Below are 111,746 nucleotides of genomic sequence, written 5' to 3'. Positions count from 1 at the left end.
GGAACCAATAATTGATCCAAGTCCCGTCATGGTTAACGCGAATGTTCCCATTCTTCGATGTAAATTGTTCATCTGACTAACACCTTTCATGTAAAATAAGTCTTTCGTTTAAACGTTGTTGCTTTATTATTATTATTCTGAAATCTTTAGCTGTCAACTTTTGTCGTTACATGCAGTTCTTACTACCTATTGATTTCCAGTTATGCAGGACAGCTATCCTCAACCTTTCTGTCATAGCAATTAAAGCGCTTTACTTTCTTTTTCATCCTACAAGAAACCCTACAGAAATAGATAAAAACCGACAAAAAGTTATCAAGTTCGTATCTTATGCACTAGCAATATGAAAAAATTAGGGGATAAGTGGTAGTTATATTCCCTAAAATTGTGAAGAGAAAACACACTTCATAATAAAGCCCCTTTTGAATAGCGGAATAAATACCTTCAAAAGGGGTAAGAATTGGCTTTTTGAGCCTTTATCTTTCTTGATGTTTATACTCGAGTAATTTTACGACGTTTTCTACATCATTTTCAGCAGAAAGGTCGTTGATATTCACTTTGTAAATAAGCGTATCCGTTGCAAAGAATTCATCTTCTCCCTCAGGTTTTACTTTCAAGTTTAAGATTTTTACCCGCACAATATGAGTGAACTTACCGCCTTTACCTGGCTGTATTTCACCCATTTGTATTCCGATATCATCTTTTTTAATCGGGCGAACTTTTACTTTTTTATGCTGTTTACCGTACACCTTCTCATAATGAGAAGTAATATCTTGATGTACCCAAGGTTCAAGAGATTGATAAATAAAATCTTTTACAACAGGCTGACTTACGTGTGATTCTATATTTTCTTCTGGTATATTTTCTTCTGCGGAAATGGAAAGCGTAAAACAAAAAAAGACAAATGCTGCTAAAAACAAAAATTTTCCCACGAAAAAACCCACCTTACCTGTTCGTTTATGTAGCCGATTTTCTAGATCTGCATCTTTATCTTTTGAACAAAGGCATGAAGGTATGCACAGTTTTTTGTGAAATTCACCTGATTAAAAACCAATTTCGTTTAAATAAAATATGTTCTAAATAATTGATTGAAAATTCAAACGCTGTTTACGTACAAAAATAGCCAAGTGCGCCTTTACATAGGGACACTTGGCTATTTTCATGAATATTTTATGCTGCTGTTTTCTTATTGCCTTTGAAAATAAAATAAAGAGCTAATAACATAAATGCTACACCAATCCAGCGGGATAGATCAAAGGGTACTTCTTTGCTTCCAAACCAGCCAAAATGGTCGATAATCATACTTGCAAATAACTGACCGATAACAGTTGAAATATTAGCTGCTGTTACGCCAATTTTAGGAACAGCTAAAACGGTTAGAAACAAATAAGATGCTCCGAATAAAGCGCAAGTAAGCTGCCATTTAGGGACATCAAAAACAGAGAGAATGTTTCCTTGTCCAAAGAAGACCACGACAATCGTTAAAATCATGGCACCTGTTGCAAAGGTTAAAAAAGCTGTTTCAAACGTACCTGTTTTTTTACTTAAAGTACCGTTAATAGAAGACTGAGCGCTTAGCGTTAATCCTCCTATTAAGGTAAGTATTACCATTAATAAACTCATTGTAAAACCCTCCTAGAAAATAAGTACAAGCGCAATTCCCATACATACAATAGCCATTACGCGTTCTTTGTTAATTTTAATTTTGCTGCTGCCAAGCCAACCAAAATGCTCAATGATCATGCTTGTAATCATTTGGCCCACAATAACCGCAACCATTGAAACGCCAATTCCGATAAAGGGGATACTAATCACTAGAATCGTTAAATAAACCGTACCTAATAATCCACCGGTTAAATTCCACTTAGGCGCTTTTAAGACGTAAGGTAAATCTCCCTTTCCAGCAAATAAAGTGGTCAGACCTAAAATGAGCGTTCCCATGATAAAAATATAATAACTGCTTTCAAGTTTTCCAACTGTTTTTCCGAGTTCTCCGGCAATGGCGCCTTCCATACTTAAAGCAGCGCCGCCTAAAACCGCAACTAAATAAACCAACAACTTCACGTTTATCACTCCAATATTTCTTTATATTTGTATATCTAGAAAAATAGATATAATGAGTGAAAAAAACTCGTTAAAGTTTTTTTCGTAAGAATGAAGAAAGCTCTTGAAGCGTTTCTTCATTTCGGCGATAGTATGTCCATTGACCATGCCGAATTGACTCTAACAAACCTGCTTTTTGCATCATGGAAAGATAGCTGGATACTGTGGACTGAGACAGCTGAGCTTTTTCTTGAATATCTCCCACACAAACACCGCCTCTGCTGCTGACCTCCTTAGGCAAATGTGCTTGTTTGTCTTTAAAATGCTTTTCAGGTTCTTTTAACCACTCTAATATATTTAATCGAGTTTCATTAGATAATGCTTTAAAGATATCAATAGGTTTCATACTTATTATTTTATTCGTCACAGCTCAGATGTCAAATGTTCAAGTTTGCATTTTATAGCTAAATAACTAGCAATGGGTTGAATTATAACAGCTGTGAACAAAAAGTCAACTTATAATACCGTATAAAAAAGAACGTTTTATCCAGCTGCTTTTCTATTTATATAAGTAGAAAGCATCTTATTTTTGTGAGTAGAACAGATGACATATTCCTTATTTTTTAAGGGATAGTTTAGTAAAATAGAAAAAAGTGAATAACAAAAGAAGCTAGTCTATTTACTCAGGGGGAGGGCTGCATATGCAAGGGAAAACAAAACAAGTGCGCTTTCGTAATATGGTAGCGTATGGATTTGGGGATTTGTTTGGCGGAGGATCCTTTTTTATTATCGGCACATTATTTATGGTTTTTTTAACGGATGTAGTCGGGCTTTCTCCTGTAGAAGCAGGAACGATTGTAGCTCTTGGAAAAGTGTGGGATGCTTTGTTAGATCCAACCATTGGGTACATATCTGATCATCTTCAGACAAAAAAAGGACGAAGAAGAGTCTTTTTTCTTTTTGGAATCATTCCAGTTGCCATCACGTTCAGTATGCTGTGGATTCCTATTGAAGGCTCACATATGTTTAAATACTCCTATTTTATTTTAGCCTATCTTTTATTCAACACGGCGTTTGGTATGGTGATGGTTCCTTACAACACGTTAGCAGCAGAAATGACGACAGATTATAGTATTCGTTCGAAAATGACGGGAATACGCATGGTCTTTTCACAAGGCGCTTCATTTTTAGGTGCTTTTTTCCCGAAACGAATCATTGATGCATTTCCAGGCGGACAAGGATATTTAATCATGGGCATTATCTTTGGCCTTCTCTTCGCTCTTCCGTGGATTTTTGTTTACAAGGGAACATGGGATAGCGGAGAAGTAGTGGAACGAAAAAAGAAAAACGGATTTTGGTTAGAATTTAAGCAGCTGTTTATCAGTTTTGGAAGTGCATTTAAAAATAAGTCGTTTAACGTATACCTTGCCATGTATTTAGCATCTTACATTGCAATGGATGTATTTAATGCTCTTTTCTTTTATTTTATTGCCTATTACATGCTGCGCGAAGCGATTTATGCAGATACCCTGAGCTTTGTGCAAATTACACAAGTGCTATTTATTCCTCTTGTTACGTACATAGCCATTAAGTTAGGAAATAAATTAACCTATAACTTCAGCATGGTCATTTGGGGAACGGGCATTATTTTATTCAGTTTCCTAACAACAGATAGCTCGTTAGTTCTTATTTACTTAGCGGCATTTTTTTTAGGAAGCGGTCATTCGGGAGCGATCATGATTCCATGGAATGTACTGCCGTTTGTATCAGATGTAGATGAGATGATTACGACAAAAAGACGAGAAGGCGTGTATGCAGGGCTGATGTCATTTATTCGAAAATCGTCTCAGGCGCTTGCGATTTTTCTTGTTGGTATTGCCTTAAAGAATATTGGCTATGTACCAAATGCCGAGCAGTCAGCGTCTACGCTAGCCGGCTTACAAAAGCTGTTCATGATTGTACCTGCTATTTTAATTCTCATGGGAATTATAGCAACCATATGGTTTAAAATAAGTCCGAAAAATCACAAAATTTTATTAGCTGAAATTGAAAGAAGAAAAAAGGGGGGCCCGGCGACCGCCGTTACTCCTGAAGCGAAAGCGGTTTGTGAAAGTTTAACGGGCTATAAATACGAACAGCTTTGGAAAGACGTAACCATTTCAAAAGAAATTCGAGATAAAACGGTTGTTTAGCCTTTAGATTCACGAAAAAAAGTAAAATTTTTAGCGCAAACATTCGCTAATTATATCCAATAAGAAACTTCCTCTGACGTATTGCCTTTTAACAACAATAGAAATTCTCCTGCCTATCGACTCATTTTTTAGGTGAATTTTAGAAAGGAAGAATTTCTTGCCATTAAAGATGTGCAATTTGGCACGTCTTGATAGGGTGGATTGTACAATTTATAATGAAACTATAAACTAACCACAGGCGCTTTCAAGGCGCAGGTATAAATTAGAAAAAAGGAAGGTACAGTTTATGCCAATTCGATATGTTTGTCCACAATGCCAAGGAGCCGGTAAGAAATTTGGATTGATAAAGTGCAAAGTGTGCAACGGCGAAGGAAACATCATCATGTCTTCTAATGAGCCAGATCCAACTAAAAATAAAAAATTAAAATCATCTTCTAAACAAGATAAAGCAATGTAGGCTATTGCTAATAAAGGTATGTATGAACCCCGCTTTTCTACAAAAAAGCGGGGTTTTCTGCTAGACAGACGAACGCTTTTCTTATGATACAATAAAATGAAAGTCGCTAAAATAATAGACAGAGAACCGAAGGAAGAGGGAGATAGATGGAATACACCGCAAAACAATTTACGCCGCAGTTAGAAAAGCATATACATAAGGTTGAAAGGTCTTTGCAAGAACTTCTCAAATCAATATATGCACAATATAAAGAAGCTTTTGAAAAAGAAGGGATGCAGCTTTCTATAGATGTGATCCGTGAAGGGGAAAATCCTTTTCACCCCGGTTACCACGCCACCATTCAAGTGGGTATTTTGGAAAAAGGTGAGTTTTTAGACGGTCTTTTTATTCCCATCTGGCACTGTGTACGCACGTTTTTGGGCATCCGTTCTTCGAGGAAGCTCCCAGGCAGCAAGATAACCGGAGAGCTGCTGGAAGAAACAGAAGAGGAAATAACAAAAGAAGTAGTAGCCTATTTAGACATGCAGCTGGAAGATTAGAAGCAACCTGCTTCTAATCTTCTTTAAATTGAAGAAGGTGCAGTTTCTTTTTCAATTTGTCTTTTAGCACGAATAAAGGCCGTCAGCTGCTGAATTTCTTCTTGAGATAGTTCCGCACCGTCGACCGTAATTCTATGAGTCTGAGGCGATGTTAATTCGATGGGTGCATCTGAAGGAGAATGAGGTTCCTTTTCCTTACCTAGCAAGTAGTCTGTTGATGTATCAAATAGTTCTGCGATTGTAACGAGTGCTTCAAGAGAAGGACGACGATAGCCAGATTCGTATCCTGCGTAGGTGCTTTTAGCAATTTCAAGCTGGTCAGCTGTATATTGAAGAGACCATTTTTTTTCTTTCCTGAGTTGAGCTAATCTGCTTAACATTCATGACGCTCCTTTGTAGGTGTAGTATGTAAAAAACCGAGGCATTCAGCTCGCGCGCAGATCTTTGGAATCAAACCGTGAGCCAATTTACATTTTTATTCATTATATCATTGCCGTAGAGAAAAGTGTACGCGAAACGAATAATTTTTCTCTTGATTTATTGAATTTGGGTTACTATAATTACAGGTGAAGTACGCGAAATGAATATAATTTATTTGATAGATTGTCAGGTTTTTTTACAGAAATTAAGCAAAGGGGATGTCGGTTTTGAAAAAACTATTATTGTTATCAACTGGCGGAACGGTCGCTTCACTTGAAGGTGAAAATGGACTTGTTCCTGGAATGGAGCCAGATCAATTACTAAGCTACATACCTGATTTAAATGAACATTGTCAAATTGACAGCAAATCTCTTATGAATCTTGATAGTACAAATATGCAGCCTGAATGTTGGATAGAGATGGCAAAAGCGATTGAAGAGCATTATAATGAATACGATGGTTTTGTTATTACCCATGGAACAGATACAATGGCCTACACATCGGCAGCTCTTTCTTACATGCTTCAGCATTCTAAAAAACCAATTGCGATTACAGGATCTCAAATTCCTATTTCATTTAGTAAAACGGACGCGAAGCGCAATATTGCAGATGCGATTCGCTTTGCATGTGAGGAAACAGGCGGAGTCTATGTAGTCTTTGACGGTCGTGTGATTCAAGGCACAAGAGCAATTAAGCTTCGTACAAAAAGTTATGATGCATTTGAAAGCATTAACTATCCATACGTGGCGTCTATCCATGATAATACGGTGGAATATACAAAATCGGTTGGCTCTAGTAAAGAAGAGTTGACGGTTAATACATCTCTTTGTACGGATGTGGCAGTTGTCAAACTGTTTCCCGGCATTAAGCCTGAATTTTTCGATGGATTAAAAGATGTATATCAAGGCGTTGTTGTTGAAAGCTATGGAAGTGGAGGAATTCCATTTCAAGTTCGCAATATTTTAGCCAAGCTTATTGAATTGACAAATCACGGTGTATCCGTTGTCATTACTACTCAGTGCCTTGAAGAAGGAGAAGACATGGGCATTTATGAAGTAGGCCGAATGATTAATCATGACAGCGTCGTTCGCTCAAAAAACATGAACACAGAAGCCATTGTTCCTAAATTAATGTGGGTGCTCGGACAAACCAAAGACCCTCACCAAGTGAAAAAGATGATGGAAACGTCGATTGCAGAAGATATTAATTAAAAAAGAAAGCAGGTACAGCTATGAAACAAGAAACAGCAGGATATCGTACAGAAGCTGATTTTCTAGGAGAAAAACAAATTCCAGCAGACGTATACTACGGTGTACAAACCGCACGTGCCGTAGAAAATTTTCCGATTACGGGTTATAAAGTACATGAAGAAATGATTAAAGCGCTTGCTATCGTAAAAAAAGCGGCAGCGCTTGCAAATATGGATACAAAGCGCTTATATGAAGGTATTGGAAATGCGATTGTGCAAGCAGCTGATGAAATCTTAGCAGGTCAGTGGCATGAATACTTTATTGTGGATCCTATTCAAGGCGGAGCAGGAACGTCAATGAATATGAATGCTAATGAAGTGATTGCAAACCGTGCCCTTGAAATTATGGGAGACAATAAAGGCGAATACGGTAAATTAAGTCCTAACAGCCATGTGAATATGTCTCAGTCAACAAATGATGTATTTCCAACGGCTATCCATATTTCAACGCTGAACTTATTAAATAAACTTCTTGTTACAATGAATGGTATGCATGATGTATTTAAACGAAAAGCCCAAGAATTTGATCATGTGATTAAAATGGGCCGTACGCATCTTCAAGATGCTGTACCCGTTCGTCTTGGTCAAGAGTTTGAAGCATACAGCCGCGTGTTAGCGCGCGACATTAAGCGTATTAGCGCGACGCGTGACCACTTGCATGAAGTAAATATGGGAGCGACAGCTGTTGGAACAGGCTTAAATGCAGATCCTCGCTATATTGAAAATGTAGTCAAACACTTAGCCGATATCAGCGGTCTGCCGCTTGTACATGCAGAGCATTTAGTGGACGCTACTCAAAATACAGATGCTTATACAGAAGTATCTGCAGCGCTTAAAATCTGTATGACGAATATGTCTAAAATTGCAAATGACCTGCGTTTAATGGCATCAGGTCCTCGTGCAGGCCTAGGTGAAATCAGCCTTCCTGCTCGTCAGCCTGGTTCTTCAATCATGCCAGGAAAAGTAAACCCGGTTATGGCTGAATTAATCAATCAAATTGCGTTTCAAGTAATGGGAAATGACCAAACGATCTCTCTTGCTTCAGAAGCAGGTCAGATGGAGCTTAACGTTATGGAACCTGTGCTTGTATTTAATTTACTTCAATCAATCAGCATCATGAACAACGGTTTCAGAAGCTTTACGGATCACTGTTTAGCAGGAATTGAAGCAAACGAAACGCGGATGAAAGAATATGTAGAAAAAAGCGTAGGGATTATTACAGCTGTTAACCCTCACTTAGGCTATGAAGTCGTATCGCGTATTGCGCGTGAAGCGATTTTAACAGGAAAACCAATTCGTGAGCTTTGCCTTCAATACGATGTGTTAACAGAAGAGGAATTAGATCTCATTTTAAATCCATTTGAAATGACGAACCCTGGTATTGCAGGAAGTTCATTATTTGATCGTCAATAAAGAGAACGGCTTCCATAAGGAGGCCGTTTTTTTTATAAAGACATTTGCTGAATGACGCGGCGCATTTTCTGAGCTGTTGCAGCCAAGACGTCATCATTTTCAGCATATTCGGGAATTTGCGTATAAAAATCTCCGAAACACTCCTCTTTATATCTCGGAACGATGTGCATGTGAAAATGAGTTAACTCGTTAAACATACCCCCGTTTTGAGAGAGAGTAACTCCGTCTGGAATAAAAAGCGTCTTAACTGCTTTTGTCATTAGCTTCGCTGCATTCATCACGGCCAATATGTGTTCAGTATCGAATTCGTCGATTTCCACTATATGTGCTTTAGGAAGAATTAAGAGGTGTCCTTCGTTAAACGGCTTGTGGTCTAGCAGGCACGTCACAAACGAATCTTCAAATATCATATGCGATTTTTCTTGGTTATTTGCTAATCGACACCCTAAGCAATCTATACTTGGATTCCCCATCATATGTTCTCTCCTTTTTTAAGATAACTAAAGTGTAGCATGAGAAGTATGAGCAGGAATAGATTGAAATATACACAGTTGTTTTTTCGCTTAGTAAAGAGAGCCGGGGTATATGACCTGGGCTATTTGGTTCGTTCTTTTTATTTATAGGCTTTGCTGCTTTATCTAAAATTTACCATGGTTTTAATTGTAAAATAAATATCTTTACAGTATAATGACAGTGTAACAGTTAACTGTAACTAAAAAGGGGGGATTGTTTGAAAACATATACAGGCAAGCAAATTACGGAATTATTAAACAATGAAGGTGCGGACTTGAACCTGCGTACGGTGCGGTATTACACGCAAATAGAAATTGTTCCTCCGCTGGAGCTAGTGGGAAATAAGCGCGTCTATACAGATCAGCATGTTCATTACTTTCGAGCCGCTTTAACATTATCAAAAGCAGGGGAGTCACTAGCTTCCATTCAAGAAACGCTGCGTTCAATGAGTGTGGAAGAAGTGAAAAGTATAGGTGCGCAGCTCCCTCTTTACCAAAGCAAACAAATTCAAAATCAAGAAATGCATCAAGTCAATGAAGATGTGTTTGTCGCTATGAATCGGAATTTATCAGCAGACGTACGGCAAAAAGTAATTGAGTCTGTTACTCAGATTTTAAAGGAGCATTCATCGCATGATTAAATTAGCGGTGGCAAAATCAGTAATGGAAAAAGAAGAAGGAATGAACCACCTATGTATTACATTTGAACGATCGCAAATAAAAGTTAAAAACATCACGATTGATATTCAGCTGCCCCAAGGTTTGTTCAAAACAAGAAACTTAAATGGGTACTGTGAAAACCCACAAGGACAAATCGAAGTAAAACATATTGACGATGAACCTTTATTAATAGAGCTCTACACGGAAGAGACCGTTTTATATCCACAGGCAGAGATTGCAGTTGCGGTGACTTACCGCGATGAACACTTGCATATACAGCAAGAAAGACATTCTCTAATGATTAAATTTACCGATGAAGATTTGATAGGGGATTCATTTTTAAATCAAGAAGTCAGTGCAAAAGTAAAAAAATTTGCTCGTATTAATTCAGTGGAAAGAGGCGGTCACATGAACTTAACTCCCTATGTAGTAGAACAAACAAGTAAAGGAGAGCGTGCCTATGACATTTATTCAAGGCTGTTGCTCGACCGAGTGATTATGCTCACAGGTGAAGTTACGGATGAGGTGGCTACTAGCATTATCGCTCAGCTTTTATTTTTAGATGCAGAAAACCCAGAAAAAGATATTAGCATTTATATTAATTCACCGGGAGGGTCCATTACAGCGGGCATGGCTATTTTTGATACAATGCAGCTTATACGTGCAGATGTAAGTACATTGTGTATAGGGCTAGCAGCATCTATGGGTTCAGTTTTACTAGCGGGCGGTCAAAAAGGGAAACGTTTTGCTCTTCCTAACAGCGAAGTGATGATTCATCAGCCGCTAGGAGGAGCAAAAGGACAAGCAGCTGAAATTGAAATTCGAGCGAAGCGTATTTTGCGCTTAAAAGACCACCTAAATGAACTTCTGTCTGAACGAACAGGACAATCGCTGTCAACGATTAATAAAGACACTGATCGAGATACATTCTTTACAGCGGATGAAGCAAAAGAATATGGCTTGATTGATCAAATTTTAGTTCATCAATAAGGAGGATACCATGTGGAAAAGTCAAATCGTTATTCAGTAGAATATGAATGGGGAAACGTGATTTATTACCAAGAAGTAGAAGCAATGACGATACACGAAGCAAAAGAATACGTTCAACATACAAAAGTAAACGCCGCTATTCGCGCTGTTCATGTCATAGAAGATGTCGAATCGTAACGAAAAACTGGATCCTTTCGGGGATTCAGTTTTTTTGAGCAAATGAAGCAGGGATTTATAGGAAGAAAAGAGAATGCAAAAAGAGATTTAAAAACGAGCAGCTGGTAGCATCATTCAGCAAGAACATCTCATTTCAATTACAAAAAGAAAGGTAGATGTAAATGAAAAAAGTATGGTCTGGATTAGTAGTTCTCATTGCTATTTGTTGGGTGATCACAGGATGTCAGCAAAGCAGTGCTTCAAGCGGTACTGTTGAACAAAAGCTCGTAATCGAAAAATACATAGCCGATAATCAATATGGCCATGCGGTTAAAATGAAAGACCAAAATCAAGTGCAGAAAGTGCAGCAGTGGTTAAAAGATGTATCCTGGAGAGAAGAAAAAGCTGAAATGATTCGAAAACCTAACTACATTCTTCACTTTGAACCGGTAGAAACCAAAAAGGATATAAAGGTACAATCTTACCGGATGTGGGTCAACTTAGACAACGAAACCGTTGAATTAGCTACAGATACACACTACGCACAGTTAAAGGGCAAACAAGCAAGGTCATTTATTGAACTAGTAGAACCGAAATAGAAAGCAGCTATAAAACAATGTCCAATAAAAGCTAAAACTGCATTTGTTCATATTGAAGCTATCTTCACCGATATGCTTGAGGACCTCGAATGGACAGAGGTGCTCATTACTAACGCGCTTGATATGAGGGTGTAGAAATATTAAATGTCAGAGGTGACAAGCAGCAATTATTAAATGTAGCCATAAAGAGTTACACTTACAGATAGGTCCATTATTAAAACATTTTGCTATAAGAAGTAAGGGAAAAAGAGAAATCAAGACGCTGATTTCTCTTTTTTATTTAGGCGTGTCGATGATTATTATTTCCGCGCATTTTGCGTAAAACAAAACTCACAATTAAAACTAAAATAACAGCACCAATAATTGCAGGAACAATTGCGAATCCGCCGATCTCTGGACCGAAATCTCCAAAAATTAGAGAGCCTAACCATGCTCCAATGAACCCAGCGATGATGTTTCCGATAATTCCACCTGGAACATCTCGTCCTGTTAACACACCAGCAAGCCAGCCGATAAGTCCTCCAACAATAAGCGTCCAAATAAATGACATATACCTAACCTCCTTTTTATAGGGAATTCCTTTTCAGTCTTTCCTAAAACACATTTTGTCATGCGACATGCTTGCTGCAAACCCTTTTGCATTTTTTCATCTATTTATCATATATGCTAAAATAGTCTAACTTCAAATTGAAATGTTATGTATGAGAATTCACTGTGAAAGTAACGATAAAACGAAAGAGAGAAGTTCAGCTTATGTACGTTTTAGACTCAATTTAGCTCATTCTATTCGCAAAAAAGGACATCCGGTTTATTTTTAAAAGCTTTTTCCCTTAGTTTTACTTTTTTCAACAGTATTTGTGATATCATTTTAAGTAAACAAATTCTTAACGGGAGAACAATATGGAGTCATTATTATTAGATAAAAAGCTTAAACACATTACGAATTTAATTCTAGAAAAAAAAGAAGAGTTCTCAAAACAAAAACAAGATGAAGACAAAGATATTCAACAACAGTTAGAACCGTGGCGCGTTCATTTAATTAAAATATACGCTGATTCTGTATCAACAAATGATACGAAAAACTTTGAAGTGCTTGAGGAATGGGGAAGAGAAGTAGCGAATTTACTCGTTACCCTTCAGCTTCCGTTAGATGTAGCATTAGAAGAAATCAGCTATTACCGAAATATTATCGGGGAAATTATTAAAGAAGAAGCAAAAGCTGAAACGTTTACGTTTGATGCCTTCTATCAAGTTATTTCTCGTTTCAACTTAGTAGTGGACAAGGCTGTGCACTGGGTTAGTAAATCGTATATGACCGACTTTGCAAACAAAATTCAATCGGCTCGCTATGCAATTGATGAACTTTCAATTCCTGTGGTACGCATTACGAAAGAAATTGGCGTGATTCCTCTTGTTGGCGATTTAGATACAAATCGTGCTCAAATTTTAATGGAAAATGCCCTTCAGCACGGCAGCGAGTACAAGCTAAATTGGCTGATTATTGATTTATACGCAGTTCCAATTATTGATACGATGGTAGCGGACCAAATTTTCAAAGTAATCGGTGCTTTAAAATTATTAGGAATTCAAGTAGTTTTAAGCGGTATCCGTGCTGAAATTGCTCAGACGATGGTGAACTTAGGGTTAGATTTGGCTGATATTACAACTTTCAGTAGCCTTCACCAAGCAGTGGAATATGTTAATCAAGCGGACTAATATAAAACAAAAGCCCATGAGTATGTAACCATATCATGGGCTTCTATTGATAGAAGAAAATTTGAAGTTTATTTAATAAAGCATCTAATGATTGACTAACTTGAAGTGTGTTAGGACTTGTCATTCCTTCACGGACAGCCGTTTGAATCATCAACGTTCGTGTCTGTTCGATTTCTTCTATTAGTATTTGGTACATAGATTTGTCTTTTTGATGGGTTGAAAGCAGCATGTTAATTCCTCTTTTTTATAGTGATTATGGTTAAATTAACATTAATAGGTTTATTTTTCAATATTATGAAATTAAAAATAGTAAATCTTAAGAATTTTCCATATAAAAAAAGAACCTCTTTTTCAGCAGAGGTTCTTTTTCTAATATAATAATTTATTATGCATGTTTATGACTACCACGCATTTTTCTCATAATGAAACTTACGATTAATACTAAAATGATTGATCCGATAATGGCAGGAATAATAGCAAATCCACCTACAACTGGTCCGAAGCTTCCAAAGATAGCTGAACCTAACCAAGAACCTATAAAACCAGCAATAATGTTACCAATAATACCTCCTGGAACGTCTCTTCCCGTAATTAATCCGGCAAGCCATCCAATAATACCACCTACAATAAGTGCCCATAAAAATGACATAAATATCATCCTCCTTTTTAATGATGTATTGCTTATATAGGTTAGTACCCCACTTAAAAGAAAACTATTCATAGAATAACAAAAAAATTAAAAAAACTTGGAAAAGGACTTAAGAACTGGGATAGAGTCATAGAAAATAGACTAACTAGTATATAATAGAAAAAGGAACATAATTTAGAAGAGAAAGGAGACATGAAGTGAAAATAAAAAATCAAAGCGATATAGTAGAACAACACTTGATTCAGCACTGGATGTATTTTCAGCATACGAAGAAATCTGTGAAGGTGGATACACCAGAAATGAAATGGATTTCTGCATCTCCTTATAATCGCGGCATATATGCAGGAACCCGTCATATTGAGCCTGCGTTAGAGATATGTTCTTCGAAAGGGGAAGAACCTCTATGGATTGTTGGTCCATCTTCATATGATAACCTTGGGCCAGTTCTTCATAAAAATGGATTTGTTCCTTATGAAAAATGGATCGGAATGATTCAGCACATTCAAGAAAAAGAATACGTACACACAGGAGTAGAAGAGTTTCAATGTAAGCGAGTGCACACAGAAGCTGAATTGAAAGAATGGATTACGGTATACATAGATGGCTATCAAAAACCAAAAGAATATCAAGCTGACTTTCTTGAAAGGTTTAGGGAGCTTATGCAGCACACTGACCAATATCACTTATATTTGGGTCTTTATCATAACCGGCCAGCTGTAGCTGGGTCTCTCTTTTTTTATGACGGTACAGCGGGTTTGTACTGTATCACTACAGCTAGACATATGAGGAGAAAAGGCCTGGCTACCGCCTATTTGAAGGAAGTTCTTACTGAAGCAAAAAAACAGGCAGATACGTGTATTTTGCATGCTACAAGTGCAGGAAAGCCAGCCTATGAAAAACTTGGTTTTACAGCGGTTAACGAATTTGATGTATACAGATGGAGAAATAGAGATGGAAAATAATGTGCTGAAGCTTGTGAAACAAGAGACAAAATTCGACAAAATTTTAAAAAAGTGTAGCTTCCACTTCGTTTTTGGTGTATCCTAGGAAAAAGCAGCAGCATGAGCTAGTGTTGTACATAGAACACAGATAAAAGGAGTCATTATGAAACATTTTTTTAAAACGAGCACGTTTTGGATAGGTTTAGTTGTCGGAATCGCGCTCACATTTGGGGGATATTTTACTGTTACTAGTATTTATGATTATTATTTAGGACGAGAACAGCTGAAAGTATTGACTGCCTCTCAGAAAAACCTTCAAACTGCTTTTAAAGAGTATAATCAGCTTATGGCCGAAAAAAAAACCAAAAAGCAATTTATCAATGAACTCGATGATATTTCAAATACGATAAACTATGAATATAATGAATTAGCTTCCCTTGATCCTACGATGAAAACGATGTATAAGCATACGGGCGTCATCGATGATATGGAACTGATGATTGATAATATCGATAGCATTTATGAATTAACGATGAATGATCACAAAGACGCAACAAAACCGCTTCAAACCTACGTATCTGATTTAATGGAATATGTAGAAAAAGATATGAAAAAAGAAATAAGCATGCTAAGTAAATAGAAAAAAACAGCTGTCTAAACAAATAGGCAGCTGTTTTTTCGTTGATTATAAAAGGAATCTTTTGGTTGCAGGCGAAAGAGTATACTATGCACCCACTCACTTACGTGCACCACGTTCACAAAAAAGGGAGGACATAGTATGAAAAAAGTGGTGGTTATCCTATTTAGTTTATTTTCATTAACCGCATGTCAGGTTCCTACAGCTGAAACGCTTGAAGATCCTTATCCACCCGCTATAAAAATAATAGCCGAAGGCAAAGAAGCCATCATTAAGCCTTTATTTTTTTGCTGGACCGAATGTGAAGCTGATTTTGGCGAACGAAAAAATTTCAGACAAATTGTTATGAAAGATAGTATTCCCGTCTCTCAAGGTGGTCAAGTATCCATTAAAATAGATGGTAAAAAACCTAATGCGCTTTATTACAAACAAATTCGCAATCAGTCTATTTATGAAAACACAGTAGAAAAAAAGGACATAAAAAAAACATCTGCTGCTATTACAGTAGATTCTGCCTCTCACAGTAACAGTGATCGGTATATACTCGTAGCGGACTGGAAAGATAACAACGGGAAAAAGTTAATCGGGCGTGTCTACTATACTCCAGTAAAATTTGAAACGCCATAGATATGGCTCTCTATGTTGTAATAGAGAGCCATATGTTTAACCAATAGAATTAAGTGCTTGTGCAAGAGAAGAAGTAGTTTTAACATGTTCAAATGAAAGCCCTAAGCGAATTGCAGTTTGAGAAATTTCCGGTCGAATTCCAGATAAAATTGTTTGCACACCAATTAAACGAAGAGCTTTTACCAAATTGAAAATCTCTTGTGCCATCATCGTATCAATCGTAGCTACACCGAGCAGGTCAATACATAAATGTTCAACGCCTTTTTCCGAGCATTGCTGAAGCGTGTTTTCTAAAATAAACTGACTTTTGACCGTTCCAATATCCCCCACAAGAGGCAGAAGGGCAACTTTGTTTTGAAGCATGATAACAGGAGAACTTAATTCATTAATTAACTCTTTCTGAGCGTTCAGCTGTTCTTGCGTATTCTTATGATATTCTTGAATAAAGATATAAATAGATAGATCAAAGGCTTTAACAATAATGTCATACCACATAAATATCTTATCCACGCTTACCTCTTCTGGGTGCAAAGAGATAAACTTCTTTAAGTAATTAACGACAATTTTTTGTGAATTAAAATATTCTCGAACGATAAAGTGAAGAGGCGTACTTAAATGCTTTGGATCACGTGCAAGTTCGACCGACCACTGCTGGAAATCGGAAAAAAAGTATTCCTCATCTTTTATAAATACGTCAAATAAATGCTGAAAATAATCTTGATTTTGCTGCTTCAGTTCTTTCACAATTACTGGATTTTTACTCGAATACACGGAGAACTCGTTTTCATCGTCGAGCTGATTGTACCAGTCTTCAGTTAATTGAAGAGAATGTTCTTTAAAAAAATGATATAGGTCCTGATTTCTATGCATGAAGACTCTCCTTACATATGTATAGTCTAATTGTTTTATAAATAAAGGCATAAAAGCATCCCCTGATCTAGAGTGAGGATGCTTATAAATAAACCCATTATGAAGCGCATTTATTTTCCTATACGCCTTGTTTTCCCTAACTGTATAATTTCAAACCCAATTTATTAAAAAATAAACATTTTTTAACTAGCCTATTCATGCATTTTACCTATTTTTCATAAAGAACCACTTCTTGTGCTTATAGCTTTAGCTTCGGTAAGGCATCTTTAATGCTTTGATAGACTAAAATAAAAGACATATCATCTTCTATAGTGCTCATATGTATGGCCATGTTAGGAGAAATTCCTGTTAAAACAAGCTGAGTTCCCATGAGCTTCAGCCAATTGTAAATATTAAGAATATCACGGCCGAATGAATCATTAAATTGCGCTAACCCTGATACGTCTAGGATTAAATAACGATCTTTGCTGGTTGTGTTACGCGAGGTGAAACTATTGAATAGCATTTCTATACGCCGTTCGTTTAACGTTCCGATTAATGGAAGAACAGAGATTCCTTCCTCTATTGGCACGATAGGAGTGGATAGTCTTTCAACTTCTTCCAAAGCTTGCTGAAGCTGTTCTTGGGCTGTAATTTCTATGGTAACGTCTTTTTGAACACCGATAAAGTAATATTTATCTTCTTCTTCTATATATGTTGGGTCAATCGTTAGCTGATTATGAAAGAAAGAGCCGTCTTTTCGGTAATTCACAAGCGTAACAGAGACTGACTGATTGCGGCTGATAGCGCTGCGAATTTCATCAACGTGGTGCGGGTTTGTAAGAGGACCTTGTAGAAAACGGCAATTTTCCCCTAAAACTTCTTCTTCCTTATAGCCGGTCATAAGGGAAAACCCTTGGTTGAGGTAAATAATTGGATTATCAGGTAAAGAAGGATCCGTCACGATAATGCCAGATTGTGAGCTATGAAGGGCCTTATTTAAAATGGACCATTTTGAATCTTGAGCTTCAGGTGTAGTCAATGCATTCCCTCATTCCTTGGAAATTTTATAAAAATATTGTGACATAAACACGTCAAAAAAACAATTTTCGACGCGTTTGCTTCTAGAGAAAGAATGAAGATAAGGAAAAATATGTTATAATAGTTTCGGGGGCAAAGGGAGTGTGAACAAATGTGATAACTATCAATTTATTTAATGTTAGTTTCTTTGTGATGGCGCTAGTAGGCTTTATCCTCATTTTTTGTTTGCGTATAAAGTTCAAGCGGCCACTATCATTGTTTAAATGGTCTTTTTTGTTCGGAACGGTGCTGCTGTTGCTAAGTTTATACTTGTTTATGGCGACCAGCCAATATATTCATTTGATATGCAATACAATCGGCTCAGTTATGACAGCGCTCTATCTTATTAGTATTATGGTGGGAGCAGAAGAGTCATAAATACATATGTTTGAAAGTCTATTAAAAGTGGAAAATAAGTAGCGATGCTTAAAAGAGAAAGAAACGAACTTACATTCTTTCAGCCGAAATAATGACAACTGGAAAAACACCTCGGTAAAAAATGCCGAGGTGTTTTTCATAAATAAAAGGGAAAGGAGAATATTTAGAGAAATACTAGTCATACTTTACTGAGTGTAGTAAAATTAAAAGTTATTATTCTATTTTTAGGTTGTTGCTATTGGCAACATGTGTTAGTCTAAAAGTGGTATACATTTTAGGCGATCTTGAAAAAGAGAGACGAGAAGCTTTTATTCAAGTTTCTTAAAAGCTTTACGTTTACTGAGGTGAAACAATGAAATCTCAAGTACAAAAATTTGTAGGCTATTTATTAGCTGGTGATCAAGACAGCGCTTGGGAAGTTGTGCTGGAAGAAATCCAACAGGGAAAGAACAGCCTAGATATTTACGAAAATTTAATTACAACCGCAATGCGAGTAACTGGAGATATGTGGGAAGAAAATATCATTTCTGTAGCTGATGAGCATGTTGCAACTACGACGTGTGATTATGTGCTAACTCGCTATCGCTTTTATAAAAAAATTCAGGGACACGCTTCAGACACCGCTCCAAGGGCACTGCTTCTATGCTTGGAACAAGAACAGCACTTCATTGGTTTAAAGATGGTGGCTTTATTGTTTGAGGAACATGGTTGGAATACTCGCTTTTTAGGTGCCAATCTACCTCTGGAATACGCTGAGAAAATGGCTATAGAATGGAAGCCGCACATGGTAGGATTATCTGTCAGCATTCCTTATCATATTGAGAGGCTTGCTGAATATACCAAAACTTTGGACAAATTAGAACCAAGACCAACAGTAATGGTAGGAGGGCGTTTAGTTTCTCAAATTGATTTCCATTCTTACTGTTCTGAGCATACACGCCTAATTCCGGATCTTTACCAACTAAATAACTGGTTAATCAGTTATCACAAAGGAGTGGAAGTTAATGTCGATGCTTGAATATGTTCCAATTCCTTACTTTCTAGTGGATACTGAATTTAATATTTTGGAATGGTCGCAACAATCAGGTCATTTATTTAAGCCTTCAGCTAATTTTTTAGATCTTGTAGACGTATTTAGTCAAGAAAAGGCGAGAAAGTTTTTAAGCTTGCGCCAAAAAGATTCTCGAGAATTGTCTGTAGACGAACCCCATGATGAGCAAACGCTTGTCCAAAGCCGAGGCCAGGCTATTCAGAAAGTAGAGCTTGTGATGCAAACCAATGATTCGCCGTATTCACTGTTTGAATGTTTAATTCAATGGGATAGTGATATAGGTCATTTAGTTTGTATTCGCCAAGATGAACGTATACAAGAGCTAACAAATCTTGTTCAAGACCATCGGAAACGATTAGCAGATACAGATTTTGAACTGCTTGAACAAAAAGAACGTCTCGAAAAATCATTACAAAAAATTAAGCAATTGTCCGCTTCTTTTATTAAATTATCCTCTAAAGTAGGGCTTATACCTCTTTTTGGAGACTTAGACACAGCTCTTGTAGCTGAAAATACGTCCATTTTGCAAAACTTTGCACATGAAGGAAATTACACCACGCTTCTATTTGACTTTGGGGGCCTAGATATATTAACAACCGAAGGAATTCAAGCTTTTGCAGGCTTTATGCAGTCCTTCTATCTTATGGGGATCACGTGCTATATTATTGGCATGAAACCGCACCATACGGCTGCTTTGAAAAATAGAACCTTTGGTGATCAAATTATTTATATGAATAACCTGAGTGAAATTATTGCTGTGAATAAAAATGTAAGTTAAAAGGGTGGAGGAGAAAAAAGTTATTCTTCTCCTCTTTCTGTATACACTTCTTTTGTTACAATTAAACATTTATTAAATCATATTCGGAGGGGTAAGGTGATCATAGAAGAATGAATTGCGCTGCTAGTTCTGCTAGGGGGATGCTTTTTTTTAGTCAATCGGATCACAAAAAGATTGAAGAAGATATAAAAGATGACTAAAAGCCTCTTTCTAATGAAAGAAGAGGCTTTTTTGTTAAGAGTTTGCTGACATCGTATGAGACGGCAAAATGATGTCTTGGTCTACTAGGAAGGATAAAAGTTCTCGTGTAGCATATGACATATAGCGATCTTTTTTCAAAATGATGCCGAGCTCCCACATTGGAGTAGGTGCGGCAATTGGAATACTTTTAATAAAGGGATTATTGATTTTCGGAAACACGGACTTTGGTAAAATAGCAATACCTAATTCAGAAGCAACTAGTTCAATAATCAAATCCCATTGAGAACTTTCGTACGCTATTTTCGGATGAAAACCCGCTTGAATGCACTCATGAATAATGCGATCATGAAGAGAGAAATCTTTGCTGAACAGGACAAACGGCTCTTCTCTAAGCTCGCTCAAAGCAACAATTGATTTAGCTGCCAGGGGATGCTCATGATGAATGTATAAATTAAACTCTTCTTCAATAAACGGATAGACGTGAAAAAGAGGGTTTTGAATAGGCAATACGATAATGCCAAGGTCTACTTGTTCGTTTTCTACAAGTTCGACAATTCGCTTTGCGCCAAGCTCCACAAGCTCTAATTTCACCTGAGGATGTTTTGATGTAAAGTTTTTTGCAATCATCGGGAAAACGACAGTCCCTACTAAAGGAGGAATTCCTACTTTAATATCTCCTGTAGGCAGATTTCGTAAATCATCTAACAGAGCATGCAGCTCGTGAAGAGTGGATACCAGCTTTTGGCTTTGCCCGTACACAATCTGTCCTGCATCGGTTAATGTCAGCTTTCGAGTAGAGCGATCAAAAAGGTCTACGCCGAGTTCTTCTTCTAGTTTTTTTACAATTTTACTTAATGCTGGCTGAGACAAGTGAATTGCAGCTGCTGCTTTCGTGAAACTTTTTTGATTAACTACTTCCATGAAATGTTGCAGTTCTCGAATATCCATAAATTCTCCTCACTAGTATTCTTAGTTTTCATACTATTTATTCTATTTATCTATTTTACTTATGATTCAAATAAATGTAAACTCTTACATAAGGAAGTGAATAGTGATTCATCTAAAAATAGCATATCAAATTCCTCTAAATACGTTAGAAACCCGCATATTTGTAAGCGTTAACAAAAAAGTACCCTCGAAGAAAATCCTAAAAAAATATTTTTTTCTCCCGTAAAACAAAGCCGCGAGCGCAGAAATAACACGTGTTGAAATGTTCATTTTGTATACTGTTCTGACAATTAAGAAAGAGGAATAAAATGGTATAGTGCACCACTAAGGTGAGTCTATTCATTCTGCAAACGAGCCGTACATAAAAAAAAGGGCCGGTTTGTTAAAAATAATTGGGGGAGTGGTTGAGATGACATATGTTAAAGGACTAGAAGGAATCGTTGCAGCTGAAACAAAAGTAGGGCATGTTGATGGAGAGAAAGGTCAGCTGATTTATCGCGGATATTGGGCAAAAGATTTGGCGATCAATTATTCTTTTGAAGAAGTTTCTTATTTAATTTGGAACGGTACGCTGCCAAATCATGATGAGTTAAAAGCATTTAAACAAGAGATGGTGACTCATCGTACGCTTCCAGCTAATATTGTTGCGTTAATGGACTGTTTGCCAAAAGATACAGAAGTGATGAGCGCGCTTCGCACATGTATCTCGGCGTTAGGAGACCCTTCATACAGCTGGCCTCCGACAAAAGAGCAGGCGCTTGCGATTACAGCGGTAACACCTACCATTATTGCCTATTGGTATCGTAAAATGAATGATTTAGAAGTAGTAGAGCCTAACGAGCATTTGGATCATGTAGCAAACTATTTATACATGATTAACGGAGAAATTCCAGATCAAAGTTTGGTTACGGCGCTAAACGCCTATTTTGTTTTGACAATTGAGCATGGAATGAATGCCTCAACCTTCTCATCACGCGTTATTTCATCTACCGAATCTGACATGGTTTCAGCTATATGCGGAGCAATTGGCGCGATGAAAGGTCCGCTTCACGGAGGAGCTCCTTCTGGTGTTATTAACATGTTTGATGAAATTGGAAGTGAAGAGAATATTGAGCCTTGGGTTCGTAAAAAATTAGATAATAAAGAGAAAATCATGGGATTTGGTCATCGCGTTTATCGTACACATGACCCGAGAGCAGAAGCATTAAAAGAAGTATCGAAACAAATTTCAGGAGACAACGGGCTATTTGATTTAATTGTTAAAATTGAAGATAAAACAATTGAATTACTAAATGAATACAAGCCGGGGAGAGGCATTTATACCAACGTAGAATATTTCGCTGCAGCGGTTATGAAAGCGGTTGAGCTTCCGTCTGAACTATTCACTCCGACCTTCACAGCAAGCCGTGTGGTTGGTTGGACAGCTCATGTCGTAGAACAGTCAGAAAATAATCGTATTTACCGACCTCAGTCTGCTTATATCGGTTATACGCCAGTTGAGCAAAATCAATAATAAACCGGATTTCACATAAAAAACGTCGGTAGATCCGACGTTTTTTTCATATGGTTAAATATATTCTTTTTGAGAATAAAATCGCTTTAATAAATAGAATAATCCGACTGCTAAGCATAAACTTGCTGCAGCTAAGCTAGAGGTAATCATGGCGTGTTCACCTTCGGTCGGGGTATGTGAAAGTTTATAGCTGCTGTAGCATAAGAGAGCTGTGATACATAAACAGCAGGAGCTAATCAATCCATACCGCTTTTTGAACCCAATAATAGATAGTAATACAATCAAATAAATCCCGCTCACCATCATCATAATTGGAAACTGAGGGTGGAATTTAATTGTATATAACAAATAATCGATGTGAGAATAGTGATGAACCGCCGAGGACTTTGTTAGCCCTCCGGTCAAACTAGCTGATAAAGGTCCTTCAAGCATCGAAGAGCCGTTATACCAAGTAGCGACTGAGGAAAGTAAAAAAACAAAACAACTTGCGAATAGCTGCGTCATACATTTTATTGACACGTATAGAAAGCTCCTCTCAATAACCATCTTTTGTTAATACAAGTCCGAAAATTATTATAGCAGGTTTTGAAAGTAAAAAAAGCACTATTAGAATGGTTTCATAAAACGTTCATATTTCAAAAGGTTTGTTTTTTCAAAAGAAAGGGAAAAAAGGTGAAACGGAAGATATGAATAGAGGAGAGAGAAAGATGAAGGCAGCAGTGATTTTGAATCCAAACGCAGGAAACAAAAAATTAGTAAATGAAATTGACTTTATATGTGATCGGTTAAACACAGCATTTGAGGCGGTTACTTTATATAAAACAGAGCAACCTGGAGATGGTGCAGAACTGGTAAGAAAATTGGAAGGCGAAGCGGATGTCATTATTGGAGCAGGAGGAGACGGGACGATTTATGAGTTGATCAACGCTCTTGCTCCGCTGAAGCAACGCCCTGTATTTGCTATTTTACCCGGAGGAACGTGCAACGACTTTTCGCGTGCAATCGGAATGAATCAAAATCCTTTAAAAGCAGTGGAGCAAATTATTGAAAAGCAGACGGAAGCAGTGGATGTTGGAAAACATGGCGAAGATTATTTTTTAAACTTTTGGGGAATCGGTCTCGTAGCTGATGTATCTGAAAATATTTTAGAAGAAAATAAAGAGAAATTTGGTAAGCTCTCTTACTACATGAGCGTAGGTAGAACGTTAAATCAAGCAGAGCCTTTTCAATTAAAAATGACGAGCGAAAAAGCTTCCTATGAAGGAGAAGCAGTTATGGTGTTAATTGGGAACGGTCCTTTTTTAGGAGGAACTCGCGCTATGCTAGGAAACAGCTCATTTCAAGACGGATTATTAGATGTATTCGTTATTAAAGAAATGGGAATCGAGCCGGTTATGGCATGGTTACAAACAACTCCTGATGAGGAACAGCTTGACCCTGAAAGCAACCTTATGCATTTTCGGACAAAAGAAGTCCATATTGAAACCACTCCTGAAAAAACGGTAGATTGTGATGGAGAAAAAGAAACGACAACACCTTCAACGATTACGGTTCTCCACAATCACATAAATATGATAGTAGGAAACAAATAAAAAAAACGCTGAAACTTCAAGCGTTTTTTTTATGAAGACAGCCATCGCGGAGAAGTGAAGAGCATAATCATTATGCTGCTCATCGTAATAACAAGCATGGAGTAGCAAAAAGCTGTAAATCCGATAATATGTAAGCCCACTATCATAATCGTACTGTCTAAGATAAAAATGGTTATTCCTATATTGATTTTCCATTTTTTTGATACAATAATAGCGATTAAATCCAGACCGTCCGAACTGATGCCGTAGCGAAGCATCAGTCCTATTCCCATTCCTACGAGTGTGCCTCCAAGCAATGAGCTAAAGAGCAAAGGAAGCTCCAGCGTGCCTTCGAGAATAGACAGCCATTCTGTCATAAAAAAAGAAACAAACAAACCTATACTTCCATAAAAAAAGTTTTGGCGATGACGAAAAAAAGCATATAAATAGACAGGTACGTTCAAAAAGAAAATGGACATTCCGATAGGAGTTCCAAACACATAATATACGATAAGCCCAAATCCTATAAGTCCACCGTCTAGTAAGTGATACGGAGCAATAAATCCGTTTAGCCCTAGTCCAATTAATAAGCTGCCACAGCAAATCGAAACCACTCTCGAAAAAATATTCCTCACCCTATACGTTAAATTTTAATGGGAGTACTCGTCCATCTATGTATATGACAAGCTTAGGTTATTTAGAAGTAAAGAAGAAGAAAAAAGAAAATTATGTAAAAAGTATTGATTCTATAACTCTGATATTCTATAGTTAATCTAACTTCGTTTTCACGACAATTTCTTGATTTTTTACCATACTGTTTAACTATTTGTATTTTTTAATATATATAAAAGTTGTGTTCTGTAAAAAGCATACGATTGTAATAAGTCGATAAAAGCAAGCCGTTATATAAAGGGGTTGATTACGTGTAGGATTCTCTTTCTTTTCAGTCATACTAAAAAGAAAGAGGGATTGTCGTGAAAAATCGTTCCGTACTTTTTTTATGGTTTGGTCAAAGCCAAGCTAATTTAGCAGATGTATTATATATTGTTGCGTTAATAAGCATTCTTTACGCTCAAAATAGTTCTCCTGTGCTGCTTTCATGCATTCCGTTTACCATTACGGCTGCTAAGTTTTTGAGCAGTTTTACGGTGCCTTTTCTTATAGATCGCTACAGAGCTAAGCGTATTCTTGTGGTGTCTCAGCTGTTAAAAACCAGTGTTTTGTCTATGTTTTTCTTGTGGCATATGTCGCTTATCAGCATGCTGTGCTGCGTGGCGCTTATTGCTTTTTTCGATGGGTGGGCAGCTCCGGTTCAAAGCTCTATGCTTCCTCATTTAGTAGATAAAGAGAAGCTGTTAAAATGGAACAGTATGTTTAATGTCACGGATCAAACGATTCAAATTGCAGCCTATCCGCTTGGAAGCTTTCTGATTATTAGCTGGGATGCTACCGGCCTTTTATGGCTGTCATTTTCGTTATTTGGTTTGTCACTCGTATTCATGCAGGCCATTCGCATGAACGTTCATTCTTCTAAAACGAAGCAAAAACAAGGGTTAAAAGAGGGATGGAAGCTAATTTGGCATTATCCGCGCCTGCGGGTTTTATTAGTCATGGAGGTTTTAGAAGGGATGGCTGCCGGCGTTTGGGCATCAGCTATTGTCTACGTGTTTGTGAAAGAAATATTAAATAAAAATGAAGCTTGGTGGGGATATATTAACAGCAGTTTTTTTGTTGGAACGGTTCTTGGTGGTTTCGTTTTGCTGAAGATTTCAGTTGAGCAAGAGAGAAGTCTTTATCATATCGTAATACTAGGCAGTCTTTTTTCAGGTTTCTTTACATTATTGTTCGGAGTGATATCTGTGCCGTTTCTTTCCCTTTTACTTAGTTTTACTATTGGCATTGCCCTTCAAATAAGCGCTACGTGTTCTTACACGCTTACACAAACGGCCGTTCCTTTAGAAAAGCTTCCTAAGGTGCTTTCCGCTACGCTGAGCGTTTCATATGTGACGTTTGGACTTTCGGTGCTGCTGCTTGGCGCTGTTGCTTCGCTAAATGTGACGGCGGCGTTTCTAACGGCAGGAGGACTGATTGTAATCAGCGGCTGCTTAGGTTTATTCTTACGAAATTATGCGCTTGCTAACTAAAAAAGGTTGCTGTTTGCAACCTTTTTTTAAAACAGCGTATTTTCTCTCCTCAACCATAAGCCGTATAAGGTTGTTTGCTTTAAATATCCCCTTGTGTAAAAGTAGGGAGCTTTTCACGAAAACGAAAGGAAAAAAAGTATAGCTATCGAATTATGTTAAGAGCGTTGAGCTAAAAGGAGTGATTAAATGGTTGTCATTCGACAGGCGGTTGAAACTGATCGAGAGCGACTGGCTACGTTAATGCAAGAATATATAGTGAAATTCTGCGAGCAGCCTGACCCTTCCCGGAAAGCTTTAACTTTACATATTAAGCGTCTATTGAATAATCCTTCCTACGGTATCCAGTTTGTTGCTGAATCGGAAGGGAAACTAGTAGGTTTTGCGACGGTGTACGTATCGTGGAGCACCCATTATTTTAAAGAAACAGGCGTCTTAAAAGATTTGTACGTATCTCCTTTAAACAGAGGAAATAAAATTGGTGAACGTTTGTTTAAGATTTGCCTTGCCTATTCTCAAAAGTATGAGTTTGCAGGAATGACCGCTGAGTGCAGCAGTGAAAATAAAGTTGCTCAAAACCTTTATCAAAAAATGAACGGTAAAGAAAATGCAGGGGTTCAATACCGTTTTTTTTAAGAGAAGTACAGCTTTTACTTTTAAGACTTCTACTAAATGGCAAAAATATGTTATAGTATGAAAAGTGAAATTGATGAAAATGTCGGTGGGCTATATGTTAGATGATGGTATGAATAGTAGGGGGAAGTTGGACTAGCTGTTTGAAAGGCGGCCATCCTATTTTTAGTATAGCCGCAAGGAAGGAGCAGGACCTTGAAAAAAAATCCAATCTTAAACGCGTGGAAAATAGTAACTGCGACGAGCGGTTTTTTACTTGCGCTGTTTATCTTTAAAGTCCGAAAAGGAAGATAACCATATAAAAAAAGCTCCTCGATTGAGGAGCTTTTTATTATTTAGTAATAGGAAACGTCAAGGGAGTCACTGTTGATAAAGAATCTCGGTAAGAATGATAGGTGAAATAATGACGTGTTGGACTATAAATAGTCATGTAAAGTAAATAATCATATTTCGTTTCCATATAGAAAAAAACGCCGTCTTCGTGGAGTGCATAGAAAGAGTACGAAATCCCGAGTAGCGTTTGCTTTTGTACGCTTGCGCTTGGATTTTCTTTAATCCATTCATACAGTTCAAAAACACTCACTCCTGATGAAGATTGCAGCGTATGTACTTTGTCATATAACTTATCAGATACATCCGAAACCGACTGTTTTAATTGGTTAAATAAGTTGGACATTTGTTCTTTCATTGTGGTGATCTCCTTTACGGGTAGTCAGCTATTAGCATGCTCAGAGAAATTCACGCTTATGTATAGTTAGTGAATGGCTGATTTGAATTTGCCGCCCTGCGCTTCTTGGGTATCCATAATGGTTGTAAATGCCTGTGGATCAATTTCAGAAATAATGGTTTTAAGCTTGGTAATTTCTAAACGCGTCACAACTACGTATATGACTTCTTTTTCTGTACCTTCAAATCCGCCTTTACCATACAGTTTCGTCACGCCGCGGCCTAGACGATGCGTAATAGCGTCTGATAGCTCTTCATAGTGATTTGACACAATAAAAGCTGCTTTTGTTTCATCAAGCCCTTGAATGATCGCATCGATTGTCTTAGACGCAATATAGTACGTAAGGATTGAGTACATGGCCTGTTCCCAACCTAGCACGAACCCTGCCCAAGCGAAAATGAAGATATTTAAAAACATCACAAATTCACCCACAGAAAACGGGATTTTTTTTGTTAATAAAATACCTAAAATCTCAGTTCCATCTAACGCTCCACCGTGACGAATGACCGTTCCTACACCTGCTCCTAAAAGGAGCCCGCCAAATACGGTAGCAAGAAGCGGTTCAGATGTTACAGCTGGAACATGGTGCAATTGAGATTCTACAATGGATAAAGCAACAACTGCAAACATAGATGAAAAGCAGAAGCTACGACCAATTTGTTTGTATCCACTATATAAAAAAGGGAGATTAAAGATGATGATAAGTAGACTGAACGGCAATTTCGTTAAGTAAACTAAAATTAGAGAAATACCGATAATACCGCCGTCAATTACGGAATTTGGGACTAAAAATAATTCGATAGAAACGGCAGCCAAGGAAGCTCCAATTAACATCATAATGTAGCGATAAATGAGCCGACCTGCCTTTTCCTTTTTGTGCTGTTTCGTTGTCATAAAATCTTTCCTTTCAACATACTGCCTATACGCAACTCTTACTAGTATAACTAAGTCTTGGGAACTCTATCCAATTATCTACTTTAAAAAAGACTAGCCAGAATAAACAAAATCCTGTTAAATTAAACGGTAGACATTTGCTGAAATAAAGGAGCTGTACATATGATAAACGTTTATATTCCACCGCTTCAAACAAGCGCTGGCGAAAAAGCGGCACGCTATATTGATACATTAACCAAACCGATAGGAAGCCTTGGAAGGCTCGAAGAAATAGCAGTTGAATTAGCGGCCATGACAGGGGAAGCTTTTCCGACAGTCACGCCGCCAGGAGTCCTCGTTTTTGCAGGCGATCATGGAATTGTACAAGAAGGAGTTTCAGCTTACCCTCAAGACGTAACGGCACAAATGGCGCTGAATTTTTTGCAGGGAGGAGCAGCTATTAACGTGTTTAGTGGGCAAATAGATGCCCAGTTCAAACTGATTGACATCGGCATTGCTTCTGACCTTTCCCATAAGGATCTTGTACAACGCAAAGTGAAGCTGGGCACAGCAAGTTTTTATAAAGAAGACGCGATGACGCGCAGTGAGGCAGAATTGGCTGTTCAAGTCGGATATGAAGAAGCTGAAGAGCTTATTGCCCAAGGAATTAAATGTTTGATTGTGGGAGAAATGGGCATCGGAAACACTACGTCAAGCACGGCTATTTTAGCTGTATTGACAGGAGAAAAAGTCTCTAAGCTTGCAGGAATGGGCACAGGGATTTCTGACGAACAACTGCGCCACAAAGTGAAGGTAATTGAAGAAGCGCTGCAAAACAGGCACATCAACCCTCAGGATCCAATTGATATTATTAGTAAAATAGGGGGGCTTGAAATTGCAGGGATGACAGGTGCTATGCTGGCGGCAGCTGCTCACCGTATTCCTATTTTAGTAGATGGTTTTATTTGTACAGTTGCAGCTCTTCTAGCGACAGAAATCAATACACAAGCAAGAGACTATATGTTTGCTAGTCACGAATCTGTTGAACAAGGTCATGCGTGTGCAATGAAGCTTCTTGGCAAGAAACCGCTTCTCAACCTCAATCTTCGGTTAGGTGAAGGAAGTGGAGCTGCTGTTACATTTCCGCTGCTGCACTCGGCTTCGCTGATGATTGCTAATATGGCTACGTTTCAATCTGCGGGAGTGTCTGAGAAAGAATAAACTTAGAAAAAAATAAACCTAAAAAAGACATGGGAACAAAACCATGTCTTTTTTCTTTATTTTATAAAAAAATCTTATATTTTTAACATCATAAACCAATAAACGCTAAAGCTAGCACCTGTTAAAATAAATGATCCAATAATTAACAATACCAGTGCAACGCGTCGTTTAATCGCTTGAATTTCTCTATCTTTTGGCAAACGTCCCATTGGTCTTCCTCCATTATGTAAATATTTCACGTATTTTCCTATTTTACTCCGCTTTAAAAAGAGAGAACATATGTCAAAGTTACTAAAAAACAAATTATTTTACAAAAAAATTGTATCCACGTTACAGCAGGGCAAAGAATACGTATTTTTTCAGTTAGAAAAGGACTGCTCTAAAGGTTTACTTACATGGCAACAACCTTTATTATATAACTGACTATACTATGATGTTATCCAAAGTTGGAAGAAATCTCAATAAATGTGAGTGTTATAATTACATGATAAGAGTCAGAAAATTTTAAAAAAGAGTGTGAGCAAACAATGAACGGTATGTTGATTATTCGGAACGGTGCTCCTTTTTATGAAGGAGCTTCCGTGCCTATTCCAAAAGATAAAGCTTGTATTATCGGACGAAGCAGTGAAGAATGGGAGCCTTATCTGGCCTTTCAAAGTGCTTACATTTCACGCAAGCATTTTGAAGTAACGTACGAAAGCAATGCATTTTTCATTACAGACTTGTTTAGTAAACACGGGACAAAAGTAAACGGAGAAGAGTTACAGCCTGGAACCCCTCGTTTCTTGAAAGAGCAGGATGTCATTACCTTAGCAAATGAGGAGGCAGCTTTAGTATTTAGAAATGATGATATGGATGCAACCCTTGATTTAGGACCTTTGCTAAAACAAATAAATAAGCCATTTTACACATTAGATCCAATTTTGCAGAAAGTAAAAGTAAAAGAGGAAACGTATATTCTGTCAGATAAAGAATACGCGTGCTTAGCTTACCTTCTAGAATATAACAATCAATTTGTTTCAAAAGAAGCATTAAAAAAAAGCGTTTGGCCTGAACGAGTAGAGTCAAATGGAGAAATTCTGGTAGCAGCGGAAGAGCTGAATGCGCTGATTTACCGGGTTCGCAAAAAAATAGGAACATATTTAGAAATCGAAGTGATTCGAGGAAAAGGATATTGGCTGCACTTTAACGAAAATGGACGTGAATAGAATCACGTCCATTTTTTAATCTCGTTTTACAGCATGTACACGTATATGTTTAGCTTCTGCTAGCCAAGATCCGTTTTGAAATAGTTTGTCTTGCATTCGATTTTCTAAGCGCGTAATGAGGACATTTTTAGTTTCTGTCGTCACGTGAGCAAAAAGAGGGGCTGCATTTGTTTCGAGCCAATTACGCAAGCCGTTTTCCCCTTTTAACAAGAGGGGCCGGCTGTAGTGTATGGCCGTGGTGACTTGAAAATTCTGTGATTCCAAAAGAGAAGAATATTCAGCTACAGAAGGGAAGTACCATGGGAAATCTACATCGTTATAAGGGATATCAAACGTTTTGAATTGACGAATGATTTCTGTGAAAATTTCGTCCATGTTTCCTTTTCCCCAAAATTCTGCTACAAATCGGCCATTTAGTTTTAAAGCATTGTAAATATTTTTAATGACAAGGTGAGAGGGACGGATGTCGTGTAAAGTTGCATTGGAAAAAACTGCGTCAAATTGTTCGTAATAAGGAAGGTTAAGGGCGTTTAACTGTTCAAAGGATAGAGTCGGGTACTGATGACGAGCCTGTTCAATCATATTTTCAGAGCAATCGATGCCCGTTGCACGGACATGAAGCTTATTGAGCTGCGAAATAAATTCGCCAGTGCCACAGCCAATATCTAAAATATGTTCGCCAGCTTGAGGAGAAAGAAGGTTCATAGCACTTCCTCCAAATGAAGAAACAAACGGAAGATGATACACTTGAGCAATTTTTTGTTGATTAACAGTTTGACTCATGAAGTGATTCCTCCTTTGTAAAAGATGATGACGATCGTTTTATAAGAAGAAACAAGCTTTGAATAGTAGATATGAAGTTATTGATAGAATTATACCATATATCTTACTTATTATGCCGAAAACTCCAAAGAAAAAGCGCACCAAACTTCTAGCTTGGGCGCTTACAAGCCGAACTATTTTATAACCATTAACCGAACTGAACAAATAGAGGAAGGTCTGTATGACCCATCTCACGTACGTAGACGTATAAATTTCCTTTATGATGAATTTCATGATCAATGGCCATTTGTAAAAGCTGTCTTCCGGGAAGCTTTCTTCCAAACGCTGCAGTTGCGTCAATGGTCTTGTTTAAGTCAGCTTCGCTAAGTGAGCGCAATACGGCTACTGTTTTTTCCGTATATTCAGCTGCAAGGTCCGATAATGTCTTACCGCTAAAATCAGCTTTTTGACCAAGCGGAGATAAATCACCGGATTTTACCACTGATGCAAATGCATAAAAGGATGTTAAAATATGCCTAGATAAGTCAAAAGCGGACATAGATGTCGGGGCAGGCTTGTATTCGTAGTGACCTGCTTCAATTTTGTTGATTAATTCATTAGTTACGTTTCGATGTGCTAAAAAGTGATGAGTCATTTGTTCAACTGTCATGATGAAAGGCTCCTTTATTATGTATTCGCTTCTGAGTATAGCATCTGAAAATCAGAAAGCGAAGAAAAAACTTTAATAAAAAGAAAAACAGCTGCACGTGAGCAGCTGCTTTTCTTTTTATTAGAAATTACGTTGTTTTAACTCTTCAAGTAATAACTCCATACCTTCGCGGCTTAAAGTTAATTTGCCATCTGCGATTGTTACATTGTCAGAAGATACTTCGCCAGTAATCGCACAAGCACCGTTCGGCTCATATTTCTTTAAAATAATTCGATCTGTTTCGACAAAAATTTCAACAGGATCTTTTACATCTATTTCAAGAACACGTCTTAACTCTTTAGGAATTACGATACGACCTAAATCATCTACTTTTCTTACAATACCAGTCGATTTCATTTTTAATCACCTTTACTTTTATATTTTATTGAGTACACAAAATATTATTTTTGGAATTTCTAAGATGATTATATACTAGATAACCGCTAAATTTGTCGAAGTTATTAATATGTAAATGAACTGTAATATTATTGAAATATTATCTGTAAATACAAATCCTCCTACAAAATGGAATATGTAGGGCTCTTTGTATGATATAGGAGATGAAGGAATTAATTACATTTGACATACAATTTTATTTATGTTTATACAGCAGCCTAGAGTTAGGCTACATGTAAGTGTGGAAGCAAACAAGTTGAAAGAATGAAGAGAATATGATTAAATTTAAAAAGTAACTTGCTCAAAATAATTAAATCGTAATGATTACGTATTTCAAATAAAAAATTGATAAAGCGAAAGGATGACAAAGAGTTTGGCTAAAAAATCAAAAGTTGTAAAAGAACAAAAGCGCCAAGAGATAGTAGCGAAATATGCGCAATTGCGCCAAGAGTTGAAGGAAAAAGGAGATTACGAAGCGTTAAAAAAATTGCCTAGAGATTCTTCACCAACGCGCTTAAATAATCGCTGCCGCGTTACCGGTCGCCCTCGAGGCTATCTTAGAAAATTTGAAATGTCACGCATTGCTTTTAGGGAATTGGCCTACAAAGGACAAATCCCAGGTGTTAAAAAAGCAAGCTGGTAGTATAAAAGCCCTCATAATGAGGGCCTTTATTATTTATTAGCTGCAAAGTATCGAGCAATTCCTTGATAAATACCTGTAGATATTTGCTGCTGATACGCATTAGAAGAAACAATTTGCTCATCGTGAGCATTTGATAAAAAGCCTAATTCAAGAAGTACAGCACGCTGGTTGTTTTCTCGAGTAACATAATAATCTCCAAAACGAACCCCCATATCCTTCATAGAAGGCGCATTTTCAGCCATGCTTTCTTGAATATATTTTGCTAATTCTTTATCTTTAGATTCACTGTAATAAAATGACGCAATGCCGTTTGCAGAAGATGAAGTAGAAGCGTTATAGTGAATGCTGATAAACGCATCTGCATGCTTTGCTTCACTAACGTTCACACGTCCGCTCAGTGAAATAAAGGTATCGTTTGAACGCGTCATAAATACATTTGCTCCCGAATTAGCTAAGCGGCTTGCCACAAGTTTTGCGGTTGTTAACGCTAGTTTTTTCTCAATCGATGATTTGCCTGAAGTACCAGGATCATATCCGCCGTGTCCAGCGTCTACTACAATAATTTTATCTTTTAAAGCAGCAGATGGGGAAGGCAAACTAGCTGAAGTTGTAGAACCTGCTGCAGCTGTTAACCCTTTTGACACCCATGCTGTTTGACTTGCAGAGTACTGAATTTGCACCCAGTCATTCGTTTCGCCTACTTTTTTGAATCGTTCGCCCGCTTTTGCTACACGGATAATGCCCGCGCTTAAGCTCGGCTGACTGCGTAAATTTGAAGCTTTTGTAATTTGAATCGACTGGGCTGTTTGTGAAGACTGTCCGGAATCAGCTTGTAAATACTGACTTGCTACCCAGCCTGTTTGACCTGATGCTGTTTTAATCTGTGACCAAGATCCGCTCTCTTTTACCACCGTTACTTTGGAACCCCGGGATAAGTTCGTCACGATAGACGCGCTTGTGCTTGCAGAAGAGCGAACGTTTAATGAGCTAGCGTTAACAACAGCTGACTTGGATGTTGTAGAACCCGAGTTACTAGTCGGTGTAGAAGAACCGGAGCCTGCTTGTAGGTACTGACTCGCTACCCAGCCCGTTTGACCTGATGCTGTTTTAATCTGTGACCAGGATCCGCTTTCTTTTACCACCGTTACTTTTGAATTGCGCGGTAAGTTCGTCACGACCGATGCGCTTGTGCTCGCAGAAGAGCGAACATTTAATGAGCTAGCGTTAACAACAGCTGACTTGGATGTCGTAGAACTCGAGTTACTAGTCGGTGTAGAAGAACCGGAGCCTGCTTGTAGGTACTGACTCGCTACCCAGCCTGTTTGACCCGCTGCCGTTTTAATCTGTGACCAAGATCCGCTTTCTTTTACCACCGTTACTTTGGAACCTCGGGATAAGTTCGTCACGATAGACGCGCTTGTGCTCGCAGAAGAGCGAACATTTAATGAACTGGCGTTAACAACGGCTGACTTGGATGTCGAATTTGCCGTAGACGTACTGTTTGTTTGTGTTTTGTTTATGTATTGAGATGAAATCCAAGCTTCTTTACCGTTATACGTAATTTTAGCCCATCCCTTGCTTTCATCTACTATATTAACGGTGTTTCCCTTCGTTACTTTTCCAACGATAGCGCCGCTTGTACTAGGCGTTGCACGTACATTTAACGATGTAGCAGTTACTTTGGCCGATTCAGCTGCATCTGCGTCAATCGAATGCAAAAGCAATGAAGAGCTTAAAAGAACAGAAGAAACGGCTGTGTACATGACATGTTTTTTATTCATTTTTTCCTCCTTGCAAATTACAAATTTCAACATAAGTTAATTAGTATACAAAGCATATATCGGCAAATAGCCCAAAATTTTGAGTTAAATCTACTATTATCTCATAATGCCGATATTATCCATCATACTATATGTCGAATTTCAATTGTATAATGAATTTGAACTATCTGCCATCCTTAACGATAAAATTTTACATTAATGTAAAATATAATTATATCAAAGGTGAAATGCAGGGATGTCAAGGGCATATAAAGGTCTTTAGCCCTTTGTTCACCGATGTTTTGAGGACATGTTTTATACTAGAAAAAATGTAAAATAGTATAAAGCAGCTGAATGTGAATATGATAGAGGAGAGATAGCAAATAAAAGAGTATCTATCTTTTGGAGGAGGAAACATCCACAATTATGAAACATTCAGAATAAAAATAACAAAAATATATAAAATAATATAAAGCCTGTCTATACCGATGGAAAAGCTCATAGCATAAACCAAAAGTAAATAGTTAGAAAATTCTTTCTTTTTACTTTGAAACATGGTACAGTATAAAAAAGTGAAAGGGTGGAAACTGATATGCGAAAGATTGTTCAGTATGAAACAAAGTGGTCGCTTTTGTATCAAATGGAAAAAGAAGCGTTACTTAATACACTAAAAGATTTTTCAGTAGACATCGAACATATTGGAAGCACGTCCGTTCCAGGATTGGCAGGTTCACCAATCGTTGATATTTTAATCGGCGTCAAACGCGAAGAAGACATAAATGAAGTGCGCGCTATATTAAAAAATAAATCTCACGTATACGTAGCGGAAAAAGAGATGTTCGTCTTATTAAAAGAAGGCGTTCCAGCTGCACACTACCCTCCAATTATGACAGCTAAAAATGCCCGTAAGCTCATTCCACATGATGCTAGAAGAAGTCATGTGTACGTAACGGTCAGTGAATCACCTTACTGGAATGAACGAATTAATTTCAGGGAGCAGTTACGCTCGAGCGAACGTGCTAGAAAAAAATATGAAGGTATGAAATACGAGCTTTCAAAACGATTGTGGAACGATATTTCTACCTATGAGTACAAAAAAGAAGAATTCATTCAGCGCAGTCTATAAAAAACGTCATTTCAATTGAAATGACGTTTTTTTAATTAATTATCTTGTAAAACAATGGTCTCAAGCTTATCAGCAGTATTTACTGCGAGAACCGTATAGTTTTTACCGCTTTGAAGATTTGTTCCAGGAAGACTTAGTATTTCTTTTCCGTCTGCTGTGGAAACAGATAAATCATACGAACCCGGATTTACTATTTGATAACCTGAAATGCTTTTAAAAGACAGATCTTTAAATAAAGGAGCAGCCCCTTTAGGACCTACGTTTACCGCAGGAGCATCAGGAGATAAATGAGCAACACGTAAGCTTGCTTTTCCATCCATCCCTTGCTTATTATTCGTGAAAGCCTGCAGTTCAAGATTTTCGGCTTTATTTACAGCGGCTACTGTATACGATTTTCCACCGTCTACAACAAGGGTAGCTTCGATGATGGAATCTTTTGTTCCTTTTGTCTTCGCTTCGTATACTTCTACTTTATGAGAACCAGCTGACAAAGGCAGGGAGTTGGAGACATCTTTAAACTTTGCTCCTTCTACTAAAGCTTTGTCATCCACAAAAATGTCTACAGCTGGAGCATCCGGTGAAGCATGAACGATACGAACTTCTGCATTTTGAGCTGGTCGCTCATCTGCAGCAGGAGGTGTTTCAGCGGCAAATACTAACATGCGGCTAAGTGCCAAGAAGGCAATCACTGCTACCATTACGAATAGTCGTTTCATCAAGTATCACTCCTTTTTTAGTATACACAGCTTTATGTAAAGAGAAGGACTGTGCAGTTGTTAGCGTATACTAAATAAAATCAACTATTCGTTTGTTTGTTAACTTTTAACGTGTTTACTGAGATTTCTGACGGAAAAATCGAAGAATAGCCAAAATATTGTACAAGGTTGTTAAGAGCCACGTCAATAAGAAGCCTAGGCCAAGTCCGATATTGGCATCTATATACGTATGCGTGAAGTCATCATATACGACGTAGGCAAGAGGAGCAATTGACAGTAAAAGGAGAAGAAAAAACAAAAGTGTTTTCCATCTGCTTAAAGTGAAGGTTAGATAAAAGAAAAGGAAAGCGGAAAACAATAGAAGACCGTCTCGAATAGCCCAAGGTAAAACGCCGATATGTGGATTAGCGAGAAGAAAGGTTGGAACAATTGAAAGGAGGAAAAGGAGAGACAGCAAAGTCACGTGAAGGGTGTTCTTTTTTGTAAAAGCCGGCACCAATAAAAACGCTGCCGTTGCACCTAAAAGAAAATTACAAATTAAAATAAACTCCATCCAAACACCTCATTTATCGAGTATTACTTTTAGTCTATTCAAGACGCTGTTAAAGTAGATAAAAAAAGCTGCGATGAACATCGCAGCTTTTGATCATTCGAATTTAAATCCTTGTTTTTCAAGCATCGCTCGAACTTCTGGATAATAAATGGTTTTGTAAATAGCGGATACAGTTTGTGACCAGTTGCGGTCATCTGCACCGTTTGTTCTCTTTTTCATATACTCTGCCATTTCAGCATCATAGTCTTGAATCAATGACTTTAAGTCATGATTATAGCTTTCACGATGGTGCACAGCAGCTTGTGGCAATCGAGGCTTTTTCGCAGAATGATCTGCCGGATGTCCAACGACAAGACCGCTTACTGGGAATACGTATTCCGGTAAATCTAGGAGCTCAATGACTTCTAGTGGCTTTCTGCGAATTCCGCCGATTGGTACTGTACCTAAACCGAGTGACTCTGCTGCAACTGTTGCTGCTTCTAAAGAAATTCCAGCATCGGTTGCCCCCACTAAAATTGACTCAAGTCCATCGGTTACACCAAGAGGCGCATCGTTAAGCTCAGCTGCAATCTTAGCACGATTAAAATCTGCACAAAAGATTAAAAATAGAGGAGCTTGGTCAATCCACGCTTGGTTGCCTGCAAGCTCTGAAAGCTTTTTCTTCTTTTCTTTATCTTGGACGCTAATAATAGTTACTTGCTGTCCGTTAATAGAAGAAGCGGCTGACTGAGCAGATTGAATAATTGTATCTAAATGCTCGTCGCTTACTGCTTCGTCTGTATATTGACGGATAGAACGATGATCTTGAATTGTACGAATTGCTTCATTCATGATGCGTCATCCTTTCAAAGAAGTTATTTTTAGCCTTGTAATGTTTTTACATCTAAAGGTGCTACAAGTACGCCAGTTTGAGCAAATGCTACAAAACTTTGGAAATGAGCTGATTTATTGTGTGCTTGAATTGCTTCTTCGCTTTTCCACTCTTCAATCATCATAAATGTGTTAGGTGTAAAAGCATCTTCAAATAGTTGATAGTTGCTGTTTCCTTCTTCTTGTAAAGAATGCTTAATTAGTTCTTGTACGTTTTCTAAAAATTCTTCTCTTTTTGCTGGGTTAACTTTCATTGAAGCTTGTAAATGAATCATGGGTGATTCCTCCTTTAATAATGATGGTGCTTTATATTATTTGTTTTGTTTTTAATCTTTCATTCAATTTACGATTAAAATGAAGATAAGTTCGAATATCATCGAACAATGAAACTATAACACCGATTAAATAACAGTGCAAGGAATTTAGTTCGAAAGTTATCGAACATTGATACACAAAAGAAGCTGTGTTATATTTTAAGCATGAGAAAACCTTATCAACCACCGAAATCTGAAATTAAATTAACGCCTATTTTACATGCATTGAGTGATCCTAACCGGCTGCGAATTGTACAGTGTTTAGCGACAAGAAAGGAGCAGACCTGTTCGTATTATCAAAAATTAAATGTATCAAAATCAACGCTATCACATCATATTAAAGTACTTCGCGAAGCTGGAATTATCAAACTACGTATAGAAGGTACGCAGCACTATTATTCCTTGCGTTTAGAAGAACTTGAGGAACTGTTCCCAGGTCTGCTTCCTTCCATTATAAATATAGATGAGCAATTATTTTAAAAGCTGAACGATGTTTTGTTCAGCTTTTTTGTTCAAAATAAATGTGTCCATGCAGGCTGCATCCAGGATTAAAAGAAGAACGACAGTGAGGGCAAGTCGAGTTACAGGTTAAGTATTCATTAATTGAGAGCTCATGTTTACATACTCCGCAAAGAATAGCTTTTTCATTAAACATAGATTTTGGCCATCTTTTAATGTCGTGATCCGCATGTGCGTTATGACATTGATAGCATGGATAATATGTATGACAGCAATAAAATTTTATTGCAATAATATCTTTATCCGTATGATAGTGCGTACAGCGCGTTTCGGAATCCACTGTGTCACCTTTTACTGCAGGTACAGATTTGTTCATTATCATCACTCCTTATGAAAAGTATAGCATGCTTTTATACGCCTTATCATACATATGTAAAAAGAAAAATGCTATAATAAAACCATCGTTTTACATGTCAGATTGCATGCTAAAAAGATCAGATAAAAATTGATGTCAAAACAGATCGATTAAGTGAAGTAAAGAGAGGAAGAAAAAATGAGTAAGCAAGTTATCGTTTTTACCGGAGGCGGAACAGCGGGGCACGTAACGCCAAACATTGCCATTATGAAAGAATTAGACAGTGAAAAATGGGATATCCATTATGTCGGTTCTCACAATGGTATTGAGAAAGAATTAATTACAAAATTAAACGTTCCATATCATGCGATTTCAAGCGGGAAGCTGCGTCGATACGTAGATATGGAAAATGTAAAAGATGTATTTCGAGTAGCAAAAGGGGTTGGCGATGCGCGTCGCGTACTGAAAAAACTAAAGCCTTCTCTTGTTTTTTCAAAAGGCGGTTTTGTCACAGTTCCTGTTGTAATGGCTGCTAAATCTTTAAACATTCCCGTGTTCATTCATGAAAGTGATTTAACACCGGGACTGGCAAATAAAATTGCGCAGAAATTTGCCACTAAAATTTTTACTTCTTTTGATGAAGCCGCAAACTACTTTCCAAAAGAAAAAGTGCAGGTTGTTGGTTCACCTATTCGAAAAGAGCTATTTAGCGGAAGCGCAGCGAACGGGGAAAGCTGGCTACGCTTTTATGATAAGCGCCCCATTTTAACGATTATGGGCGGAAGTTTAGGAGCACGCCGTATTAATGAAATCGTTCGAGAGTCTTTGCCTGAACTGCAAAAGAAATTCCAAATTGTACACCTTTGCGGAAAAGGCAATATTGATACAAGCCTTGAAAAAGAGTCAGGATACCGTCAGTTAGAATACGTAAACGAACAGCTTCCTGATGTTCTAGCGGCAACTGATTATGTGATTACACGCGGCGGATCCAATGCCATTTTTGAGTTTTTAGCTCTTCATAAACCGATGATGATTATTCCTTTATCAAAAGCACAGAGTCGCGGAGATCAAATTTTAAATGCACAATCCTTTAAGAAAAAAGGCTACTGTATGGTTGTAGAAGAAGAGCAGTTAACAAAAGAACTGTTTTTGCGTGAAGTAAATGAGCTTCAGCAGCAGGCAAGTACGATGAAGCGTACAATGCGTGAAGCAACAAAAACGGATGCCATTTCAATTCTTGTAAATGAAATTGAGAAAATGAGCTAAAAAAAGCGTTCTTATCTCCTCGATAAGAACGCTTTTTTCTTCTGAAATTATTATTTTAAAATAATGAATAAATATAGAAAAATAAAGCTTTTAAAATTTCAAAAAATGTTGTTGACAGTAAATTTTAACAGGAGTAAGATTACTCTCATGAAACGTTCCACTGTGAAACGCTGAGTCTTTTCTGAAAGAGAAGGAAAGAGCGGAGGACCCAATTATCAGGGGTGAATCTCTTAATTGAGTAGGGTTACTTTCTTGACCCGAACCCGTCAGCTAACTTCGTAAGCGTTAAGAGAGAGGATGGTGTAATCGTGGTCGTTTTCTATAACAGCGGATAGTACGCTCCTTTCAAAATATAGGTGAAAGGAGCGTCAGGATGCATTTATCTAAGCAAATGATTCAAATGATTGAATATCGGGCCATGTGCGATCAGCAATCTTTTGATCTAGCAAACCGCTATTTGTCTACGTTAGCTAATCAAAGTTTTAAACGCAGCAGTAAAAACTATTATTAAGTCTAAAAATTAAATAACAAAGATACGCTTAATCAATTATGAGCGGGGGACCCAATATTTTGTACGTATGTACTAGGGGTGAATCTCTTAACTGAGTAGGGTTACTTCCATAACCCGAATCCGACAGCTAACTCCGTAAGCGTTTTGGGAGTAAAAAATTCGTGTGAATCACGGCTTATTTGTCGTGCATTAAACCGCGGAAGAGAACTCTCTTCTGCGGTTTTTTAGTGGGAAAAATCAGCAGCACGTCTCACGGTTAGCTTTTTTGGACGTGATGCTTTATGAAAAGAAACCGTCACTAAACTTAGAAGCTATCATTTTTGTTAGGAAACAGTTAGGAGGGAGCAACTTGGATATGATCATGCTTGGAACGCTTGTCATATTAACAGCTGCTATGTACGGAATTATTTGCTGGTCGTCTCATGTAGTAGATGAAAGAGAGGAGAAGTGAACGTGTCGTTCATTTTGTTAGGTATTTCAGTTCTCGTTTTAATTTATTTAGTATATGTACTGTTAAATCCAGAACAATTTTAATAAGCGGAGGAATAAAAAGTGGGGATTTTTCTACTATCAGTTGCGCTGCTGCTTGTTTTTGTAGCGCTTATTGCAAAGCCCGTAGGTATTTATATAGCGAATGTGTTTTCAAACGATAAAAACACTAGCTTGATAGGAAAGATAGAAACGGTGATGTTTAAAGCAGCAGGAATTAAAGGGCTTAATCAGACGTGGAAGCAATATGCATTTGCTCTTGTTTTGGCGAATACGTTTATGATTTTTGTGGTGTACCTTATCTTCCGGTTTCAAGAGGTACTGCCGTTTAACCCAAGCCACATCAAAGGAATGGATCCGGCACTTGCTTTTAACACGGCCATTAGTTTTATGACAAATACGAACTTGCAGCACTACAGCGGCGAATCAGGTTTGTCCTATTTCTCGCAGATGGCCGCCATTGTATTTATGATGTTTGCTGCACCAGCAACGGCACTTGCAGTAGCAATCGCTTTTATTCGTGGGCTGGCAGGGAAAGAAATGGGAAACTTTTTTGTTGATTTTGTAAAGTCAATTACGCGTATTTTACTTCCTATCGCTTTTATAACAGGCATTTTATTTATGTTTTTAGGTGTCCCTCAAACGTTAAGCGGAACGGTTACTGCCCATACAATAGAAGGGGCAACACAGCAAATAGCAAGGGGACCAGTTGCTTCTTTTCTTTCAATTAAAGAGCTAGGAAACAACGGAGGGGGATTTTTTGGTGTCAATTCAGCTCATCCATTTGAAAATCCTAACGCGTTGAGCAATGTATTACAAATCGTCCTTATGCTGTTATTGCCAACAGCACTTCCTTTCACATACGGAAAAATGATCGGACAGCGTAAGCAAGGCCGCATCTTATTTGTAGCGATGAGTATGCTGTTTATCGTTATTTTAAGTACAGCGTTCGTAACAGAGTGGGGCGGCAATCCAAGACTTGATGCTTTTCATTTAAATGAAGCGAACGGTTATATGGAAGGGAAAGAAGTCCGTTTTGGTGTCGGCATGTCGACGCTTTACGCCATCGTGACGACAGCAAGTGAAACAGGTGCAGTCAACACCATGCACGATACTCTTACGCCTCTTACCGGGTTGTTAACGCTTGGAAATATGATGTTAAATACCGTATTTGGCGGTGTCGGAGCAGGATTTATGAATGTCATGATGTACGTCATTATCGCCGTATTTTTATCAGGTTTAATGGTTGGAAGAACACCAGAATACGTAGGTAAAAAAATTGAAGGAAAAGAAATGAAGCTAATCGCCGTGACGCTTATTTTGCAACCGCTGCTAATTTTAGGAGGAACAGCTGTAGCACTTACCACTCATTTAGGAATGGAAGGTATATCAAATCCAGGCTTTCACGGGTTAAGTCAGGCACTGTATGAATTTACGTCGTCAGCAGCAAACAATGGATCCGGCTTTGAAGGACTCGGTGATGCAACGCCGTTTTGGAACATTTCTACGGGAATTGTTATGTATATTGGACGCTACTTCGGACTAATTACAATGCTGGCGGTATCGAGCTCACTAGCATCCAAACAGCTTGTTCCCGAAACACCTGGAACATTTAAAACGGATACGTCTTTATTTAGCGGCATTTTAATTGGAACTACCGTTATTGTAGGAGCACTTACGTTTTTCCCAGTGCTTGTGCTTGGGCCGGTTGCTGAGTATTTAACACTGTAATCAAGAAAGCGGAGGATCATAATGAATAAACGGAATTTTGCAAATAATATTGAATTGGATCGCAACAGTCATATTCAAGGTTCTGTAGATACACAAGCTTCATCGATTTTTATTCAATCAGTAAAGCAGGCTTTTATCAAGCTCAGCCCAAGAACGATGATAAAAAACCCTATCATGTTCGTAGTAGAAATCGGGTTTATAATTACGCTTTTTTTAGCCGTTGTTCCGGACCTTTTCGGAGAAAGTACAGTAAGCACAGGGTTTAATGTTGCCGTATCTCTCGTGTTATTTTTCACCATTGTTTTTGCTAATTTTGCAGAAGCATTAGCAGAAGGTCGAGGAAAAGCACAGGCAAACTCATTAAAGCAATCTAAAGGCGATATTACAGCTAATCAGCTTCAAAACGGGCAAATGATACAAGTTCCGGCATCGCAACTAAAAAAAGGAGACATCGTCGTCGTTTCACAAGGCGAAATGATTCCTGGAGATGGAGAAATCATTAAAGGACTGGCGTCTGTTGATGAATCGGCTATTACGGGTGAATCGGCACCTGTTATGAAAGAAGCAGGCGGGGATTTTAACTCTGTAACTGGAGGTACAAGAGTTGTCAGCGATGAAATTACAATTAAAATTACGTGTGAGCAAGGTGAATCGTTTTTAGATAAAATGATTTCGCTTGTTGAAGGAGCAGAGCGTCAAAAAACGCCAAATGAAATTGCGCTAAACACGGTTTTGACAAGTTTGACGATTATTTTTTTACTAGTTGTTGTGACGCTTCCTGTTTTCACAAACTACCTGCACTTTCAGCTCGACACGGCTATTTTAATTTCACTGCTCGTCTGTCTCATTCCGACAACAATTGGAGGCTTATTATCGGCCATTGGAATTGCTGGGATGGACCGAGTAACGCAGTTTAACGTGATTGCCATGTCAGGAAAAGCAGTAGAAGCAGCTGGTGACATCAACACAATTATTTTAGATAAAACCGGTACCATTACGTTTGGAAACCGAATGGCTCATCAGTTAACGACTGTAGAAGGCATAGACGAACGTGAACTTTATAAATGGGCATTTGTTTCTTCGCTTTATGATGAAACACCAGAAGGGCGCTCAGTTGTTGATTTTATTCAAAATCGCATGGGAGTAGAAGATCTTAGAAAAACCGAAGGAACGTTTGTTGAATTTAAAGCTGAAACGCGAATGAGCGGCATTGACTTACAGAATGTGTCTGTACGAAAAGGGGCAGTGGACGCCGTCACGGCATGGGTAGAGTCAAATGGCGGAAAGGTTCCCTCTGATTTACAGCAAAAAGCAAACGAAATTGCAGGAGCTGGTGGCACGCCGCTTGCCGTCGCCGCGGATAATAAAATTTACGGTTTGATTTATTTAAAAGACACGGTAAAACCAGGAATGAAAGAACGCTTTGATGAACTTCGTAAAATGGGTATTAAAACAGTCATGTGTACAGGAGATAATCCGTTAACCGCAGCAACCATTGCAAAAGAAGCGGGAGTAGATGAATTTATTGCGGAATGCAAGCCAGAAGACAAGATTCAAGTTATTAAATACGAACAGCAGCAAGGCAAGCTAGTTGCGATGACAGGTGACGGGACAAACGATGCCCCTGCACTTGCTCAAGCTGACGTTGGTCTAGCGATGAACAGCGGAACTTCAGCTGCTAAAGAAGCAGCAAATATGGTGGATTTAGATTCTGACCCTACTAAAATTATTGAAGTCGTTTCAATTGGAAAACAGCTATTAATGACAAGGGGTGCCTTAACTACATTCAGCATCGCAAACGATATTGCTAAGTATTTCGCGATTATTCCAGCGATGTTTACCTTGGCGATTCCGCAAATGGAGGCTCTTAACGTAATGAAGCTGAATTCACCTCTATCTGCTGTATTGTCAGCGCTTATTTTTAATGCGGTCATTATCCCGCTGTTAATTCCCTTAGCCATGAAGGGAATTGCCTATAAGCCGATGAGTTCTAACGCCCTGCTGCGAAAAAATTTGTTCATTTACGGATTAGGTGGGGTATTAGTTCCATTCATTGGGATTAAAGCGATTGACTTATTACTTTCATTTGTGATGTAGAGGAGAAGAAACGATGATACAAACAGAACGAACGGGAAGCATTATTGTTCGCTTAACAATTATGATGATGATACTTTGTGGTCTTATTTATCCTGTTGTGATGACAGGTATTGCTCAAACAGCTGTTCCAAGTAAAGCAAACGGCAGCCTAATCTATTCAAACAATCATCAAGTTATCGGTTCTAAGCTGATTGGGCAGCAGTTTACAAGCAATGCATTTTTTCACGGCAGAGTCTCTAGTATTGATTATAACGGGGCAGGATCTGGGTCGTTGAATTTAGCACCTTCAAATAAAGATCTTACGAATCGTATCGAGAAATCCGTAGCGGCGTGGAAAAAAGAAAACGAAGTGCCCAAAGAAGGAATTCCGATTGATGCCGTCACGAATTCGGCTTCTGGACTCGATCCGGATATTACGCCACAAGCTGCATATGCACAAGTAGAGCGCGTGGCAAAAGCAGCCCATATTAAAACCCAGACGCTAAAAGAGTTAATCAAAGAACATACTCAGCAAGGGGCTTTTGGTGAAAAACGAGTAAATGTAGTAGAGCTAAATTTAGCTGTTCAACGAGAGCGCTAATTACATGCACTCGCTTCATGTACTGAAGCGAGTGTGATAAAGGGGCACAAACAATGAAAGAAAAAGAAGCTCATCCATACTTTCGAAGAAAAACTCCGGAAGAACTATTGCGTGAACTTCATAATCAGAAGCGCGGAAAGCTTAAACTCTACATCGGTGCCGCACCGGGAGTAGGGAAGACGTATAAAATGCTTCAAGATGCACATGACTTAGTCAAAGAAGGCGTAGATGTCGTAGTTGGATATGTAGAAACACACGGCAGGAATGAGACTAAAGAGATGATTGGAAATCTAGAAGTAATCCAAAGAGAAACCGTTTTTTATAAAGGAAAAGAATTACAAGAACTTGATTTACTGGCGATTGTAAGAAGGCGGCCAAAAGTTGTAATTATCGATGAACTTGCTCACACAAATGTTCCGACAAGCCGCCATAAAAAACGTTTTGAAGATGTTTCTTACCTGCTCAACCAAGGTATTTCAGTTATGTCAGCAATGAACATTCAGCATATGGAAAGCGTACATGACCTCGTATATGCTGTTACCCAAGTAAAAGTTCGTGAAACGGTGCCAGATTTATTTATTCAGCAAGCAGATGAAATTCAGCTTGTCGACGTTACACCGGAACAGCTGCAAAAGCGTCTTCGTGAAGGCAAAATATACGAAGTCCATAAAATTGAACAAAGCCTGCAGTCTTTTTTTAAGCTCGCAAATCTCCATGCCCTTCGTGAATTAACGCTCAGAGAAATAGCGGATGAAGTGGACGGTAAGCTCATTCATTCCCATGAAATTGGTGTAACAGGTATTTGTGAACGCATTTTAGTATGCATTCAATACAGTGAAACAGCTGAAAAATTGATTCGAAGAGGCTGGAGAATGGCGAACCGATTGAAAGCAGATTTGCTGCTGCTCCATGTTTTTAAAGGCGATCAGACTGAGAGGGAGAAAACACAAATCAAACAGTGGCAGGCATTCGCTGACCGTTTCCACGCATCGCTAATTGTTGAAGAAGCTAAAAAGCAAAAACCAGCTGCAGTGATTGTGAACGTAGCCAAGCAGTATCGCGTTACTCAAATCTTACTAGGGCAATCAGCGAGGACAAGATGGGAAGAGATTCGAAAAGGCTCTATTGTGAATACAATTATGCGACAGACTCATAACATCGATATTCATATTGTTTCAGATTCAGCAAAACAACAAAAATAAAATGCATATATAACAAAAGGAGAATATGAGTGAATATTGCGTTCTTTTTACTTCCTAAAAAAGAAGTCGTTACACTATCGACACAGTCAACGATCCGTCAAGCATTGGAGAAAATGGAGTATCATCGCTACTCTTCTGTGCCGCTTATTAATCAAAAAGGAGAATATGTAGGGACTTTGGCAGAAGGAGACTTGTTATGGAAGCTAAAAAGCCTAGAACATATAGAACTCCATGAGTTAGAACACCTACGAATTGAGGAGGTTCCAAGACATCGCGATTACGAAGCTATCACCATTAACGATGAAATGGAAAGTATTTTGTCACGCGCGTCTGAACAAAATTTTGTGCCAGTTGTAGATGATCAAAACATTTTTATTGGACTCGTGCGGCGAAGAGAGATTATAGAGTATTGCATCTCCCAACTTTTTATACATGGAGAAACGCCTTTAAATGTGAAGATTTAGTTAAGTTCGCGTAAAAAACATAATTTTTACATAAAAGGTAGTCTCTTTTTATATAATTAATGTTATAATAAGAGATGTAAAGACGAAACTTGCGTAATGTAAGCCTCTAACATTTGTTAGAGGTTCTTTTTTTACATAACATAAAACATTTGATTTCAGTTCTTTCTATGGTTAAGTTAGAATAAGTGTTAAAGTAAGAGGTTTCTTGCTTTTTTACATAAGAAAAGTGAGCTGTACAAAGGAGACAAAGCATATTGACTACGGAAAAAACAAAAAGCGATCAATTACGCAGCATATTCAAAACTATTATCTTCGCTATCGCTCTAGTATTTATGATTCGCGCATTTTTATTTTCTCCGTATATTGTAGAAGGCGCTTCAATGAACCCAACGCTGCATAACGGAGAGCGGTTGTTTGTGAATAAACTGTCGTATTCGCTCCATGATATTCGCCGCGGAGATATTGTGATTATTAAAGATGAGGCTAAGAATAAGCATTATGTAAAAAGAGTAATCGGTCTGCCAGGTGAAAAAATCGAAATGAAAAAAGATCAGCTTTATATTGATGATAAAAAAGTAAGTGAACCTTATTTAAAAACGAATCGTCAAATTGCCAACAACATGGATATGGAGCTTACGGGAGATTTTGAACCCGTACAAATACCTAAAAACGAAGTATTTGTAATGGGTGACAACCGTCTGTACAGTATGGATAGCCGCAACGGTCTAGGTCTTATTGATGAAAAACGAATTGTCGGAAAAAGCGAATTTGTATTTTATCCGGTCAAAAAAATAAGAAAAACAACGTAAAAAGAAATGCCGATAAAGGTATTTCTTTTTTTATGCCTATGTCTACTCCGCTTATAGATGGGCAAGCTAAGGGAAAAAAGGTGTGAATCAATTGAAGACGGCCTATGAAAAGTTATTTAAACATTTTAAATTTGTTGATGCTCTTGAGATGAAAAACCGATTAGCAATGGGACCTATACTCACATACGCTTCACGAGAAAACGGGGAAATATCCGATATCGATCTGACTTTTTACGAAAAACGAGTAGGGGGCGTCAGTACGGTAATTATCGGCCCCGCGTTTATCACAGAAAATGGCCAAGTAGCACATGGTCAAATCGGAATTCATCGTGATCAGGTCATACGAAAGCTTCATCAACTAACCCAAATGATTCATAGAAGAGGAGCTAAAGCGATTCTTCAACTATCGCACGGGGGAAGAAAGTGCGTAGAAATGGAAAGTAAGTGGCAAGCAATTAGCCCTAGTGAAAAGCCTCACAAACGTAAAGGGAAAAAGCCTGTTCAAATGACCGAGCGCGATATAACTTATATTGTTCAAGCGTTTGGCGAAGCTACCACAAGAGCTATGGAAGCAGGGTTTGATGGAGTGGAAATTGACGGAGGAAATGAATGTTTACTGCAGCAGTTTACGTCAAGGCAAGCCAATGAACGAAGTGATTCTTATGGAGGAAGCGCAGAAAACCGCTTCACTTTTGCACTTGAAGTTATTCGTGAAGTGACGCGTCGAGCAGCACATGCGGGCAAACCATTTATTGTGGGATATACATTAGCGCCCAAAGAAAAAGGCTATTTAGGAAATAAAGTGGAAGATATATTTGAGTGGATTGATCGTCTTGTTCATACAGAAATTGATTATTTACATATCAGTGCTTTGCATGAACCTACCTCAAAAAGGGAAGAAAATCATTCACTGCTTTCTTCGATCATTAAGCACGTCAATTACCGGGTCCCTCTTGTGGGTACAGGAGGACTTACGGCAACGGAAGTCGCAGAAGCTTTTGAGCAAGGTCTGGCTTTAATTACGATTGAACAAGCGTTAGTCGTACAGCCAGATTGGGTAGAAAAAGTGATAAATAGCGATGAGCCTACTTCTATGGATGTGACGTCATTAGATAAAGATGTGAGTTTACCACCTGAAGTGCTAGCTCACTGGCAAGACATGCATAAAAATGACCGCCCTTATTAAGTGAGCGGTCGTTTTTATGTTGTTGACTTAACAAGAAGAATTTTATTTTACTGATACTATAACCAAGCAGCATACATAGACTGAAAGAAAAACTAAAAACACAGTTGACTTCTAGGAATAGTTAGGATTACAATATAAACAACTTATTTATAAAACGGACAGCTGATCGGACATACCGAAGGCTTCTAGCAAACAACTGTTGGAGGCCTTTTTGTGCTCTCTAACAGAAGATTAAAGTGGAGGGACAACATGAAAAAGTTAATTACGTTTGCACTTATTGGCTTTTTAGCTCAGTTAATTGACGGATCACTTGGAATGGCGTACGGGGTGACATCAACTACCCTACTTTTAACGTTTGGAATTGCACCAGCTGTGGCTTCGGCATCTGTTCACTTGGCAGAAGTTGTAACAACAGCAGCGTCTGGTGTTTCACATATTAAATTTGGCAACGTAGATAAATCGATGGTTTTAAAACTGATTATTCCTGGTTCCATCGGGGCTTTTGTAGGAGCCTGCTTTCTAAGTAATTTACCTGGAGATGCAGTAAGACCTTACGTTTCAACATTCTTATTGCTCCTAGGAGTTTATGTGTTATTTCGCTTTTTATTTACGTTTAAAACAAACGAAGAAAAGAGCACCAAACCTTTATCGACGAAGCAGTCCATTCCGTTAGGATTAATTGCTGGATTTGCTGATGCTACAGGAGGAGGCGGCTGGGGGCCGATTGCAACGCCTGTATTGCTAGCTAAAAAAGGCACAACAGCACGGAAAGTCGTTGGAACCGTTGATACAAGTGAATTTGCTATTGCCGTCTCGGCTACACTTGGCTTTTTAATTTCTCTTGGCTGGGAGCAGGTAAACTGGTTCTGGGTAGGCGCTCTTATGATTGGCGGAATTATCGCGGCTCCGATTGCTGCATGGTTTGTTCGTATTATCCCGGCTCACTTGCTTGGTTCGCTTGTTGGTGGGTTTATCATTTTAACAAATGCTCGAACACTCTTAAATACATGGGTATCAAGCAGCTCAACGCAGATAGCTGTATACGCATTTATCCTTATTGTATGGGCAGCAGCTATCGTTTACTCATTTTTACAAGGGAAAAAATATAATCAAAATCGAAACGTAGAAGTTTCGTAATAAAAGGATGGAATAAAAATAGCTTAGTTAAAGAAAGATCTGAACGTGTTTGATTCTGTATAGAGAATCAAATGTGTTCAGATCTTTTTATGGTTAGAGTGAAGGCAGTTTCATGTATGTAGTGGCCTCTAGCTGTTGGCCGGAGGGCAAGGCGAGGACTTACGCGTAAAAAGCGGAACAGGTGAGACACGGCAAAAGTGGTCGCCCTCGGAAAACGAAGCCTTACACGGAAGTCAACAACGGTGTAACAAGGGAGCATACTAGCGTATTTATCTCATGTTCGTCTTTAGATTGGGATGATTTTGTTATGTCTCAATCTCTTTTAGTAAAATAGACGAGCGTAGATATTTTTTTTACGTCTTATGATACAATAGACGAGTTCATTCATGAGTGGGAATACTTTCTAACACATATAAAATTCATTGAATCGTCGAGGTGTGAAGAGTAAGTGGTCTATTTTATTTTAGTATTAGTAGCAGCTATCGAAGTAATTGTCTTGTTGATTAATCGACCTGTATTTGCAAACATTCCGTATGTGCAAGTATATATTGTTCCTTTGTTAATAGTAATTGTCATAACGATGTTACTTTCGCGAAATCCAAAGAGGTTTATGCGGTGGTTTAAACAAGGGCTTATTACGATTTCAGTCGTTGTACTTGTATTCGTACCGGTTCTCTATGCCAAAAATCTCCCGCTGTATGGTTATAATGAAGCAAAAAAAATGCTTGCGCAAAGAGAACAGCTCTTGCTAAGTCAGTTCCAAAAAGGAAAATACGTATATCCAGCAAAAGACAGCCCTAAAAAATACAGGTATCTATTCAAAGTTCATCGTGGAAACGGCATGCTTGAATATGTATTCGACCCATACACAGGCGGTTATGAAGTTGTGACAGATGTGATAAAAAAATAAAGGTTTAGCTTATTTAAAGCTAAGCCTTTTTATATGAGAAAAAATTGAAACTTTTTGAAAATCTGTGCGTATTTACTAAAGAGCGTTCACAAAAAAGTCACAAAAGGAGTTGCACAATGGCAAAATTAGAATACCGACTGCTAAAGCCTGATGATACGTTTGTATCTATTTATCACTATCAGTCTATTGAACTTGAACAAATTTTAGCAAGAAGAGAATGCGAATTTTTTGTTAAAGAAGGAGTAACGTATAAACAAACTTCATCTGCAGTCGAAGATGATATCCATATTGTTTATGTAAAAGAACATGAAAATGGACCGAAAGAGCAAGCAGAAGATGATCACAGAGAGATTACGTTAGAAGTCCGCGAACTGAATTCTCTTCAAGGACATCCGATTTTATTCGTCTCTTCATTTTATACGCATTTGGACGTATTAAGCTATATCGGAACAGTTTATACATACTATAATGGATGGGAATGGAAAAGAGACTCTGCGGAAATTGATGAAGATCGCAGCGTGTACAGTTTATATGTAACAAAAACAGGCGTAACGTATGAAAGGGGAAAGGCGTAATGTCCAAAACAAAAAAAATGATGGCGGGGGTTTTGACCACTGCTTTAATGACATCGCTCGTTGCCTGTGGTTCAACTGATCAGGCAAGACCAGCTAAACCGAAAGATAAATCGTGCGACAAGTGGAAATGGGATGAAGATACGAAAACGTACTACTGTTCAGATTCTTCTTCTTCGCACAGCGGTTCATATTATCACGGAGGGCGCTACTACGGGTCTAAAAAACAGCTGACCTCATCATCGTCCTATAAGTCATTTAAATCAAGCAGCTCGTATAAATCTGGAATTGGGAGCGGCTCTAAAGGCGGTTTTGGCGGGTAATGCATAAAGAAAAGCGAGAAATGTTTTATAAAGAAATTCAAGATTTTTGGTACGACTTATATGGAACAGAGTATGCTCTTTATGACGTACATATGGAGTCTTCTCACATCATTCATTCTATTAAAGAAGCAGCAAATCAAATCGGGGAACTATTTTTTAAAACGGCACCTTTACTTCGTTCATTAGATGATCAGACGCTTCTTTCTTTAGGATTTCCAAAAGCCAGTTTACCGTACCTGCGACTGAAAACGATGGAAACAGAAAGTGTTATTTCACGCCTTGATTTTGCTGTTACGGCTGATCAAATCAAGCTTCTAGAACTAAACGCGGATACGCCTACATTCATCAAAGAATTATTTCATGTAAATGAGTTAGTCTGTCGGCATTTTCAGGTTCAAAACCCTAATAAGCTTGAAGAAAAAAAGCTTGCTTTAGCATTAAAACACGCCATTTTTGAAGCTTATAACGAGCTCGATAGAACGAACTATCCAAACGTCGTTTTTTCTTCTCATGATACACATGAAGAAGATAAGCTAACGACTCTTTATTTAATGAAGCTAGCCGATGTAGATGCTACATACGTTCCGTTATCGCAGCTTCGAATTGTCCCTGCCTCTACAGTTGAAGAAGGTAAACATATAGAAGCGGGCGTGTATGATCAACATGGACAAAAAATAGACGTACTCTATCGCCAAACTTATCCGCTTGAACATTTAATTGAAGATGAAGATCCGAGTACGCATGAAAAAGTCGGACACATGCTTTTAACATTGGCACAGCAAAAACAGGTAGCCATAATCAATCCGCCTTCTGCATTTTTACTGCAGTCTAAAGCCGTGCAAGCACTCATTTGGGCTTTGCATGAACAAGATCATCCTTTCTTCACTAAAGAAGAGCATCACATCATTGAAACATACTTTTTACCAACGTATTTAGAAGAAGATCCATTTATTGAAAGAAAACAAGCATTTGTGAAGAAACCATCGTTTGGTCGTGAAGGAGATACCGTTGAAATTTATAATGAAGACGGAATCAAAATAGACGAAGATCAGCATAAGACATATCAAGAATACACGGCTGTATATCAACAGTTTATTCCTTTGCCAACTGCAAAAATGAAGACGCAAACGAAAACAGTAGAGGCTCATATCATGTACGGGTGCTTTTTATTAAATGGAAAAGCAAGCGCAGTAGGAATTCGAGCTGGAAATCAAATTACAGATAACGAATCGTATTATTTGCCGATTGGATTAAAATGAAAAGGGGAACTAAAAATGACACAATGGATTGATTGGGCTAGTATAGGGAGTTTTTTATCTCACGTAGCGGTAGGATTAGGGCTATTATTTATCGGAGTAATCGTATTTGAATTAACAACAAAATTTAATGATCGTGAACTTATAAAAAAAGGAAATGTCGCAGTCGCTTTGAAGTTATGGGGAAAAGGAATTGGGCTTGCTATTGTCATTTTCACTGTGTGGAGCAACAGCTTAAATTTGGTAGATGCCACTCTTTGGGGAGTAGTAGGTATCATTACTCAAGTAGTGACATATTGGATTATTGAATTTATTATGACGCCTAAAACAAGCCTAGCCAAAAAAGTAGAAGAAGGAAATGTAGCGGTTGGAGTAACTCTTTTTGCAGCATCGATAGCCGTTGGCCTTATTGTCGCTGGAAGCTTAACATATTAAAAGAAGGCGATTCCTGTTTTACGGGGAATCGCTTTTTTTATGTCCAGATTGCTCGTGTTCACTTAGTAATAATATACGTGTATTTTCACGGTCGGCACGAACAATTTTTTGCTGTGTGTAAAGCGGAATGACAAAGAGCAAAATAAATAAAAAAACATAGCTCATTTTTGTTATCCTCCCATGTAAATTGTAAACGCCTGCTAATAGTGTGTGACAAACAATACGTAAATATAGCATATTTGACTGGATAAACTGGGAAAAATTGAGGGGTGCAAAAAGAATATAATCTTACCTTCAACAAAAACTAAAAGCAGTATAGAGACACGTCTTTTATTAAGAAAGGAGTTGGGAAAAGTGAAAAGGTGGCTCATTTTGTTTTTATTGATCGTAATCGCATCTGGATGTGGACGTCCAGATGAAACGTCTCAACCGAGCATTTTCCTTATACCAGAAGGGTACAAAGGATGGGTTATGGTCGAATATGATAAAGATAACGGAAATCCTAGCAAGACAGAAGGAGACTACACTGTATTTAAAGTAAACGAGCAGGGAGTCGGGAAAACCAAAACGCTTTTAAGCGGCGGCGGCTGGGCAAGAAATAAATATTTCTATGTAAATAAAAATGGAGAGCGAAAGCAATTGAAGCAAGGGAAGATGATTCATGGCACGACTCAAGGTAACAAAAATCATACGGTAACCTACTTTTTCGTCGGCACCGCAAAAGAGTTCGACAAGGCCGGGGACTATCGAAGAAAACTTACCGAGGAAAGTTCTTCGTAAAAAAGAAACGCTGCCTCTTTGGCAACGTTTCTTTTCTATCTTCATTTGAATGTGCAAAAGACGGTGTCTTTTAAACGTTGAATTTCGTTTAGTGCTTCTTCCTGCTTATGAATTACCCAATCTGGCAATGAGTGTTCAACCGACAGCTCGTCGAAACAAGCCCCGCATGTTTTAACTTCAATATAAGATTCAATATATTGAAGGTGATCTAAGTTATAAGCCCAAAGTCGACGTTCAGGGCAGATTGTTTCCAAGTAAAGCGGAAGCTGAAAAAAAGGATCTACTGCTTCAGAAAGTTCTAACGGTCCTTGGCCCTCAGCGCTGATGACGTCTAGATAACCACAGTGAGGACACGTGCATGAGTGCGTTGACCCGCTCAATTTTTTATCCAGTTTTACAACTCGCGCACATAGTTCGCAGTTTGGACATTTTACTAAGATAAAGTCAAGGAACTTATCTAAAAATTGCTGCTGTATTACTTGTTGATTTGTCATTTTTTGTACCTCTAACTGTCAAACTTTTTTTAGTTACGAAAATAAATAATGAAACCTACATACTATTCATAACACATGATGGGGGTTAAAACAACAAAAACCCTTTTCGACAGCAGGGTTGTGTGATATAGTATGACAAATCAGAATAAATAAAGAAAAATGGTGAGAAAACATGAGTCAAAACGAACAATGGACATCAAAACTCGGCTTTATCTTGGCATCCGCCGGTTCAGCAATTGGAATCGGAGCCATTTGGAAACTTCCTTATGTAGCCGGAACAAGCGGAGGAGGGGCCTTTTTTTTACTGTTTATCTTGTTTACAGCAATTATTGGTTTGCCGCTTTTGCTTGCTGAATTTGTACTAGGTAGACATACACAAAAAGAAGCAATTCGTGCTTATGATGCAGTTGCTCCCGGTTCTCTTTGGAAAGGAATCGGGTATTTAGGCGTGATTACATGCTTCATTTTATTATCTTTCTATAGTGTAGTAGGAGGATGGATTTTACAATATATTTTTGCAAGCGTCACGGGTCAGCTGAATGGAGTAAGTGACTACGGGAGTTTATTTAACTCCACCATTGCTAATCCGACAAGTGCTGTTATCTCTCAATTTGTTTTTCTTCTTTTAACAATTGTTGTAGTAGCAAGAGGTATTCAAAATGGTATTGAAAAAGCAAACAAAATTTTAATGCCTGCTCTCTTTATTTTATTTATTATTATTATTATTCGTTCTTTAACATTAGACGGAGCGATGGAAGGCGTATCTTTCTTTTTGTATCCAGATTTTTCAAAGCTTACCTCCCAAACCATTTTGTTTGCAATGGGACAAGCATTCTTTTCGCTTAGCGTAGGCGTTTCGGTTATGGTTACGTACAGTTCGTATCTGTCTAAACAGCAAAACTTGCCAAAATCGGCTATTTCAATTTCAGCGTTAAATATTTTGATTTCTTTACTAGCAGGTTTGGCAATTTTCCCTGCAGTCTTTTCAATGGGCGTAAAGCCGACGGAAGGACCAGGTCTTTTATTTATTGTATTGCCTTCTATTTTTGAACAGCTTCCGTTCGGAATTGTGTTTCAAACTTTCTTTTTGGCGCTGTTTTTATTTGCTACTTTAACATCTGCGTTTTCGATGTTAGAAATTATTGTTGCTTCATTAGCCAAAGGAGAGCAGCATAAGCGCATAAAGCTATCTTGGATTTCGGGCTTACTAATCTTTGTGGTAGGAATACCTTCAGCACTATCGTATGGTTTATTAAGTGACGTATCGATCTTTGGAAAAAGCATCTTTGACGCTTTTGATTTTCTTGTAAGTAATATCCTTATGCCTCTCGGTGCTCTTTTAATTGCCATCTTTGTTCCTTGGAAGATGAAAAAAGATGTGTTAATTGAAGAGTTTAAGCATGGTTCGACGAATGTGAAGCGCTGGTTCTCTTTATGGCTTCTTGCTATTCGATACATCGCACCTGTTTTAATTATCATTGTATTTATTAATATGCTAGGCTTTATCTAACGAAAAAACGCTGTTAAAACGCTTGGTTTTAACAGCGTTTTTTTTGGAGGAAAAGGAGGAGTATGATGCTTGATTTCTTGTACGATATGTTTGTAGGAGCAGGAGTATTTATTTTATTATTCGTTCTTTTGCTAGTAGCGAGAACGTCGGGGAAACGCAAGAAATAGGCGGGTATAATTCCCAGTGTAAAAACCCCAAAAAAGACTAACACCACAGAATTAAACTATGATAATATATTATCCTATGAGCATAACCAATGCTCACATATGTTGTGATGAAGCGTTTTTTAGAAAGAGGGATCATCTTGAGTGGAGAAGTTCTTGTCAAGATTTTATCTCAAGCGTATGAACAAAAAAAGACATTACCAATCGTCTCATTCTCGTCTTTTTTTGAACAAAAAAAGGTGGGCTTTCGTTTAAATAACGATGTGTCCGCTGATATCATCTACCATACGCTTACATGTATTCAGAGAAAAACGTGTGTCCAAGATGTGTTAGTGGAAGTACTAAAAGTTGATAGTCCAAACAATGACGGGGCATTTTCTGATTGTGTATATATTTTAGCAAATGGTACAAACCAGCAAGTGAAAGAATGGGTTCAACCCTTACATCCTAAAAGAGTTACACAAGGATATCAGCACGGGACACCCATTGATGCGCCACAGTTAAAAAATGACTACCACGTGTTTGCCGTTACTTGGTCATAAGCGTTTAACCCGAAAAACATCCTGCTGTCGCTGCAGGATGTTTTTTGTTAATAAGGATGGGCGTCTTTTCCTTTTTCATTAGCTTCTTCTACCGCATCAGCAGCTTTGTTGCTTCCTAACGGTGAACCGCCTTCTTTTGGCAATTTCCCATATGTAGGAGTCATTTCTGCTCCCATTTCAATTTCTAAAGAACCATCATCATGCATGAGAAGACCGATACCATTAGCTACTCGATTGCCGTAGTCAAAATCACATTGAGTTAAAAGCTCAATCATCTTTGTTTGAACGGTATGGTGACAGCATTTTAAACCGTCTACTAAGTTTTGAATAAGCTCATCACGTTCCCAGTCTTCTAATAAACGATAGCGTTCACCAGCTTGCTTAAAGTCATTTGTACGGTCATTTTTTTCTTTTTTTACATTCCCTTCAACATAAGGCTGATGAGGTTTTGGATGATCATGCGCTTCTTGAAGACCTCCAAGAGAAGATGGCTCATAATTCACATGCGGGTTCTGACCAGGAGCTGCATCTACCTGATAGGCCATTTGACCATCTCGTTGATTTGTTGCTACATGTTTTTTCGGCGCGTTAATAGGCAGTTGCAAGTAGTTTGTTCCCACACGGTGACGCTGCGTGTCGGAATAAGAAAACGTTCTTCCTTGCAACATTTTATCATCAGAAAAATCTAGCCCATCCACAAGCACACCCGTACCAAATGCGACTTGCTCCGTTTCAGCAAATACGTTGCTTGGATTTTTATCTAGGACCATTTTACCTACTGGAAGAAATGGAAACTGGTCTTCCGGCCAAATTTTCGTGTCATCAAGCGGATCGAAATCTAGTTCGGAATGCTCTCCGTCTTCCATGACTTGCATACAAAGTTCCCACTCAGGGTAGTTGCCGCTCTCAATCGCTTCATACAAGTCTTGAGTAGCGTGACTGATATTTTTAGCCTGAATTTCTTCTGCTTGTTTTTGGGTCAAATTTTTAATTCCTTGTTTTGGTTCCCAATGGTATTTAACAAGAAAGGCATCGCCATCTTTGTTTACCCACTTATATGTATTAACACCGGAACCTTGCATTTGCCTATAGTTAGCAGGTATTCCCCAAGGTGAAAATAAAAAAGTAATCATATGCATAGCCTCAGGTGTATGAGAAATAAAATCAAAAATACGCTCGGTATCTTGACGGTTTGTCACAGGATCGGGCTTAAAAGCATGAATCAAATCAGGGAATTTAATAGCATCGCGAATAAAAAATATTTTAAGGTTATTTCCTACTAAGTCCCAGTTCCCGTCTTCTGTATAGAACTTTACAGCAAATCCCCTTGGGTCTCGCATCGTTTCTGGAGAGTCCTTTCCATGAGTTACGGTAGAAAATCTGACAAAAACGGGCGTCTGTTTGCCTGCTCCTGAAAAAACTTTTGCGCGCGTGTATTTTTCAACGGGCTCGTCCCCAAGTTTTCCGTACGTTTCAAAATATCCATGAGCTCCCGTTCCTCGGGCATGAACAACACGTTCCGGTATACGTTCACGATCAAAATGCGAAAGTTTTTCAATCAGCTGGTAATTTTCAAGAGTAGCAGGTCCTCTGTTGCCTACCGTTCGAGAATTTTGGTTATCACGAATGGGGTGACCTTGACGCGTCGTAAGCGTCTGCTCGTTCTCTCCGTTTGCATAGCGTTTGTCTTCCGAGTCACCTGATCCGCTAACATTTGTACCATGAATGCCTTTATGGCTCATAAAATAATCCTCCTTATTTAAAACATAACCAAGACTATTTTTTTCAGCACGCGCTTTTTTATTCATTAATATGGAAATAATATAAATTTTTTAGAAGAAAAGCTGTTTTGCTGAAGGGGGGAACAAATCCACTAAACGAATAATTTTAAAAAAAGTTTCACATTTCAAAAAAAAAATAAATTGTTTTTTTTGAAATATAAAGATAATGTTACGGGTGATTTTTTACCTATTATTAGTGTAGGAAAAGGAATAATATTGGAATATATTAGCTTTTTTGTCGAACTTATTAAGTGTTAAACGACAATAAACTACGACAATATACACCATACGGCTGCGCTACTGTCGTTTCCTGTAACATAAATGTAATATTAGTGATGTTATTTTGTAATAATGTGTTGTTACAATGTAAACGTCTTATAGATTAGTAGATTATGGCATTGGAGGAACCTTTTTTTATGAAAAAGTTGATATATTCGTTAGCGTTATGTGGATCTTTAACAGTAGTACCTACAATTAGTGAAGCTGCTTTAGGAGATGCTACGCTGCACCCAGGAACAAGTAATTCAGATGTGAAAGAATTACAGCAAAAATTAAAAAACAAAGGTTATTTTACATACGGTACAACAACAAACTATTACGGTTCAATCACGACTAGCGCAGTAAAATCGTTTCAGCGCGCAAATGGTTTATCAGCAGATGGTATTGCAGGTCAAGCTACATTTAATAAACTGCTAGGAAGCGGAAGCTCATCAAGTTCATCAGTTAGCTCAAGCTCATTGCTGCGCGTTGGTTCAACAGGACCAAACGTACAATCTTTACAGCAACAGCTAAAGAATAAAGGCTATTTTAAAGGAACTACAACTCAATACTTCGGTTCAATTACAAAGAATGCAGTAATGGCATTTCAACGTGCAAATGGACTGTCTGTGGATGGAATTGCGGGTCCAGCTACGTTAAGTAAATTAAAAAATGGGGGTTCTAGCGCTTCAACTGGCGGTTCTAGCTCTAGCAGCTCAACTATTTTACGTCAAGGTATGAAAGGTTCAGCAGTAAGCAGCCTTCAGCAAAAACTAAAAAATAAAGGTTACTTCTCAGCTGGTGTAACAGGATACTTTGGCTCAATTACAACAAGTGCAGTAAAATCATTTCAGCGTGCAAATGGTTTATTAGTAGACGGAGAAGCGGGTCCGGATACGCTAAATAAATTAAACTCAAGCAGCTCTAGTAGCTCAAAACCTTCAACATCAACAGGAAGCAGCACAAGCTCAAGCTCAGCTTCAAAAGTTATTTCATACGGTAAACGTTTTATGGGAACACCTTATGTTTGGGGCGGAGCTGCGCCTGGAGGATTTGATTGCAGTGGTTACCTTAACTATGTATATCGCAATGCAGTAGGTGTAAGTCTTCCTCGTACAGTTGCTAGTATCTATCAAACTGGTACGCGTGTAAGTTCACCTCAGCCTGGAGATATCGTTTTCTTTGAAACGTACCAACCAGGAGCTAGCCATGCTGGAATTTATATCGGAAACGGTCAATTCATGCATGCAGGTTCTTCAACAGGCGTAACAATCACATCGTTAAGCAACTCTTACTGGTCAAAACGTTACTTAGGAGCAAAGCGTTACCTATAAGAGTGTAACAAAAAGGAGTAGTTGCATAACTATTCCTTTTTTCTATGCACCGTAAACGTAAAAGTAGGAAATTTTTGTGTCGTTTGGTATGATAATTGGAGAATAAACAAAAGGAGTGTATAACATGGCTATTGTAGATGTAACCATTATTCCGGTAGGTACGGAAACGCCAAGCGTGAGTCAGTACGTAGCTGATATTCAAAAAGTGCTGGCCAAGCATGAAGATGAAATTACATATCAATTAACCCCTATGAATACATTGATTGAAGGGGAATTAAGCACGCTGCTAAAAATTGTTCAAGAGATGCATGAAGTACCTTTTGAAAATGGTATTCAGCGCGTGTGTACAAATTTACGAATTGATGATCGCCGTGATAAAGAAAACCATACGATGGCTGGGAAATTACAATCAGTACAGTCTAAATTAAAAGCGAAATAAATAATATGCACTACAATAAAAAACGCTTGAGTATCTACTCAGGCGTTTTTTATTGTAGTTATACTTAATTGGCATGCACAAGAGAAAAAATTTGAAAAGCTACGCGCAGCCGAAGGGTTTCCTCTGACGTGTGAATAGGTCTTTTTAGTAACTCTTCGCATTTTTCGATTCGATAGATTACCGTGTTCCGGTGAACGAATAACTGCTTAGCAGTCTCTGAGATTTGGCAATTGGAATTTAGATATGTTTCAAGCGTGTCAAGTAAGATGGAGCGATCTTTCTTATCGTACTGCAGCAAACCTTCTAATGTTTGAGAATAGTAATCCTGTAAATCGTTTGCTGGAAGCAACCTCAGCAACTCTTTGAACTGTTTTGGCTGATAAAATTGAATAAGCTTTGACTGATCTTTAAAATGGATGGTTTCAAGAGCTTCAACAGCTTCTTTATATGAGTCAGCGATTGTAAGTAGGGATTGGCTTTGGTTTCCAATTCCAAATGACATTCGCTTATCGTAGTGACGGTAAACAGCTTCCTGCAAGCGATGCAAGCATTCTATAATCATAGGTTGAGAATGAGGTGTAAACAAGAGAATGTAAAGATTGTCATAGAAAAACAAAACGGCCTCTATAGGACCTGCTGATAACTCATATTGAAGGAGCTCATAGATCATATCATCATCGCTGTAAGGCGTGAATGTAGAATGAATTTTCCCAACGGCGCAAATATAGCTGTTTCCTGCTGATAAGCCCATCATCTGTGCTTGAAAGGAAGCATCCTCAGGCGTTTTATAATAATTGCTAACAAGCTGATTGAAAAAATCGTTTTTTCGTCGCCGTTCAGCTTCATACAAAGCCTGCTGTCTCATCATTTCGAAGGATAAAACGTTTGTCGCTTGTTCAATCGTTAGGAGCGCTGAATCGGATAAAGAAACTTGGTGTTCAATAAATAAATAACTGTACTTTCTTGTATGAGTAGCAATCGGAAAAAGCGTAACGGTTTTTTTTGTGTTCAAAAAGGAAAAGGTTGTATATTTTGACGTTCGTAAAAACAGCTGCTTAGCGCCCGCTACCGCTTCTTCCATTGGGAGCGAAAAGGGTTCGCGTTTGTTTGTGTAAAAGAGTTCATGGCCATGGGTATCAAAAAGGGCAACGTGAGCATTGCATAACGTTTGAATGGATTGCATAATTTTCTCAATGCCTTTTCCTTGTAAGATGTAGGAGGAAAATAGCTGATGTGTGACCATCGCTTGCTGAAGCTCGGCTGTTTTTTTATCTAAAATAAAGCTGAGAGATTCATTAATAACCGCGCCTAACGTTTCGTCCGTTTGGAAATCAATGATTGGAAAGTGAAGTTCATCAGCTAGCTGACAAATAGAAACAGGCACGTGTTCGAAAAAACGCTTCGTTTTTATGGCCAATCCTGCACATTTCTTTTTAGCCATTCCTTCTACAAGTTTTGCTAAGCTTTCTTCATGTTCTTTGAAGTGATAACCCGTTGTAATTAAAAATTCTCCTTCTTTTAAAAAAGATAAAATATCGGGTGCGTCCATCATATTGACGTTATGTACTTTGCGGGTGACCCCTTTTTGTCCGGCTACTACAGATGCTTTCTCATAAATCGGGATGCGTAAAAGAGTTTGTAGTTCCATTATTCATTACTCCTTTTGTTAAAAATTCTCACATTTCCCTGCGCGTATTTTTATCTACCTTCTATTTTATAAGAAAGTTTAGTTAAAATAAATAAAATTTTCAGAAAAAAATGTATAAATTGTTAATGAAGAAGTTTATTTAATTCTGTAAGATAAAATAAATAACATATAACGTTAGAAAAAGTAACGTATATAAGACTTTGTGTATTTAGTGATAATAGCCAAAAAAACACTAAATCATTGTAGGAAGTGTTAATGAAAACAATCAGTCATTTTCTTAAAATGAAGATAGCAGGAGGGATAGCAATGGTTGCAGATATGACGGGAAAATCTAAGCTTTGTCAGCAAATCGAAGAAAACATTAGCTGGTTGTCACAGTTTGGGTTAGATGAAAAAGAAGGTGTCACGAGGCTTTTATATACGGAACAGTGGAATGCAGCTCAAAAGGCATTGGAAGAAAAAATGAAGGGACTTCACCTCAAAACGTATTACGATGATGTAGGAAATTTATTTGGACGGTTGCAAGGAACGGGTCCAGAACAACAAGTTATTTTAACAGGATCCCATATCGACACCGTGATAAACGGAGGAAAATATGACGGGGCTTTTGGTGTTGTGGCAGGTATCATTGCTCTGCAGTACCTATATGCGCATTATGGCTCCCCTACAAAAACCTTAGAGGTCGTATCACTTTGTGAAGAAGAAGGTAGCAGATTTCCTCTTACGTATTGGGGATCAGGTAATATGAATGGATTACACAGCAAAAGTGATGCAAAACATGTTATAAATAAAGAAGGGGTTAAGCTGGATGACGCAATGAAACAGCTCAATTTCGGAGAAGGCCTCCACAGCGAGCCATACCGCACAGACATCGCTTCTTTTATTGAACTGCATATCGAGCAAGGAAAGCAGCTTGAAATGTCTCATTGCGATATCGGAATTGTTTCTAGTATCGTCGGACAGAAACGATTTACAGTATCTGTTAAAGGTGAAAGTAACCATGCGGGCACAACCCCGATGAACATCCGAAAAGATGCATTTTATGTGAGCTGCAAACTCGCTAAGGCATTTATTGAATTGAGCGAAAAATATCATAACGCTTTATACGTAACGGTTGGAAAAATTACACTTTCTCCAAATGCACCGAATGTAATACCAGGATATGTAGAATTCACGGTCGATATAAGACATCATGAGTATAAGGTTTTACAAGAAGCAGAACGAGAAATGAAGGAAATTATCAAGCGAACAGCAGGGGATTTAGAAGTGAATCTCAACTGCTGGATGGATGAAAAACCTGTTGCCATGAGCGAACAATTATCTGAACTTTCCAAAATTATTTCCTCGGAAAAGAATATCTCCTCCCGAGAATTAGTAAGCGGTGCAGGACACGACTCGCAGGTATTCGGGCGAAGAGTTCCCACATGTTTGTTATTCGTCCCGAGCCAAGATGGAATCAGCCATTCCCCAAAGGAATTCACCAAAGGAGAACAGTTAGAAAAAGGAGTAAAGGTCTTAATAGAACTATTATATAAACTTGCCTACTAGGAGGAATTTGACATGACTATAACAAAACAGCTTCATACACCGCCGCGTACGATTATGACACCAGGCCCCGTAGAAGCAGATCCACGCGTATTAAGAGCATTAGGAACACCTATTTTAGGTCAGTTCGACCCCGCATTTACGCGCATTATGAACGAAACGATGGAAATGCTTCGTGAGCTATTTCAAACCAAAAACAAATGGGCTTTTCCCGTTGATGGAACGTCTAGAGCTGGGATTGAAGCAGTTCTTGCAAGTGTAGTTGAACCGGGCGATAAAGTATTCGTCCCGATTTTCGGCCGCTTCGGCTATTTATTAACGGAAATTGCCGAGCGCTACGGAGCTGAGGTACACAATATTGAATGCGAATGGGGAGAAGTGTTTGACCCTGAGACCGTAATCCAGGAAATAAAAAAAGTAAACCCAAAAATCGTTGCAATGGTTCATGGCGAAACGTCTACAGGGAGAATGCAGCCTCTTAAAGAAATTGGTGCTGCATGTCGCGACCAAGATGTTTTATTTATCGTCGACGCAGTAGCTACTATCGGCGGCACGGATGTAAAAGTAGACGAGTGGAACATTGACGCATTGATTGCAGGTACACAAAAGTGTTTATCTGTTCCGTCGGGTATGGCACCTATTACGTACAATGATCGTATTGAAAAAATTATCATGGAACGTAAAAAAGTTGAAAAAGGAATTGCGACAAAAGCAGATGCTCAAACTGTTCGTCTGCGCCCAAATATTATCAGCAACTATTTTGATTTGAGTCAACTTCAAGACTATTGGAGTGAGCGCAGGCTAAATCATCACACGGAAGCAACGTCCATGCTCTATGCTTTGAGAGAAGGACTGCGCATTATTTTAGAAGAAGGGTTAGAAGAAAGATTTGCAAGGCATCGTCTCCACGAAAAAGCACTTGTAGCCGGAATTAAAGCAATGGGATTATCTTTATTTGGCGATGAGCACTCAAAAGTTCCAACCGTTACGTGCGTCTTAATTCCATTAGGAATTGACGGGGAAGCAGTTCGTTCTACGCTTCTTGAACAATTTGGAATTGAAATCGCAAGTTCTTTTGGGCCGATGCACGGAAAAATATGGCGTATCGGTACAATGGGATACAGCTGCCGTAAAGACAACGTTCTCTTTACATTAGCCGGTCTTGAAGCAGTGCTTATTCGAAACGGGGCAAGCGTAAATGCAGGTTCTGCTCTGCAAGCAGCTTTAGAAGTTTATGAGGAAGAAGTAGCGTTGTCTAGTCTGTAAAGATTCGTTATTCACCATATAAAGAAAAGAGGAGATTTTCTATGAGCGAATACTTTTTCACACACCCATATGCATCGCAGCGTACGTGCACGTTTGGAAAAAACGGAATGGTAGCAACTAGTCAGCCTCTTGCCGCTCAGGCGGGTCTTGAAATGTTGAAAAAAGGAGGCAATGCAGTAGATGCTGCTATTGCCTCCGCAGCTTGTTTAACGGTGGTAGAACCTACTTCAAATGGAATTGGCGGAGACGCATTTGCTCTTGTGTGGATAAATGAAGAACTATATGGACTCAACGCGAGCGGTCCTGCTCCTGCTTCTATCTCTATTGAGGCTCTGCGCGCCATGGGGATAAAAGAGATGCCGGCTCGCGGTTTTGTTCCTGTTACGGTCCCAGGTGCCCCGAGTGCGTGGGTGGAGCTGTCAAAACGCTTTGGCCGGCTACCGTTAAAAGAAGTGCTGCAGCCGGCTATTTCTTATGCGCAAGAAGGGTTCCCAATCTCCCCAATTTTAGGGTACAATTGGGAACGAGCGTTTGAACGATTTACACACGCGTTAAAAGGTGAAGAATATAAACACTGGTTTGAGACATTTACTAACAATGGATCTGCTCCTAAGGTAGGGGAAATGTGGCGATCACCAGACCATGCTGCTACACTGCTTGAAATTGCCGAAACGAATGGAGAATCTTTTTACAGAGGGGATTTAGCTGATAAAATAGCAGCTTTTTCGAAAAAACACGGCGGATTTTTAGCAAAAGAGGATTTAGCAGCTTTTAAAGCAGAGTGGGTAAAGCCGATTTCAACTTCTTACCGAGGATACGATGTGTGGGAAATACCGCCCAACGGCCAAGGCCTTATTGCGCTTTTAGCTCTAAATACGCTAAAAGGTTTTTCTTTTGATGCCAAAGATTCTGTCGATACATACCACAAGCAAATTGAAGCTATGAAGCTAGCGTTTGCAGATGGACAAAAATTTATTACAGATGCTGATAAAATGACAGTAGCAGTTGAAGATTTGTTGAATGATTCTTATGCAAACAAGCGCAGAGGGCTGATTGGTGAAAAAGCGCTTATTCCCGAAGCCGGACAGCCGTCTCATAGCGGCACGATCTATTTGGCTACAGCTGATGGAGAAGGAAACATGGTATCATTCATTCAAAGTAATTACATGGATTTTGGCTCAGGACTTGTCGTACCTAATACGGGCATATGCCTGCAAAACCGCGGGCACAATTTTTCGTTAGACCCACAGCACCATAACCGATTAGAGCCTGGAAAACGAACCTATCATACCATTATTCCTGGATTTTTAACAAAGAATAAAAGTGCTGTAGGTTCATTCGGTGTAATGGGTAAATTTATGCAGCCGCAAGGACATGTGCAAGTCATCATGAATATGATTGATTTTCATCTAAATCCTCAGGCAGCTTTAGATGCACCAAGATGGCAGTGGATTGAACATAAAAAGGTTCTTGTGGAAAAAGAAATGCCTTCACATATTGTAGAAGCATTAGAACGCAAAGGGCATGATATTCATGTGGCTACGAGCAGACATACGTTTGGAAGAGGGCAGATTATTTTAAGAGATGAACAAACCGGTGTATTATACGGCGGCACAGAAGCGCGAACAGACGGAGCCGTCGTTGCTTATTAGATCACAGAGAAAGGAGCGCGAGAAATGCGACAATTGGATATTTTTATAGCGTTTTTTCGCTCAGGTATGCTCGGCTACGGAGGAGGACCTTCAGCTATTCCACTTGTAAAAAAAGAAGTAGTCGATACGTACAAGTGGATGGATGACGATGAATTTGGCGATTTGTTAGCAATTGCCAATACGCTGCCTGGGCCTATTGCGACAAAGCTGGCTGGATACATCGGCTATCGAGTCGGCGGTATCTTAGGTCTCGGTACAGCTTTATTTGCAGCCGTTATTCCAACCGTTTTTTTAATGGTATTACTGTTGACCACTTTAACGCAATTTAAAGATCAGCCCTGGGTTATGGGGATGACCAAAGCAGTCGTTCCTGTAGTGGGAGTGATGCTCGCAGTTATGACATGGGATTTTTTTAAAAAATCAACGTCTGGTTTAGGCTGGACGCCAGCTATTATCTTACTCATTATTAGTTTAGGACTAATGGAATTTGCCCATATTCATCCAGCAGTTATTATTATTGTACTTATAGCAGCAGCTTGGATTCCGCTAAAACGAAAAGGAAAAAAAGGCGAAAGCGATGAGCACAAGCAAAAGAGGGAATCGGTATGATTTATATTCAGCTATTTATGGCGTTTTTTGTTTCAAATATTTTAGGCTATGGAGGAGGACCTGCGTCGATTCCGCTCATTCAAAAAGAAGTTGTAGACCGCTACCATTGGCTTACCGTTAAAGAGTTTAGTGAAATGCTGGCAATTGGAAATGCGCTTCCAGGTCCAATTGCGACAAAAATGGCGGGATTTATCGGATATCAACAGGCAGGGATTTTAGGCTCGGTGATTGCTCTTTTTGCAACGATTGCTCCGTCGGTTTTGCTTTTAGTCATTTTACTTCGAATATTATTTAAGTATAAAGATTCACCAAATGTTAAGAAAATGACCAACTACATTCGTCCCGTAATTGCTATTTTACTTGGCTTAATGGCGTATGAATTTTTTATGAATTCATACGGTGATTCAGGTATATGGCAAACTCTATTTTTAGTAGCAGCCAGCTTTCTTTTATTGGAAAAATTACGTGTGCATCCAGCGTTCGTTATTGTCGGAGCACTCGTATACGGAGCTGTTTTTCTTGCTTAAATGAAGCTCTCAAATGCTGAGAGTTTTTTTTGTAAAAGAGACGAAAAGAGGGAGAACAATGGTTGAAAAAGCACTATTAGAAGACGTGCAGGACCTGGTTAACCTGCGAATGCTGCTCATGAAAGAACTGGGAGAACTAAATGGGAGTGAGAAGCTGTTTCGAAAAGCGACAGAAGAATATTTTACTGCGAATATAAATAGCCCAAATAATTATACGGCTATTTTAAAAGTCGATGGAAAAGTTGTATCAGCAGGAAGCCTCGTCTTTTTTATACGTCCGCCTTCACCGGGTAACCTTCAAGGAAAAGAAGCATATGTTATGAACATGTATACAGCTTTTGATCACCGAAAGCACGGCTATTCTTCCGCTATTTTAAAGCACTTGATGCAGTACGGCCAAAAAAGTGGTGTAAATCGAATATGGTTAAATGCTTCCGCCGCTGGAAAAAGCTTGTATCAAAAACATGGATTTATTGAATATGACTCTGAAATGGAATACGTGTTTGAAAAAAATTAAAGTGACAAAACTCTTGATAGAGAGAGGTTTGAAGGGGCAATGGTTTTAAAAAAATAAAAAAAATTAATAAAAAGTGTTGACGAAGATAAAAAAACCATTCATAATACAAATCAACATCACACAACATTACACACAACTTGGAAGCGACAAACAGTTTCAAACGATCGGAACTGATTATCCAAGTACGCATACATAGTCAATACTGAGCGTTGATAGGAGCACGAGTAGAAAAAATTTCCCTGTATCAGAGAGCTGACGGTTGCTGCGAGTCAGAACAAAAATTTTTTCGAAGTACATTCCTTGAGCATCTTTTCCGAGCAGGAAAAGACGGCCTGGCCGTTATTTTAATGAAGAGGCAAGCAAAATGCTTGCAACTAGGGTGGTACCGCGAATTTTCGTCCCTACTGACTCTTAAGAACAATCTTAAGGGTGAGTAGGGACTTTTTGTATTTCGGTCCATTATAATTTTATATCCATTACAAGCGATGAAAAGAGCATAGTAGCAAAATCTTCCCTGTATTCAGAGAGCTGATGGTTGGTGCGAATCAGTACAAAAGAGATTGCGAATTACATTCTTGGAGCTTTCTTTTGGCAATAGTCAAAAGCGGCAATAGCCGTTATCTTAATGAAGAGGCAAGCAATGCTTGCAATTAGGGTGGTACCGCGATCAATTCGTCCCTACTGATACAATCAGTAGGGACTTTTTGTATATCCGCATAAGCGGCTGTGTAGGTGTAAAACGGATTTTTAAATACAAACTAAACGAAAAGATCCGTTCAAGGTTGTAAAATCAAAGGAGGATTTTTAAAATGACAAAATCACTAGAACAATTACGAGGACAAATCGACGAAATAAATTTAGAAATTTTAGAATTATTAAATAAACGCGGTGAAATCGCACAAGAAATTGGAAAAGTAAAAGGTACACAAGGTGTGAATCGCTTTGATCCAGTTCGTGAACGTAAATCATTAGATCAAATCTTAGCTAACCATAATGGTCCATTCGAAGCTTCAACAATTCAGCATATTTTCAAAGAAATTTTCAAAGCAAGCTTAGAACTTCAAGAAGACGATCACCGTAAAGCACTTCTTGTATCTCGTAAAAAGAAATCAGAAGATACAATCGTTGACATCAACGGCACAAAAGTAGGACCTGGAAACTTAGAATTCGTAATGGGACCATGTGCAGTAGAAAGCTACGAACAAGTAAAAGAAGTGGGCTTAGCGCTTAAAGAACAAGGCATTACATTAATGCGCGGCGGAGCGTTCAAACCACGTACATCACCTTACGATTTCCAAGGTCTTGGAGTGGAAGGATTAAAAATCTTACGTCAAGTAGGAGATGAGCTAGGTCTATCAATTATCAGTGAAATTGTTTCTCCTCAAGATATTGAAACGGCTCTAGACTACGTAGATGTGATTCAAATTGGTGCACGTAACATGCAAAACTTCGAGCTATTAAAAGCTGCAGGTTCTGTAGACAAACCAATTCTTTTAAAACGTGGATTGGCAGCAACAATTGAAGAATTCATTAACGCTGCTGAATACATTATGTCTCGCGGAAATGGAAACATTATTCTTTGTGAACGCGGTATCCGCACATACGAGCGTGCAACACGCAACACATTAGATATCTCAGCTGTTCCAATCTTGAAAAAAGAAACGCATTTACCAGTTGTAGTAGACGTAACGCATTCGACAGGACGCAAAGACTTACTATTACCATGTGCAAAAGCAGCGATTGCTATCGGCGCAGATGCTGTAATGGCAGAAGTTCATCCAGACCCAGCAGTAGCACTATCAGATTCAGCACAGCAAATGAACATTCCTGAATTCCACAAATTCATGGAAGAATTAAAAGGTGCAGCAGTAAAATTATCTTAATTTCATAGTGATACAGTGATAAGAAACTAGTAGCAAACATTTCCCTGTCTCAGAGAGCTGACGGTTGGTGGAAGTCAGTACAAAAATGTGAGCGAATTACACTCTTTGAGTACTCTTTTACAGAGCGGTCAGCGGATCGTTAACAATTCGAGGTGGCAAGCAATGTTTGCAACTAGGGTGGTATCGCGAGAAAAACTCGTCCCTATGACGTAGGGGCGAGTTTTTTATTTTTTATAACAGAAAGGAATCGATAATATGAGATATTTAACAGCAGGAGAATCGCACGGACCTCAATTAACAGCGATTATTGAAGGAGTACCAGCAGGACTTGAGTTAACAGCCGAACATATTAATGAAGACTTAGCAAGAAGACAAAAGGGACATGGGCGCGGACGCCGCATGCAGATTGAAAAAGACCAAGTTCAGATTAAAGGCGGTGTTCGCCACGGTGAGACGCTTGGTTCACCAATTGCTTTAGTCGTTGAAAACAAAGATTTTACGCACTGGAGAAATATTATGGGTGCTGATCCAGTTGATCATGAGGAAGAAGTAAAGAGACAAATTACAAAACCTCGTCCAGGTCACGCGGATTTAAATGGAGCGATTAAATACGGCCACAGAGATATGCGAAACGTATTAGAACGTTCATCTGCTCGTGAAACGACGGTACGAGTAGCCACAGGCGCAGTTGCCAAACAAGTATTAAAAGCTGTAGGTGTAAATATTGCATGTCACGTACTTGAAATCGGCGGTGTGAAAGCTGAAAAAACGGCATATGAGTCGCTAACAGAACTTCAGGAAAAAACTGAAGCGTCACCTGTTCGCTGCTTAGATGAAGAAGCGGGACAGAAAATGATGAAAGCAATCGATGATGCAAAAGAAAATGGAGACAGCATTGGTGGCGTAGTGGAAGTAGTAGTAGTAGGAATGCCTACTGCAGTAGGCAGTTACGTGCACTATGATCGTAAGTTAGATTCAAAGCTAGCTGCTGCTATTATGAGCATTAACGCGTTTAAAGGCGTTGAAATCGGCGTAGGCTTTGAAGCAGCTCGCAGACCGGGAAGTGAAGTCCATGATGAAATTCTATGGGATGAACAAAACGGCTATACGCGTAAAACGAATAATGCAGGAGGTTTAGAAGGAGGCATGACAACAGGGATGCCGATTGTGGTGCGAGGCGTCATGAAACCTATTCCTACCTTATACAAGCCGCTGCAAAGTATAGATATTGATACAAAAGAGCCGTTTGCTGCAAGTATTGAACGATCAGACAGCTGTGCAGTACCGGCGGCGGCGGTTGTAGCAGAATCAGTGATTGCTTGGGAACTAGCATCTGCTATTATCGATCAATTTGGGGCAGATCGAATTCAGTTAATTCAAGAAAATGTAAAAAAACACGAAGAATACGCAAAGCAATTTTAAAGAATAGAGGAGAATGAAAGGTGAAAACACGTGTATTACTTATTGGCGTTGGCCTTATTGGAGGATCATTAGCGCTAGCTATGAAGAAGCATCGTCACGTAACAGTCGTTGGAGCTGATATCAACACAAATGAAGTACAAGTAGCCAACCAGCTAGGTATCATTGATTATGTAGCTGAAGATATAAAAACAGAAGCAGCCCAAGCAGATTATATCGTGCTTGCTACTCCAGTAGAGTATACGACAGCATGGATACACGACCTTTCTACTTGGAAGCTTAAAGAAACGGTTATCGTAACGGATGTCGGAAGTACAAAAGGTGAAATTATGAAAGCAGCCCAAGCGCTGAATAAAAAACGTATTTCATTTATTGGGGGGCATCCGATGGCTGGTTCTCATACGAGCGGTGCAGTCAATGCACGAGCGGATTTATTTTGTTCGGCGCGCTATATTTTAACGCCGTTTGAAAATGAGCAAAAAGAAAAAATAGATGCGCTTATGCATTTGCTAGAGCCTACAGGTGCACAATTTGTACCGCTTGATGCAGCTACTCATGACCAAATCACCGGAGTTGTCAGTCATTTACCACATGTGATTGCAACCAGTCTAGTAAGACAAGTCAAAGGCTATTCAGCAAATAATCATCTTGTTACAGAAATGGCGGCAGGCGGTTTTCGAGATATTACGAGAATTGCTTCAAGCAACCCTCATATGTGGAGAGACATATTAAAGCAAAACCGTTCTATGCTTTTAACGTTGCTCGATGACTGGATGAAAGAAATGGAACAAGTAAAACTATTAGTAGAAAAAGGTGACGGACACGAGTTATTTGATTACTTTTCAGATGCTAAAGAATTTCGTGATTCGCTTCACGCATAAAAGGAGAGACAGATTGTGACAGTAAAAGCTTTACGAGGAACGATTCAAATTCCAGGAGATAAATCCATTTCTCACCGTTCCGTCATGTTTGGTTCAATTGCAGAAGGAACAACAACAATTAACGGATTTTTGCCGGGAGATGATTGCCTTAGCACCATTTCCTGCTTTCAAAAACTAGGTGTAGATATTCAAATGATTGATGAACAAAGCGTCGTGGTAAAAGGAAAAGGTATACAAGCGCTAAAAGAGCCATCTGATATTTTAGATGTCGGAAATTCGGGCACCACGATTCGCCTCATGATGGGGATTTTAGCAAATACACCCTTTCATTCAACGTTAATTGGAGACGAATCTATTGCCAAACGCCCTATGAAGCGTGTGACTGGTCCGCTTCGTGATATGAATATTCATTTAGACGGCCGAAAAGACGCTAATTTTACACCGCTTGTTATTCGAGGTGGGAAAGCAAAAGGTATACACTATACATCTCCTGTTGCAAGCGCACAAGTAAAATCAGCTATTTTACTTGCTGGACTGCAGGCGGAAGGAACAACTTCTGTAACGGAACCGGCGAAATCGCGTGATCATACAGAACGTATGCTAGAGGCGTTTGGAGTTAAAGTGAAAGAAGAAGGATTAACCGTTTCAATTGAAGGCGGTCAAACGTTAAGAGGAACGCATGTAGAAGTGCCTGGTGATATTTCGTCAGCTGCATTCTTTTTAGTAGCGGGGGCTATTATTGCAAACAGTCGCATTGAAATTCAAAAAGTTGGGATGAATCCGACTCGAACGGGTATTTTAGATGTGCTTTCAAATATGGGGGCTTCGATCGAGACAGTCAAAGAAACAAAAGAAACGGCGGAACCCTATGCAGATTTAGTTGTAGAAGCTTCTCACTTAAAAGGTACGGAAGTAGGCGGAGACTTAATTCCACGTCTAATTGACGAAATCCCAATTATTGCACTAGCTGCCACACAGGCAGAAGGGATTACCGTTATTAAAGATGCTGCAGAGTTAAAAGTCAAAGAAACAAATCGTATTGATACGGTAGTGAATGAGTTAACCAAAATGGGAGCTAACATTGAAGCAACGGAAGATGGAATGATTATTCACGGAGGTACAAAACTTCATGGAGCAAATGTAAACAGCCACGGAGATCACCGTATCGGCATGATGCTTGCTGTTGCCTCTTGTATTGCAGAAGGGGAAACAATTATTGAAAATCGTGACGCGGTATCCGTTTCATACCCGCAGTTTTTTGCTCACTTAGAGTCTTTACAGCAGTAAATTCCCTTATTATGTTAAAATAGCAGTTTGAAAGTTGTAAGGAATTTATAAAATTAAAACCAATGACTCTATATTTCGCCGGAGAAATCCGATATAATCATTACAACACCTCTAGTATTAAATAGAATTTGGTGAATGATTATGTTTTTGATGATTGTCTACATCGGGGCCATTTTATTTTTTATAAAAATGTTTATGGATCGAGATTTTATTTGGTTTTTGTTTCTATTGCCATTTTTGATGTTTGTTATGTTTTTTGAAACAGACTATCTTGATCATGTCCCTGAATCTGGAAGGTTAATTATCTTTACGTTTTCTTTTTTAGTCATTTATGCAATGGTTTTAGTGTATAATCGATACTTTAGAAAAGAAGGATGTAAAGAGTAAATTCAAATGTGAATCCATTGATAATGATAAAAAAAGCATGCCCTACGGCGTGCTTTTTTTATCGCTTGAATTGACATCCACTGGTGTAAGCGGCTTTTTAGCAGGGCCTTCTACCACAGATCCGTCGTAAGAAAAACGAGAACCGTGACAAGGACAGTCCCACGTGCGGTCACCGGCGTTCCAATTTACTTCACATCCTAAGTGCGTGCATGTAGTATCGACGCAGTGAAGCTTCCCTTGAGGATCTTTATACGCCCCCGTACGTTTGCTGTTTACATATACGACCGACCCTTCATCATTTTGAAGCTGATCGAGTCCTTTTTCAGGCATTGAAAACTTACCGGTAATAAAGTGTTCAGCCACATCAAGATTTTGACGAAAGAAATGCTTAAGGCTAGGATCCGCATAAAAACGAGATGGATGATACAACTCTGCATAGGGGTTGTCTTTCCCGGTTATTGCATCCCGGATAATATGTGCTGCAATGGTGCTATGAGTCATGCCCCATTTTTTAAATCCGGTAGCAATAAAGATATTTGGCTTGCTTTCTTTAAGGGGCCCGATATATGGAATTTTATCAAGCGTAAATAAATCTTGTGCAGACCATTTATAACGAAAATGTTGGACAGTAAAATTTTCTTCGGCGAACCTCTGAAGGGACTCATAGTGGAACATAGTATTAATTCCTTGTCCAGCTTTGTGGCCTTCTCCGCCAATTAAGATGAGTTCTTCTCCGTCAACTTTTGTTGAACGCAGCGAATGAGTAGGCTGATCAGCACTTAAATACATGCCTCCAGGGTAAGCTTGTTCAACTTTTGCTGCTAACACATACGAACGTTTGGCATACATGCGCGTATAGTAAAAGCCCGCTCCATCATAAAATGGAAAGTGTGAACACGCCACTACATATTTGCAAGAAATGCGATGTCCGTCTCTTGTGACAACGGTGGGCGACGTGCTTTCTTCTACATCCGTTGCTACGGTGTTTTCAAAAATCAATCCGCCGCTTTCTGTGAATTTTTTTACTAAATGAAGCAGATATTTTAACGGATGAAACTGAGCTTGATCTTTCATAATAGCTGCTGCTCTAATATCAAAACTAAAAGGAAGCTCTGTTGCAAATTCACATGGAATATGTAATCGCTGATAGGCTCGAAATTCTTTACGAACTCGATGGTCAAACTCCAGCGTTTCTCCGTATAAGTAAGCATCTTGTACTGAAAAATCACAGTCAATGTTTTCCGTTTGAATTAAGTTTTTCATAAACTGAAGAGCTTGTTCGTTTGCTTTATAATACAGCAGCGTTTTTTCTTCGCCAATGTGTGAAAGCAGTTCATCGTAGATAACGTCATGCTGAGCTGTAATCTTTGCTGTTGTGTGACCGGTTGTACCATTTAAAATATTATCAGCTTCAATTAACGCCACGTTCAGTCCTTCTTTTTGTAATAAATAAGCCGTTGTAATACCGCTAATACCGCCTCCTACTACTACAACATCAACTTTTCGATTTTCTGAAAGAGATGGGTATGTTGGAAACTTTAAATGATCGCGCCAGTAGGGCTCAGTATCCTTTGGGATATTTGCCAATTTATTCACCTCCATATGATAAGTCTTATTTTTACCATAGTTTTCTAAAAAATGTATGCAAAATAAAGGAATCTACTCTAATAGCACCTCTTGGCTATACCTGTTTAAAAAAAAGGAGGGGAAAAGAGTGATTACAATCAGCCTTTGTATGAATGTTGCGAACAAAGAAGAGGTTAATCCAAAACATTTGCTATTCAAGATGCTTCTTTTTCAACGTGGCTTCCACACCTGCACCTTGCCATTTGCTCCTATAGAATTGGTGAATAAAAAGCAGAGCATGAAATAATAAAAGGCTACAGATTGAAACATGCAGAGCAATAAATTCATATAAATGATAGGGAGCATCATATAATAAAAGTATAGATGCTTAATTCGGCAAAAGGTATGTAAACATCAAGGTCCAAATAAAAGGGCAAACGGCATGTTTGTCCTTTTTTCATGATTATAGTGACAATTTTCATATATAGTAATAAAGTATATATATAGCAAAAAAATCCCAATTTTAAAGAATATAAAAAACGGCTTAAAACCAAAACAAGTTGTACTCTTAGAGTATGTAGAACGTGCAAAAAAACGAAATAATATGTAGTATTGTAATACAGGACGTAATTGGGAAGAAAAATGAAAACGTTGACAAAAAGAGGAGGGGTACCATGTTGGGTTCACTACCTAATGTTATAAATACGTCAACGCTCGTGTCTTCAAGTGAACAACAAGAAGCGTCATCTGAATCATTTAAAACATATACTCATAAAGGAAAAAAATTCAAGGTTTATTTACCTAAATCCTATCATATTTTGAAATCTTACCCACTAATGGTTATGCTGCATGGATGTACACAAAATGCAGATGATTTTGCGATAGGCACGCAAATGAATGAGCTCGCCGACGAAAAGGAATTTATTGTCGTATATCCACAGCAGTCTTCTAACTCAAATATGAATAAATGCTGGAACTGGTTTGAACCGCTTCATCAAATTAGAGGATTTGGCGAGCCAGCGATTATTGCAGGGATTGTAAAAAAAGTCCAAAACATGCACTTTATTCAGAAAAATAAAGTGTTTGTTGCCGGTCTGTCAGCAGGAGGAGCCATGAGCATCGTCATGGGGGTAACGTATCCAGAACTGTTTGCTGGCATAGGTGTGTCAGCAGGTATCGAATATCAGGCGGCTCTTAACGTATTTAATGCGTATTCCGTCATGGCCAGTAAAGGTCCTTCCCCCGTTAAACAAGGAAGAATTGCTTATCAGCAAATGGGAAAACGGGCAAAGCCACTGCCGCTCATTGTATTTCATGGTAACGCCGATTCGACGGTAAATGTAGCCAATGCAGATCAAGTGGTTCACCAGTGGATTACAACGAATAATCTTGCTTATAACGGAAAAATAGATGGATGGATTCAGAATAGCCCGGTTAAAACGAGAGAAGAAAAAATCCTCTTTGGACGGGATTATACAACGTATCGCTACGAAAGCAGTAAGGGAGAATTGGCTATTGATAAATATATTATCAATGGAATGGGGCATGCATGGTCAGGAGGGAATTCAGCGGGCAGCTATACGGATCCTAAAGGCCCCAATGCTAGCCGAATCATGTGGGACTTTTTCATGAGTCAAAAAGTATAAACAGAGCATATAATGAGGTTCAGTTGCGTTCTTATCGCAGAGAAGAAGAGCTGAAAGTAGCTCTTCCGGCCCTTATTAGTATAAAGCAGCAGCTGCAGGAGCAATCATTTTAACTAGACGTTTTTTTCTAAAAATTAGGATTTGATTATTTAGAAAACGGGTACTGTAATAAAGAAATATGAAGCCGAAATTACATAGCTTAGGATTGACAGCTTATAGTTGTAAATGTAAGATAACTGCGAGCTGCATTTTGTATGATTAAAACATTAAAATAAGCCGAAAATTGAACAAATAAATAGAAATTGTAAGATGAGCGGGTAAGGAAAAGGAGATTAAAAAATGAATATTGCATTTTTCTTAGTACCAAAAAGTGATGTTGTAACATTAAATATTCACTCCACATTAAGACAGGCTCTTGAAAAAATGGAGTATCATCGCTATTCTACAGTTCCACTGGTTGATGATGATGGTAAATATGTGGGCGTTCTTACTGAAGGAGATCTTCTTTGGAAGTTAAAAAGCCTAGGAGACTATCGCTTTCAAGATACGGAAAATATTAAATTAACAGAGATTGACCGCTATCAAGATTATAACCCAATTGCTATATATGATGAAGTTCAAAACATCCTTTCAAAGGCAATTGACCAAAATTTTGTGCCTGTAACGGATGATCAAGGCGTATTTATTGGAATTGTGAGAAGAAGAGAAATTCTAGAGTTTTATGCAGAAAGCGCAAGTAAAGTGAAAAATCAAATATAAAAAAGCCATCTCTAGATGGCTTTTTTTCTTGTCTTATCTTCCCCGTACATACTCCTAAAAACAGGCTTAGGTCATGGCCCACAGCAATGCACTTCCTTGTACTAGTTTACATAATCTATTTATATATAGGTATAAAATTGCCTATATAAATCTTATTTATAGATAAGGATGGTTTATGTGAGTTACAACAACAAAAAGAACTGTTGCTGGTGTTCTAATCAGTATTATTACAAAACTTCTGGTTATGATCCAAGAAGTAGCCATGAAGGTAAATGCTGTCATAACGATTATAAGCATAACGATCATTGTCCTAAACATGATGATGATCATCGTTCAGGTCATAAAAAATGTCATCATGGCGGGGGTCACGGTGGCGATCATGGCGGTAACCACGGTGGAGGGCATGACGGCAACCACGGCGGACATCACGGCGGTAACCACGATGGAGGGCATCACGATGGTCACCACAGTGGCTGTCATCACGGCGGACATCACGGCGGTTGTAAAAAACGTCATTGCTGCAAAAGACGTAACTGCTGCTGGGGCTGGGTTTTTTAATACAGGAGCTTTAAAGCAACAGAAAGAACTCAAGAAATTGAGTTCTTTTTTTGTAAGTTGAAACTTATAAACGGTATACTTCGTATATATAGTAAGAGCATTTTGGAGGAGGAAAAAAATGTTTAAAAAAATGTTTGCTAAAATGGGAGTTGGAGCTGCCAAAGTAGATTTACGATTAAATGAAACGGCCTATACGCTCGGTCATGTGATTGAAGGAGCTATTGTCATCCAAGGCGGAAACGTTCAGCAACATATTAATTTAATTGATGTTGAATTTTGGCTTGAAGTTCAAATGAAAAGCGGTCAAATGCATACACATCGTGTGGAAAGCCTGCGCGCAGCTTCTTCATTTACAATTAATGAAGGTGAGAAAAAGGAAATTCCATTTACATATCATTTACCTTTGGATCTTCCAATCTCTGCGAGCAACGTTAGCTATTTCTTTAAGACACACTTAGATATTGAAGGGGGAGTTGACTCAACAGACCGGGACCCTGTGCGCATTAAAGCACCAAAAAGCTTATATCAGCTAGTAGAGGGCTTTGAAGCACTTGGGTTTAGAGAAAAACACCATTCAGGAAAATTTAACGGATACAAACAAGAATTTGCATTTTTTCCTACAGACTTCTTAAAGGGATATGTAAATGAGGTTGAGTTTGAGGTAGCCATTGAACGAGAAGGTATACGAGTGTTATTGGAGCTAGATTTGCCTTCTTTCGGCCGGGAGAGGGAAATAAAAAACGAACTCTTTTTTACAAATGATGAACTAAGCCATCCATCCACTATCGCTCGTTTGCTGGAAGAAGCGATGGAAGAGATGATGGAAAATCCTCGAGACTATGAATATTATAAGCCTTCTCACTATGATCAGCATTCACATCATCCACGTATGAGCGGGTTAGGAGGAGCAATGGGAGGCTTTGCAGCCGGTATGTTAGGCGGGCTGCTCATTGAGAATTTGATCGATGATATGTTTGAAGACTCGGCGCTTGGTGAAATTGGAGAAGATATTGAAGAAGCCGGGGAGGATCTGTTGGATGGAGACTTTTTTGATGGAGGAGACGATTGGTAAAAGGGATTTTGAATAACTAAAAAGGATGATTAATGATGATCATCCTTTTTTTCTTTCTTCTTTCTTTTTTTTACTTCTATATACTTAATGTGAAAATCTTCTATAATCAAAACTTTAAAGTAAAATTGCTCATGCTGAATGATATCATTTTTGGTCACATCAAACTTTTCGGTTAACACCCACCCGGCAATGGTATCTACTTCTTCGTCGCTAATATCCGTGCCGAGTAAATCATTTACTTGGCTAATGAGCATTTTTCCGTCAAGAATGTAGTGATCGTCTTTAATTTTTTGTACATAAGGAATTTCGTCCGTGTCAAACTCATCTCGAATTTCTCCCACAATTTCTTCAATAATGTCTTCTACTGTCACAAGCCCCGCGGTTCCACCATACTCATCAAAAAGAATAGCCATTTGAATGCGTTCTTTTTGCATCTTTACGAGCAAGTCATGAATAGGTACGGTTTCAATTACTTTAAAAATAGGCTTGACATATGATTCTAACGTATTGGTGCCGTCTTTTTCGTTAAATACAATATCATTATAAATTTCTTTAATATTAACGAGACCAATTATCTTATCTTTATCCCCATCTTCAACAATTGGATAGCGGGTATATTTTTCGACATTTGCAATTTGCAAAAAAACCTCTACCACGTCATCTTTAGAAGCACTTACAATTTCCGTTCGCGGGACCATTACTTCTTTAGCTAAACGGTCATCAAAATCAAAAATTTTGCTCATATATCGATATTCGGACTGATTAATTTCACCGCCTTCAAAGCTTTCAGATAACAAAATGCGAAGTTCTTCTTCACTATGAGCAGCTTCATTTTCCGAAATCATCGTTATACCAAATATCTTGGTCAACATACGAGCTGAGCCGTTTAATATTTTAATGAACGGATACATAAGTTTGTAAAACACGATAATCGGTTTTGCAAAGTTCAGCGTAATTTGTTCAGCCATTTGAATAGCAAACGTTTTAGGAGCTAATTCTCCTAAGACAACATGTAAAAAGGTAATAACAACAAATGCAATGACAAAAGATAAAATACCAGCAAGCGGCTCATTCGTATGGAAGGTAGTAAAAAGAGGATGAAGCAACCGATCTAGCGTCGGTTCACCAAGCCAACCAAGCCCGAGAGCTGTGATGGTGATACCAAGCTGACAAGCGGATAGATATTCATCTAAATGCGTAATAACATGTTTGGCAGATACGGCTTTTTTATTTCCTTCTTCTAGAAGCTGGTTGATTTTTGAACTCCTTACTTTTACAATAGCGAATTCTGTCGCTACAAAAAAAGCAGTTAATGCAATCAAAACTGCGACTAATAGTAATTTTACGGCGATCATCAAAGTCACCACCTTGTACGTAAATGTATATCTTAAGTGTTAGCCAAAGTGGAGAAAACATGTATTAAATCGGGAAAAGAAAAACGCACATAAAAAAACTGCTTCTATCTTTAAAAAGAAAAAGAAGCAGTTTATTATGTTACATGTTCATTTAGGGGAATTAATCTTAACTTTACCATCATGGTCTATCACATATCGGTTCTACAGTTCAACTGACTTTTAGCAAACGTATTGCGAGCGTGTTATGACACCTCCTTTAACTGTAATCCGAGTATATATGATGCATCTCTCACTCCTTTCTATTAGTTAACTGTATTATAATACATAATTAATCAAAATACTACAAATATTCAGAAAATAATCCAAAATGCATAGTTTTTTGTCATTTTCTGAAATATATACGCAAAAGAGATTGAGACACAACTATATCAATCGAATCTAAAGGGGAACAAATTGGATAAATGGTCGAGTATGGATCGCTTGTTCCACCGCTGTTGATTTCCGTGCATGACTTCACTTCCCGCAGGAGTCTTCGCCTTTCCCTCCAATCAACAGCTAGAATCAACTCTAAACATAACCTATATTCACCATACTAATGAAAAGATCCGAACGATGAATCGTTCGGATCTTCCTTTAGTTAAAATACGTTTGCCCCAGCCTCTTTGTAATTAATGCAGCTTATGGTTATTAGGCATCTGAGGAGAGGCAGTAGCTTTTGCGAAACTTGTGATCATTTGCTGCATATCTTCTTTTGCAAGCTGCGGCACTTGATAATAATGATGTTTGTTTTGATAAAGAGAAATTTCATAAGCCATTTCAATCCAATTAGGAACACTGTCTCCGAATATTCGGCGAACAACAGGATTAGTTATTTCTAAAGCTGTCATAGTTAAAAGAGATGCTTGAGACTTGACTAGACCCAGCATATGACCTGAAATTCCTTTTTCATTAATTTCCTCAACGGACTGATTCGGCTTTTTAGGCTGCGAAGGCTTTAAGCCATAAACAAAGGTATGAGACTGCTTCATGTTATATACATGTGTAGAACCGGCCGGCTTTTGGCCAGTAGAAAAAGCTTCTACGATTAAATTATATTCATTTAAAATAAACTGATATTGCCGATCAATAATATCAAGCAGCTCTTGTTCTTTTACATATTGCCTAAACATCATAAACTGATCCATTACATTGATCGAGCCGGCAAGTGTTTCATGAACGTCAAATAGCTCATGCCCTCCATGGTTCAATTGAGGGGGGATAGCTCCAGTTTGCATGTTTGTAGGAAGTTCGTGATTATTCATACTAAGTCCTCCTTAAAATCGGTATCGACTATAGTCTTTAAACTTCTTCAAGTTTTATACTCAAACTTGATTTATTCATAAAATGTTGCTCTACATAACTTAATTTACCTCTAGTTAGTTAATTAAAGGGTAAAAGTGAAAGGGTTTTATAAAAAAAAAGCGAATATCAATAACAATTCACGATCTATAGATAGGGGAATCAAAAAACATGAATGAGCTGCTGTCATACTCAAGTGAATTAAAACATGAAGCAAATCAACTGGTGGTATCCAACCGTTTATTTAATTTGTTAAGAGAGTACGGTTGCCCGCTCTCAGGGGAGAGTTTTGAGTTAAATGTCATGACAAATCGCATCATTAATTTTTACGTAGGAAATGATGAAATGGATGAAGAATCTATTTTTCACATGGGGTATCAGCTTACAAAGCGTTTTCAACCTTATAAGATGATATTTGCTAATGAAAAAGGTAAGTATCAGTGGAGTGTGTATATGATTCAGAAGGGTGAAGAGTGGAAGCTTGATATTTCCGTGCTTCCAGAAAATATCGTGAAGGGCAAAGTTGAGAAACAAGTATTATTAAAATCACTTCTCACTGAAAAGAAGCGGGAATGTATTTTATTTTTCAAGCAGCAAAGCGGATATAATCGCTACTATACGAGTGATCATGTCTATAAGGCTGTGCTAGAAGATGACATTTACGATGATATGTCTTTTTTTATGTGGCTGCAAAAACAAAAAAAAGGAAATCAACAAACGTAAAAAAAGAGCCGATTGGGCTCTTTTTATGCATGTACGGATGTTTTTACAGGTAAAGCAGCTTTTAGCATCCAAATATGTTTTTCAATGTTGCCAATTGTTCCAATGAATAAGTCAGCTGTTACGTGATCATGTGCTGCTTCAGCTTTTTCAACTGCATTCTTTAGGTTTTTAACAAGTAGCGTATAGTCATTAATTAAGGTTTCTACCATTTCTTCACTCGTTTGCTCATTCCCATCTTCAGAAAGAGTAGCTGCTTGTAAAAATTGCTTCATCGTAGCAATTGGGCTTCCTCCAATGGCTAGTAATCGTTCTGCATATTCATCTATATAGTCCGCCGTCTCATTATAGAATTCTTCAAATTTTTCATGAAGCGTAAAAAATTGAGGCCCTTTTACATACCAGTGAAAGCGATTTAGCTTTGTATATAATACGTTAAAATCGGCAATTTGTTGGTTCAATACGTTTTCTAAATTCATAGTTAATAGCCTCCTAATGAGTTGTTGTTATCTTATGTTTATATTATATCAAATATCAAATTAAAATCAATACTTATTTATAATTATTATTAAATAATAATCAGAATGCTTTTAAATTGCAGTTATTCTCTCTAAAAACTCTAAAGATATGATAGGATAGAGCAAGAGTATTGAAAGGAAGAAGGGGTAGTCATGCATATTACACCAGAAGCAAAACAATTAATTAACAATATACTTGAAGAGCAGGAGATAACAGGAATTCGCTTGTATTTCAAAGGAATTAGCTGTGAAATCCCTAACATTGGGTTAGCTTTTGAAGAGCCTTTTGAAAATGATGAAATGTATGAAGTCGACGGAGTACAAGTAGCAATGGAAGCTTCTATTGTGCCTTATACAAATGAATTAATGTTAGATGTCCATACAACGCCGTACGGCCCAGGTTTAGCATTAGTTGGAGCTAAAGAAGCTGAGTAAAAAATTTATGTAAGAGAAGCTAACAGGTTTGTTGTTTGTTTTGGTAAACCTTGGTTTACTTAATTCAAACGTTAGTGAAATGGAGGGGGACCTATGCTTCTTTCTCATCATGTAACGGTTGAACAAAGACAGCAAATCAAACGCTTTAAACAGCAAATACAAGACGCAAAAACGCTAGATGAGCGCCGTTTGTATCAAGCCCAGCTAAATAAATTTGTTGAGCGCCTATTTATTGAGAATCGCTTGCAGCGCAGCGGCGAACAATAAAAAACACCTAGAAAAGAAGCCTTCAAAGAAGGTTTCTTTTCTAGGTGTTTTTTATACTTTTACACCTTGTAATTATTCATTTTCTTATATATCGCCCTTTATCTATTTGAAATTCGGTTTTCTGTATGAATATAGCACTAAAAACGTGTAAGTGACTGTTAAATGAAAGCGCTTTCTGTTATAGTGAAGGTATAGAATTGTACTTGTTCACCTACAATGTTCATAAGGAGTGGTTTGTATGATTGAAAGAGGAAACTTCTTAATTGGTTTAGCGTGGGGAACATCTTTGAGCATACCTTTATGGATCGCCTTCTTTGGCTGGATAAAATTAGTTTGGCGCTTGCTTTAAATAAATAAAAACAAAAAAGTGAAAAACTTCAGTGGATATGCGCTGAAGTTTTTTTAAATAGTATAAATAGGTATTAAGAACTATTAAATAAATTGTATTTTTAAACGATAAGTAAATAAGACTACTAAAATATTATTTTTGGTTTTTTTAGGATTCTAATGTTTTAGGTCTTATTGCATAATAGAAAGCGGGAGTACAAATTGAAAAGCTATCGTTTAGTAAGTTTCTCTACCTTATGTATCTGTCTATTCGTTTTATTCATTTCACCTTTTCAAGACACATCTAGTGCATCAACTGATAAATATCAAAATTTCAAGCAGCTCTCACAGCACGAGTCTTCAGCTAGCTATAAAGTGACGACTAAAGAAGCGAAAAGCCCTGTCCTTATCTTTGCTCCACACGGTGGAGGAATTGAAGGCGGGACAAGCGAAATTGCCAAAGAGCTTAGCAAACAAAATGCTCTTTACCTATTCGAATCGTTAAAATCGAAAGGCTCGCGAGATCTGCACCTCACAAGCACTCATTTTGATGAGCCCACAGCGCGTAAGATGGTAAGCATGTATGATAATGTTTTATCTCTTCACGGGTATTCTGGGAATGAAAAACATATTTTTGTGGGGGGAACTGATCGGGAACGTGCAAAAAAATTAACGCAATTATTAAATCAAAATGGATTTCCCGCGGAACTGATTACAAAAGGGCACGATGAGATTGCAGGCATTAACCCTAAAAATATTGCAAATAAAAATCGTACCGGCAAAAGTATTCAATTAGAGATTAGCCAACCGCTGCGAAGTGCTATGTTTCATTCATTCACTTCACAAGGAAGAGCTTCGTCTAAAACTCAAACTTTTTATAAGTTTACAAATGTGCTTTCTACGTTTGTTTCCACTTCTTACTGATTTAAAAAAAGAATGCTTTCACAAGCATTCTTTTTTTATAAACTAGTTTTCCTATTCATGACTTATAATAGGTTTCCAGTTAAAAGCTTTTACATCTTGAACAGAAGGCTTTCTCACGTGCTGTAAGCTTTCCTTATTACATGCTCCATAAACTATAAAATTTTGCTGAGCTTCTATTAAAGAAATAGAGTTGGCTCCTAGTTCATTGGCATTCAGCTTTTGATACGGATCGTCTTCCCAAAAACATATCTCACAAATATCATAGTCACCATCACTGTCTAACGATTGATAACCGCAGCAAGGGCACGTATACTTTTTCATTGTTCCTATCCTTTCTGTATGGGATTTTAAGCTAGAAAAAAGTCAGCCATCTTATTTAACTATTTTACTATATTCAAAGGTAACCTGAAAGAATATTCAAAAAAATTACAGCAGCATATTTCCTAGGATTTGTGAACATTTTATAACGAATTGGTGATAGTTCTTGTGAGATTGAGTGAAAAAGGAGTACACTTACTAGGAAAATAGATCGTGTTCGGAAACGTCTACATAAAAACATTTTTGGATATGATGAATGAAAAAAGAAAAAAGAGATAGGGAGTCATAAATATGAAAAAAATAATAGGTTTACTTTTAGCATGCTTTTTAGCTGTCCCGACAGTTAGTTTTGCTCATACACATGTGCAAACAACAGTACCGGAAAATGGTGCAACTGTTACAGCTCCTCTAAAAGAAATTAAATTAACCTTTGAAACACCCATCGAGAAAATCAGTACTGTGACCATTACAAAAGATGGACAAAAAATTTCACTTGCATCGCAAAAAGTAGAGGGGCATGATTTAATAGCTTCTGTTGATCAGCCTCTTGAAAACGGATCTTACGCAGTAAACTGGGAAATTGTAGGGGAAGATGGTCATGTAATGAAAGATTCGATTGCTTTTAAAGTAGATGTGAAAGATGAAGCGAAAGAAGAGAATACTCAAGCAGCCGGAAAAGATAGTGAAAAAAAGCAAGGCGCCACGCAATCCGAACAGCACCAAAAAAGTGCAGCAGCAAATGATGAGAAAACAGAGAACAACGATTCTTCATCGTTTTTTGTTATCATGATTATTGCTATTGTAGTGGTGGTTGGCGCATTACTCTTAATCTTCAGAAAGAAAAAGGCTTAAAAAGATGAGTATTTTGTTGCCTGTTTTTGAGTGGTTCACATACGTAGCTCTTTCCTTATTATTAGGATTTGCCGTACTGCAATATGTGCCCCTTACAAAAAAGCCAACAATTTTATTATCAAAGCGATGGCTACTTGCAAGTGCAGCGGCTGTCGCTCTTTTTTCGGTTGGAAATTCGCTTGAGATTATTTTATCTTTTTCAAAAATAAGAGGGTTAGGTGAAACAGTTCGTCTTGTATTATTGGAAACAAGAACGGGACACGCCTGGATCTTTGTTGTACTGATTGCTATTTTATGTATGGTTGCTGTTTCAATAGAGAGCCACCCCCATATGTATACATTACTTACTGTAGCCTTAGTGGGAGGAATCGCCTACGCAAGTCACGCAGCATCCGCTTCTGTGCTTAGCGGCATGTTGTCTCATTCCCTTCATATTTTAGCAGTTGGACTGTGGGGAGGAGTGGTTCTGATTGTTGCCGCTTTTTCAAAAGAAACCTCCAATTGGAAAAGTTTCTTAAGCTGGTTTACTCCTTTTGCGATCGCTTGTTTTGTGCTTCTTTCATTAAGTGGGTTCATTTCGATGGTTATTATCATGGGGCTGTCCAACTATGTAAATTCATGGGCTACAGATTACGGGCAATCTCTTTTGTTAAAGCATATTACGATTATTCCGCTGCTTGCATTTGCCGTCATCAATGGCTTTCTTATGAAAAAAGCGATAAAACATCCAGAATATAAGCCCGTGATGTGGATTCGAGCAGAAAGCATTATTTTGCTTATCATTTTTTTATTTACAGCTATCATGGTAACGCAATCGCCGCCAACTAATATAAGTCATATGGCAATGGATTCATCGATTCTTCCTTTTATCTATGGGAAACAAGTGACGCTGCCTCTAACGTTTCACGTAACGATTGTAGGAATCCTATTCTTATTTGTTGCACTGCTGTTTTTTGTGTATTTACTTGTTTGTTTTTACAAAAAGACAGTATGGCTCAGCGTATTAAGTGCGGGTTTGTTTGTGTTTGCTTTTTATATTGCGATGATGACAAGTATTCAAGTCTAAAAACAGTGAGAAATATCTCACTGTTTTTTTATTAGCCATTAAAAGTAGTGTTATCTCTCGGGCCATTTCTCGGAGAAGGGGGCATCGGCATTTGGGAACTAGAACCGGAGCCGGATGTAGAGCCGCTTGGAGGCGATATATTTCCTGCGTTTCCAAAAATAACGATCCCGCCAGAAATTGTGCCAATAGAAATAGATTTAATATAAACAGACATCCTTATTCAACCTCTCATCTAGTAAAAGAATTCAGTGTACCACAGTATATGACCAGCTTGTCATTTTTGTATAGACGAGTTTAAAAAATAGGTAAAAGCTTAGAAGTTCAGGTTGAGAAAGGAAATGGTGTAAAATAAGATAGAACTTTGAAGGTAAAGTGTTGATATCACCTATTAAAAGAAGTAGAAAGGAACTAAGATGAATACGCAAAAAGGAATTCATTTTTCATTTAAAAAATTATGGTTGCTAACGAACCCTCCGACAGGAAAGCTACTCATTTCGTTCATACTGGCCTTAATTAATACCGGAGCGTCGCTTTCTATTCCTCTTGTCATTAAAGAAGTGATGGAGAAAATTGCAGTAGGCGTCTCACCGCAGCTTATAGCAGGACTCCTTGGTTTATTTGCTGCTCAAATGGCAACAAGCGCAGTATCTCTTTATCTCCTTGCTCAAGTAGGCCAAGGTGTTGTAAAAGAACTCAGACATAAAGTGTGGAACAAGCTCATAAAGCTTCCGGTTTCATTTTACGACCAAAATCGTTCCGGTGAAATGGTAAGCCGCATTACAAATGATACAACCATTGTGATGAACTTATTGTCAACAGAAATGATTGACTTTGTTAAAAATATTTTATCTATTATCGTTGCCATTGTTATTTTATTTACGCTTGATGTACCCATGACGCTCATTTTATTAGCGGTTATTCCCGTTATGTTTGTACTGGTTATGCCGCTAGCGAGAAAAATACATAAAATTTCACGTGAGCAGCAGGATAAAATGTCCAAGCTTACAGCTTTTTTAGCTCAAATGCTGAGTGAAATCCGCTTGATTAAAGTATCCGGTTCAGAGAAAAAAGAAGTTGATTCCGGCTTACAATCGTTTCAGTCACTCTACCTCTTCGGTGTAAAGAGAGCTAAAATTGAAGCTATCATTACACCGATTATTAGCACGGTGATGACCGCTGTTATGATTGCCATCGTCGGGTTTGGTGCATACCGGGTGAGTGAGGGATTTATCACTGCAGGAGAGCTGGTGGCTTTTGTTCTTTACCTTTTTCAAATTATGGTTCCGGTTGGTTCACTTACCCGATTTGTTACGAGCTTTCAGCAAACTAAAGGAGCTTCAGAAAGAATCTTTGATATATTAGCTGAGAAAGAAGAGAACTATGAAAATGGAGAAGTGCTTGAACAGGTAGGGAGTTTAAGGTTCGATAAAGTTGCTTTTCAATATGAAGATAAACCCGTATTGCAGGAAGTTTCATTTTCTGCTAAAAAAGGAGAAGTTACCGCTTTTGTTGGACCTAGCGGAGCTGGAAAATCTACTGTTTTTTCTCTTATCGAACGCTTTTATGAGCCTTCATCGGGTCACATATTCTTGGATGGAACAGACAGTCAAAACGTCAACTTACGTTCGTGGCGTCACCTATTTAGCTATGTTCAGCAAGATTCTCCGATTTTAGCAGGAACAATTCGAGAAAATCTCATTTACGGATTAGAGCGGCATGTGACGGATGAAGAAATAGAAGAAGCAGCAAAGTTAGCGAATGCTCATCATTTCATTCAGTCCTTTGAAGCTCAATATGAAACAATGATTGGAGAAAGAGGTATTAATCTCTCAGGAGGACAGCGACAGCGTATTGCAATTGCCCGAGCGCTGTTACGAAATCCTCAGTTTTTATTACTGGACGAAGCGACAGCTAGCTTGGACTCCGAGTCAGAAAAGCTTGTGCAAGAGTCATTGGAGACAGTAATGAAAGAACGCACATCACTCGTCATTGCCCATCGTCTATCTACGGTCATTAATGCAGACCAAATTGTTGTAATAGAAGAAGGGCAAGTTACAGGAAGCGGAACGCATAAAGAGCTGTTAGCCTCTCATTCTTTTTACCAGCGTTTGGTAGAGCAGCAGTTTCAAACATCCCTATAGAACAAACAAAAAAAGACTGCTTTCGAGCAGTCTTTTTTTAGTTTATTTATTTAGCTTTTTAACTAATTCATCACCCATTAACTCAGAAGAAAAAGGATCTCGGCTTGTGACAATTTGATCATTTGCCCAAACAGCATATGCTTTTTTATCCATCTCAGGGATGTAATTAGCCACTTCACGAAGTTCTTGTTCTAAACTGTATGGTAAAAAGGGAAGTACTTCTTCCGGTTCGATTTCATCAGGATAACCGGTTACGTCTAGTCCTTTAATTAACAGTTCATCATCGGATCCTTTCAAGAAAGCAAACACAGAAGGTCCGTGACACTCAGCTGCTAAAATACCTCCGTTGTCGTACACTTTGTTCATAAGTGCATGCAAGTCCACATTTTTTGCTAAGTCAAACATAGCGCCGTGGCCGCCTACTACTAAGATAACGTCATAGTTCCCAGCATCTACTTCTTCAAGTTTCATTGTCTGATCCGCTCTTCCTGACTCATATAATTTCTTATACGTTCCGTCTGGATCAAAGTCTTCTGAAATACTTCGGACGTCTAGTTCCGGCTTACCTCCAAAAGGTGAGGCTAAGTCAACGGTGTGTCCTGCGTTCTCAAGCTTTTGCAGCGGAGCAAATAATTCTTCTGCCCACCAACCTGTGTGATAATCTTTCTCTTCGTATCCGCTTGATAATACAGCTAACACTCTTGCCATGTTTATACCTCCTAAATGATGTAAAACGTATAGTGATACATATCATGTATTCATTGTGAACTGTACCCTATATAAAAAAACTTTAAACAATGGCAAGTTATGAAAAGGTAGCGTGAATCATAAACAAAACCAAAAAAGAGATAGCAAATTTAAGATGCCACTTTTTATCTGTACGCTTATAGCACTTCACGCCCATCACGAGCAGACAAGCTAGAACAGCCATCGTGATAATTCCTGAAAAGTACGTAAAATTTGCTTGAAATCCTTTTATCAAAGCCATATAACCATGTAAAATAATCAAAGCAGTTGATATAAGGGCAACGGGAACGTGCCACTGACGAACGTACTTGGCTAAAAACTGAATAAGCGGTTTTAACTCAAACTTTCCTTTTTTAATTTGCGATATCGGTTTCCATTTTAATAATAAAAAGATAGGATAAATAGCTAAAGCTGCAAAGAAACCAATTCGTGCGATAGAACCAAGCTCTTTAAAATTCCCTTCGTATATTTTAGAATCAAGCGGAAGGGAATGTTTATAAATAGGGACGTAAATAAGCCCTGCTACAACTAGTAAAAAAGAGATAGTAAAGATAAAGATCACTTTTTTACGCTCACTTTTATTTTTGATTAACGTCTGTAGCCATGATTTTTTAGCTGGAGATTTAGCGGAATTCATTTTCTTCCTCCTTGGAAAAAACTAGTTAGTATCAGTATGAACTTTTTTTCTTAAAAAACCTTTAAAAATCCTTCTTTTTTAAAAAAATTCATTTTTTTCTTTGCAATACGCGTTATAGTTAAACAAAGGGTTTAAAAAGGAGATGAATACATGAAAAAAAGAATAAGTATATCTATAATCAGTCTTTGTTTACTTTTAACAGCCTGTGGTCAGGAACCTGCTCAAAGCACAAATGCTGAGCAGCCAAAACCGTTGGACGTATACCTTCAAGGCCCAGAGAAGTTACAGAAAAATGAAAACGGTATCTACAAAGCCGAAGTTACATATGGAGACGAAAAAGTAAAAAATGATGACGTTGAAATGATTGAATTTGAAATAGAGAAAAAAGATGGCGAAGGGAAAGGGAAGATGTTAAAGCCTAAACAAATAGGAAAAGGTGTATATGAGATACAAACATCTTTCTCTGAGCCTGGCACATATACCGTGCAGTCACATGTTTCTGCAAAAGGGACGCATAACATGCCTCTTATAACCGTTACGGTTAAATAAAAGAAGTCAAGGATGCTAATTCCTTGGCTTCTTTTCGTTTAGTATGTCCGTTAAATTCCCATTCTACAAGGGGAAAAGGTTATTTGGAATAGGATGATGTTTTCTATCATCAATTAAAGTAATGCACTGAGCCAGCTGTTCAATCCCTCGTTTGATCGTATTCTTATTTACTTGTGAGATGCTTAATCGGAGAAGCGTGTCTCGTTTATATTCTGGTAAAAAAAATCTAGAAGCATCATCAACATATATGTGCTGCTCGTTTAGCATGTGGACGATCTGTTTTGCTTTCACATGCTCAGGCAAACTAATGGATAAATAGAATCCTGAAGGCGGCTTAGAAAAATGTGTATGAGCGGGCAGCAGTGAATCACATGCTTCTACAAGAGTTTGCATTTTGGTATGGTATACCTCTTTTATCTTTTTAAGATGACTAGTAAACATGCCGCTTTTTAAATAAATTTCAAGAGCGCCTTGGGAAAGCGCTGAACTATTAAAATCTGAACTGAATTTATATCGTAAAAAGTTGCTATTCATTAACGAAGGAAGCACGATAGCAGCAATGCGTAACCCAGGAAGAAAAATTTTTGAAAAGCTTTTAATATAAATGACTCGTCCAGAAGGATTAAAAGAAAATAAAGGATCTGATTTTGCATCGGGATCAAGGTCGCCCAAAAAGTCATCCTCGACTATATATACATCGTATTTTTCGGCCAGCTCCACGATTTTTTTCTTCTCGAAATTTGTATAACAATGTCCAAGAGGATTATGGAATCTTGGAATAATATAGAAAAATTTTATGTCATTATTTCGAAAAATGTACTCCAAACGATCAAGATCAATCCCTTCCATCGATAGCTCGATCCCAAAAGTAGTAGCTTGGTGCAGGGTAAGAGACTCGATAAAACCGAAATAAGTGGGCTGTTCAATCAGGATATTATTTTTTCCATTTGGAAATGGCATAGAAACTAATAAGTGAAGAGCTTGCTGAGACCCAGATACAACAACTAACCTTTCAGCTTGAGTGAACACCTGTAGGCTCTGCAAGTGTTTCACTAACTGTACCCGCAATGAGTAAGAGCCTTGTTGATCAGAGTATGTAAAAAGCTCTTCTTTGTAGTGTTCAATTGCTTGGTTTATACAATGCTGAAATTCAAGATAAGGCATAACGTTTTTATCTGGACCAGCAGACAAGAAATCAATCACTTCATTTTCATTCGTCCTATGTTGAAATTCTGCCACAACGTAGTAGCCGCTTTTAGGAACAGAATAAATTAAATGCTCTTTTTCTAATTCGCTGTACGCTTTAATAACGGTATTCTTGCTGCACGAAAAATGGTGGGAGAGTCGGCGAACAGAAGGGAGTTTACCACCTGCAATAAGCGATCCATTTGCTAGGCCAAGCTTAATTTCTTCCATGATTTTTAGATATTTCAAACTCATAGGTCCTACTCCTTTAATTTGTACCCGTACAGTTAGGTAAAAGAATGATTTATTTTACTAGTTGTCCTGCGCTATCCTTTTAATTATATCAGAACTTTTTTTAGAAAAATGGTACAGTTCTGAAAAATAAAAAGACAGGGGTAGGGTAAGATGCAAAAAGAAACGAGAGAGAAAATCGGCTTATTGTTAGGGGTAGTAGGCGTTATCTGTTTTAGCTTAACCCTTCCTTCTACAAGTGTTGCAGTCGAGTATTTCGGAACGACAGTCGCCGGTTTAGGAAGAACAGCTATAGCTGCTATCTTAGTAGCTGTGATATTGATTGTACGAAAAGAAAAATTTCCTTCTCTTCGCCAATTTAAAAGTCTGCTGATCGTTGCTTTAGGCGCAGTTTTAGGGTTTCCTCTGCTCACTTCCTGGGCAATGAAATCATTGCCTGTTTCTCACGGAGCGGTTGAACTCGCTCTTTTACCATTAGCCACAGCCGGTTTTGCGATGTTTAGAGGAGGTGAACGTCCTTCTTTCAAATTCTGGATATCAAGCATGATTGGTTCTGCAGCTGTTATCGTGTATGCTCTTCACCTCGGATTTGGTCAACTGCAGTTTGCCGATGCCGCTCTACTAGCAGCGGTGCTGATACTTGGACTGAGCTACGCAGAAGGAGGGGTGTTAGCAAGAGAATTAGGCAGCTGGCAGGTAATTGCTTGGGCCATTATCATCGGTGCGCCATTTTTTATGATTCCAGTGGGACTAAGCATTACAGCTGAAATGCTTCATGCGCCTTTAAAAGCGTGGGTTAGTTTGATTTATCTATCAGTCGTGAGTCAATTTTTAGCATACGTTGCTTGGTACAGCGGGATGGCTATGGGGGGAATAGCCAGAGTTAGCCAGGTTCAATATTTGCAGCCATTTTTAATGATTCTGTTTGCAGCTCTATTTCTAGGCGAATCAATTACACTTTTTACTCTTGCTATAGCAATAATTGTTGTCTTTTCGGTTGTGCTAGGCAAAAACGCCTCGGTATCAAAAAAAGAAGTGCATCCCCAGAAAATGATGAATAAAGACGCTTAACTAATATGTAAATTTGTTACATTAAAACAGCATGCTCTATTTCCTTTAGCAATCGGCAGGTTCATTCAGTCTCCTGTTTTTCTATGTAAGTTTCAAGAGCCAAAAGATAAGAAATGAATGAATTTCCTATGTAAAAAAGGTATATAACGGTTTTTTTTCACATAGGTTGAACATTATACAAGAACTTGTACACCGAAAAAATACAATTAGACAAATAATTCGTATTGGGCTTGTCATATACATAGAGAGAAGAGGTAGTGATGAAAAAGGACGGGAGATAGAGGAGATAACGAGATGAACACTTTTTTGAAAGGAACGTTTATTCTAGCAGGTGCTGCCTTTGCAGGAGAGTTAATTGAATTTCTTGTAAATATGGTACTTGCTAGAGAATTAGGAAGGGAAGGCATGGGCATGTACATGACTGTTCTTCCTATCATTTTTCTTATTGCCACCGTAGCCAACTTAGAACTGCCTATTTCTATTTCTAAATTTCTTGCTGAACATCATCGCAAAGAACATCAGCATATGATGAAGCATGCCACCATTTTTGCGACTGCTGTGAGCTTGGGGATCTTTTTTATTACACTGGCCGTATTAGCAGCCTTTCCATTTTTCAGTCACTATCATCCTTACTTGAAATGGGTTGTACTATGTTTCATTCCGGTTGTTTCATTTTCAGCGGTGCTTCGTGGATATTTTACGGGTAAAAATAATATGACGACCATCGCTGTGTCTAATTTTATTCGCAAAGCCTTTCAGCTAACTATTTTATTTGTTGTTTTTCAAATGTTCGCTTTCACAGATGTTAAAATGTCTCTGTTTATTGCGATTTGTACACTGATTGGAACCGAAGCTGTTATTTTGCTTTATTTTTTTATCACGTATGTTACTCAGTTAAGTGTTTTATCAAGAGGGCACAGGCCTCTGCTTTCTCCAAGTGAGATTCGGAAAAAGCTGTTAGGCGTCTCACTTCCGACCACGGGACTGCGTTTATTTAATGCGGTATGTAATGCTATTCAGCCGTTTTTAATCAAACACGCGCTCGTTTTATCGGGCATGACGTTAACCGGGGCAACGCAGCATTTTGGTATGCTAACAGGGGTAGCGATGTCGATCGGCTTTTTTCCGGCTTTCTTTGCTCACTCTCTTTTAGTAGCACTCATACCTGCTGTATCTGAAGCTCATGCGAAAAATCAGGAAGAACAGCTTCAAAGACTTTTGACTCAAAGTATGCAAATGACATTTTTATATGGGATTCCGTCTATAGTGGCGATGTATTTCTTTGCTGAGCCGCTTACTAACTTGTTTTTTCATTCTACAGAAGCCGTGTACTATCTAAAGGCTTTATGGCCGTATTTTCTTTTTCACTTCTTTGCCGTCCCGCTTCAAGCTTATTTAATTGGACTCGGCTATGTAAAAGATGCTTTTTATCATACGATTTGGTCTCATATTGTCTCTTTTTCCCTGATGTTTTTCTTAGGATCACAAACAAATATTGGCATGCAGGGAATTATTATCGGGATGAACTGTGGCGTGGTTGTTTTGACCGTTCTGCATTATGTAACGATTTGCAAAGTCATTAACGTTTCCTTTTTTTCACTTAAGCATAAAACGCATTTATCTTAAAAAAACCTCCAACAGTGAAGTTGGAGGTTTTTTGGTTACCAGTTATTCATAATTGAGCTAAACAGTGTAGCAGGGTCTTGTCCGCCGCCGCCTGATAAGTATTTCGTTGTTTGCGTAGAATTAGCATTATCAAAGCCAGCGTGGATAGAAACGACTGCATCATCGGTATACCCGACAAACCAAGCATCTTTGACGTCGTTGGTTGTACCGGTTTTACCTGCAGCATCTCGTGAAGAACGAGCGTTAACACCTGTTCCATAGCTTTTTTCAATTACGTCTTGCAGCATGGATGTCATTGTATCCGCATTTTCTTCACTCATTACTCGCTCTGTCTGAATGTCTGGCTTTTTCACTTCACCGTCGCGCATCTCAATTTTTCGAATTGCGTACGGCTTAGTCATGACGCCTTTGTTAGCGAAGGTTGTATATCCTTGTGCTAACTGAAGGGGAGAGAACGTTGTCGTCGTTCCTCCAAGAGCAAGTCCTAATTTTGACTTATCGTCATCTTCAAGAGGAAGTCCAGCTTTTTCCATGAATTTTACGCTTGTATCAATACCAATTTGTTTTAAAAGCCAAACAGCTGGAACGTTAAGTGAACGAGTAAGTGCTTCACGCATTGTCACATGCTTTTGATATTCACCTTCTGCGTTTTTAGGGCTATATCCACCGCCAAAGTCTTGTCGTTCGTCACTTAAGAGTGAAGTTGGTGTATAATCTCCAGTTTCTAGTGCTGGACCGTATACGGCTAAAGGCTTAATAGCTGAACCAAGCTGATAGCCGCTTGTAGCACGGTTTAAGCCGTTTCGTTCATAGCTGCGTCCTCCATACATCGCTGAAATCCCGCCTGTTTTAGGGTTGACAGCTGAAATCCCAACCTCTACTTTGCTGTTGATGTCATCATCTCGGAACGTATGATTTGCTACAGAGTTATTAATCGATTCCTGTAAATTAGGATCTAAATCTGTATAGATGGCATAACCACCCTTATAAAGATCATCAGCAGATACGCCATATTGTTGAGCAGCTTCTTTAATTACATAATCAATAAATGCTTGATTTGAGTTCGGTTTTTTAACCGGAATACTAGGCTCGACTACGCGTTCGTTTAACGCTTGCTGATACTGAGTATCGCTAATAACGTTTTGGTCATGCATCAGTTTCAATACAACGTTTCGTCGGGCTGTTGCTTTTTCTGTACTATTGCTTGGTGAATACGTACTCGGCGCTTTTGGGAGTCCTGCTAAAAGCGCAGCTTCGCCTACGGTTAAATCTGATACAGGCTTATTAAAATAAATCTGAGAAGCTGCACCAATACCGTATACACCGCTTCCGAAATAAATTTGATTTAAATATAATTCCAAAATTTGATCTTTTGTAAATTGTCTTTCTAAGCCTAGTGATAGAAACATTTCATCTACTTTACGTTTAATGGTCTTATCACTAGATAAGTAAAGATTTCTTGCTAACTGCTGTGTAATGGTACTTGCGCCTTCAGCTTTACTCATTGTTACAATGTTCTTAAAAAGGGCGCGGCCAATACCTTGTAAATCAATCCCAAAATGCTTGTAAAAGCGACGGTCTTCCGTTGCAACAAACGCCATTTTTACATAATCGGGAATTTCATTGCTCGAAACATTTTGACGGGGAACGGTTTTATACAATTCGTCAATCTTACGGTCATTTTTGTCATAGACTACCGTACTTTGAACCGACTGCAGTTTCGAGTAAGATAAATCAGCCGTTTGCTGAAATTGCTTTAATACATAGGTAACTCCTAGCATTACAATTAAAACAACGACTAAAAAGGCTAAAATAAATTTCCTCATGTTGGTTCACTCCACTAAGTAATAATTCCATGTTCACACATAGCTACATTCTTCGTCTTTACAAGGTCGTTATGTAAAGAATGCTGAAGTTTGTTGACCCATTCAATCTTTTAACAAAGAGATGGGTGATAAAGTATTAACGTTTAAAAGCTGACGCGCTAAGTTTAATAAAGGCTATTATTCAAGTGCAGGTAAGTTTTTAGGGTATAAGATGATTGACATAAATAGCTCTTTACGCAGTTATTTTTTGCTTACTCGCAGATGCTTCGTTTTTTTATTAAACTGAAACAAAGTGAAATACAATCATCTGAACTTAGTTTACCCATAAATTTGTGTTTGTCAAATAAAGTCGTATAAAGCACCATTCGGGGCTTTGTTCCCCTTTATGAAAAACCAAGGGGGTATTTTACGTTCTGTTTCTCATAGAAAAAAGTTGTTATAACACGTATAAGAAATACGATTTAGTACGCTCGGGTATAAATGCTGATATCTGTTGAAAGTAACGAAATAAAGAAAAAATTAACTAATTTATCAGACTAGGGCACTTTTTATACGAAGGAGGACGGGCGAGTTTTAATTATTATCCACCTTTTGACGGGAGCACTTAGATAAAAGTGGAATATTTCTTTACCCGCTGTAAGTCAAACGAATTAAATACCTAGCTGCATATGAGCAATGGCCATATGAAGTTATTCAGTATTATGTGATACTGCCAGCAAAACATACAGGTATTTCTTTGACAGTAGTTCCTTTACAAATGCTTCGAAAGTTCTTATAATAAAATTATCTTTAATTCGAGATATTTAAAAGGAGTGGATATACGTGAAACATATTTTTAAAAAAGGAACGGACGAGACGAAACCGACTTTATTGCTGTTGCATGGTACAGGAGGTACAGAACAAGATCTGCTCCCTGTTGCAGATATGATTGATTCCTCTTGCTCCGTATTATCTGTAAGAGGAAATGTACTAGAAAACGGAATGCCCCGTTTCTTTAGACGTTTACAAGAAGGAATATTTGATATAGAAGATTTAATTGAACGTACAAAAGAACTTCATCAATTTTTAGATGAAGCGGCTGAAACATATTCATTCGACCGACACAATATCGTAGCTGTAGGCTACTCAAATGGTGCCAATATTGCAGGAAGTTTGCTGTTTCATTATGAGAATTCTTTAAAAGGGGCGGCTCTTCTTCATCCGATGGTTCCAAGAAGAGGAATTGAAGTGCCTAAGACCGACGCCTCTATCTTTATCGGCGCAGGTACAAACGATCCTATTTGCCCAGCATCAGAAACGGAAGAACTTTCTGCTCTTTTAGAAAAAGCCGGAGCGGACGTACAGGTCCATTGGGAATCATTTGGACATCAGTTAACACGAACAGAAATTGAAGCAGCTGAAAAATGGTATCGGTCAAAATTTTAATTTCAAAACTTTCCGCACTCGTGCGGGAAGTTTTTTTATTTTCAAAAAACAAGGACAGTTATCATACAAAAGATAGATATAAATGGTAAAAAGTACTTTTTTTACTGAATGAAGGGAAATTTTATGATATCATTTTATTTCCGGTATATCCTTGCAGAACAGCTATTTTTAGGTAAAGTATCAAATTATTTTAAAATTCCTGGCTTCTATCACAAAAAAATGAAACCAAAGTCTGAGTAAACCGTTATAATAAATGCAGGATTTAAATTCAAAAGGATGGTTAAAAGCATATGACTCGTTTTTTTATTGTTTTACTTTTCGTTCTAATGGTTATATGTGTATATACCATTATTTCGCAAACCCTTTACCGTCGCTATCATTCATCAGTCATAATAAAAGGGGCAAAAAAGCATAAAATAGCTATAACATTTGACGATGGGCCTCATCCTGTTTATACGCCAAAAATTTTGGACTTGTTCAAACTGCATGAAATGAAAGCTACTTTTTTTATTGTGGGAGAACTAGGGGAAAAACACCCGTCTATTTTAAACAGGATGATTGATGAAGGACATGAAGTAGCTATACATCATCATCGTCACGTGAGTGCATGGACGCAAACACCTTGGCAATTAAAAAGACAAATTCATCAATGTGCACAGGTTATAGAGAAAGTAACAAATCAAAAGCCGCTTTTTTATCGTCCGCCGTGGGGACATTTAAATATGAGCAGTTTATTAATGGCCAAGCCATATCACCTCGTGATCTGGACAGGAATCTTTCAGGATTGGACACTAAAAACAACGAAAACGGCATTAGTTCAAAAACTAATGCGTAAAGTAGAAGATGGAGCCATTTTTGTTTTACACGATAATGGAGATACCCCGGGAGCAGATGAAAAAGCACCTGAAATGACGATTGCGGCGTTAGAAGAATTTTTACCTTACTTAAAACAGCAAGGGTATGAAAGTATAACCATGCAGCAATTGATGAATCAATCGTAAATAGAGGAGCGAGCAGTGGACTTAACAATTATTTCTCAGTATATACATTCCTATGGTTATATTGTTATTTTACTTGTACTTTTTTGTGGGATCGTTGGAATTCCAGCGCCTGAAGAATCATTTTTAATATTATTAGGCATGTTTATTGCCAAACATCAGCTGAACTTATACGAATCATCTCTTTTTGCTTTTTTAGGCGTTATAACTGGAATGCTTACTGCTTACGGGCTAGGAAGGTATGCGGGAACCCCATTTTTTGATAAATACGGAAAATACGTAGGGTTAACCAAAGAGAAAATTGAAGCGGCAAGCGGCAGCTACCATAAATATGGGATATGGACCATTTTATTTGGTTTATATATTCCAGGCTTACGTCAAATTAGCCCATATATGGCAGGAATAAGTCGCTATCCGTTTTTGCTTTATTTGCTGTTATCGGTGGTAGGCAGTCTAGTATGGGTCCTTTCTTTTCTCGTTCTAGGTTACTATGTAGGAGACCGGATTCATATTTCGTATATCATTATGGGAGCTGTAGCTTTTTTTGTTATTTATTTACTTATAAAAAGAAAAAGAAACCGAAAACGTCTTGAGAGGAGGGATGGTCAATGAGGAAGGTTCTGTTCTTGCCGCTTTTTCAGATGCCATCTGGTCATCACCAAGTAGCAGACGCCGTTATGGATGCCATCATGGAACGTTTTTCTCACGTTATTTGTCAAAAAATTGATTGTTTAAGCTATTGGAGCAAACCGCTTGAACAAATGATTTCATCGATATACATGAAATGGATTTCTGTTTTTCCAAAGCAGTTTGAAAAATTTTATTACGGGCATGTATACAAAAAAAACGACCATACGATGGATGATTTTGTCGTGAAAAAGTGGCCGATTATCGAATATCATATGAAGAAATTAATTGATGCAGAGCAGCCCGACGTCATTGTTTGCACACACAGCTTTCCTTCCTGTGTATTAAGCGGCTTAAAAGAAAAAGGAATCATTGATCTTCCTATTATAAACGTATACACCGACTTCTTAGTAAGCGACGTATGGGGTAAAAATGGAATCGAGCTTCACTGCGTGCCTGATCAGGATACGAAAGCATTTCTACAAAACGTTCACGGTGTAAAAGAGTCTTCTATTTATGTAACGGGCATTCCCGTTCATAAAGCGTTTTTAAAAAGACGGATTGACCATCTCATGCCACAGAAGCATATCCTGATTGCCGGCGGAAATTCGGGCCTTGGGAATGTACGCAAAATGCTTCAGCAGCTTCCGCAAAACTGTACGTATATGTATTATGTGCTGTGTGGAAAAAATAAAAAGTTGTATCAAGAACTAGTGAAACTAAACCACCCGAAAGTTAAAGCGGTCCCGTATGTAAAATCAAGAGAGAAAATGAATGATTTATATGAAGGAGCAGATGCCATTGTCACAAAAGCAGGAGGCGTTACAATTAGCGAAGCCCTTCATAAGAGACTACCTATTTTTATTCATTCATCTCTTCCCGGTCAAGAACAAATTAACATTGAATATCTAAAAGAAAAAGAGCTGCTGATACCGCTTAATGATGCTGAAGCCTTTGAACAGCAGCTTAAGAACATTTTAGAAAATGATGTGAAACGAAACCGGTTGATAAAACGAATGGACGAATATGTAGACAGCTTAGAAGTAAAAGTAGATCGCGTGCTTGCAGATCACTTTAAGCTGTATCGATATGAGACAAGTCAAAATCAATTTTAAGCAGAACATTGGTTATTTCTTTTTACATTCGATAAACTAACTGTAGATATAACATCTGTAGAAGGTTAAATGAAGTAAAAGGAGATTATAATATGAACTCAGTTATTGAAACGATTTTAAATCATCGTTCTATTCGCAAATATGAAGACAAACCATTGTCGGAAGAGCAAATTCAGACGATTGTAGAAAGCGCACAGGCAGCTTCCACATCAAGCTATATTCAAGCGTACTCCATTATTGGAGTAAAAGATAAAGAAACGAAGCGAAAGCTTGCCCAATTAGCAGGAAATCAGCCTTACGTAGAAACAAATGGACACTTCTTTGTATTTTGCGCTGACTTTCATCGTCATGATGTCATTGCAGAAATGGAGAAAAAAGATTTATCGACAGCGCTCGAAAGCACAGAGCAGTTCATGGTAGCTATTATTGACGTTGCCCTTGCTGCGCAAAATGCAACGCTTGCTGCTGAATCAATGGGACTTGGAGCTTGTTATATTGGCGGTTTGCGTAACGAATTAGAAGAAGTAAGCAAATTGTTAAAACTGCCTCATCATGTAATCCCGTTATTTGGTCTAACGGTTGGACATCCAGCGGGTATGACGGATAAAAAGCCGCGCTTACCATTTAAACATGTGTATCATGAAGAAACATATGAGCCAAACCATGAGCAGACGAAAAAAGAATTAACGACGTATAACGAAGAAATTTCTGCTTATTACAACGAACGAACAAATGGCAAACGCCAAGACACATGGACTGGTCAAATGGCTGAAATGCTTTCCAATCCTAAGCGTATGTATATGAAAGAATTTGTTGAAAAGCAAGGATTTAATAAGAAATAAAAAGGCTGGGACACAAGTAGTTTAGCCGAATTGAAAAGCGAACCGCTCATCAGAATCTTTGATGAGCGGTTCGCTTTTTTTGTTATGGTGAACATAGGTTTCATTTATGTAGTTCCTTCTAGCAGTTGACTGGATTCATTTCCAACCTCTTTTTTGTTACGAAAAAAACTTAATATACCCGTTAAAGGGTTAATAAAAAAGAAGAGGCATAGCCAGCAATGATAGAGAAATTTAACTATTTTGGTTAAAACAACAATAAAAAGCAGTAAAAAGTAGAAACGTTTCATCATATAGCCAAATTATCAGAAATATTACGTTTAAACGTTCCTTTTTGTTAAGTTTTGTAATAAAAGTAGCATGGCTCTGTAACGGCTGTGAAATGTGAGGATGATATCATTCAATCATTGAGTAAATAAGGAGGTATTCGTAATGAAAAAATTTATATTTACTCTAGGAACAACAGCAATCCTTTCAGCGGGATTTGTAGGTGCAGCTTCTGCTTCTACAAGCGGAACGTATCACGTAGAAAAAGGTGATACGTTATGGAAAGTCGCTCAAAAGCACAGCGTGAGCGTAGACGAGCTAAAAGATGCAAATAACTTAACATCTAATATTATTTATCCAAATCAAGAATTAAACGTAGCTACTATAAAAGAAATGACGCACAAAGTTCAGCAAGGAAATACATTATGGTCCATCAGTCAGCAATACGGCGTGACGGTAGATCAAATTAAAGAATGGAACGGACTGAAGTCAGATTTAATTTATCCTGGCGAACAACTAAAAATTCAGTCTCCAAACGGCCAAGCTCAGCAATCAAGACCTTCAGTAGCCCAAGCTGCTCCAGAAACTCAGCAAGCTCAAGCGCCGGCTGAACAAACTCAAGAAGAACAGCAGCAAGCTCAAGCTGAACAAGCTCAAAAAGAACAGCAGCAAGCTCAAGCTGAACAAGCTCAAAAAGAGCAGCAGCAAGCTCAAGCTGAACAAGCTCAAAAACAACAGCAGCAAGCTCAAGCTGAACAAGCTCAAAAACAACAACAACCTGCTGAATCGTCACAACAAGCCAGCGGCAAATCAATGACAGTTGAAGCAACTGCCTATACGGCTAATTGTGCTGGATGTAGCGGTACAACTGCTACAGGAGTGGATTTAAAAGCAAATCCAAACCAAAAAGTAATCGCTGTTGATCCTAGTGTTATTCCGTTAGGTTCGAAAGTTTATGTAGAAGGCTATGGTGAAGCTGTAGCTGCCGATACAGGTGGAGCAATTAAAGGCAATCGAATCGATGTATTCGTTCCTTCTGAAGGTGATGCTCAACAGTTCGGAAGAAAATCTGTTAAAATCACGGTTGTGAACTAAGAAGTTCTTTATAAAATTGCTAGTCTAGTATAGAAATACATAGCTAGTAAAACAAAAGAGGTGCCTTATGGCACCTCTTTTTACTTTATAATACGCTTTGCGCCCGCATAGCTGTTTTTCCAGTACGCTGCTGAAAGTGATTGCGTTTTAACGCCTTTGCTGCTGACATAAATGAATTCTTGTTTGTCTAGGTAAATTCCTACGACTGAAACGGATTTGCCGTTTTTAAAGAAAACTAAATCTCCAGCCTGCAGACTGTTTTGCTTTACGTCCGTGCCGCTTTTATACTGATCTGCTACTGTACGGGGGATAGAAATATTCGAGCCCGCGTTTTTATATACATACTGTGTGTACCCCGATACATCAAAACCTTTTGGTGTTGTGCCTCCATATTTATATGGCTTTCCGATCAGTGTTTTAGCATACGATACGATTTGCTGCTGTTTTGCACTAACAGAAGTTTGGGGTGCTGGAGCCGGCGCAGGTGCGCTTGCACTTTTCACTTTCAGCACTTGTCCAACTTTTAGCGCATCTGTTTTTAAATTGTTTAATTTTTTTAATTCAGCTACCGTCATGCCGTACTTTTTAGCGACTGCTGTCAGCGTGTCTCCTTTTTTCACCGTGTAGGTGCCATTGTTATCAGCGGGTGTAGATGGAGCTGTTGGTGAAGGTTGAATATCTTCATCAAGCAAATAACTCATATTTGCGCTAAACGTTACTTTTCGCTTCGTTTTATAGCTCTTCGCTTTTTGCTGAAATTGCGTATTGTATGCGTTGATTTCTTTTTCAAAATTTGCAGAGATCTTATTAAATTCCGCGTCACTTACATCTCCATACGCATAGTCTTCAAGATCCACAATGTAATTGTAAAGAGCAATTAAACTATCATATAAATACCCTTGAAGCTGATCAGCTTCTGAATTAAGATGATTCATCGCGTAATTTTTATCAGTCTTTGTTAGAAACTGGTCAATTTGATCTGCAAGCTGATCATATGCGGCTAACGCTTTTTCGTCATCTTTTATTCCTTCAATTTCTTTTCGCTTTTTTTCTACGGTTTTATAAAATGGTGCGTAATAATCTGCTAGCGAATTAACGTCTTTTTGATAAACGCTGACAGAAGAAGCAGCATAAGCAGAGTGACTAAAAACAGGGTTGTCACCGATGCTCCTACTAAAACGGATGCCGCTATAAATGGTACAAGTAGTTTCTCTTTTTTCATTTGTAAAGTCCCCCGAATATCCAAATAATAGTATAGCAGATAGATTATACTATATTAGGTTATAAAAGAACTAGTACTTTTCCTTTAATTTCATATTTTTTAGCAGTTTGCGTACCTGATAGAAGATAATCTAAGGAACAAAGGAAATATGTGATACAATGTACAAATATTCAGTTAAAAAGGAAGTGTACGATATGCAACAATTTATAAAAGAAATAGCGCGCGGAAAAAGAGGATCAACTGACTTAACGTATGAACAAGCAAAAGAAGCAGCTCGCTTAATCGCTTCTGGACAAGCTACGGATGCTCAGGTCGCTGCTTTTTTTATTGCGGAACGCATTAAAACCGAAAATGCAGATGAACTATTGGGATTCGTTCATGCTTTTCGTGAAAAAACAAAAGAGATACCGCTGTCTCAGCCGTTAAAAGATAAATCAATTGATTTTGCAAGCCCTTATGCAGGGAGAAATTCATTTTTTGCGACCATTCCTGTATCGATTTTATTAGCTGAAAGAGGTGTGCCAGCTTTTTTACACTGTACAGAAGCGCTTCCTCCAAAGTTTGGAACAACGATTGAAGATGTACTTCATTCATTACAGATCCCTCAAGCTCAAACGATTGAAGACATCGGTCATACGTTAGAAACATTAAAAATTGGCTTTGTAAATGCTGAAACAATCTCTTATCCTCTTAGTCGCATCAAACAAATTCGTCATGAAATTGGCGTAAGAACACTAATTAATACGGTTGAAAAACTATTAAATTTATCAAATGCTTCTTCTTTAATGATGGGCGCTTTTCACCGCACGGCCATTAACAAAATTGTGCCCATTTTTGCTTCGCTCCCGTTTAAACATGTATACGTGGTGCAAGGTATAGAAGGATCTGAAGATGTACCTGTACATAGAAGCAGCTTTGTTTTTACTATCTCAGAAGGAGAGATGGAGTCGTTTATTGTCAATCCAAAAGAATACGGACTGTTTGTGGAAGAAGAACACTTTGAAAAGAAAATAAGTGTTGAAAAACAAGCGGCATATGTGACGCGCATTTTGGAGGGTGAATCTTCTTCCGAACTGACTTATGTCTATAATCAAGTAGTATTAAACGCCGGCTTGCGCTATTATTTATTTGGCTATGAAACTTCTATTGAAGAAGGAGTAGACTATGCAAAACGTCAGCTAGCTGAAGGTCTGGGTTGGAAACACCTGCAGAAATGGAAAACACAAGTGATTTCAGAAGAGTAAAAGGTGAGCAAATATGCTCATCTTTTTTTATCGAAAGATATAAATCCTTTGTTTTTTATCAGAAAATTTAATATAATTAGTTGTGTATTTGTGTTAGAAAATATCACATTTGATGTTAACAAGAAAAAAGATTAGCAGAAAGGAAGCTTTCATTGAAACTTACGTCGAGAGAACAAGAAAAATTAATGATTGTCGTAGCTGCAGACTTAGCAAGACGCCGTCAGACAAGAGGATTAAAACTTAACTATCCCGAGGCAGTAGCGATCATTACATATGAAATTATGGAAGGAGCTCGCGATGGCAAGACGGTAGCACAGCTAATGCGAGAAGGTACCAAGATTTTAAAACGAGAAGATGTAATGGAAGGTATTCCGGAAATGATTCATGATATTCAAGTAGAAGCTACCTTTCCAGACGGAACCAAGCTCGTCACTGTTCACGATCCAATTCGTTAAGAGGAGGGAAAATATGATTCCAGGGGAATACGTCTTAAAAAAAGAACCGATCACATGTAATAACAGAAAGCAATCGATTAGCGTGACTGTAATCAATAGAGGCGACCGCCCCGTTCAAGTAGGTTCACATTTTCATTTTTTTGAAGTGAATGCCGCGCTCGAATTCCCCCGCGAAGCTGCGCTTGGCTATCATTTAAATATTCCAGCCGGTACAGCCGTTCGCTTTGAGCCAGGTGATGCAAAAGAAGTAGAGCTGGTTGCTTTCTCCGGAACAAGAGAAATTTACGGTCTGAACAATAAAACAAACAGATCGCTTTCTGATAGAAAGGAAGATGCATAAGATGAGTTTTCAAATGTCGCGACGTCAGTATGCAGATATGTTTGGACCAACCGTTGGAGATGCTGTTCGTTTAGCAGACACAGAGCTATTTATTGAAATTGAAAAAGATTTCACAACCTACGGAGATGAAGTGAAGTTTGGCGGAGGAAAAGTGATTCGTGACGGAATGGGGCAGCACCCTCTTGCAACGCGAAGTGAAGCAGCGGACTTAGTGTTGACAAATGCCATTATCGTTGATTATACAGGCATATATAAAGCAGATATTGGAATAAAAGATGGACTCATTCAAACTATTGGAAAAGCGGGTAATCCGCTGTTGATGGATGAAGTAGACATCATCATTGGTGCGAGTACGGAAGTAATTGCAGCTGAAGGGAAAATTGTAACCGCCGGCGGTATTGATGCGCATATTCATTTCATTTGTCCGCAGCAAATTGAAACCGCCCTTGCCTCTGGCGTGACAACGATGATTGGAGGAGGAACAGGACCTGCTACAGGAACAAAGGCTACCACTTGTACACCCGGAGCGTGGCATATCGAACGAATGCTTGAAGCCGCTGAAGCATTTCCGATGAATATTGGCTTTTTAGGAAAAGGAAATGCAAGTGCGAAAGAGCCTTTAATTGAACAAATTAAAGCAGGAGCAATTGGACTAAAGCTTCACGAAGACTGGGGAACCACGGCATCTGCCATCGACACAAGCCTGCAAGTAGCAGACGAGTACGATGTTCAAATTGCGATTCATACAGATACTTTAAATGAAGGCGGCTTTGTTGAAGATACGATTGCAGCAATTGGTGATCGAGTCATTCATACCTACCATACTGAAGGAGCTGGAGGCGGGCATGCACCTGATATTATGGAAATGGCAAGCTTTCCAAACGTGCTTCCATCATCAACTAATCCAACAAGACCCTATACGGTCAACACGCTTGAAGAGCATTTAGATATGCTCATGGTATGTCATCATCTTGATCCTGCTGTACCAGAAGACATCGCTTTTGCTGATTCCCGCATTCGCAAAGAAACGATTGCAGCTGAAGATATTTTACACGATTTAGGTGTATTCAGTATGATTTCTTCAGATTCTCAAGCAATGGGACGTGTAGGAGAAGTGATTACACGAACGTGGCAAACAGCTGATAAGATGAAAAAGCAGCGAGGAAAAATTGATGGTGACAGCGAAGTCGGCGATAACGCACGTGTCAAACGCTATGTAGCTAAATATACGATTAATCCAGCTATCGCTCATGGAATTTCCGAATACGTAGGATCGGTAGAAACAGGGAAAATAGCTGACTTAGTCCTATGGGAGCCAGCGTTTTTTGGAATAAAGCCTGACTTGATTGTAAAAGGCGGTTTAATTGCTCACAGCTTAATGGGAGACCCTAACGCTTCAATTCCAACCCCACAGCCGGTCTTATATCGTCCGATGTTTGCTTCTTATGGAAAAGCAAGAGCTAAAACCTCCGTTACGTTTGTGTCAAAAGCAGCGTATGAGAACAAAGTGGGCGAAAAACTAGGGTTAAAAAAGCTGCTTAAACCAGTAAAAGATATTCGTCAGTTAAAAAAAACAGATATGAAGTTAAACGGGGAAATGCCTAAGATTGAAGTTGATCCCCAAACGTACGAAGTAAAAATAGATGGACAAATGATTACATGTGAAGCGGCAGAAGTTGTGCCTATGGCGCAGCGATACTTTTTATTTTGAGGTGAAAAAATGGTAATCGAAAAAATTATCGGAAATATAGCAACATTAGAAAAACGAGCTCCACATATAGAAAAGGTATATATCGAAAGTGATCACTTAGTAAAACGCGTTCAGCGCGTTGTAACAGATCACGGTAAGGAACTCGGAATTCGTCTGAAAGAAAACCGCGAGTTAGTTGATGGCGATGTACTATTTATGGATGAAAGCAATATGATTGTTGTGCAAGTTCTGGCAGACGATATTTTGACCATTCAGCCGATTGATATTCAGCAGATGGGAGAAATTGCTCATCAGCTTGGGAACCGCCATTTGCCGGCGCAGTTTGAAGGTGGAGACATGCTTGTACAGTACGATTATTTAGTCGAAGAATTGCTTCAGCAGCTCAACATTCCCTATAAGCGCGAAAAAAGAAAAGTAAAACAAGCTTTTAAGCATATCGGACATAGTCATGACTAATTCATTGCTTTCGCTGATTCAACTATGTGATTCAAATTTCCCATCGGGTGCATTTTCGCATTCGTTTGGTTTTGAAACGTATATTCAGCGAAATCAAATTTACGACACAGAAACCTTTCAAGAAGCGCTTCGTACATACCTTGATGTTCAGCTGACGTATACGGACGGCTTAGCATGCAGGCTGGCTTATGAGTTTGCTGTTCGTGACCAGTTTAACGAAATTATGAGAATTGATCATGAACTATACGCTCTTGCTTTGTCAAAAGAAACAAGAGAAGGGACAAGACGGGTGGGGCAGCGCATGTTAAAGCTTTGCTTAGAGTTATTTCAAGGCTCTTATTTAGAAAAGTATATGAGTGAAGTAAAAGCAAAGAAGGCGTACGGACATCCTGCTGTTGTATTTGCATTAGCCAGCCTGCAGTTAAACATTACAAAAGAAGAGGCAATTTTAAGTCATTTGTACGCTAGCATCTCTTCATTAATTCAAAATGCTGTTCGCGGCATACCAATCGGCCAAACCGATGGGCAAAAAACGCTCGTTCTTTTTCAGCCGCTGCTGCAGCAAGCGCTTCAGCATATTTTGCAAGCAGATCAAGAGGAATTTGGTGCCGTGACACCAGGGTTAGAAATTGCTCAAATGCAGCATGAACAACTGCATGTTCGATTGTTCATGT

The 111,746-nt window shown here is 38.4% G+C and carries 126 protein-coding genes, 2 riboswitches and 3 other annotated features (2 of these 131 running past the window's edge); of the genes, 84 read left to right on the top strand and 42 right to left on the bottom strand.

What is annotated here, in order from left to right:
• The 5 genes from AC1VNJ_RS06610 to AC1VNJ_RS06590 form a co-directional block, all read right to left on the bottom strand.
• Positions 1-72, bottom strand: partial view of an APC family permease gene (locus tag AC1VNJ_RS06610; RefSeq protein ID WP_482640478.1) — the 5' end (the start) only. Its footprint begins 1,551 nt before the window's first position; 72 of the gene's 1,623 nt are visible here — the first part of the coding sequence; its start codon is at positions 70-72; its stop codon lies off the left edge, out of view.
• Between the two features lie 401 nt (positions 73-473).
• Positions 474-929, bottom strand: coding sequence for a hypothetical protein (locus tag AC1VNJ_RS06605; protein WP_028414391.1), 456 nt, complete (start codon positions 927-929; stop codon positions 474-476).
• A gap of 238 nt (positions 930-1,167) precedes the next feature.
• Positions 1,168-1,620: a DMT family transporter gene (locus tag AC1VNJ_RS06600; protein WP_013057779.1), complete on the bottom strand. Its 453-nt coding sequence runs from the start codon at positions 1,618-1,620 to the stop codon at positions 1,168-1,170.
• A gap of 12 nt (positions 1,621-1,632) precedes the next feature.
• Complete coding sequence (locus AC1VNJ_RS06595; protein ID WP_028409192.1) at positions 1,633-2,061, bottom strand: DMT family transporter; 429 nt, start codon at positions 2,059-2,061, stop codon at positions 1,633-1,635.
• Between the two features lie 70 nt (positions 2,062-2,131).
• Positions 2,132-2,446 carry an ArsR/SmtB family transcription factor gene (locus AC1VNJ_RS06590; RefSeq protein ID WP_013083854.1) on the bottom strand — a complete coding sequence of 105 codons (315 nt, stop codon included), beginning with the start codon at positions 2,444-2,446 and terminating at the stop codon, positions 2,132-2,134.
• Positions 2,447-2,741: 295 nt separating this feature from the next.
• On the opposite strand from AC1VNJ_RS06590, the gene AC1VNJ_RS06585 reads away from it, so the two are divergent.
• The 3 genes from AC1VNJ_RS06585 (at position 2,742) to AC1VNJ_RS06575 (ending at position 5,228) form a co-directional block, all read left to right on the top strand.
• Positions 2,742-4,232: an MFS transporter gene (locus tag AC1VNJ_RS06585; protein WP_028414389.1), complete on the top strand. Its 1,491-nt coding sequence runs from the start codon at positions 2,742-2,744 to the stop codon at positions 4,230-4,232.
• Between the two features lie 286 nt (positions 4,233-4,518).
• Positions 4,519-4,689, top strand: a complete 171-nt coding sequence (locus AC1VNJ_RS06580) for a hypothetical protein (protein ID WP_013083852.1) — start codon at positions 4,519-4,521, stop codon at positions 4,687-4,689.
• Between the two features lie 146 nt (positions 4,690-4,835).
• A complete protein-coding gene (locus AC1VNJ_RS06575; protein ID WP_482640477.1) occupies positions 4,836-5,228 on the top strand; it encodes a hypothetical protein in 393 nt (130 codons plus the stop codon).
• A gap of 23 nt (positions 5,229-5,251) precedes the next feature.
• On the opposite strand, the gene AC1VNJ_RS06570 is transcribed toward AC1VNJ_RS06575, so the two are convergent.
• The gene (locus AC1VNJ_RS06570; RefSeq protein ID WP_028414387.1) at positions 5,252-5,608 is read right to left on the bottom strand and encodes a helix-turn-helix domain-containing protein; all 357 of its coding nucleotides are present in this window, start codon (positions 5,606-5,608) and stop codon (positions 5,252-5,254) included.
• 267 nt (positions 5,609-5,875) lie between these two features.
• Here AC1VNJ_RS06570 and AC1VNJ_RS06565 point away from each other — a divergent pair, with 267 nt between their 5' ends.
• Together AC1VNJ_RS06565 and aspA are read left to right on the top strand one after the other, a co-directional pair.
• A complete protein-coding gene (locus AC1VNJ_RS06565) occupies positions 5,876-6,859 on the top strand; it encodes an asparaginase (protein ID WP_033580584.1) in 984 nt (327 codons plus the stop codon).
• A 20-nt stretch (positions 6,860-6,879) separates the two neighbouring features.
• Positions 6,880-8,310, top strand: coding sequence for an aspartate ammonia-lyase (aspA, locus tag AC1VNJ_RS06560; protein WP_311264691.1), 1,431 nt, complete (start codon positions 6,880-6,882; stop codon positions 8,308-8,310).
• 32 nt (positions 8,311-8,342) lie between these two features.
• Here aspA and AC1VNJ_RS06555 read toward each other — a convergent pair whose 3' ends face one another.
• A complete protein-coding gene (locus AC1VNJ_RS06555; RefSeq protein WP_084595970.1) occupies positions 8,343-8,786 on the bottom strand; it encodes an HIT family protein in 444 nt (147 codons plus the stop codon).
• 254 nt (positions 8,787-9,040) lie between these two features.
• Between AC1VNJ_RS06555 and AC1VNJ_RS06550 the strand changes: the two genes are divergently transcribed.
• The 4 genes from AC1VNJ_RS06550 (at position 9,041) to AC1VNJ_RS06535 (ending at position 11,227) form a co-directional block, all read left to right on the top strand.
• Positions 9,041-9,463 (top strand): MerR family transcriptional regulator, encoded by a 423-nt coding sequence (locus tag AC1VNJ_RS06550; protein WP_155007970.1) that lies wholly within the window; start codon positions 9,041-9,043, stop codon positions 9,461-9,463.
• A gap of 427 nt (positions 9,464-9,890) precedes the next feature.
• Positions 9,891-10,472 (top strand): ATP-dependent Clp endopeptidase proteolytic subunit ClpP, encoded by a 582-nt coding sequence (gene clpP, locus AC1VNJ_RS06545; RefSeq protein WP_028414383.1) that lies wholly within the window; start codon positions 9,891-9,893, stop codon positions 10,470-10,472.
• Positions 10,473-10,484: 12 nt separating this feature from the next.
• A complete protein-coding gene (locus AC1VNJ_RS06540) occupies positions 10,485-10,649 on the top strand; it encodes a hypothetical protein (RefSeq protein ID WP_165573521.1) in 165 nt (54 codons plus the stop codon).
• A gap of 161 nt (positions 10,650-10,810) precedes the next feature.
• Positions 10,811-11,227 (top strand): YhfM domain-containing protein, encoded by a 417-nt coding sequence (locus AC1VNJ_RS06535; protein WP_028414382.1) that lies wholly within the window; start codon positions 10,811-10,813, stop codon positions 11,225-11,227.
• A 280-nt stretch (positions 11,228-11,507) separates the two neighbouring features.
• On the opposite strand, the gene AC1VNJ_RS06530 is transcribed toward AC1VNJ_RS06535, so the two are convergent.
• Positions 11,508-11,777: a GlsB/YeaQ/YmgE family stress response membrane protein gene (locus tag AC1VNJ_RS06530; protein WP_013083843.1), complete on the bottom strand. Its 270-nt coding sequence runs from the start codon at positions 11,775-11,777 to the stop codon at positions 11,508-11,510.
• 350 nt (positions 11,778-12,127) lie between these two features.
• Between AC1VNJ_RS06530 and AC1VNJ_RS06525 the strand changes: the two genes are divergently transcribed.
• Positions 12,128-12,943: an STAS domain-containing protein gene (locus tag AC1VNJ_RS06525; RefSeq protein ID WP_028414381.1), complete on the top strand. Its 816-nt coding sequence runs from the start codon at positions 12,128-12,130 to the stop codon at positions 12,941-12,943.
• Between the two features lie 43 nt (positions 12,944-12,986).
• On the opposite strand, the gene AC1VNJ_RS06520 is transcribed toward AC1VNJ_RS06525, so the two are convergent.
• Both AC1VNJ_RS06520 and AC1VNJ_RS06515 read right to left on the bottom strand, forming a co-directional pair.
• A complete protein-coding gene (locus AC1VNJ_RS06520) occupies positions 12,987-13,172 on the bottom strand; it encodes an aspartyl-phosphate phosphatase Spo0E family protein (protein ID WP_028414380.1) in 186 nt (61 codons plus the stop codon).
• A 156-nt stretch (positions 13,173-13,328) separates the two neighbouring features.
• Complete coding sequence (locus tag AC1VNJ_RS06515) at positions 13,329-13,592, bottom strand: GlsB/YeaQ/YmgE family stress response membrane protein (protein ID WP_013083841.1); 264 nt, start codon at positions 13,590-13,592, stop codon at positions 13,329-13,331.
• A gap of 197 nt (positions 13,593-13,789) precedes the next feature.
• Between AC1VNJ_RS06515 and AC1VNJ_RS06510 the strand changes: the two genes are divergently transcribed.
• The 3 genes from AC1VNJ_RS06510 (at position 13,790) to AC1VNJ_RS06500 (ending at position 15,797) form a co-directional block, all read left to right on the top strand.
• The gene (locus AC1VNJ_RS06510; RefSeq protein ID WP_328174305.1) at positions 13,790-14,554 is read left to right on the top strand and encodes a GNAT family N-acetyltransferase; all 765 of its coding nucleotides are present in this window, start codon (positions 13,790-13,792) and stop codon (positions 14,552-14,554) included.
• 142 nt (positions 14,555-14,696) lie between these two features.
• Positions 14,697-15,173, top strand: a complete 477-nt coding sequence (locus tag AC1VNJ_RS06505) for a hypothetical protein (protein WP_014459392.1) — start codon at positions 14,697-14,699, stop codon at positions 15,171-15,173.
• Between the two features lie 138 nt (positions 15,174-15,311).
• Positions 15,312-15,797: a hypothetical protein gene (locus AC1VNJ_RS06500; RefSeq protein WP_155007973.1), complete on the top strand. Its 486-nt coding sequence runs from the start codon at positions 15,312-15,314 to the stop codon at positions 15,795-15,797.
• Positions 15,798-15,833: 36 nt separating this feature from the next.
• On the opposite strand, the gene AC1VNJ_RS06495 is transcribed toward AC1VNJ_RS06500, so the two are convergent.
• Positions 15,834-16,667 carry an STAS domain-containing protein gene (locus tag AC1VNJ_RS06495; RefSeq protein WP_034270201.1) on the bottom strand — a complete coding sequence of 278 codons (834 nt, stop codon included), beginning with the start codon at positions 16,665-16,667 and terminating at the stop codon, positions 15,834-15,836.
• A 238-nt stretch (positions 16,668-16,905) separates the two neighbouring features.
• The gene (ytvA, locus tag AC1VNJ_RS06490; RefSeq protein ID WP_033580591.1) at positions 16,906-17,688 is read right to left on the bottom strand and encodes a YtvA family blue-light photoreceptor; all 783 of its coding nucleotides are present in this window, start codon (positions 17,686-17,688) and stop codon (positions 16,906-16,908) included.
• A gap of 152 nt (positions 17,689-17,840) precedes the next feature.
• Between ytvA and AC1VNJ_RS06485 the strand changes: the two genes are divergently transcribed.
• The 3 genes from AC1VNJ_RS06485 to AC1VNJ_RS06475 all read left to right on the top strand — a co-directional run bounded on the left by AC1VNJ_RS06485 (position 17,841) and on the right by AC1VNJ_RS06475 (position 19,933).
• Positions 17,841-18,104 carry a hypothetical protein gene (locus tag AC1VNJ_RS06485; protein ID WP_081751998.1) on the top strand — a complete coding sequence of 88 codons (264 nt, stop codon included), beginning with the start codon at positions 17,841-17,843 and terminating at the stop codon, positions 18,102-18,104.
• 352 nt (positions 18,105-18,456) lie between these two features.
• Complete coding sequence (locus tag AC1VNJ_RS06480) at positions 18,457-19,122, top strand: cobalamin B12-binding domain-containing protein (protein ID WP_165636530.1); 666 nt, start codon at positions 18,457-18,459, stop codon at positions 19,120-19,122.
• Positions 19,109-19,933 carry an STAS domain-containing protein gene (locus AC1VNJ_RS06475; RefSeq protein ID WP_014459398.1) on the top strand — a complete coding sequence of 275 codons (825 nt, stop codon included), beginning with the start codon at positions 19,109-19,111 and terminating at the stop codon, positions 19,931-19,933. Before AC1VNJ_RS06480 ends, AC1VNJ_RS06475 begins: the two co-directional genes overlap by 14 nt.
• Before the next feature lie 234 nt (positions 19,934-20,167).
• On the opposite strand, the gene AC1VNJ_RS06470 is transcribed toward AC1VNJ_RS06475, so the two are convergent.
• On the bottom strand, positions 20,168-21,082 hold the full coding sequence (locus tag AC1VNJ_RS06470; RefSeq protein ID WP_013083830.1) for a LysR family transcriptional regulator: 915 nt from the start codon (positions 21,080-21,082) through the stop codon (positions 20,168-20,170).
• Positions 21,083-21,491: 409 nt separating this feature from the next.
• Here AC1VNJ_RS06470 and AC1VNJ_RS06465 point away from each other — a divergent pair, with 409 nt between their 5' ends.
• Positions 21,492-22,595: a citrate synthase/methylcitrate synthase gene (locus AC1VNJ_RS06465; protein WP_033580593.1), complete on the top strand. Its 1,104-nt coding sequence runs from the start codon at positions 21,492-21,494 to the stop codon at positions 22,593-22,595.
• A gap of 54 nt (positions 22,596-22,649) precedes the next feature.
• Here AC1VNJ_RS06465 and AC1VNJ_RS06460 read toward each other — a convergent pair whose 3' ends face one another.
• Positions 22,650-23,114 (bottom strand): DUF4306 domain-containing protein, encoded by a 465-nt coding sequence (locus tag AC1VNJ_RS06460; RefSeq protein ID WP_223260182.1) that lies wholly within the window; start codon positions 23,112-23,114, stop codon positions 22,650-22,652.
• Positions 23,115-23,302: 188 nt separating this feature from the next.
• Here AC1VNJ_RS06460 and AC1VNJ_RS06455 point away from each other — a divergent pair, with 188 nt between their 5' ends.
• Entirely contained in the window at positions 23,303-24,187 is an 885-nt protein-coding gene (locus AC1VNJ_RS06455) for a diacylglycerol/lipid kinase family protein (RefSeq protein ID WP_028414373.1), read from the top strand.
• A 29-nt stretch (positions 24,188-24,216) separates the two neighbouring features.
• On the opposite strand, the gene AC1VNJ_RS06450 is transcribed toward AC1VNJ_RS06455, so the two are convergent.
• On the bottom strand, positions 24,217-24,780 hold the full coding sequence (locus tag AC1VNJ_RS06450; RefSeq protein WP_033580595.1) for a YitT family protein: 564 nt from the start codon (positions 24,778-24,780) through the stop codon (positions 24,217-24,219).
• 360 nt (positions 24,781-25,140) lie between these two features.
• On the opposite strand from AC1VNJ_RS06450, the gene AC1VNJ_RS06445 reads away from it, so the two are divergent.
• Both AC1VNJ_RS06445 and AC1VNJ_RS06440 read left to right on the top strand, forming a co-directional pair.
• Complete coding sequence (locus AC1VNJ_RS06445) at positions 25,141-26,310, top strand: MFS transporter (RefSeq protein ID WP_430051173.1); 1,170 nt, start codon at positions 25,141-25,143, stop codon at positions 26,308-26,310.
• A gap of 186 nt (positions 26,311-26,496) precedes the next feature.
• Positions 26,497-26,943 carry a GNAT family N-acetyltransferase gene (locus AC1VNJ_RS06440; protein ID WP_328152954.1) on the top strand — a complete coding sequence of 149 codons (447 nt, stop codon included), beginning with the start codon at positions 26,497-26,499 and terminating at the stop codon, positions 26,941-26,943.
• 328 nt (positions 26,944-27,271) lie between these two features.
• On the opposite strand, the gene AC1VNJ_RS06435 is transcribed toward AC1VNJ_RS06440, so the two are convergent.
• Entirely contained in the window at positions 27,272-27,628 is a 357-nt protein-coding gene (locus AC1VNJ_RS06435) for a hypothetical protein (RefSeq protein ID WP_482640476.1), read from the bottom strand.
• A gap of 66 nt (positions 27,629-27,694) precedes the next feature.
• Entirely contained in the window at positions 27,695-28,561 is an 867-nt protein-coding gene (locus AC1VNJ_RS06430; protein ID WP_033580599.1) for a YitT family protein, read from the bottom strand.
• A 162-nt stretch (positions 28,562-28,723) separates the two neighbouring features.
• Here AC1VNJ_RS06430 and cobT point away from each other — a divergent pair, with 162 nt between their 5' ends.
• On the top strand, positions 28,724-29,761 hold the full coding sequence (gene cobT, locus AC1VNJ_RS06425) for a nicotinate-nucleotide--dimethylbenzimidazole phosphoribosyltransferase (RefSeq protein WP_430051170.1): 1,038 nt from the start codon (positions 28,724-28,726) through the stop codon (positions 29,759-29,761).
• Between the two features lie 74 nt (positions 29,762-29,835).
• Here the strand turns inward: cobT and AC1VNJ_RS06420 are convergent, their stop codons facing one another.
• On the bottom strand, positions 29,836-29,970 hold the full coding sequence (locus AC1VNJ_RS06420; protein WP_255219782.1) for a hypothetical protein: 135 nt from the start codon (positions 29,968-29,970) through the stop codon (positions 29,836-29,838).
• Positions 29,971-30,288: 318 nt separating this feature from the next.
• On the opposite strand from AC1VNJ_RS06420, the gene AC1VNJ_RS06415 reads away from it, so the two are divergent.
• Positions 30,289-30,969, top strand: a complete 681-nt coding sequence (locus tag AC1VNJ_RS06415; RefSeq protein ID WP_033580601.1) for an FHA domain-containing protein — start codon at positions 30,289-30,291, stop codon at positions 30,967-30,969.
• Positions 30,970-30,984: 15 nt separating this feature from the next.
• Here the strand turns inward: AC1VNJ_RS06415 and AC1VNJ_RS06410 are convergent, their stop codons facing one another.
• From AC1VNJ_RS06410 to AC1VNJ_RS06400, 3 genes are all read right to left on the bottom strand, one after another.
• On the bottom strand, positions 30,985-31,752 hold the full coding sequence (locus AC1VNJ_RS06410) for a class I SAM-dependent methyltransferase (RefSeq protein ID WP_482640475.1): 768 nt from the start codon (positions 31,750-31,752) through the stop codon (positions 30,985-30,987).
• 187 nt (positions 31,753-31,939) lie between these two features.
• On the bottom strand, positions 31,940-32,401 hold the full coding sequence (locus AC1VNJ_RS06405) for a DinB family protein (RefSeq protein ID WP_482640474.1): 462 nt from the start codon (positions 32,399-32,401) through the stop codon (positions 31,940-31,942).
• 120 nt (positions 32,402-32,521) lie between these two features.
• The gene (locus AC1VNJ_RS06400) at positions 32,522-32,797 is read right to left on the bottom strand and encodes an AbrB/MazE/SpoVT family DNA-binding domain-containing protein (RefSeq protein WP_013057736.1); all 276 of its coding nucleotides are present in this window, start codon (positions 32,795-32,797) and stop codon (positions 32,522-32,524) included.
• 412 nt (positions 32,798-33,209) lie between these two features.
• Between AC1VNJ_RS06400 and rpsN the strand changes: the two genes are divergently transcribed.
• Complete coding sequence (gene rpsN, locus AC1VNJ_RS06395) at positions 33,210-33,479, top strand: 30S ribosomal protein S14 (RefSeq protein WP_028414364.1); 270 nt, start codon at positions 33,210-33,212, stop codon at positions 33,477-33,479.
• A gap of 29 nt (positions 33,480-33,508) precedes the next feature.
• On the opposite strand, the gene AC1VNJ_RS06390 is transcribed toward rpsN, so the two are convergent.
• Positions 33,509-35,260, bottom strand: a complete 1,752-nt coding sequence (locus AC1VNJ_RS06390; protein WP_033580603.1) for an N-acetylmuramoyl-L-alanine amidase family protein — start codon at positions 35,258-35,260, stop codon at positions 33,509-33,511.
• A 571-nt stretch (positions 35,261-35,831) separates the two neighbouring features.
• Here AC1VNJ_RS06390 and AC1VNJ_RS06385 point away from each other — a divergent pair.
• Entirely contained in the window at positions 35,832-36,365 is a 534-nt protein-coding gene (locus AC1VNJ_RS06385) for a GrpB family protein (protein WP_028412757.1), read from the top strand.
• Between the two features lie 35 nt (positions 36,366-36,400).
• Here AC1VNJ_RS06385 and AC1VNJ_RS06380 read toward each other — a convergent pair whose 3' ends face one another.
• The 4 genes from AC1VNJ_RS06380 to AC1VNJ_RS06365 all read right to left on the bottom strand — a co-directional run bounded on the left by AC1VNJ_RS06380 (position 36,401) and on the right by AC1VNJ_RS06365 (position 38,779).
• A complete protein-coding gene (locus AC1VNJ_RS06380) occupies positions 36,401-37,081 on the bottom strand; it encodes a DUF4397 domain-containing protein (protein WP_034270178.1) in 681 nt (226 codons plus the stop codon).
• 115 nt (positions 37,082-37,196) lie between these two features.
• Positions 37,197-37,634 carry a hypothetical protein gene (locus AC1VNJ_RS06375; protein ID WP_033580605.1) on the bottom strand — a complete coding sequence of 146 codons (438 nt, stop codon included), beginning with the start codon at positions 37,632-37,634 and terminating at the stop codon, positions 37,197-37,199.
• Between the two features lie 93 nt (positions 37,635-37,727).
• Entirely contained in the window at positions 37,728-38,465 is a 738-nt protein-coding gene (nfsA, locus tag AC1VNJ_RS06370; RefSeq protein WP_016764733.1) for an oxygen-insensitive NADPH nitroreductase, read from the bottom strand.
• Positions 38,466-38,494: 29 nt separating this feature from the next.
• Entirely contained in the window at positions 38,495-38,779 is a 285-nt protein-coding gene (locus AC1VNJ_RS06365) for a putative quinol monooxygenase (protein ID WP_013057729.1), read from the bottom strand.
• Positions 38,780-38,983: 204 nt separating this feature from the next.
• Here AC1VNJ_RS06365 and AC1VNJ_RS06360 point away from each other — a divergent pair, with 204 nt between their 5' ends.
• Positions 38,984-39,298 (top strand): ArsR/SmtB family transcription factor, encoded by a 315-nt coding sequence (locus AC1VNJ_RS06360; protein ID WP_013083811.1) that lies wholly within the window; start codon positions 38,984-38,986, stop codon positions 39,296-39,298.
• A gap of 19 nt (positions 39,299-39,317) precedes the next feature.
• Here AC1VNJ_RS06360 and AC1VNJ_RS06355 read toward each other — a convergent pair whose 3' ends face one another.
• The gene (locus AC1VNJ_RS06355; RefSeq protein ID WP_034270168.1) at positions 39,318-39,653 is read right to left on the bottom strand and encodes a CHY zinc finger protein; all 336 of its coding nucleotides are present in this window, start codon (positions 39,651-39,653) and stop codon (positions 39,318-39,320) included.
• Positions 39,654-39,830: 177 nt separating this feature from the next.
• Between AC1VNJ_RS06355 and AC1VNJ_RS06350 the strand changes: the two genes are divergently transcribed.
• The 16 genes from AC1VNJ_RS06350 to AC1VNJ_RS06275 all read left to right on the top strand — a co-directional run bounded on the left by AC1VNJ_RS06350 (position 39,831) and on the right by AC1VNJ_RS06275 (position 54,600).
• Positions 39,831-40,898 (top strand): undecaprenyldiphospho-muramoylpentapeptide beta-N-acetylglucosaminyltransferase, encoded by a 1,068-nt coding sequence (locus AC1VNJ_RS06350; RefSeq protein WP_029714620.1) that lies wholly within the window; start codon positions 39,831-39,833, stop codon positions 40,896-40,898.
• Positions 40,899-41,056: 158 nt separating this feature from the next.
• A riboswitch (cyclic di-AMP (ydaO/yuaA leader) is annotated at positions 41,057-41,199 on the top strand.
• 72 nt (positions 41,200-41,271) lie between these two features.
• Positions 41,272-41,409, top strand: a complete 138-nt coding sequence (locus AC1VNJ_RS06345; protein WP_155278280.1) for a hypothetical protein — start codon at positions 41,272-41,274, stop codon at positions 41,407-41,409.
• 15 nt (positions 41,410-41,424) lie between these two features.
• Positions 41,425-41,565, top strand: a riboswitch (cyclic di-AMP (ydaO/yuaA leader).
• A gap of 291 nt (positions 41,566-41,856) precedes the next feature.
• A complete protein-coding gene (gene kdpF, locus AC1VNJ_RS06340) occupies positions 41,857-41,943 on the top strand; it encodes a K(+)-transporting ATPase subunit F (RefSeq protein ID WP_080754503.1) in 87 nt (28 codons plus the stop codon).
• A gap of 24 nt (positions 41,944-41,967) precedes the next feature.
• Positions 41,968-43,629, top strand: coding sequence for a potassium-transporting ATPase subunit KdpA (kdpA, locus tag AC1VNJ_RS06335; RefSeq protein WP_482640697.1), 1,662 nt, complete (start codon positions 41,968-41,970; stop codon positions 43,627-43,629).
• 21 nt (positions 43,630-43,650) lie between these two features.
• Positions 43,651-45,726, top strand: a complete 2,076-nt coding sequence (gene kdpB, locus AC1VNJ_RS06330) for a potassium-transporting ATPase subunit KdpB (RefSeq protein ID WP_482640473.1) — start codon at positions 43,651-43,653, stop codon at positions 45,724-45,726.
• A gap of 13 nt (positions 45,727-45,739) precedes the next feature.
• The gene (gene kdpC / locus AC1VNJ_RS06325) at positions 45,740-46,306 is read left to right on the top strand and encodes a potassium-transporting ATPase subunit KdpC (protein WP_028412765.1); all 567 of its coding nucleotides are present in this window, start codon (positions 45,740-45,742) and stop codon (positions 46,304-46,306) included.
• Between the two features lie 53 nt (positions 46,307-46,359).
• The gene (gene kdpDN / locus AC1VNJ_RS06320; RefSeq protein ID WP_482640472.1) at positions 46,360-47,508 is read left to right on the top strand and encodes a KdpD-like non-kinase potassium sensor; all 1,149 of its coding nucleotides are present in this window, start codon (positions 46,360-46,362) and stop codon (positions 47,506-47,508) included.
• Between the two features lie 29 nt (positions 47,509-47,537).
• Positions 47,538-47,972, top strand: coding sequence for a CBS domain-containing protein (locus AC1VNJ_RS06315; RefSeq protein WP_033580611.1), 435 nt, complete (start codon positions 47,538-47,540; stop codon positions 47,970-47,972).
• Positions 47,973-48,226: 254 nt separating this feature from the next.
• Entirely contained in the window at positions 48,227-48,781 is a 555-nt protein-coding gene (lepB, locus tag AC1VNJ_RS06310) for a signal peptidase I (RefSeq protein ID WP_028412768.1), read from the top strand.
• 82 nt (positions 48,782-48,863) lie between these two features.
• Positions 48,864-49,967, top strand: a complete 1,104-nt coding sequence (locus AC1VNJ_RS06305; protein WP_261764018.1) for an oxidoreductase — start codon at positions 48,864-48,866, stop codon at positions 49,965-49,967.
• Between the two features lie 249 nt (positions 49,968-50,216).
• Positions 50,217-51,104, top strand: coding sequence for a sulfite exporter TauE/SafE family protein (locus AC1VNJ_RS06300; protein ID WP_033580612.1), 888 nt, complete (start codon positions 50,217-50,219; stop codon positions 51,102-51,104).
• Positions 51,105-51,552: 448 nt separating this feature from the next.
• The gene (locus AC1VNJ_RS06295; protein ID WP_033580613.1) at positions 51,553-52,014 is read left to right on the top strand and encodes a hypothetical protein; all 462 of its coding nucleotides are present in this window, start codon (positions 51,553-51,555) and stop codon (positions 52,012-52,014) included.
• A gap of 116 nt (positions 52,015-52,130) precedes the next feature.
• Positions 52,131-52,589 carry a hypothetical protein gene (locus tag AC1VNJ_RS06290; RefSeq protein WP_482640471.1) on the top strand — a complete coding sequence of 153 codons (459 nt, stop codon included), beginning with the start codon at positions 52,131-52,133 and terminating at the stop codon, positions 52,587-52,589.
• Entirely contained in the window at positions 52,589-52,909 is a 321-nt protein-coding gene (locus AC1VNJ_RS06285; RefSeq protein ID WP_028412772.1) for a hypothetical protein, read from the top strand. The genes AC1VNJ_RS06290 and AC1VNJ_RS06285 overlap by 1 nt, the downstream gene beginning before the upstream one ends.
• Positions 52,909-54,168: a glutathionylspermidine synthase family protein gene (locus tag AC1VNJ_RS06280; protein ID WP_482640470.1), complete on the top strand. Its 1,260-nt coding sequence runs from the start codon at positions 52,909-52,911 to the stop codon at positions 54,166-54,168. The genes AC1VNJ_RS06285 and AC1VNJ_RS06280 overlap by 1 nt, the downstream gene beginning before the upstream one ends.
• Before the next feature lie 15 nt (positions 54,169-54,183).
• Positions 54,184-54,600, top strand: a complete 417-nt coding sequence (locus tag AC1VNJ_RS06275; RefSeq protein ID WP_033580616.1) for a DUF350 domain-containing protein — start codon at positions 54,184-54,186, stop codon at positions 54,598-54,600.
• Between the two features lie 18 nt (positions 54,601-54,618).
• On the opposite strand, the gene AC1VNJ_RS06270 is transcribed toward AC1VNJ_RS06275, so the two are convergent.
• Positions 54,619-54,765, bottom strand: a complete 147-nt coding sequence (locus AC1VNJ_RS06270; RefSeq protein WP_165351762.1) for a hypothetical protein — start codon at positions 54,763-54,765, stop codon at positions 54,619-54,621.
• Between the two features lie 189 nt (positions 54,766-54,954).
• On the opposite strand from AC1VNJ_RS06270, the gene AC1VNJ_RS06265 reads away from it, so the two are divergent.
• Positions 54,955-55,380, top strand: coding sequence for a DUF6843 domain-containing protein (locus AC1VNJ_RS06265; protein ID WP_033580617.1), 426 nt, complete (start codon positions 54,955-54,957; stop codon positions 55,378-55,380).
• A gap of 41 nt (positions 55,381-55,421) precedes the next feature.
• Here AC1VNJ_RS06265 and AC1VNJ_RS06260 read toward each other — a convergent pair whose 3' ends face one another.
• The gene (locus tag AC1VNJ_RS06260; RefSeq protein ID WP_028412776.1) at positions 55,422-55,874 is read right to left on the bottom strand and encodes a hypothetical protein; all 453 of its coding nucleotides are present in this window, start codon (positions 55,872-55,874) and stop codon (positions 55,422-55,424) included.
• Positions 55,875-56,046: 172 nt separating this feature from the next.
• On the opposite strand from AC1VNJ_RS06260, the gene AC1VNJ_RS06255 reads away from it, so the two are divergent.
• Positions 56,047-57,384 (top strand): sodium-dependent transporter, encoded by a 1,338-nt coding sequence (locus AC1VNJ_RS06255; protein WP_014459442.1) that lies wholly within the window; start codon positions 56,047-56,049, stop codon positions 57,382-57,384.
• 304 nt (positions 57,385-57,688) lie between these two features.
• Positions 57,689-58,090: a hypothetical protein gene (locus AC1VNJ_RS06250; RefSeq protein WP_224980258.1), complete on the top strand. Its 402-nt coding sequence runs from the start codon at positions 57,689-57,691 to the stop codon at positions 58,088-58,090.
• A 47-nt stretch (positions 58,091-58,137) separates the two neighbouring features.
• On the opposite strand, the gene AC1VNJ_RS06245 is transcribed toward AC1VNJ_RS06250, so the two are convergent.
• The gene (locus tag AC1VNJ_RS06245; protein ID WP_482640469.1) at positions 58,138-59,832 is read right to left on the bottom strand and encodes a catalase; all 1,695 of its coding nucleotides are present in this window, start codon (positions 59,830-59,832) and stop codon (positions 58,138-58,140) included.
• Between the two features lie 455 nt (positions 59,833-60,287).
• Between AC1VNJ_RS06245 and AC1VNJ_RS06240 the strand changes: the two genes are divergently transcribed.
• Both AC1VNJ_RS06240 and AC1VNJ_RS06235 read left to right on the top strand, forming a co-directional pair.
• Entirely contained in the window at positions 60,288-61,463 is a 1,176-nt protein-coding gene (locus AC1VNJ_RS06240; protein WP_028412780.1) for a C40 family peptidase, read from the top strand.
• A gap of 124 nt (positions 61,464-61,587) precedes the next feature.
• On the top strand, positions 61,588-61,902 hold the full coding sequence (locus AC1VNJ_RS06235) for an MTH1187 family thiamine-binding protein (RefSeq protein ID WP_013057706.1): 315 nt from the start codon (positions 61,588-61,590) through the stop codon (positions 61,900-61,902).
• A gap of 64 nt (positions 61,903-61,966) precedes the next feature.
• Here the strand turns inward: AC1VNJ_RS06235 and AC1VNJ_RS06230 are convergent, their stop codons facing one another.
• Positions 61,967-63,550, bottom strand: coding sequence for a PucR family transcriptional regulator (locus AC1VNJ_RS06230; protein WP_409405333.1), 1,584 nt, complete (start codon positions 63,548-63,550; stop codon positions 61,967-61,969).
• Between the two features lie 306 nt (positions 63,551-63,856).
• Here AC1VNJ_RS06230 and allC point away from each other — a divergent pair, with 306 nt between their 5' ends.
• The 11 genes from allC (at position 63,857) to AC1VNJ_RS06175 (ending at position 75,523) form a co-directional block, all read left to right on the top strand.
• Positions 63,857-65,098, top strand: coding sequence for an allantoate deiminase (gene allC, locus AC1VNJ_RS06225; RefSeq protein ID WP_224980593.1), 1,242 nt, complete (start codon positions 63,857-63,859; stop codon positions 65,096-65,098).
• 12 nt (positions 65,099-65,110) lie between these two features.
• Positions 65,111-66,361, top strand: a complete 1,251-nt coding sequence (locus tag AC1VNJ_RS06220) for a pyridoxal-phosphate-dependent aminotransferase family protein (RefSeq protein ID WP_047750555.1) — start codon at positions 65,111-65,113, stop codon at positions 66,359-66,361.
• Between the two features lie 41 nt (positions 66,362-66,402).
• The gene (gene ggt, locus AC1VNJ_RS06215) at positions 66,403-68,013 is read left to right on the top strand and encodes a gamma-glutamyltransferase (protein ID WP_048019000.1); all 1,611 of its coding nucleotides are present in this window, start codon (positions 66,403-66,405) and stop codon (positions 68,011-68,013) included.
• Positions 68,014-68,037: 24 nt separating this feature from the next.
• Positions 68,038-68,622: a chromate transporter gene (locus tag AC1VNJ_RS06210; protein ID WP_482640468.1), complete on the top strand. Its 585-nt coding sequence runs from the start codon at positions 68,038-68,040 to the stop codon at positions 68,620-68,622.
• On the top strand, positions 68,619-69,149 hold the full coding sequence (locus AC1VNJ_RS06205) for a chromate transporter (protein ID WP_014459451.1): 531 nt from the start codon (positions 68,619-68,621) through the stop codon (positions 69,147-69,149). The genes AC1VNJ_RS06210 and AC1VNJ_RS06205 overlap by 4 nt, the downstream gene beginning before the upstream one ends.
• Positions 69,150-69,207: 58 nt before the next feature.
• Positions 69,208-69,666, top strand: coding sequence for a GNAT family N-acetyltransferase (locus AC1VNJ_RS06200; RefSeq protein WP_049165361.1), 459 nt, complete (start codon positions 69,208-69,210; stop codon positions 69,664-69,666).
• A gap of 200 nt (positions 69,667-69,866) precedes the next feature.
• Positions 69,867-70,072 (top strand) — a binding site (T-box leader).
• A 70-nt stretch (positions 70,073-70,142) separates the two neighbouring features.
• Positions 70,143-70,349 (top strand) — a binding site (T-box leader).
• A 126-nt stretch (positions 70,350-70,475) separates the two neighbouring features.
• Positions 70,476-71,549, top strand: coding sequence for a bifunctional 3-deoxy-7-phosphoheptulonate synthase/chorismate mutase (locus AC1VNJ_RS06195; RefSeq protein WP_013057698.1), 1,074 nt, complete (start codon positions 70,476-70,478; stop codon positions 71,547-71,549).
• 6 nt (positions 71,550-71,555) lie between these two features.
• Positions 71,556-71,756 (top strand) — a binding site (T-box leader).
• A 48-nt stretch (positions 71,757-71,804) separates the two neighbouring features.
• Positions 71,805-72,971: a chorismate synthase gene (gene aroC / locus AC1VNJ_RS06190; RefSeq protein ID WP_482640467.1), complete on the top strand. Its 1,167-nt coding sequence runs from the start codon at positions 71,805-71,807 to the stop codon at positions 72,969-72,971.
• 20 nt (positions 72,972-72,991) lie between these two features.
• A complete protein-coding gene (locus AC1VNJ_RS06185; protein WP_033580624.1) occupies positions 72,992-73,849 on the top strand; it encodes a prephenate dehydrogenase in 858 nt (285 codons plus the stop codon).
• Between the two features lie 15 nt (positions 73,850-73,864).
• Entirely contained in the window at positions 73,865-75,136 is a 1,272-nt protein-coding gene (gene aroA / locus AC1VNJ_RS06180) for a 3-phosphoshikimate 1-carboxyvinyltransferase (protein ID WP_063247726.1), read from the top strand.
• 141 nt (positions 75,137-75,277) lie between these two features.
• A complete protein-coding gene (locus tag AC1VNJ_RS06175) occupies positions 75,278-75,523 on the top strand; it encodes a hypothetical protein (protein ID WP_013057694.1) in 246 nt (81 codons plus the stop codon).
• A 42-nt stretch (positions 75,524-75,565) separates the two neighbouring features.
• Here AC1VNJ_RS06175 and AC1VNJ_RS06170 read toward each other — a convergent pair whose 3' ends face one another.
• On the bottom strand, positions 75,566-77,110 hold the full coding sequence (locus tag AC1VNJ_RS06170; protein WP_482640466.1) for an FAD-dependent oxidoreductase: 1,545 nt from the start codon (positions 77,108-77,110) through the stop codon (positions 75,566-75,568).
• Between the two features lie 127 nt (positions 77,111-77,237).
• On the opposite strand from AC1VNJ_RS06170, the gene AC1VNJ_RS06165 reads away from it, so the two are divergent.
• The 5 genes from AC1VNJ_RS06165 to AC1VNJ_RS06145 all read left to right on the top strand — a co-directional run bounded on the left by AC1VNJ_RS06165 (position 77,238) and on the right by AC1VNJ_RS06145 (position 81,124).
• The gene (locus AC1VNJ_RS06165; protein ID WP_155404191.1) at positions 77,238-77,396 is read left to right on the top strand and encodes a hypothetical protein; all 159 of its coding nucleotides are present in this window, start codon (positions 77,238-77,240) and stop codon (positions 77,394-77,396) included.
• Positions 77,397-77,763: 367 nt separating this feature from the next.
• A complete protein-coding gene (locus tag AC1VNJ_RS06160; protein WP_033580627.1) occupies positions 77,764-78,735 on the top strand; it encodes an extracellular catalytic domain type 1 short-chain-length polyhydroxyalkanoate depolymerase in 972 nt (323 codons plus the stop codon).
• 339 nt (positions 78,736-79,074) lie between these two features.
• Positions 79,075-79,494: a CBS domain-containing protein gene (locus AC1VNJ_RS06155; RefSeq protein ID WP_482640465.1), complete on the top strand. Its 420-nt coding sequence runs from the start codon at positions 79,075-79,077 to the stop codon at positions 79,492-79,494.
• 262 nt (positions 79,495-79,756) lie between these two features.
• On the top strand, positions 79,757-80,113 hold the full coding sequence (locus AC1VNJ_RS06150) for a hypothetical protein (protein WP_409405331.1): 357 nt from the start codon (positions 79,757-79,759) through the stop codon (positions 80,111-80,113).
• A 57-nt stretch (positions 80,114-80,170) separates the two neighbouring features.
• Positions 80,171-81,124, top strand: coding sequence for a sporulation protein (locus tag AC1VNJ_RS06145; RefSeq protein ID WP_033579463.1), 954 nt, complete (start codon positions 80,171-80,173; stop codon positions 81,122-81,124).
• Positions 81,125-81,153: 29 nt separating this feature from the next.
• On the opposite strand, the gene AC1VNJ_RS06140 is transcribed toward AC1VNJ_RS06145, so the two are convergent.
• The gene (locus tag AC1VNJ_RS06140) at positions 81,154-82,479 is read right to left on the bottom strand and encodes a hemolysin family protein (protein ID WP_033579462.1); all 1,326 of its coding nucleotides are present in this window, start codon (positions 82,477-82,479) and stop codon (positions 81,154-81,156) included.
• Between the two features lie 668 nt (positions 82,480-83,147).
• On the bottom strand, positions 83,148-83,780 hold the full coding sequence (locus AC1VNJ_RS06135; RefSeq protein WP_033579461.1) for a spore coat protein: 633 nt from the start codon (positions 83,778-83,780) through the stop codon (positions 83,148-83,150).
• 208 nt (positions 83,781-83,988) lie between these two features.
• Here AC1VNJ_RS06135 and AC1VNJ_RS06130 point away from each other — a divergent pair, with 208 nt between their 5' ends.
• The gene (locus tag AC1VNJ_RS06130; RefSeq protein ID WP_033579460.1) at positions 83,989-84,540 is read left to right on the top strand and encodes a hypothetical protein; all 552 of its coding nucleotides are present in this window, start codon (positions 83,989-83,991) and stop codon (positions 84,538-84,540) included.
• A gap of 23 nt (positions 84,541-84,563) precedes the next feature.
• Here the strand turns inward: AC1VNJ_RS06130 and AC1VNJ_RS06125 are convergent, their stop codons facing one another.
• Positions 84,564-85,016: a Dps family protein gene (locus tag AC1VNJ_RS06125; protein ID WP_482640464.1), complete on the bottom strand. Its 453-nt coding sequence runs from the start codon at positions 85,014-85,016 to the stop codon at positions 84,564-84,566.
• 192 nt (positions 85,017-85,208) lie between these two features.
• Between AC1VNJ_RS06125 and AC1VNJ_RS06120 the strand changes: the two genes are divergently transcribed.
• The 3 genes from AC1VNJ_RS06120 (at position 85,209) to AC1VNJ_RS06110 (ending at position 87,008) form a co-directional block, all read left to right on the top strand.
• Positions 85,209-85,490, top strand: coding sequence for a hypothetical protein (locus AC1VNJ_RS06120; protein ID WP_013057684.1), 282 nt, complete (start codon positions 85,209-85,211; stop codon positions 85,488-85,490).
• Between the two features lie 93 nt (positions 85,491-85,583).
• Positions 85,584-85,757, top strand: coding sequence for a hypothetical protein (locus AC1VNJ_RS06115; RefSeq protein ID WP_013057683.1), 174 nt, complete (start codon positions 85,584-85,586; stop codon positions 85,755-85,757).
• Positions 85,758-86,306: 549 nt separating this feature from the next.
• Positions 86,307-87,008 (top strand): poly-gamma-glutamate hydrolase family protein, encoded by a 702-nt coding sequence (locus tag AC1VNJ_RS06110; RefSeq protein WP_033579459.1) that lies wholly within the window; start codon positions 86,307-86,309, stop codon positions 87,006-87,008.
• 51 nt (positions 87,009-87,059) lie between these two features.
• Here the strand turns inward: AC1VNJ_RS06110 and AC1VNJ_RS06105 are convergent, their stop codons facing one another.
• On the bottom strand, positions 87,060-87,329 hold the full coding sequence (locus AC1VNJ_RS06105; RefSeq protein WP_154992075.1) for a CPCC family cysteine-rich protein: 270 nt from the start codon (positions 87,327-87,329) through the stop codon (positions 87,060-87,062).
• 288 nt (positions 87,330-87,617) lie between these two features.
• On the opposite strand from AC1VNJ_RS06105, the gene AC1VNJ_RS06100 reads away from it, so the two are divergent.
• From AC1VNJ_RS06100 to AC1VNJ_RS06090, 3 genes are all read left to right on the top strand, one after another.
• On the top strand, positions 87,618-88,178 hold the full coding sequence (locus AC1VNJ_RS06100) for a copper resistance CopC family protein (RefSeq protein WP_048019008.1): 561 nt from the start codon (positions 87,618-87,620) through the stop codon (positions 88,176-88,178).
• 4 nt (positions 88,179-88,182) lie between these two features.
• Positions 88,183-89,244: a copper resistance D family protein gene (locus AC1VNJ_RS06095; protein ID WP_482640463.1), complete on the top strand. Its 1,062-nt coding sequence runs from the start codon at positions 88,183-88,185 to the stop codon at positions 89,242-89,244.
• A 413-nt stretch (positions 89,245-89,657) separates the two neighbouring features.
• On the top strand, positions 89,658-91,385 hold the full coding sequence (locus tag AC1VNJ_RS06090; protein WP_482640462.1) for an ABC transporter ATP-binding protein: 1,728 nt from the start codon (positions 89,658-89,660) through the stop codon (positions 91,383-91,385).
• A 42-nt stretch (positions 91,386-91,427) separates the two neighbouring features.
• On the opposite strand, the gene AC1VNJ_RS06085 is transcribed toward AC1VNJ_RS06090, so the two are convergent.
• Positions 91,428-92,093, bottom strand: a complete 666-nt coding sequence (locus tag AC1VNJ_RS06085) for a type 1 glutamine amidotransferase domain-containing protein (protein ID WP_482640461.1) — start codon at positions 92,091-92,093, stop codon at positions 91,428-91,430.
• Between the two features lie 97 nt (positions 92,094-92,190).
• Positions 92,191-92,769: a hypothetical protein gene (locus AC1VNJ_RS06080; protein ID WP_482640460.1), complete on the bottom strand. Its 579-nt coding sequence runs from the start codon at positions 92,767-92,769 to the stop codon at positions 92,191-92,193.
• Positions 92,770-92,919: 150 nt separating this feature from the next.
• On the opposite strand from AC1VNJ_RS06080, the gene AC1VNJ_RS06075 reads away from it, so the two are divergent.
• Positions 92,920-93,318 (top strand): FixH family protein, encoded by a 399-nt coding sequence (locus tag AC1VNJ_RS06075; RefSeq protein ID WP_482640459.1) that lies wholly within the window; start codon positions 92,920-92,922, stop codon positions 93,316-93,318.
• 63 nt (positions 93,319-93,381) lie between these two features.
• On the opposite strand, the gene AC1VNJ_RS06070 is transcribed toward AC1VNJ_RS06075, so the two are convergent.
• Positions 93,382-94,758 (bottom strand): aminotransferase-like domain-containing protein, encoded by a 1,377-nt coding sequence (locus AC1VNJ_RS06070; RefSeq protein ID WP_033579453.1) that lies wholly within the window; start codon positions 94,756-94,758, stop codon positions 93,382-93,384.
• A gap of 150 nt (positions 94,759-94,908) precedes the next feature.
• On the opposite strand from AC1VNJ_RS06070, the gene AC1VNJ_RS06065 reads away from it, so the two are divergent.
• Together AC1VNJ_RS06065 and AC1VNJ_RS06060 are read left to right on the top strand one after the other, a co-directional pair.
• The gene (locus tag AC1VNJ_RS06065; RefSeq protein WP_028412807.1) at positions 94,909-95,826 is read left to right on the top strand and encodes a DMT family transporter; all 918 of its coding nucleotides are present in this window, start codon (positions 94,909-94,911) and stop codon (positions 95,824-95,826) included.
• Positions 95,827-96,120: 294 nt separating this feature from the next.
• The gene (locus AC1VNJ_RS06060; RefSeq protein ID WP_013057669.1) at positions 96,121-97,452 is read left to right on the top strand and encodes a polysaccharide biosynthesis protein; all 1,332 of its coding nucleotides are present in this window, start codon (positions 96,121-96,123) and stop codon (positions 97,450-97,452) included.
• Between the two features lie 35 nt (positions 97,453-97,487).
• Here AC1VNJ_RS06060 and AC1VNJ_RS06055 read toward each other — a convergent pair whose 3' ends face one another.
• Positions 97,488-99,278, bottom strand: coding sequence for a transglycosylase domain-containing protein (locus tag AC1VNJ_RS06055; RefSeq protein WP_034270090.1), 1,791 nt, complete (start codon positions 99,276-99,278; stop codon positions 97,488-97,490).
• A gap of 822 nt (positions 99,279-100,100) precedes the next feature.
• Between AC1VNJ_RS06055 and AC1VNJ_RS06050 the strand changes: the two genes are divergently transcribed.
• The 6 genes from AC1VNJ_RS06050 to AC1VNJ_RS06025 all read left to right on the top strand — a co-directional run bounded on the left by AC1VNJ_RS06050 (position 100,101) and on the right by AC1VNJ_RS06025 (position 105,644).
• Positions 100,101-100,703 (top strand): alpha/beta hydrolase, encoded by a 603-nt coding sequence (locus AC1VNJ_RS06050; RefSeq protein WP_033579450.1) that lies wholly within the window; start codon positions 100,101-100,103, stop codon positions 100,701-100,703.
• 290 nt (positions 100,704-100,993) lie between these two features.
• Positions 100,994-101,704, top strand: a complete 711-nt coding sequence (locus AC1VNJ_RS06045; RefSeq protein ID WP_034270087.1) for a polysaccharide deacetylase family protein — start codon at positions 100,994-100,996, stop codon at positions 101,702-101,704.
• Between the two features lie 15 nt (positions 101,705-101,719).
• On the top strand, positions 101,720-102,313 hold the full coding sequence (locus tag AC1VNJ_RS06040) for a DedA family protein (protein WP_028412811.1): 594 nt from the start codon (positions 101,720-101,722) through the stop codon (positions 102,311-102,313).
• Entirely contained in the window at positions 102,310-103,443 is a 1,134-nt protein-coding gene (locus AC1VNJ_RS06035) for an MGDG synthase family glycosyltransferase (RefSeq protein WP_028412812.1), read from the top strand. Before AC1VNJ_RS06040 ends, AC1VNJ_RS06035 begins: the two co-directional genes overlap by 4 nt.
• A gap of 92 nt (positions 103,444-103,535) precedes the next feature.
• A complete protein-coding gene (gene nfsA, locus AC1VNJ_RS06030; protein WP_028412813.1) occupies positions 103,536-104,285 on the top strand; it encodes an oxygen-insensitive NADPH nitroreductase in 750 nt (249 codons plus the stop codon).
• A gap of 429 nt (positions 104,286-104,714) precedes the next feature.
• On the top strand, positions 104,715-105,644 hold the full coding sequence (locus tag AC1VNJ_RS06025) for a 3D domain-containing protein (RefSeq protein ID WP_482640458.1): 930 nt from the start codon (positions 104,715-104,717) through the stop codon (positions 105,642-105,644).
• Positions 105,645-105,724: 80 nt separating this feature from the next.
• On the opposite strand, the gene AC1VNJ_RS06020 is transcribed toward AC1VNJ_RS06025, so the two are convergent.
• Positions 105,725-106,579 (bottom strand): C40 family peptidase, encoded by an 855-nt coding sequence (locus AC1VNJ_RS06020; protein ID WP_482640457.1) that lies wholly within the window; start codon positions 106,577-106,579, stop codon positions 105,725-105,727.
• Positions 106,580-106,728: 149 nt separating this feature from the next.
• Complete coding sequence (locus tag AC1VNJ_RS06015) at positions 106,729-106,866, bottom strand: hypothetical protein (protein ID WP_482640456.1); 138 nt, start codon at positions 106,864-106,866, stop codon at positions 106,729-106,731.
• A gap of 194 nt (positions 106,867-107,060) precedes the next feature.
• Between AC1VNJ_RS06015 and AC1VNJ_RS06010 the strand changes: the two genes are divergently transcribed.
• The 6 genes from AC1VNJ_RS06010 to AC1VNJ_RS05985 form a co-directional block, all read left to right on the top strand.
• Positions 107,061-108,110, top strand: a complete 1,050-nt coding sequence (locus tag AC1VNJ_RS06010) for an anthranilate phosphoribosyltransferase (RefSeq protein ID WP_028412816.1) — start codon at positions 107,061-107,063, stop codon at positions 108,108-108,110.
• A 152-nt stretch (positions 108,111-108,262) separates the two neighbouring features.
• Positions 108,263-108,565 (top strand): urease subunit gamma, encoded by a 303-nt coding sequence (locus AC1VNJ_RS06005; RefSeq protein ID WP_013057659.1) that lies wholly within the window; start codon positions 108,263-108,265, stop codon positions 108,563-108,565.
• 13 nt (positions 108,566-108,578) lie between these two features.
• The gene (locus AC1VNJ_RS06000) at positions 108,579-108,905 is read left to right on the top strand and encodes an urease subunit beta (RefSeq protein WP_028412817.1); all 327 of its coding nucleotides are present in this window, start codon (positions 108,579-108,581) and stop codon (positions 108,903-108,905) included.
• 1 nt (position 108,906) lies between these two features.
• The gene (gene ureC / locus AC1VNJ_RS05995) at positions 108,907-110,616 is read left to right on the top strand and encodes an urease subunit alpha (RefSeq protein ID WP_482640455.1); all 1,710 of its coding nucleotides are present in this window, start codon (positions 108,907-108,909) and stop codon (positions 110,614-110,616) included.
• 9 nt (positions 110,617-110,625) lie between these two features.
• Entirely contained in the window at positions 110,626-111,072 is a 447-nt protein-coding gene (ureE, locus tag AC1VNJ_RS05990) for an urease accessory protein UreE (protein WP_028412819.1), read from the top strand.
• Positions 111,065-111,746, top strand: the 5' portion of a protein-coding gene (locus AC1VNJ_RS05985) for an urease accessory protein UreF (RefSeq protein ID WP_482640454.1). Its footprint extends 5 nt past the window's final position; 682 of the gene's 687 nt are visible here — the first part of the coding sequence; its start codon is at positions 111,065-111,067; its stop codon lies beyond the right edge, outside the window. The genes ureE and AC1VNJ_RS05985 overlap by 8 nt, the downstream gene beginning before the upstream one ends.

Source organism: Priestia sp. 3CA3 (genome assembly GCF_056836725.1).
This window is presented reverse-complemented; position numbering and strand designations above follow the sequence as displayed.

Bases quoted from the DNA above. Each gene is read 5' to 3' on its own strand.
- AC1VNJ_RS06600 (WP_013057779.1), bottom strand. From the start codon at position 1,620: ATGAGTTTATTAATGGTAATACTTACCTTAATAGGAGGATTAACGCTA.
- AC1VNJ_RS06590 (WP_013083854.1), bottom strand. From the start codon at position 2,446: ATGAAACCTATTGATATCTTTAAAGCATTATCTAATGAAACTCGATTA.
- AC1VNJ_RS06585 (WP_028414389.1), top strand. From the start codon at position 2,742: ATGCAAGGGAAAACAAAACAAGTGCGCTTTCGTAATATGGTAGCGTAT.
- AC1VNJ_RS06580 (WP_013083852.1), top strand. From the start codon at position 4,519: ATGCCAATTCGATATGTTTGTCCACAATGCCAAGGAGCCGGTAAGAAA.
- AC1VNJ_RS06575 (WP_482640477.1), top strand. From the start codon at position 4,836: ATGGAATACACCGCAAAACAATTTACGCCGCAGTTAGAAAAGCATATA.
- AC1VNJ_RS06570 (WP_028414387.1), bottom strand. From the start codon at position 5,608: ATGTTAAGCAGATTAGCTCAACTCAGGAAAGAAAAAAAATGGTCTCTT.
- aspA (WP_311264691.1), top strand. From the start codon at position 6,880: ATGAAACAAGAAACAGCAGGATATCGTACAGAAGCTGATTTTCTAGGA.
- AC1VNJ_RS06555 (WP_084595970.1), bottom strand. From the start codon at position 8,786: ATGATGGGGAATCCAAGTATAGATTGCTTAGGGTGTCGATTAGCAAAT.
- clpP (WP_028414383.1), top strand. From the start codon at position 9,891: ATGAACTTAACTCCCTATGTAGTAGAACAAACAAGTAAAGGAGAGCGT.
- AC1VNJ_RS06535 (WP_028414382.1), top strand. From the start codon at position 10,811: ATGAAAAAAGTATGGTCTGGATTAGTAGTTCTCATTGCTATTTGTTGG.
- AC1VNJ_RS06530 (WP_013083843.1), bottom strand. From the start codon at position 11,777: ATGTCATTTATTTGGACGCTTATTGTTGGAGGACTTATCGGCTGGCTT.
- AC1VNJ_RS06525 (WP_028414381.1), top strand. From the start codon at position 12,128: ATGGAGTCATTATTATTAGATAAAAAGCTTAAACACATTACGAATTTA.
- AC1VNJ_RS06520 (WP_028414380.1), bottom strand. From the start codon at position 13,172: ATGCTGCTTTCAACCCATCAAAAAGACAAATCTATGTACCAAATACTA.
- AC1VNJ_RS06515 (WP_013083841.1), bottom strand. From the start codon at position 13,592: ATGTCATTTTTATGGGCACTTATTGTAGGTGGTATTATTGGATGGCTT.
- AC1VNJ_RS06505 (WP_014459392.1), top strand. From the start codon at position 14,697: ATGAAACATTTTTTTAAAACGAGCACGTTTTGGATAGGTTTAGTTGTC.
- AC1VNJ_RS06500 (WP_155007973.1), top strand. From the start codon at position 15,312: ATGAAAAAAGTGGTGGTTATCCTATTTAGTTTATTTTCATTAACCGCA.
- AC1VNJ_RS06495 (WP_034270201.1), bottom strand. From the start codon at position 16,667: ATGCATAGAAATCAGGACCTATATCATTTTTTTAAAGAACATTCTCTT.
- AC1VNJ_RS06480 (WP_165636530.1), top strand. From the start codon at position 18,457: ATGAAATCTCAAGTACAAAAATTTGTAGGCTATTTATTAGCTGGTGAT.
- AC1VNJ_RS06475 (WP_014459398.1), top strand. From the start codon at position 19,109: ATGTCGATGCTTGAATATGTTCCAATTCCTTACTTTCTAGTGGATACT.
- AC1VNJ_RS06470 (WP_013083830.1), bottom strand. From the start codon at position 21,082: ATGGATATTCGAGAACTGCAACATTTCATGGAAGTAGTTAATCAAAAA.
- AC1VNJ_RS06465 (WP_033580593.1), top strand. From the start codon at position 21,492: ATGACATATGTTAAAGGACTAGAAGGAATCGTTGCAGCTGAAACAAAA.
- AC1VNJ_RS06455 (WP_028414373.1), top strand. From the start codon at position 23,303: ATGAAGGCAGCAGTGATTTTGAATCCAAACGCAGGAAACAAAAAATTA.
- AC1VNJ_RS06440 (WP_328152954.1), top strand. From the start codon at position 26,497: ATGGTTGTCATTCGACAGGCGGTTGAAACTGATCGAGAGCGACTGGCT.
- AC1VNJ_RS06435 (WP_482640476.1), bottom strand. From the start codon at position 27,628: ATGAAAGAACAAATGTCCAACTTATTTAACCAATTAAAACAGTCGGTT.
- AC1VNJ_RS06430 (WP_033580599.1), bottom strand. From the start codon at position 28,561: ATGACAACGAAACAGCACAAAAAGGAAAAGGCAGGTCGGCTCATTTAT.
- cobT (WP_430051170.1), top strand. From the start codon at position 28,724: ATGATAAACGTTTATATTCCACCGCTTCAAACAAGCGCTGGCGAAAAA.
- AC1VNJ_RS06420 (WP_255219782.1), bottom strand. From the start codon at position 29,970: ATGGGACGTTTGCCAAAAGATAGAGAAATTCAAGCGATTAAACGACGC.
- AC1VNJ_RS06415 (WP_033580601.1), top strand. From the start codon at position 30,289: ATGAACGGTATGTTGATTATTCGGAACGGTGCTCCTTTTTATGAAGGA.
- AC1VNJ_RS06410 (WP_482640475.1), bottom strand. From the start codon at position 31,752: ATGAGTCAAACTGTTAATCAACAAAAAATTGCTCAAGTGTATCATCTT.
- AC1VNJ_RS06405 (WP_482640474.1), bottom strand. From the start codon at position 32,401: ATGACAGTTGAACAAATGACTCATCACTTTTTAGCACATCGAAACGTA.
- AC1VNJ_RS06400 (WP_013057736.1), bottom strand. From the start codon at position 32,797: ATGAAATCGACTGGTATTGTAAGAAAAGTAGATGATTTAGGTCGTATC.
- AC1VNJ_RS06390 (WP_033580603.1), bottom strand. From the start codon at position 35,260: ATGAATAAAAAACATGTCATGTACACAGCCGTTTCTTCTGTTCTTTTA.
- AC1VNJ_RS06385 (WP_028412757.1), top strand. From the start codon at position 35,832: ATGCGAAAGATTGTTCAGTATGAAACAAAGTGGTCGCTTTTGTATCAA.
- AC1VNJ_RS06380 (WP_034270178.1), bottom strand. From the start codon at position 37,081: ATGAAACGACTATTCGTAATGGTAGCAGTGATTGCCTTCTTGGCACTT.
- AC1VNJ_RS06375 (WP_033580605.1), bottom strand. From the start codon at position 37,634: ATGGAGTTTATTTTAATTTGTAATTTTCTTTTAGGTGCAACGGCAGCG.
- nfsA (WP_016764733.1), bottom strand. From the start codon at position 38,465: ATGAATGAAGCAATTCGTACAATTCAAGATCATCGTTCTATCCGTCAA.
- AC1VNJ_RS06365 (WP_013057729.1), bottom strand. From the start codon at position 38,779: ATGATTCATTTACAAGCTTCAATGAAAGTTAACCCAGCAAAAAGAGAA.
- AC1VNJ_RS06360 (WP_013083811.1), top strand. From the start codon at position 38,984: ATGAGAAAACCTTATCAACCACCGAAATCTGAAATTAAATTAACGCCT.
- AC1VNJ_RS06355 (WP_034270168.1), bottom strand. From the start codon at position 39,653: ATGAACAAATCTGTACCTGCAGTAAAAGGTGACACAGTGGATTCCGAA.
- AC1VNJ_RS06350 (WP_029714620.1), top strand. From the start codon at position 39,831: ATGAGTAAGCAAGTTATCGTTTTTACCGGAGGCGGAACAGCGGGGCAC.
- AC1VNJ_RS06345 (WP_155278280.1), top strand. From the start codon at position 41,272: ATGCATTTATCTAAGCAAATGATTCAAATGATTGAATATCGGGCCATG.
- kdpB (WP_482640473.1), top strand. From the start codon at position 43,651: ATGAATAAACGGAATTTTGCAAATAATATTGAATTGGATCGCAACAGT.
- kdpC (WP_028412765.1), top strand. From the start codon at position 45,740: ATGATACAAACAGAACGAACGGGAAGCATTATTGTTCGCTTAACAATT.
- kdpDN (WP_482640472.1), top strand. From the start codon at position 46,360: ATGAAAGAAAAAGAAGCTCATCCATACTTTCGAAGAAAAACTCCGGAA.
- AC1VNJ_RS06300 (WP_033580612.1), top strand. From the start codon at position 50,217: ATGAAAAAGTTAATTACGTTTGCACTTATTGGCTTTTTAGCTCAGTTA.
- AC1VNJ_RS06290 (WP_482640471.1), top strand. From the start codon at position 52,131: ATGGCAAAATTAGAATACCGACTGCTAAAGCCTGATGATACGTTTGTA.
- AC1VNJ_RS06285 (WP_028412772.1), top strand. From the start codon at position 52,589: ATGTCCAAAACAAAAAAAATGATGGCGGGGGTTTTGACCACTGCTTTA.
- AC1VNJ_RS06280 (WP_482640470.1), top strand. From the start codon at position 52,909: ATGCATAAAGAAAAGCGAGAAATGTTTTATAAAGAAATTCAAGATTTT.
- AC1VNJ_RS06275 (WP_033580616.1), top strand. From the start codon at position 54,184: ATGACACAATGGATTGATTGGGCTAGTATAGGGAGTTTTTTATCTCAC.
- AC1VNJ_RS06270 (WP_165351762.1), bottom strand. From the start codon at position 54,765: ATGAGCTATGTTTTTTTATTTATTTTGCTCTTTGTCATTCCGCTTTAC.
- AC1VNJ_RS06260 (WP_028412776.1), bottom strand. From the start codon at position 55,874: ATGACAAATCAACAAGTAATACAGCAGCAATTTTTAGATAAGTTCCTT.
- AC1VNJ_RS06255 (WP_014459442.1), top strand. From the start codon at position 56,047: ATGAGTCAAAACGAACAATGGACATCAAAACTCGGCTTTATCTTGGCA.
- AC1VNJ_RS06245 (WP_482640469.1), bottom strand. From the start codon at position 59,832: ATGAGCCATAAAGGCATTCATGGTACAAATGTTAGCGGATCAGGTGAC.
- AC1VNJ_RS06240 (WP_028412780.1), top strand. From the start codon at position 60,288: ATGAAAAAGTTGATATATTCGTTAGCGTTATGTGGATCTTTAACAGTA.
- AC1VNJ_RS06235 (WP_013057706.1), top strand. From the start codon at position 61,588: ATGGCTATTGTAGATGTAACCATTATTCCGGTAGGTACGGAAACGCCA.
- AC1VNJ_RS06230 (WP_409405333.1), bottom strand. From the start codon at position 63,550: ATGGAACTACAAACTCTTTTACGCATCCCGATTTATGAGAAAGCATCT.
- allC (WP_224980593.1), top strand. From the start codon at position 63,857: ATGGTTGCAGATATGACGGGAAAATCTAAGCTTTGTCAGCAAATCGAA.
- AC1VNJ_RS06220 (WP_047750555.1), top strand. From the start codon at position 65,111: ATGACTATAACAAAACAGCTTCATACACCGCCGCGTACGATTATGACA.
- ggt (WP_048019000.1), top strand. From the start codon at position 66,403: ATGAGCGAATACTTTTTCACACACCCATATGCATCGCAGCGTACGTGC.
- AC1VNJ_RS06210 (WP_482640468.1), top strand. From the start codon at position 68,038: ATGCGACAATTGGATATTTTTATAGCGTTTTTTCGCTCAGGTATGCTC.
- AC1VNJ_RS06205 (WP_014459451.1), top strand. From the start codon at position 68,619: ATGATTTATATTCAGCTATTTATGGCGTTTTTTGTTTCAAATATTTTA.
- AC1VNJ_RS06200 (WP_049165361.1), top strand. From the start codon at position 69,208: ATGGTTGAAAAAGCACTATTAGAAGACGTGCAGGACCTGGTTAACCTG.
- AC1VNJ_RS06195 (WP_013057698.1), top strand. From the start codon at position 70,476: ATGACAAAATCACTAGAACAATTACGAGGACAAATCGACGAAATAAAT.
- aroC (WP_482640467.1), top strand. From the start codon at position 71,805: ATGAGATATTTAACAGCAGGAGAATCGCACGGACCTCAATTAACAGCG.
- AC1VNJ_RS06175 (WP_013057694.1), top strand. From the start codon at position 75,278: ATGTTTTTGATGATTGTCTACATCGGGGCCATTTTATTTTTTATAAAA.
- AC1VNJ_RS06160 (WP_033580627.1), top strand. From the start codon at position 77,764: ATGTTGGGTTCACTACCTAATGTTATAAATACGTCAACGCTCGTGTCT.
- AC1VNJ_RS06155 (WP_482640465.1), top strand. From the start codon at position 79,075: ATGAATATTGCATTTTTCTTAGTACCAAAAAGTGATGTTGTAACATTA.
- AC1VNJ_RS06150 (WP_409405331.1), top strand. From the start codon at position 79,757: ATGAAGGTAAATGCTGTCATAACGATTATAAGCATAACGATCATTGTC.
- AC1VNJ_RS06145 (WP_033579463.1), top strand. From the start codon at position 80,171: ATGTTTAAAAAAATGTTTGCTAAAATGGGAGTTGGAGCTGCCAAAGTA.
- AC1VNJ_RS06140 (WP_033579462.1), bottom strand. From the start codon at position 82,479: ATGATCGCCGTAAAATTACTATTAGTCGCAGTTTTGATTGCATTAACT.
- AC1VNJ_RS06135 (WP_033579461.1), bottom strand. From the start codon at position 83,780: ATGAATAATCACGAACTTCCTACAAACATGCAAACTGGAGCTATCCCC.
- AC1VNJ_RS06130 (WP_033579460.1), top strand. From the start codon at position 83,989: ATGAATGAGCTGCTGTCATACTCAAGTGAATTAAAACATGAAGCAAAT.
- AC1VNJ_RS06125 (WP_482640464.1), bottom strand. From the start codon at position 85,016: ATGAATTTAGAAAACGTATTGAACCAACAAATTGCCGATTTTAACGTA.
- AC1VNJ_RS06120 (WP_013057684.1), top strand. From the start codon at position 85,209: ATGCATATTACACCAGAAGCAAAACAATTAATTAACAATATACTTGAA.
- AC1VNJ_RS06115 (WP_013057683.1), top strand. From the start codon at position 85,584: ATGCTTCTTTCTCATCATGTAACGGTTGAACAAAGACAGCAAATCAAA.
- AC1VNJ_RS06105 (WP_154992075.1), bottom strand. From the start codon at position 87,329: ATGAAAAAGTATACGTGCCCTTGCTGCGGTTATCAATCGTTAGACAGT.
- AC1VNJ_RS06100 (WP_048019008.1), top strand. From the start codon at position 87,618: ATGAAAAAAATAATAGGTTTACTTTTAGCATGCTTTTTAGCTGTCCCG.
- AC1VNJ_RS06095 (WP_482640463.1), top strand. From the start codon at position 88,183: ATGAGTATTTTGTTGCCTGTTTTTGAGTGGTTCACATACGTAGCTCTT.
- AC1VNJ_RS06090 (WP_482640462.1), top strand. From the start codon at position 89,658: ATGAATACGCAAAAAGGAATTCATTTTTCATTTAAAAAATTATGGTTG.
- AC1VNJ_RS06085 (WP_482640461.1), bottom strand. From the start codon at position 92,093: ATGGCAAGAGTGTTAGCTGTATTATCAAGCGGATACGAAGAGAAAGAT.
- AC1VNJ_RS06080 (WP_482640460.1), bottom strand. From the start codon at position 92,769: ATGAATTCCGCTAAATCTCCAGCTAAAAAATCATGGCTACAGACGTTA.
- AC1VNJ_RS06075 (WP_482640459.1), top strand. From the start codon at position 92,920: ATGAAAAAAAGAATAAGTATATCTATAATCAGTCTTTGTTTACTTTTA.
- AC1VNJ_RS06070 (WP_033579453.1), bottom strand. From the start codon at position 94,758: ATGAGTTTGAAATATCTAAAAATCATGGAAGAAATTAAGCTTGGCCTA.
- AC1VNJ_RS06065 (WP_028412807.1), top strand. From the start codon at position 94,909: ATGCAAAAAGAAACGAGAGAGAAAATCGGCTTATTGTTAGGGGTAGTA.
- AC1VNJ_RS06060 (WP_013057669.1), top strand. From the start codon at position 96,121: ATGAACACTTTTTTGAAAGGAACGTTTATTCTAGCAGGTGCTGCCTTT.
- AC1VNJ_RS06055 (WP_034270090.1), bottom strand. From the start codon at position 99,278: ATGAGGAAATTTATTTTAGCCTTTTTAGTCGTTGTTTTAATTGTAATG.
- AC1VNJ_RS06045 (WP_034270087.1), top strand. From the start codon at position 100,994: ATGACTCGTTTTTTTATTGTTTTACTTTTCGTTCTAATGGTTATATGT.
- AC1VNJ_RS06035 (WP_028412812.1), top strand. From the start codon at position 102,310: ATGAGGAAGGTTCTGTTCTTGCCGCTTTTTCAGATGCCATCTGGTCAT.
- nfsA (WP_028412813.1), top strand. From the start codon at position 103,536: ATGAACTCAGTTATTGAAACGATTTTAAATCATCGTTCTATTCGCAAA.
- AC1VNJ_RS06025 (WP_482640458.1), top strand. From the start codon at position 104,715: ATGAAAAAATTTATATTTACTCTAGGAACAACAGCAATCCTTTCAGCG.
- AC1VNJ_RS06020 (WP_482640457.1), bottom strand. From the start codon at position 106,579: ATGAATCATCTTAATTCAGAAGCTGATCAGCTTCAAGGGTATTTATAT.
- AC1VNJ_RS06015 (WP_482640456.1), bottom strand. From the start codon at position 106,866: ATGAAAAAAGAGAAACTACTTGTACCATTTATAGCGGCATCCGTTTTA.
- AC1VNJ_RS06010 (WP_028412816.1), top strand. From the start codon at position 107,061: ATGCAACAATTTATAAAAGAAATAGCGCGCGGAAAAAGAGGATCAACT.
- AC1VNJ_RS06000 (WP_028412817.1), top strand. From the start codon at position 108,579: ATGATTCCAGGGGAATACGTCTTAAAAAAAGAACCGATCACATGTAAT.
- ureC (WP_482640455.1), top strand. From the start codon at position 108,907: ATGAGTTTTCAAATGTCGCGACGTCAGTATGCAGATATGTTTGGACCA.
- ureE (WP_028412819.1), top strand. From the start codon at position 110,626: ATGGTAATCGAAAAAATTATCGGAAATATAGCAACATTAGAAAAACGA.